At 48.7% G+C, this 95,819-nt stretch carries 77 protein-coding genes, 2 tRNA genes and 1 rRNA gene; 39 read left to right on the top strand and 41 right to left on the bottom strand.

Going from position 1 to position 95,819, the window contains the following annotated elements; translation table 11 throughout:
- Together CWE06_RS11160 and CWE06_RS11155 are read right to left on the bottom strand one after the other, a co-directional pair.
- Positions 1-1,465, bottom strand: a 1,465-nt coding sequence (locus CWE06_RS11160) for an RHS repeat-associated core domain-containing protein (protein WP_133307002.1), incomplete at its 3' end; no start/stop codon positions are given.
- A gap of 248 nt (positions 1,466-1,713) precedes the next feature.
- Positions 1,714-1,801, bottom strand: a tRNA-Leu gene (locus tag CWE06_RS11155).
- Between the two features lie 140 nt (positions 1,802-1,941).
- On the opposite strand from CWE06_RS11155, the gene CWE06_RS11150 reads away from it, so the two are divergent.
- Positions 1,942-2,481 (top strand): RDD family protein, encoded by a 540-nt coding sequence (locus CWE06_RS11150; RefSeq protein WP_126794204.1) that lies wholly within the window; start codon positions 1,942-1,944, stop codon positions 2,479-2,481.
- A 30-nt stretch (positions 2,482-2,511) separates the two neighbouring features.
- Here the strand turns inward: CWE06_RS11150 and lptG are convergent, their stop codons facing one another.
- Together lptG and lptF are read right to left on the bottom strand one after the other, a co-directional pair.
- Positions 2,512-3,579 carry an LPS export ABC transporter permease LptG gene (lptG, locus tag CWE06_RS11145; RefSeq protein ID WP_126794201.1) on the bottom strand — a complete coding sequence of 356 codons (1,068 nt, stop codon included), beginning with the start codon at positions 3,577-3,579 and terminating at the stop codon, positions 2,512-2,514.
- Positions 3,579-4,712 carry an LPS export ABC transporter permease LptF gene (gene lptF, locus CWE06_RS11140; protein WP_126794198.1) on the bottom strand — a complete coding sequence of 378 codons (1,134 nt, stop codon included), beginning with the start codon at positions 4,710-4,712 and terminating at the stop codon, positions 3,579-3,581. The genes lptG and lptF overlap by 1 nt, the downstream gene beginning before the upstream one ends.
- A 237-nt stretch (positions 4,713-4,949) precedes the next feature.
- On the opposite strand from lptF, the gene pepA reads away from it, so the two are divergent.
- The 3 genes from pepA to CWE06_RS11125 are packed head-to-tail and all read left to right on the top strand — an operon-like array spanning position 4,950 to position 9,779.
- Positions 4,950-6,455: a leucyl aminopeptidase gene (gene pepA, locus CWE06_RS11135; RefSeq protein ID WP_126794195.1), complete on the top strand. Its 1,506-nt coding sequence runs from the start codon at positions 4,950-4,952 to the stop codon at positions 6,453-6,455.
- Between the two features lie 3 nt (positions 6,456-6,458).
- Entirely contained in the window at positions 6,459-6,911 is a 453-nt protein-coding gene (locus CWE06_RS11130) for a DNA polymerase III subunit chi (RefSeq protein WP_126794193.1), read from the top strand.
- Between the two features lie 27 nt (positions 6,912-6,938).
- Positions 6,939-9,779 carry a valine--tRNA ligase gene (locus CWE06_RS11125; RefSeq protein ID WP_126794190.1) on the top strand — a complete coding sequence of 947 codons (2,841 nt, stop codon included), beginning with the start codon at positions 6,939-6,941 and terminating at the stop codon, positions 9,777-9,779.
- A 132-nt stretch (positions 9,780-9,911) separates the two neighbouring features.
- Here the strand turns inward: CWE06_RS11125 and rraB are convergent, their stop codons facing one another.
- From rraB to nudF, 6 genes are all read right to left on the bottom strand, one after another.
- On the bottom strand, positions 9,912-10,268 hold the full coding sequence (rraB, locus tag CWE06_RS11120; protein WP_126794187.1) for a ribonuclease E inhibitor RraB: 357 nt from the start codon (positions 10,266-10,268) through the stop codon (positions 9,912-9,914).
- Positions 10,265-11,023, bottom strand: coding sequence for a 1-acylglycerol-3-phosphate O-acyltransferase (locus CWE06_RS11115; protein WP_126794184.1), 759 nt, complete (start codon positions 11,021-11,023; stop codon positions 10,265-10,267). The genes rraB and CWE06_RS11115 overlap by 4 nt, the downstream gene beginning before the upstream one ends.
- 123 nt (positions 11,024-11,146) lie before the next feature.
- Positions 11,147-13,429 (bottom strand): DNA topoisomerase IV subunit A, encoded by a 2,283-nt coding sequence (gene parC, locus CWE06_RS11110; RefSeq protein ID WP_126794182.1) that lies wholly within the window; start codon positions 13,427-13,429, stop codon positions 11,147-11,149.
- Between the two features lie 78 nt (positions 13,430-13,507).
- Positions 13,508-15,397, bottom strand: a complete 1,890-nt coding sequence (parE, locus tag CWE06_RS11105) for a DNA topoisomerase IV subunit B (protein WP_126794179.1) — start codon at positions 15,395-15,397, stop codon at positions 13,508-13,510.
- A 134-nt stretch (positions 15,398-15,531) separates the two neighbouring features.
- Positions 15,532-15,969 (bottom strand): DUF1249 domain-containing protein, encoded by a 438-nt coding sequence (locus CWE06_RS11100; protein WP_157981174.1) that lies wholly within the window; start codon positions 15,967-15,969, stop codon positions 15,532-15,534.
- Complete coding sequence (gene nudF / locus CWE06_RS11095; protein WP_126794173.1) at positions 15,962-16,585, bottom strand: ADP-ribose diphosphatase; 624 nt, start codon at positions 16,583-16,585, stop codon at positions 15,962-15,964. The genes CWE06_RS11100 and nudF overlap by 8 nt, the downstream gene beginning before the upstream one ends.
- A 295-nt stretch (positions 16,586-16,880) precedes the next feature.
- Here nudF and tolC point away from each other — a divergent pair, with 295 nt between their 5' ends.
- Together tolC and lpxL are read left to right on the top strand one after the other, a co-directional pair.
- Positions 16,881-18,239: an outer membrane channel protein TolC gene (gene tolC / locus CWE06_RS11090; RefSeq protein WP_126794170.1), complete on the top strand. Its 1,359-nt coding sequence runs from the start codon at positions 16,881-16,883 to the stop codon at positions 18,237-18,239.
- A 118-nt stretch (positions 18,240-18,357) separates the two neighbouring features.
- Positions 18,358-19,350, top strand: a complete 993-nt coding sequence (lpxL, locus tag CWE06_RS11085) for an LpxL/LpxP family Kdo(2)-lipid IV(A) lauroyl/palmitoleoyl acyltransferase (protein WP_126794167.1) — start codon at positions 18,358-18,360, stop codon at positions 19,348-19,350.
- Here the strand turns inward: lpxL and glnE are convergent.
- Both glnE and CWE06_RS11075 read right to left on the bottom strand, forming a co-directional pair.
- Complete coding sequence (gene glnE, locus CWE06_RS11080; RefSeq protein ID WP_126794165.1) at positions 19,347-22,220, bottom strand: bifunctional [glutamate--ammonia ligase]-adenylyl-L-tyrosine phosphorylase/[glutamate--ammonia-ligase] adenylyltransferase; 2,874 nt, start codon at positions 22,218-22,220, stop codon at positions 19,347-19,349. The two genes, lpxL and glnE, sit on opposite strands and share 4 nt — an antisense overlap.
- Before the next feature lie 5 nt (positions 22,221-22,225).
- Entirely contained in the window at positions 22,226-22,936 is a 711-nt protein-coding gene (locus tag CWE06_RS11075; RefSeq protein ID WP_126794162.1) for a CYTH domain-containing protein, read from the bottom strand.
- 233 nt (positions 22,937-23,169) lie between these two features.
- Here CWE06_RS11075 and putA point away from each other — a divergent pair, with 233 nt between their 5' ends.
- The gene (putA, locus tag CWE06_RS11070) at positions 23,170-26,334 is read left to right on the top strand and encodes a bifunctional proline dehydrogenase/L-glutamate gamma-semialdehyde dehydrogenase PutA (protein WP_126794159.1); all 3,165 of its coding nucleotides are present in this window, start codon (positions 23,170-23,172) and stop codon (positions 26,332-26,334) included.
- A gap of 100 nt (positions 26,335-26,434) precedes the next feature.
- Here the strand turns inward: putA and CWE06_RS11065 are convergent, their stop codons facing one another.
- Entirely contained in the window at positions 26,435-26,614 is a 180-nt protein-coding gene (locus CWE06_RS11065) for a PLD nuclease N-terminal domain-containing protein (RefSeq protein ID WP_126794156.1), read from the bottom strand.
- A 126-nt stretch (positions 26,615-26,740) separates the two neighbouring features.
- Here CWE06_RS11065 and rlmD point away from each other — a divergent pair, with 126 nt between their 5' ends.
- The gene (gene rlmD, locus CWE06_RS11060) at positions 26,741-28,228 is read left to right on the top strand and encodes a 23S rRNA (uracil(1939)-C(5))-methyltransferase RlmD (protein WP_126794154.1); all 1,488 of its coding nucleotides are present in this window, start codon (positions 26,741-26,743) and stop codon (positions 28,226-28,228) included.
- Positions 28,229-28,239: 11 nt separating this feature from the next.
- Here the strand turns inward: rlmD and CWE06_RS11055 are convergent, their stop codons facing one another.
- The 3 genes from CWE06_RS11055 to CWE06_RS11045 form a co-directional block, all read right to left on the bottom strand.
- Positions 28,240-29,667 (bottom strand): sensor domain-containing diguanylate cyclase, encoded by a 1,428-nt coding sequence (locus CWE06_RS11055; RefSeq protein ID WP_198679095.1) that lies wholly within the window; start codon positions 29,665-29,667, stop codon positions 28,240-28,242.
- Between the two features lie 117 nt (positions 29,668-29,784).
- Positions 29,785-31,563, bottom strand: coding sequence for an acyl-CoA dehydrogenase C-terminal domain-containing protein (locus CWE06_RS11050; protein WP_126794148.1), 1,779 nt, complete (start codon positions 31,561-31,563; stop codon positions 29,785-29,787).
- A gap of 102 nt (positions 31,564-31,665) precedes the next feature.
- Positions 31,666-33,765: an AAA family ATPase gene (locus CWE06_RS11045; protein ID WP_126794145.1), complete on the bottom strand. Its 2,100-nt coding sequence runs from the start codon at positions 33,763-33,765 to the stop codon at positions 31,666-31,668.
- A gap of 160 nt (positions 33,766-33,925) precedes the next feature.
- Here CWE06_RS11045 and CWE06_RS11040 point away from each other — a divergent pair, with 160 nt between their 5' ends.
- A complete protein-coding gene (locus CWE06_RS11040; protein ID WP_126794142.1) occupies positions 33,926-35,089 on the top strand; it encodes a tRNA nucleotidyltransferase/poly(A) polymerase-related protein in 1,164 nt (387 codons plus the stop codon).
- Here CWE06_RS11040 and folK read toward each other — a convergent pair.
- Together folK and folB are read right to left on the bottom strand one after the other, a co-directional pair.
- Positions 35,040-35,615: a 2-amino-4-hydroxy-6-hydroxymethyldihydropteridine diphosphokinase gene (gene folK / locus CWE06_RS11035; protein ID WP_126794139.1), complete on the bottom strand. Its 576-nt coding sequence runs from the start codon at positions 35,613-35,615 to the stop codon at positions 35,040-35,042. The genes CWE06_RS11040 and folK overlap by 50 nt on opposite strands.
- The gene (folB, locus tag CWE06_RS11030; RefSeq protein WP_241972549.1) at positions 35,612-35,995 is read right to left on the bottom strand and encodes a dihydroneopterin aldolase; all 384 of its coding nucleotides are present in this window, start codon (positions 35,993-35,995) and stop codon (positions 35,612-35,614) included. Before folB ends, folK begins: the two co-directional genes overlap by 4 nt.
- 141 nt (positions 35,996-36,136) lie before the next feature.
- Between folB and plsY the strand changes: the two genes are divergently transcribed.
- The gene (gene plsY / locus CWE06_RS11025) at positions 36,137-36,748 is read left to right on the top strand and encodes a glycerol-3-phosphate 1-O-acyltransferase PlsY (protein WP_126794136.1); all 612 of its coding nucleotides are present in this window, start codon (positions 36,137-36,139) and stop codon (positions 36,746-36,748) included.
- A 1-nt stretch (position 36,749) separates the two neighbouring features.
- On the opposite strand, the gene tsaD is transcribed toward plsY, so the two are convergent.
- Positions 36,750-37,778, bottom strand: a complete 1,029-nt coding sequence (tsaD, locus tag CWE06_RS11020; protein ID WP_126794133.1) for a tRNA (adenosine(37)-N6)-threonylcarbamoyltransferase complex transferase subunit TsaD — start codon at positions 37,776-37,778, stop codon at positions 36,750-36,752.
- A 70-nt stretch (positions 37,779-37,848) separates the two neighbouring features.
- Complete coding sequence (locus CWE06_RS11015) at positions 37,849-38,877, bottom strand: type IV pilus twitching motility protein PilT (RefSeq protein ID WP_126794130.1); 1,029 nt, start codon at positions 38,875-38,877, stop codon at positions 37,849-37,851.
- 55 nt (positions 38,878-38,932) lie between these two features.
- Here CWE06_RS11015 and CWE06_RS11010 point away from each other — a divergent pair, with 55 nt between their 5' ends.
- The 4 genes from CWE06_RS11010 (at position 38,933) to CWE06_RS10995 (ending at position 41,758) form a co-directional block, all read left to right on the top strand.
- On the top strand, positions 38,933-39,658 hold the full coding sequence (locus CWE06_RS11010) for a YggS family pyridoxal phosphate-dependent enzyme (RefSeq protein ID WP_133307001.1): 726 nt from the start codon (positions 38,933-38,935) through the stop codon (positions 39,656-39,658).
- Positions 39,659-39,793: 135 nt separating this feature from the next.
- Positions 39,794-40,621, top strand: a complete 828-nt coding sequence (gene proC, locus CWE06_RS11005) for a pyrroline-5-carboxylate reductase (protein ID WP_126794128.1) — start codon at positions 39,794-39,796, stop codon at positions 40,619-40,621.
- 103 nt (positions 40,622-40,724) lie between these two features.
- Complete coding sequence (locus CWE06_RS11000) at positions 40,725-41,258, top strand: YggT family protein (RefSeq protein WP_126794125.1); 534 nt, start codon at positions 40,725-40,727, stop codon at positions 41,256-41,258.
- A 2-nt stretch (positions 41,259-41,260) separates the two neighbouring features.
- On the top strand, positions 41,261-41,758 hold the full coding sequence (locus tag CWE06_RS10995; RefSeq protein ID WP_126794122.1) for a DUF4426 domain-containing protein: 498 nt from the start codon (positions 41,261-41,263) through the stop codon (positions 41,756-41,758).
- A 45-nt stretch (positions 41,759-41,803) separates the two neighbouring features.
- Here CWE06_RS10995 and CWE06_RS10990 read toward each other — a convergent pair whose 3' ends face one another.
- Positions 41,804-43,546, bottom strand: coding sequence for a potassium/proton antiporter (locus tag CWE06_RS10990; RefSeq protein WP_126794120.1), 1,743 nt, complete (start codon positions 43,544-43,546; stop codon positions 41,804-41,806).
- Between the two features lie 110 nt (positions 43,547-43,656).
- Here CWE06_RS10990 and rdgB point away from each other — a divergent pair, with 110 nt between their 5' ends.
- Positions 43,657-44,322: an RdgB/HAM1 family non-canonical purine NTP pyrophosphatase gene (gene rdgB, locus CWE06_RS10985; protein ID WP_126794117.1), complete on the top strand. Its 666-nt coding sequence runs from the start codon at positions 43,657-43,659 to the stop codon at positions 44,320-44,322.
- A complete protein-coding gene (hemW, locus tag CWE06_RS10980) occupies positions 44,319-45,479 on the top strand; it encodes a radical SAM family heme chaperone HemW (protein WP_126794114.1) in 1,161 nt (386 codons plus the stop codon). Before rdgB ends, hemW begins: the two co-directional genes overlap by 4 nt.
- Positions 45,480-45,535: 56 nt before the next feature.
- Here the strand turns inward: hemW and trmB are convergent, their stop codons facing one another.
- Positions 45,536-46,270, bottom strand: a complete 735-nt coding sequence (trmB, locus tag CWE06_RS10975; protein WP_126794111.1) for a tRNA (guanosine(46)-N7)-methyltransferase TrmB — start codon at positions 46,268-46,270, stop codon at positions 45,536-45,538.
- Between the two features lie 86 nt (positions 46,271-46,356).
- Between trmB and mutY the strand changes: the two genes are divergently transcribed.
- The 6 genes from mutY to CWE06_RS10945 all read left to right on the top strand — a co-directional run bounded on the left by mutY (position 46,357) and on the right by CWE06_RS10945 (position 51,696).
- Positions 46,357-47,421, top strand: a complete 1,065-nt coding sequence (gene mutY / locus CWE06_RS10970) for an A/G-specific adenine glycosylase (protein ID WP_126794108.1) — start codon at positions 46,357-46,359, stop codon at positions 47,419-47,421.
- Between the two features lie 126 nt (positions 47,422-47,547).
- Entirely contained in the window at positions 47,548-47,820 is a 273-nt protein-coding gene (locus CWE06_RS10965; RefSeq protein WP_126794106.1) for an oxidative damage protection protein, read from the top strand.
- Between the two features lie 282 nt (positions 47,821-48,102).
- Positions 48,103-49,218, top strand: coding sequence for a glutamate 5-kinase (gene proB / locus CWE06_RS10960; RefSeq protein WP_126794103.1), 1,116 nt, complete (start codon positions 48,103-48,105; stop codon positions 49,216-49,218).
- A complete protein-coding gene (locus tag CWE06_RS10955; RefSeq protein ID WP_126794100.1) occupies positions 49,215-50,471 on the top strand; it encodes a glutamate-5-semialdehyde dehydrogenase in 1,257 nt (418 codons plus the stop codon). The genes proB and CWE06_RS10955 overlap by 4 nt, the downstream gene beginning before the upstream one ends.
- A 133-nt stretch (positions 50,472-50,604) precedes the next feature.
- Positions 50,605-50,680, top strand: a tRNA-Phe gene (locus tag CWE06_RS10950).
- 401 nt (positions 50,681-51,081) lie between these two features.
- The gene (locus tag CWE06_RS10945) at positions 51,082-51,696 is read left to right on the top strand and encodes an outer membrane protein (RefSeq protein ID WP_126794097.1); all 615 of its coding nucleotides are present in this window, start codon (positions 51,082-51,084) and stop codon (positions 51,694-51,696) included.
- Between the two features lie 116 nt (positions 51,697-51,812).
- On the opposite strand, the gene CWE06_RS10940 is transcribed toward CWE06_RS10945, so the two are convergent.
- Positions 51,813-52,307: a methyltransferase family protein gene (locus CWE06_RS10940; protein WP_241972548.1), complete on the bottom strand. Its 495-nt coding sequence runs from the start codon at positions 52,305-52,307 to the stop codon at positions 51,813-51,815.
- A gap of 88 nt (positions 52,308-52,395) precedes the next feature.
- Here CWE06_RS10940 and CWE06_RS10935 point away from each other — a divergent pair, with 88 nt between their 5' ends.
- Positions 52,396-54,843 carry a heavy metal translocating P-type ATPase gene (locus CWE06_RS10935; protein ID WP_126794094.1) on the top strand — a complete coding sequence of 816 codons (2,448 nt, stop codon included), beginning with the start codon at positions 52,396-52,398 and terminating at the stop codon, positions 54,841-54,843.
- 40 nt (positions 54,844-54,883) lie between these two features.
- On the opposite strand, the gene CWE06_RS10930 is transcribed toward CWE06_RS10935, so the two are convergent.
- Entirely contained in the window at positions 54,884-55,321 is a 438-nt protein-coding gene (locus CWE06_RS10930; RefSeq protein ID WP_126794091.1) for a VOC family protein, read from the bottom strand.
- Positions 55,308-56,039, bottom strand: coding sequence for an SGNH/GDSL hydrolase family protein (locus CWE06_RS10925; RefSeq protein ID WP_126794089.1), 732 nt, complete (start codon positions 56,037-56,039; stop codon positions 55,308-55,310). Before CWE06_RS10925 ends, CWE06_RS10930 begins: the two co-directional genes overlap by 14 nt.
- Before the next feature lie 140 nt (positions 56,040-56,179).
- Here CWE06_RS10925 and CWE06_RS10920 point away from each other — a divergent pair, with 140 nt between their 5' ends.
- Both CWE06_RS10920 and CWE06_RS10915 read left to right on the top strand, forming a co-directional pair.
- A complete protein-coding gene (locus CWE06_RS10920; RefSeq protein ID WP_126794087.1) occupies positions 56,180-57,811 on the top strand; it encodes an FAD-binding dehydrogenase in 1,632 nt (543 codons plus the stop codon).
- On the top strand, positions 57,808-59,538 hold the full coding sequence (locus tag CWE06_RS10915; RefSeq protein WP_126794084.1) for a thiamine pyrophosphate-binding protein: 1,731 nt from the start codon (positions 57,808-57,810) through the stop codon (positions 59,536-59,538). Before CWE06_RS10920 ends, CWE06_RS10915 begins: the two co-directional genes overlap by 4 nt.
- Before the next feature lie 72 nt (positions 59,539-59,610).
- On the opposite strand, the gene CWE06_RS10910 is transcribed toward CWE06_RS10915, so the two are convergent.
- The 3 genes from CWE06_RS10910 to CWE06_RS10900 form a co-directional block, all read right to left on the bottom strand.
- Complete coding sequence (locus CWE06_RS10910; protein WP_198679094.1) at positions 59,611-62,646, bottom strand: ligand-binding sensor domain-containing diguanylate cyclase; 3,036 nt, start codon at positions 62,644-62,646, stop codon at positions 59,611-59,613.
- A 168-nt stretch (positions 62,647-62,814) separates the two neighbouring features.
- A complete protein-coding gene (locus CWE06_RS10905; RefSeq protein WP_126794078.1) occupies positions 62,815-63,828 on the bottom strand; it encodes a helix-turn-helix transcriptional regulator in 1,014 nt (337 codons plus the stop codon).
- 137 nt (positions 63,829-63,965) lie between these two features.
- Positions 63,966-64,850 (bottom strand): LysR family transcriptional regulator, encoded by an 885-nt coding sequence (locus CWE06_RS10900; protein WP_241972547.1) that lies wholly within the window; start codon positions 64,848-64,850, stop codon positions 63,966-63,968.
- Positions 64,851-64,976: 126 nt separating this feature from the next.
- Here CWE06_RS10900 and CWE06_RS10895 point away from each other — a divergent pair, with 126 nt between their 5' ends.
- Genes CWE06_RS10895 through CWE06_RS10885 form a run of 3 tightly spaced genes read left to right on the top strand, consistent with a single transcriptional unit; the run spans position 64,977 to position 67,394 of the window.
- Positions 64,977-65,561 carry a YceI family protein gene (locus CWE06_RS10895; protein WP_198679093.1) on the top strand — a complete coding sequence of 195 codons (585 nt, stop codon included), beginning with the start codon at positions 64,977-64,979 and terminating at the stop codon, positions 65,559-65,561.
- A gap of 54 nt (positions 65,562-65,615) precedes the next feature.
- Positions 65,616-66,074 (top strand): GNAT family N-acetyltransferase, encoded by a 459-nt coding sequence (locus CWE06_RS10890; RefSeq protein WP_126794072.1) that lies wholly within the window; start codon positions 65,616-65,618, stop codon positions 66,072-66,074.
- Positions 66,075-66,110: 36 nt separating this feature from the next.
- Positions 66,111-67,394 (top strand): anti-phage deoxyguanosine triphosphatase, encoded by a 1,284-nt coding sequence (locus tag CWE06_RS10885; RefSeq protein WP_126794070.1) that lies wholly within the window; start codon positions 66,111-66,113, stop codon positions 67,392-67,394.
- 51 nt (positions 67,395-67,445) lie between these two features.
- Here the strand turns inward: CWE06_RS10885 and rsuA are convergent, their stop codons facing one another.
- On the bottom strand, positions 67,446-68,132 hold the full coding sequence (gene rsuA / locus CWE06_RS10880; RefSeq protein ID WP_126794067.1) for a 16S rRNA pseudouridine(516) synthase RsuA: 687 nt from the start codon (positions 68,130-68,132) through the stop codon (positions 67,446-67,448).
- 114 nt (positions 68,133-68,246) lie between these two features.
- Here rsuA and CWE06_RS10875 point away from each other — a divergent pair, with 114 nt between their 5' ends.
- Positions 68,247-69,821: a cryptochrome/photolyase family protein gene (locus CWE06_RS10875; protein ID WP_126794065.1), complete on the top strand. Its 1,575-nt coding sequence runs from the start codon at positions 68,247-68,249 to the stop codon at positions 69,819-69,821.
- Positions 69,822-69,830: 9 nt separating this feature from the next.
- Here the strand turns inward: CWE06_RS10875 and CWE06_RS10870 are convergent, their stop codons facing one another.
- The gene (locus tag CWE06_RS10870) at positions 69,831-71,123 is read right to left on the bottom strand and encodes a Glu/Leu/Phe/Val family dehydrogenase (RefSeq protein WP_126794062.1); all 1,293 of its coding nucleotides are present in this window, start codon (positions 71,121-71,123) and stop codon (positions 69,831-69,833) included.
- Positions 71,124-71,170: 47 nt separating this feature from the next.
- Positions 71,171-73,189, bottom strand: a complete 2,019-nt coding sequence (locus tag CWE06_RS10865; protein WP_126794059.1) for an NADPH-dependent 2,4-dienoyl-CoA reductase — start codon at positions 73,187-73,189, stop codon at positions 71,171-71,173.
- Positions 73,190-73,392: 203 nt separating this feature from the next.
- Here CWE06_RS10865 and CWE06_RS10860 point away from each other — a divergent pair, with 203 nt between their 5' ends.
- From CWE06_RS10860 to zapE, 3 genes are all read left to right on the top strand, one after another.
- Positions 73,393-73,875: a hypothetical protein gene (locus CWE06_RS10860; protein WP_126794056.1), complete on the top strand. Its 483-nt coding sequence runs from the start codon at positions 73,393-73,395 to the stop codon at positions 73,873-73,875.
- Between the two features lie 2 nt (positions 73,876-73,877).
- Positions 73,878-75,044 carry a PQQ-dependent sugar dehydrogenase gene (locus CWE06_RS10855; protein WP_126794053.1) on the top strand — a complete coding sequence of 389 codons (1,167 nt, stop codon included), beginning with the start codon at positions 73,878-73,880 and terminating at the stop codon, positions 75,042-75,044.
- Positions 75,045-75,191: 147 nt separating this feature from the next.
- Positions 75,192-76,289, top strand: a complete 1,098-nt coding sequence (zapE, locus tag CWE06_RS10850) for a cell division protein ZapE (protein ID WP_126794050.1) — start codon at positions 75,192-75,194, stop codon at positions 76,287-76,289.
- On the opposite strand, the gene CWE06_RS10845 is transcribed toward zapE, so the two are convergent.
- Positions 76,286-76,870 (bottom strand): outer membrane beta-barrel protein, encoded by a 585-nt coding sequence (locus tag CWE06_RS10845; RefSeq protein ID WP_126794047.1) that lies wholly within the window; start codon positions 76,868-76,870, stop codon positions 76,286-76,288. The genes zapE and CWE06_RS10845 overlap by 4 nt on opposite strands.
- Before the next feature lie 158 nt (positions 76,871-77,028).
- Positions 77,029-77,364, bottom strand: a complete 336-nt coding sequence (locus CWE06_RS10840; protein ID WP_126794044.1) for a zinc ribbon domain-containing protein YjdM — start codon at positions 77,362-77,364, stop codon at positions 77,029-77,031.
- Positions 77,365-77,461: 97 nt separating this feature from the next.
- Here CWE06_RS10840 and CWE06_RS10835 point away from each other — a divergent pair, with 97 nt between their 5' ends.
- Both CWE06_RS10835 and CWE06_RS10830 read left to right on the top strand, forming a co-directional pair.
- Positions 77,462-78,655, top strand: coding sequence for a multidrug effflux MFS transporter (locus CWE06_RS10835; RefSeq protein WP_126794042.1), 1,194 nt, complete (start codon positions 77,462-77,464; stop codon positions 78,653-78,655).
- Positions 78,656-78,767: 112 nt separating this feature from the next.
- Complete coding sequence (locus CWE06_RS10830) at positions 78,768-80,939, top strand: M3 family metallopeptidase (RefSeq protein ID WP_126794207.1); 2,172 nt, start codon at positions 78,768-78,770, stop codon at positions 80,937-80,939.
- A gap of 79 nt (positions 80,940-81,018) precedes the next feature.
- Here CWE06_RS10830 and CWE06_RS10825 read toward each other — a convergent pair whose 3' ends face one another.
- Positions 81,019-82,776 (bottom strand): GGDEF domain-containing protein, encoded by a 1,758-nt coding sequence (locus CWE06_RS10825; RefSeq protein ID WP_126794039.1) that lies wholly within the window; start codon positions 82,774-82,776, stop codon positions 81,019-81,021.
- A gap of 139 nt (positions 82,777-82,915) precedes the next feature.
- On the opposite strand from CWE06_RS10825, the gene CWE06_RS10820 reads away from it, so the two are divergent.
- From CWE06_RS10820 to nspC, 5 genes are all read left to right on the top strand, one after another.
- Positions 82,916-83,383, top strand: a complete 468-nt coding sequence (locus CWE06_RS10820) for a hotdog fold domain-containing protein (protein WP_126794036.1) — start codon at positions 82,916-82,918, stop codon at positions 83,381-83,383.
- A gap of 10 nt (positions 83,384-83,393) precedes the next feature.
- On the top strand, positions 83,394-85,346 hold the full coding sequence (locus tag CWE06_RS10815) for a tRNA(Met) cytidine acetyltransferase TmcA domain-containing protein (protein ID WP_198679092.1): 1,953 nt from the start codon (positions 83,394-83,396) through the stop codon (positions 85,344-85,346).
- Positions 85,347-85,412: 66 nt separating this feature from the next.
- The gene (locus CWE06_RS10810) at positions 85,413-87,581 is read left to right on the top strand and encodes a prolyl oligopeptidase family serine peptidase (RefSeq protein ID WP_126794030.1); all 2,169 of its coding nucleotides are present in this window, start codon (positions 85,413-85,415) and stop codon (positions 87,579-87,581) included.
- A gap of 94 nt (positions 87,582-87,675) precedes the next feature.
- A complete protein-coding gene (locus CWE06_RS10805; RefSeq protein ID WP_126794027.1) occupies positions 87,676-88,878 on the top strand; it encodes a saccharopine dehydrogenase family protein in 1,203 nt (400 codons plus the stop codon).
- A gap of 60 nt (positions 88,879-88,938) precedes the next feature.
- Positions 88,939-90,075 carry a carboxynorspermidine decarboxylase gene (nspC, locus tag CWE06_RS10800; protein ID WP_126794025.1) on the top strand — a complete coding sequence of 379 codons (1,137 nt, stop codon included), beginning with the start codon at positions 88,939-88,941 and terminating at the stop codon, positions 90,073-90,075.
- A gap of 75 nt (positions 90,076-90,150) precedes the next feature.
- On the opposite strand, the gene CWE06_RS10795 is transcribed toward nspC, so the two are convergent.
- The 7 genes from CWE06_RS10795 to rrf all read right to left on the bottom strand — a co-directional run bounded on the left by CWE06_RS10795 (position 90,151) and on the right by rrf (position 95,815).
- The gene (locus CWE06_RS10795) at positions 90,151-90,894 is read right to left on the bottom strand and encodes a type III pantothenate kinase (protein WP_157981173.1); all 744 of its coding nucleotides are present in this window, start codon (positions 90,892-90,894) and stop codon (positions 90,151-90,153) included.
- A complete protein-coding gene (gene birA, locus CWE06_RS10790) occupies positions 90,872-91,891 on the bottom strand; it encodes a bifunctional biotin--[acetyl-CoA-carboxylase] ligase/biotin operon repressor BirA (protein ID WP_126794019.1) in 1,020 nt (339 codons plus the stop codon). Before birA ends, CWE06_RS10795 begins: the two co-directional genes overlap by 23 nt.
- On the bottom strand, positions 91,888-92,880 hold the full coding sequence (gene murB / locus CWE06_RS10785) for a UDP-N-acetylmuramate dehydrogenase (protein ID WP_198679091.1): 993 nt from the start codon (positions 92,878-92,880) through the stop codon (positions 91,888-91,890). The genes birA and murB overlap by 4 nt, the downstream gene beginning before the upstream one ends.
- Before the next feature lie 49 nt (positions 92,881-92,929).
- Positions 92,930-93,472, bottom strand: coding sequence for a YaeQ family protein (locus CWE06_RS10780; protein ID WP_126794014.1), 543 nt, complete (start codon positions 93,470-93,472; stop codon positions 92,930-92,932).
- 82 nt (positions 93,473-93,554) lie between these two features.
- The gene (locus tag CWE06_RS10775) at positions 93,555-93,911 is read right to left on the bottom strand and encodes a hypothetical protein (RefSeq protein WP_126794011.1); all 357 of its coding nucleotides are present in this window, start codon (positions 93,909-93,911) and stop codon (positions 93,555-93,557) included.
- Between the two features lie 8 nt (positions 93,912-93,919).
- Positions 93,920-95,254, bottom strand: a complete 1,335-nt coding sequence (locus CWE06_RS10770) for an NAD(P)/FAD-dependent oxidoreductase (protein ID WP_126794008.1) — start codon at positions 95,252-95,254, stop codon at positions 93,920-93,922.
- A 445-nt stretch (positions 95,255-95,699) separates the two neighbouring features.
- Positions 95,700-95,815: ribosomal RNA gene (gene rrf, locus CWE06_RS10765) — 5S ribosomal RNA — on the bottom strand.
- Between the last annotated feature and the right edge of the window lie 4 nt (positions 95,816-95,819).

Raw genomic sequence — 95,819 nt, 5'->3', positions numbered from 1 at the left:
TAAACCCCTTAAGCATAGTTGCTCCTATGGGTTGTGCACCAGGAATAATCATCACAGCCATCGCCAGTAGCGGGGTGAATCTGCCGAACTTGGTGTTTAGCTTCTTAAACAAATACCCACTCGGGTCTGTATAACTCAGCGGGTTATTCAGCACATAGCTGTAGCGGTTGTAGTTCTGCAGGTTTGCGCCCGCCTGAATAAACGGGTCCGCCTGCATAAAGCGCCCAAGCACCGGGTTGTAGGTGCGCCCACCCATGTGAATGAGGTTCAGGTCGTTCACCATGGTGTGGCCGGTGTAACCACGCATCTTCCCTAACCTCAGCCCGAACACAAACTGGTTGTGGCTCCACAAGGTCGCTTGTTTACCCCATGGGTCATAGGCTATCTGTTGTTTCAGAACATTGCCAAGGACTGCATTTCCGGTAATCACCACCGTCGAGCCCTGGGCATCCTTATGCAGGTGGGTCACCTGCTCGGTGGTGCCACTCCCATGCTCGGTATGGGTGACCACCGTACCTCCCACCATAAACCGGTGCTCGATATCGCCGTTTTCTTGTACCGACCGCTCATAACCACCGAACAACCAGCGCGTTTGGGTGCCCGTAGGGCGAATATCTTGCTGGTAAACAAGCTCTCGCTTTGGGCCATACCGGAACAGCGTTCTAAAATCGGCGGCCCGTCGAACTTCAATCGGCTTATCAAATGTGGTGTATGTAAAGCTCTGTAATCCGTCGTTGATTACGTTGCCGTTACCATCATAGGTGAACGTCTGTGTGCCATGCGATGAGCTTACACTCAATAAGCGCGTTGGTCGACTTTCTGGAGCGCCACCCGCATAAGTGTAGCTCGCTCCGTTAAATCCAACATCGCCCTTCGACAGTAGATTGCCATACCCATCATAGGTGTAGTGGGCAACCATATTTGTGCTGCTTGATGTTGTATAACTCGAGTTGCCATGCAAGCTCTGGATCTCTTTGGGCGGTGGATCGCCGGGGTCGGGGACGGGGCCGGTGCATACCATATCTGGAGGACAGGGCTCATCTCCGCCTCCACCCCAATCACCGCGAGTTTCTTGCGTATATTGAGTAAGGCGATAGAGGTTATCGTAATAAAATGACTCGTTAACATCAGAGCCGGTACCTTGACGAAATGTTTGCTGCCGGGACGTTAGGTTACCATTCAAGTCATATTGATAATCTATATTGCGGATGACACCACTATGATAAACAGTCATTCCAGTGAGCCAGCCCGTGGAACTTTGATAACTGTAAAGGGTTTCAGCACCGTTTTGGAACTGCACACGAGTGCCGTTTCCATGCGCATTCACTTGAGTCACTTGCTCTATCATCACCCCTGTCGAATGATTGCGATACCCTTTTAAGAAACCATTTTGATACACGCTCTCGACCACTAGGCGCTCTGGCAGTCCCCTATTATTAGAACCACTCGGATACAAGAATGCCACTGTAACCTTGTTGGAGTAGGCTCAAAGGTCGGTCATTTGCCCTGGAGCTCGCAACGTAGTCACGCTTGCACTGTGCCCCACTGACCTGCTGTACGCCCACCACTTTTGGGTGTTCAGATCCTGCAGCATCACTAAATGGCACAAAAAAACCGGATATGAACCGGAATAGAGAATTGGAGCTACCGAGGGGATGTTTAAACTGAATTATTTAACTTCAATAAATCAATCGTTTACATGATTGTAATGGTTGGTGCCTGGGGACGGACTCGAACCGTCACGGGGGATTAGCCCGGCGGATTTTGAATCCGCTGCGTCTACCAATTTCGCCACCCAGGCATTTTTTGAATCTGTTACGGTTTCGAACCGAACGCAGCGCATTATACTGATGAACGATTTCGTTGCAAGTAGGCTGAACAAAAAGTTTTGTGCATGATAAACTGTTTGCTTGTTATTTGAGCCAAGAAGTCGACATTCACATGCCTAAAAAAGAAAATCAGCAAAATTTAACCGCTGAACCAGAATCCCTGAACCCAATCGAATACGAAAAAGCACCGCGTGCTGGCTTTTGGCGGCGTATCGGCGCCATTGTTTATGATTTACTCGTTGTGACCGCTGTGATTATGCTTGCGAGCGGTATTGCGCTTGGATTCGTGGGTCTATTAACCGCAACCGGTCTACTCTCCCTGCAAGAAGGCCAAGATCACGCCAGCGTGCTACAAGGAAATTGGTTCTATTCACTTTACCTCGTCGCCGTCGTGATTTGGTTTTATGCCGGTTTTTGGGTTCGCGGTGGACAAACGCTTGGCATGCGCACTTGGCGTTTACGTGTACAGAATGAAGACGGCAGCCGCATCAGTAAGCGCCAAGCGATAATCCGTGCGTTCACTGCGCTACTTGGATTAGGTAACCTGACTGTGTTATTCGGACAAAACCGTTTAGCGCTGCAAGACCGTCTTGCTCGCTGTGAAGTGATTGTGTTGAGCAAAGAAGCTAACCAATTTAAGAATTGGAAATAACGCGTTATAACGCCCTCAATACGGTGCTCACTAGCTGCGATTTCTAGTGAGCACCCACAAGGCACCGATAGCAAACACCACTCCCGGTAAAATAGCACCGAGGAAAGGCGTCACGTTATAAACTTGCGAAATCGGCCCGAAAATCTCATTGAAGACGTGGAACACAAAGCCGGTAATCACACCGAGAAGAATTCGCGCCCCCATCGTCACCGAACGCAGCGGCCCGAAAATAAAAGACAACGCAACCAAAAGCATAACTGCCACAGTAAAGGGTACGAGTAGTTTGCGCCAGAACGCCAACTGATAACGACTGGCATCCTGACGATTCGACTGCAAATAGCCAATATAGGCATGCAAGCCACTGATCGACAATGACTCTGGCCGCACGGTGACAACACCTAGCTTCTCTGGTGTTAATGTTGAATTCCAACTCCAACTCGCAAGCCGATAATTGCGAACTTCAGTATCTGAAATCTCGGTATATTGCGCATCGTGAACACGCCATTCTGGTCCGACATAAGTGGCTCGCCCTCCATGAATGACTTTTTCTAATGCGCGGTTCGAGAATTGATAAATGGTCACATTGTGCAAGCGGCCCGTGTCGGCCACTTCACCGATGTGAATGTAATGGTTGCCGTCCTTCGCCCAAATACCGTGATCGCCGCTAATTAAGCTGCCTCCAGAAACAGCTTGAGCGCGCAACTGACGTGCTTGCGATTCGAGATTCGGTACGACCCACTCACCTAAGGCAAGGACAAAAATCATCATCACGATCGCCGATTTCATCACTGACCCAATGAGATTGAGACGCGAACGGCCTGCTGCCATCATCACGGTGAGCTCGCTATTACTTGCTAGCAACCCCATTCCAATCAAGCCACCGAGCAAAGCCGCCATCGGGAAAAATAATTCGACATCGCGTGGGACACTGAGCAGAACAAACGCGAGTGCGTCGGTCATGTCATAGCTGCCCCGTCCAATTGCCCGCAGCTGCTCTACAAACCGAATCAATGCGCTCAAACCAGTAAGCACCAGTAAACTCAGTAACGTGGTCATGAGTACGGTTTTACCGATGTAGCGATCGAGAATACTAAACATTACCGGCTTCCTCGCTGCCATGACCGCAACCATACTCGCATAAACGCACGCAAGCGGTAGCCGGCTGGTCGCTCTTTAATGAGCAACGAAATGCCAATGAGCAACAGGGCTCCGTGAATCCACCACAAGCCAAATTCGAGTGGCAATGAGCCGCTCGCTAAGGCTCGCTTACTCGCCATTAATACCATGAAATAACCAAGATAAATCAGCACCGCCGGTGCCATGCGCGCAAACTTTCCTTGACGTGGATTCACGCGACTCAGCGGCACCGCAATCAATGCCAACAAAGGAATTGCGAGTGGAATTGCGATGCGCCATTGCAGCTCAGCTACGGCTTCACTGTCATTCATTTGTAGTAATTCTTGGGTTGGGACCGCTTCTTGTCGGCGCCGCTCAGACTCAAGTTCCTGCTCACGAATCTGCAATTGATATTGGTCAAAACTCATCACATGGTGGTCGAGGTTAACCAGCGATTGTGAATAACGGCGGCCATCATCCAAAATTAATTGTTGAGCTCCGGTTGGTAAGGTCTCAATTCGGCCCTGTGCTGCCATCACCACACTCGCCCGTGAGTCTTCATTAAACTCACTGCGCGCAGGTAATTGTGCGACAAAGATTTCCTCGAGTAAGCCATCGCGATTCTGGCGTTCAACAAAAATCACCGCTCGTTGTTGTGCCACTTGTTGAAAACGCCCTGTTTGAATCACCGAAACTCCAGCTTCAGAACGAGCGCGGTCAGCAATGGCTTGCTCTTGCGATAAAGCCCAAGGCCCCAGCCACATGGTTAACAAAGCGGTGAGAATGGCGACAACAACCGCAAAGGCTAAAGTCGCTCGAGCGACGTACCACTCACTGATACCACAGGCATGTAACACGGCCATTTCATGATCCGCATACAAGCGACCATGCGCGAGGAGAATACCGAGAAAAATACTAATAGGAAGGATGAGAGCAGCAAGACTAGGAAGTTGCAGCCCAAGTACTTGGATAATCAATTGAGCTGGCAATTGTCCTTCAGACGCCTGCGCCAGCACTTGAACGAATTGTTGGCTAACAAAAATCGTCAATAGGACAAGGAAAACGGCAATTTGCGCTTTGAAGGTTTCACGAATTATGTAACGAAAAATGCGCACTAGTTGAACCTTTAACTTCGTTTTTCACTGGAAATCAGCAAATTTTTCAGTAAACTCTGTATTTTAGTAAGTTTAATCAATTTTGCTAGGTTTTAGCGAGCCTTTTCCGCATCGAATTTTCGGTGATTTCTTCACCATAGAGGGCTCGCTTCAGCTGCAGCAACATGTCAGGATGGCGTGCATATGTTTGCGCATGATGCCATGAGCTGACCGAATAAACCAGAAATGGGAGCGAGCATGGAGTTTAATGTAAAAAGCGGTAGTCCAGAGAAACAGCGTTCAGCCTGTATTGTCGTTGGCGTATTTGAACCGCGTCGATTATCGCCTGCAGCCGAGCAAATTGACAAAATCAGTGATGGTTACCTGAGCAACCTGCTGCGCCGCGGTGACATTGAAGGTAAAGCCGGGCAAGTTCTCTTGCTGCACAATATTCCAAATGTCCTGAGTGAGCGCGTCTTGTTAGTCGGTTGTGGCAAAGAACGTGAACTTGATGAACGCCAATACAAACAAATCATTAGTAAAACCATTGCAACCCTCAACGAAACGGGTGCAATGGAGGCGGTCTGCTTCCTCAGCGAGCTGCATGTCAAAGGCCGCGACACCTACTGGAAAGTCCGCCATGCGATTGAAGCTGCACAAGCTAGCTTGTATGTTTTTGATCAACTGAAAACGCACAAAGAAGAGCCGCGCCGTCCGCTGCGGAAAATGGTTTTCAATGTACCAACCCGCCGCGAGTTACCTGTGGGTGAAAAAGCGGTGCAACACGGGCTTGCTGTCGCTAAGGGCGTGAAGTTGTGTCGCGATGCAGCGAATATGCCACCAAATATTTGTACGCCCGTCTGGTTGGCCGAACAAGCCGAGTTAGTAGCAGAAAACTATACCAACCTGTCGGTTGAGCGAATTAACGAAGCCGACATGGCGAAGCTAGGAATGAACTCTTACTTGGCTGTCAGCCGCGGTTCAGAAAACCCAGCCGTGATGACGCTGATGCATTACAAAGGCAGTCAAGACGACCGTGCCCCCATTGTCCTCGTCGGTAAAGGCCTGACGTTCGACTCCGGCGGTATTTCATTGAAGCCAGGTGAAGCCATGGACGAAATGAAATACGACATGGGTGGTGCCGCAGGTGTTTTAGGTACCATGCAAGCGTTGGCGGAGTTGCAATTATCGATCAACGTAATCGGCGTGCTCGCGGGTTGCGAGAATATGCCAGACGGCCGCGCATACCGACCTGGTGATATATTGACCACCATGTCAGGTCAAACTGTTGAAGTACTCAACACTGACGCTGAAGGTCGTTTAGTCCTGTGTGATGCCCTCACCTACGTTGAACGGTTTAATCCTGAAGCGGTTATTGATATCGCCACGTTAACGGGTGCCTGCGTTATTGCTCTTGGGCCGCATGCAACTGGCTTAATGAGTAACCATAATCCACTGGCTCATGAACTTCTGAATGTTTCGAAGCAGAGTGGCGACCGCGCATGGCAGTTACCGCTTTGGGACGATTATCAAGAAATGCTCGATAGTCCGTTTGCCGACATGACCAATCTCGGTGGCCGACCAGCCGGCACAATTACCGCAGCGTGTTTCTTATCTCGCTTCACCAAGAAATATCACTGGGCTCACCTCGACATCGCCGGTACTGCTTGGAAGAGCGGTAAAGACAAAGGCGCAACCGGTCGTCCAGTGCCAATGTTAACCCAATACCTGCTTGCAAAAGCCGGTTCAACCGCAGGCGAATAAACTATGGCAAGAGCGCCTGAGGTAACATTTTATTTGTTAAGCCAAGCCGATGAACAGGCTTGGCTTGCTCAGGTTTGTACACTTGTCACTTCGCAGTTTTCGCAGCGCCGCAAAGTTGCTATTCGCGCTCGGTCGCAAGAACAAGCTGAGTCGATTGACGAATTACTCTGGCAACAGCCGACCGACCGATTTATCCCGCATAACCTGCTGGGTGAAGGCCCTGCGGGTGGCGCTCCTGTGGTTATTGGCTGGGATCAACCTGCCGAAGCGTTTGGTTATGGCCGCCAAGTTGTTATTAATTTAGCCAATGACAGCGCACCATTTCTACGCGGTACCCAACACATTATCGATTTCGTTCCGGCGCAAGACGCAGACAAAGAATTAGCTCGTGAACGCTTTCGCAACTATCGTCGCAGCGGCGCAAACATTGAAACTGTGCCGCTCCAGCAAGATTAGTAAATTACGCAAGTATTGAAGGACACTATGGATAAAACCTATTCCCCACAGAATATTGAGCAACGTCTGTACCAACACTGGGAGCAGTCGGGTTACTTCCGTCCAGCGGGTCAAGGTGACCCCTATTGCATTATGATTCCACCGCCGAATGTAACGGGTAGCCTGCACATGGGCCACGCATTTCAGCATACACTCATGGACACCTTAATCCGTTACAAGCGAATGGATGGCCATAATACCTTATGGCAAGTGGGTACTGACCATGCAGGTATCGCGACGCAAATGGTGGTTGAGCGCAAACTGGCAGCACAAGGTATTGATCGCCACAGCTTGGGGCGGGAAACCTTCATTGACAAAGTGTGGGAATGGAAAGCCGAGTCTGGTGGCACGATTACGCAACAAATGCGTCGCTTAGGCGACTCAGTCGACTGGGATCGCGAACGATTCACCATGGATGAGGGGTTGTCTGCGGCGGTACAGGAAGTCTTTGTCCGTTTATACGAAGACAACCTGATTTATCGCGGCAAGCGTCTCGTTAACTGGGATCCAAAGCTAAAAACAGCAATCTCTGACTTAGAGGTTGAGAATAAAGATAGCCAAGGTAGTCTTTGGCATCTGCGTTACCCATTAGCCGACGGCGCAACCACCGCCGATGGCAAAAACTATGTTGTCGTTGCCACCACTCGCCCAGAAACCATGTTAGGTGATGCTGCCGTCGCGGTACACCCTGACGACGAGCGTTACGCTGCATTGCATGGCAAGTTTATTGAATTACCACTCACGGGACGTCGTATTCCGATCGTGGTTGACGATTACGTTGACCAAGAGTTTGGCTCTGGCTGTGTCAAAATCACTCCAGCTCATGACTTTAACGACTATGATCTCGGCAAGCGTCACAATTTACCGTTAATCAATATCCTCACCGATGACGCTCATATCTTGGCCGAAGCCGAAGTGTTCGACCTCAAAGGCCAACCACGAAGCGACATTGACACCCATCTGCCTGCCGAATTTGCGGGTCTCGAACGCTTTGCTGCCCGCAAGGCAATTGTCGCAGCATTCGAGTCAGCTGAGCTATTAGAAAAAATTGAAAACCACGCCAACAAAGTACCTTACGGTGATCGCTCAGGCGTCGTCATTGAACCATTCCTTACGGACCAATGGTACGTGCGTGTCGCTCCATTAGCAGAAACTGCAACCAAAGCCGTCGAAGATGGTGAGATTCAATTCGTACCAAAACAGTACGAAAATATGTACTTCAGTTGGATGCGAGACATTCAAGATTGGTGTATCTCGCGGCAGCTCTGGTGGGGGCATCGCATCCCAGCTTGGTACGACGACGCTGGTCAGGTTTATGTTGGGCGTAGCGAAGCTGAAGTTCGCAATAAATATAATCTAGGTGACATTAAACTCCATCAGGACAATGATGTTCTCGATACTTGGTTCTCATCCGCATTATGGACGTTTTCAACCTTAGGTTGGCCTGAAGACACCGAAGCATTGAAAACTTTCCACCCGACAGATGTGTTGGTCACTGGCTTTGACATTATTTTCTTCTGGGTCGCACGCATGATCATGATGACCATGCACTTCCTGAAAGACGAGAACGGCAAACCACAGGTTCCGTTCAAAACGGTCTATGTCACCGGCCTTATTCGAGACGAACAAGGCAATAAAATGTCGAAGTCGAAAGGTAATGTTATCGACCCACTCGACATGATCGACGGTATTGAACTGGAAACACTGGTTGAAAAACGCACCAGTAACCTGATGCAAGAGAAGGTCGCTGAGCAAATTGCCAAGCGCACTCGCAAAGAGTTTCCTGAAGGAATTAGCGCACATGGTACCGATGCACTGCGATTCACTTTAGCAGCACTTGCTTCGACCGGACGCGATATTAACTGGGACATGAAGCGGTTAGAAGGCTATCGCAACTTCTGTAACAAGTTGTGGAATGCGAGCCGTTACGTACTGATGAATACAGAAGAACAAGACTGTGGGCGTCAAGGTGGCGACTTGCAGTTGTCGCTGGCAGACCAGTGGATTCTGGAACGCTTCAACAGTACGGTTAAAGATTTCCGTCGTGCTCTTGACCAGTATCGTTTTGACCAAGCAGCGGCTATTGCCTATGAATTTACTTGGAATCAGTTCTGTGATTGGTATCTTGAACTGACCAAGCCCGTACTGCAAAACGGTAGCGAAGCGCAACAGCGTGGTACACGTCATACGCTCGTGCAGGTTCTAGAGCAGTTACTGCGTCTACTGCACCCATTACTGCCATTTATTACCGAAGAAATCTGGCAACGTGTGGCTCCGTTAGCCGGTGTGAATGCCGACACGATCATGCTTCAGGCTTATCCGCAGGTCCAAGAGACACGCTTTGCGACAGCCTCTGACGATATGGAATGGTTAAAGCAAGTGATTCTTGGGGTGCGTAACATTCGCGGTGAGATGGACTTATCACCCAACAAGTCGCTACCCGTGTTGATTGCCAATGCCGATGATCTTGCTCTGCGCCGGTTACAAGAGAACGAAAGTTTTCTAAGTGCGTTAGCCAAGCTTGAAAGCATCACTTTCTTAGCGGCCAACGAAGAAGCGCCAGCAAGTGCCACAGCTCTGGTCGGTCGCACTGAGATCCATATACCAATGGCTGGATTAATTGATAAAGACGCTGAGTTAGCGCGCCTTGATAAAGCAATCGAGAAAGCTGAGAAGGATCAGCAGCGTCTTGCTGGCAAGCTTAGTAATGAAAACTTTGTCAGCAAAGCACCTGCCGACGTCATCACGAAAGAGCGTGAGAAACTAGCAGAGGCGGAAGAGCTTGTGCGCCAATTACAAGTTCAACGCAGTCGCATTGCGGCAATCTAATCCACTTCGGAGGATGGAAAGCCGAGCAATAAAAACAGCCGCTGGATAATACCAAGCGGCTGTTTTTTTATGTCTAATTTGCGCGGCTAACGAGCCATCAAAACACGAAGTATTCTAACTAACTACGCCTTGTTATTCTTCTTCCTCGTCACCGATAAACGTGCCCCAGCCGTCGTATTCGACGCTACAAGCATTCGCTACTTCGGTAATTTCACGAGTCTGCGCAGCTAAAATTGCCTTATCGGCAACACAATAGGTCAATGCCGCGAAGTAATATGCCGGCTGGCCGTCATCCAAATCAAACTCTTCGGCGTCTTCAACGTGGTAGCCAAGTTTCACTAACTCGACTGCTGCTTTTTCCAACTTGCTAAAGTCAGCCGACACCAGATGATGCTCAATCTCAAGCTCTTCATCCGCTTCTAAGCCGGCCTCTATTAAGACGTCTACCGTTTCATCGCTTTGTGCTAACAAGGCTTCTAAATCGTTCACGACGAATGCACTCCTTCACTCGCTTGATTACGAGCGTTTAAAGATTCAATTTCTTGATCAAGGCGATTAATTTTATCGAGCATTTGCTCATAACAGTTCGCTATCAATTCCCGAATGTCTTCACGCGCAATGGTGTCCGTTGCGACCGGCGGTAACATTTCGATAATTACTTTACCATTGTTCCAACGATTGAGTTTAACTTTTTCGTGGGTTGTCGACATACACACGGGTACGACCGGCACTTTCGCTTGAATCGCAGTGTGGAATGCACCGGTTTTAAATGGCAGTAGGCCACGGCCATAGCTACGTGTGCCTTCAGGAAACATCCAGATCGAGAGCTTCTTATCTTGAATAGCCCGCACCGCAGTCCCGATTGTGCCATGTGCACGAGAACTATTTTTGCGGTCAATCAAGATATTCCCAGATAGCCAATACAATTGACCAAAGAACGGAATCCATTTGAGACTCTTCTTACCAATCGTCACTGTTCCCGGCAACAAGCTACGACTCATAGTGAAAATATCATAGCTGTTTTGGTGGTTGGCGATGTAAACAAATGGACCACCATTTTGAACTGACTCGGGAACACGAATCTCTAATTCAATACCGAAAAGTTTGTGCATACGCCCAAAAAGGTGCGCAAACAAAGCGGTGTTATTGCGGTGAAATGGCCGCAACAGGCAAAACAGCGAGCCGAAAACTCCTGCCAGAACAATAAAAACGCCTAAAATCAGCAAACGAATTACAGCTAACATGTGTACTCTCAATCTAAAATTTGGCTCGCAGTATAACCTGAATGAACTTATTTTGACCAATAAAATTAAGGGATTTACTCTTTATGAGTAAACCCCTTTAAGCGTACAGATGTATTTAGTAACTCAAGACTCAGGCTCATTCTCCTGAATTTCTTGCGATTTTTCGGCTGTTTCGAATGCGAGCGCGTCAACTCGTTGTAGACCTCGCGGCAGTTTATTGCCTCGACGACCACGTTCACCGCGATAATGCTCGAGATCCGACGGCTTTAACTGCAGCTTGCGTTTACCTGCAAGCACGACCAAGGTCGCGTCTGCAGGCATGACAGTGACTGCTTGCACATATTCCTCACGCAACTTCGCTCGGCTCGAAGGGATACTAATCATTTTATTGCCCTTACCTTTCGCAAGCTGGGGTAAATCCGCCACTGGGAAGGCAAGTAAACGCCCTTCATTCGACACCGTCACAATCAAGTCAGACTCAACGTTAGTGACCCGCTGCGGCGGCAGAACGCGAGCAGAGCTTGGTAATGACAGCAGTGCTTTACCATTCTTCACGCGACTTTGCATATCGCTAAATTTCGCCACAAAACCGTAGCCGGCATCGGATGCGAGCAACCAAAGTTGCTCGTCCTTACTCATCAATACTTGCGAAATACTCTCGCCCGTTACGAGACTAAAGCGCCCGGTTAGCGGCTCACCTTGTGTCCGTGCCGACGGCAATGAATGAGCTTCACAGCTATAACTGCGACCGGAAGTATCAATAAAGACAACCGGTTGGTTGCTGCGGCCAGACGCTTGCGCTAAGAAACTGTCACCCGCTTTATAACCGAGTGCTGAACCATCAATGTCGTGACCTTTCGCTGCTCGCACCCAGCCTTTTTGTGAGAGCACTACAGTCACCGGCTCTGACGGCGTTAATTCGCGTTCCGACAAGGCTCGGGCTTCTTTGCGCTCAACCAATGGCGAACGACGATCGTCGCCATATTTCTCAGCATCGGCCAATAGCTCTTTCTTGATCAGCGTTTTCAAGCGGCGTTCAGAACCTAACAACGTTTGCAGTGCATCACGCTCTTTCGCGAGCTCATCTTGCTCCGCACGTAGCTTCATTTCTTCCAATTTCGCTAAGTGACGTAATTTTAATTCAAGAATTGCTTCTGCTTGCGTGTCCGACAAACCGAAGCGGCGCGTAAGCTCTGCTTTGGGTTCGTCTTCGTGACGGATAATTTCAATCACTTCATCAATGTTCAAGAAAGCGATTAATAAGCCATCCAGGATATGTAAACGGCGTTCAACTTTGTCGAGACGGAACTGTAAGCGCCGGGTCACCGTATTAAAGCGATATTGTAACCATTCGTTCAGGATGCTCAGTAATGGTTTAACCTGCGGTCGACCGTCAAGTCCGAGCATATTCAAGTTAACGCGGTAGTTTTTCTCGAGATCTGTTGTGGCGAAAAGGTGCGCCATCAGCTGCTCAACATCGACTCGATTCGAACGCGGAACAATCACCAAGCGAGTTGGATTCTCATGGTCTGATTCGTCTCGCAAGTCAGAAACCATGGGTAATTTCTTCGCCTGCATTTGTGCAGCGATCTGCTCTAAAATGCGAGCGCCTGAAGCTTGGTGTGGCAACGCATCAATCACGACTTCGCCATCTTCCATCACATAACGGGCGCGCATCTTAATGCTGCCGCGGCCGGTTTCATAAATCTTCTCGATATCTTCGGCAGGAGTGATAACTTCAGCATCGGTAGGATAATCTGGGCCCCGCACATGCTCCATGATGTCAGCCAACGTCGCCTTCGGTTGCTCTAACAACAAGGCGCAAGCGTTGGCAACTTCGCGCGCATTATGCGGTGGAATATCGGTCGCCATACCAACCGCGATACCAGTTACACCGTTCAATAAAATATGGGGTAAACGCGCTGGTAAGATTTTTGGTTCGTCCATGGTGCCATCGAAGTTCGGCACCCAATCCGAGGTACCCTGTCCCAGTTCAGATAGCAGCACTTCACTAAAGCGCGAGAGGCGCGCTTCGGTATAACGCATGGCCGCAAACGATTTCGGGTCGTCGGCGGAACCCCAGTTGCCCTGACCGTCAACCAATGGATAACGATAGGAAAACGGCTGTGCCATGAGCACCATTGCTTTATAACAGGCTAAGTCGCCATGAGGATGGAACTTACCCAACACGTCACCGACGGTACGCGCAGACTTTTTATATTTCGCGACTGCCGATAATCCGAGCTCGGACATCGCATAAATAATTCGCCGCTGAACCGGCTTTAAACCATCGCCAATGTGTGGCAATGCCCGATCCATAATGACATACATGGAATAATTCAAATATGCCTGTTCGGTAAATGCATGTAGTGGCTGTTGTTCAATATTTTCCAGTGCCGTACTCATAGCCAGTCCTGTTTTACTTATTTTAGTTTTGCTACCCAGCTTGCTCTGCTTGCTGTTCCTGTCACTCGCCTGCTTGTCTTAAGCGAGTTCGACTAGGTTGCCTTTGCTTTCAAGCCAATCACGGCGGTCACTCGAACGTTTCTTCGCGAGCAACATGTCCATCAGTATTTCTGTTTGCTGCGGATCATCAACTGTCAATTGCACCAAACGACGGGTATTCGGGTCCATGGTCGTTTCGCGCAACTGCAGCGGGTTCATTTCGCCAAGGCCTTTAAAGCGCTGAACATTGATTTTGCCGCGCTTTTTCTCAGCTTCAATGCGGTCCAAAATTCCCTGCTTTTCGCTATCGTCGAGGGCATAAAAAACCTCTTTGCCAACGTCGATACGATACAGCGGCGGCATCGCCACATAGACATGACCGGCAGCAACCAGTGGCTGGAAATGCTTCACAAACAGCGCACACAGCAAGGTGGCAATATGTAGTCCGTCGGAGTCAGCATCGGCAAGAATACAAATTTTGCCATAACGGAGATTACTTAAATCTAGAGCCCCAGGGTCAACGCCAAGCGCGACCGATATATCATGAATTTCTTGCGATGCGAGAATCTGATCCGGATCCACTTCCCAAGTATTGAGAATTTTACCGCGTAGTGGCATCACTGCTTGAAATTGACGGTCACGTGCTTGCTTCGCAGAGCCGCCTGCCGAGTCACCCTCGACTAAGAACAACTCACTACGGTCTGGGTCTTGGCTTGCACAGTCTGCTAATTTACCGGGCAACGCAGGTCCTTGTGTGACGCGTTTACGGATCACCTTCTTCGCTGCTCGCATACGCCGCTGCGCACTTGAAATACAAAGCTCAGCAATTTGTTCCGCTAAGTCGGTGTGTTCATTAAGCCACAGACTAAACGCATCTTTCACCACGCCACTGACAAATGCGGCCATCTGCCGAGAACTTAAGCGTTCTTTTGTTTGTCCAGAAAACTGTGGGTCTGACATTTTGACAGACAAAATATAACTACAGCGATCCCAGATATCTTCTGGGGTTAAACGCACACCGCGCGGCAATAAATTACGAAATTCACAGAAGTCTCGCAGCGCTTCGAGCATGCCCTGGCGCAGGCCGTTGACGTGTGTACCGCCTTGCGCAGTAGGAATTAAGTTTACATAGCTTTCGCCCAGTCCATCGCCACCCTCAGGTAACCAGGTAACCGCCCACTCCGCACCTTCTTCGGCAGCATGAAACTGTCCGATAAACGGTTCTTCTGGCAAGCGCGGTAAGTCTTGCAACGCTTCGGTGAGATAATCGCGTAAACCATCTTCATAAAACCAAGTGGTTTCTTCGCTATTGACGTGATCTTTAAAGGTAATCGTTAAACCTGGGCAAAGCACTGCTTTGGCGCGCAACTGATAACGCAAACGACTCACCGAAAATTTCGCTGAATCAAAGTATTTAGGGTCTGGCCAAAAACGGACACGGGTACCGGTATTGCGTTTGCCAACCGTGCCGGTCACCGCTAAGTCCGAAACTTTGTCGCCATGCTCGAATGCCATTTCATAGACTTGGCCGTCACGTCGGACGGTGACGTCTACTCGGGTCGAAAGGGCGTTGACAACACTGATGCCGACACCGTGCAAACCACCTGAAAACTGATAATTCTTGTTAGAAAATTTACCACCGGCATGAAGCTTCGTCATAATCAGCTCGACACCCGGCATTCCTTCTTCCGGATGAATATCGACCGGCATACCACGGCCGTCATCGATCACTTCAAGAGAGTGATCCGCGTGTAAAATAACTGCAATACTGCGCGCGTGGCCGGCTAAAGCTTCGTCCACCGAGTTATCAATCACTTCCTGACCAAGATGATTCGGCCGTGTCGTGTCGGTGTACATACCAGGACGGCGTTTTACCGGCTCTAAACCATTAAGGACTTCAATCGAATCCGCTTTGTAGTCTGTTGTCATAGGTGTGTATAGCTCGACTATGTAATGATGTTTTTGTAATTATATTTTTGTAGCGACGTTGGTGTCGTTGTTTTGACGCTAGCTAACTGCAACTCTATCAGCATTATTAATACAGATACTAGGTGTGGATGTCACTAACCTGCAAATTTAAAATGCGTCGACGTCCGCCCAACTTGGAAGCATAACTTGAGCCAGTCAGCTAAATGCAAGTTTAACTGTAACTTTTCATCGCGCCCTTGGCCCGGACGTTCATGCACTGTTTGTATCGCTGTAAGACCTTCAACCCCTTGGCAGTCAACAATTTCCGCCATGCGGGCGTCATGATATAAACGGACAATAAATGCGGCACGAACAAAAGCATGGCCATGTGGCTCGAGTTGCTCGATAGCAATATCCGTGGTGTAACGCGCTGATGATTTTTCCGAAATTCGGAATCTAAGTTGATCGCCGACGAGTAATTCGCGCTCGAGCTTTTCTGGCTCGCGCCCAAGCAAGCGTTGCAGCGCCGCGTAGTTACGCTCCGCTAAACTATGTAACGCTTGTAAGTCTGGTATATAGCGCCTTTTACTCAATGGTAGAATACCCCCATGCTTGGCGAAAACGGTTCAAATGAATGGCTAACCATTGTAACCCAATGACAGTGGCAGCGTTATCGACTTCACCATTCTCGAGCATTGTCATGACATCGGTACGCGCAAGTGGTGTCACTTTTATGTCTTCATGTTCACTCGCAAGCCCACCAAACTCAGCAGCACTTGTTGCATCAACTTGAGCTAGATAAATATAAATACGTTCGGTCATGCCGCCAGGGCTCGACAGATAACTCAAAGCATAGTGCAGCGACTTCGCCGTCAAACCTGCCTCTTCCTGCAATTCGCGATGAGCAACATCTTCTTTGGTTTCGCCAGGGTCAACCATACCAGCGACAAGTTCACGTAACCAGGGTGTTGGACTACTGGCAATTGCCCCAACTCGGAACTGCTCAAGCATGACAATCTGGTCATGAATCGGGTCATAGGGAATCACAACCACTGCATGGCCGCGATCCATAATCTCGCGACGCATGTATTCACTCCAAGCGCCACTAAAAAGTCGATGTCTCAAGGTTGTTACTTGCACTCGAAAGAAGCCACGATATACTTCTTTTGTTTCAATAATTTCCACGTCATCGCGGCTAAATTGACTCATGCGATACTCCTCTAGAGATGGTCAACGTATTCGTTTGCGCAAGCGCAAGCCTACCGTTAGCTGGGTCGAGCTGCAAGTTATCTCAGCGTGCTAGCGATATGTCGCAGGAATGACCAATATTAGATGCGCCTAATATACATGCTTAAATATTCTGGTACACTAGGCAAAATTTAGAATTCGAGCTGCAAAGTTTGTCACAATGGATGACCTTTGTGGTGATATCAGGCTACACTAACAGCAATTGATGAACGGCACAGATGCGCTGTACCTTTTTTGATAAAGGAATCCACGAACAATGAAAATGAAATGTTTAGCTGTTGCACTTACCATGAGCCTTGGGCTTTCTGTCATTCCCGCTCAAGCAACCGACCTAACCGATATTTATCGTTTAGCCTTAGAGAATGATCCACGACTTCTGCGTGCAGCAGCAGACCGCGACTCAGCGAAAGCCGGTGTCGATGTGTCGCGTGCCGACTGGTGGCCGCAAATTAATCTCGGCGTAAACTACTCAGATAGCAAATCTGACGGTATCAATACGACTGACGATGGTTTTGTAGTCCGTACCACCAATACCACCTCGTTTAGTCAAGAAGTTTCATTGTCGCAAACCGTGTTCAACCTTGGCACTTGGCGTGCTACGGGAATCACGGAAAAACAAGCTTATCAAGCCGAAGTCAATTATTTACTCGCGCGTCAACAACTTATGCTGCGCGTGACCAATGCTTATTTCGCCGTGTTACAAGCGCAAGACAGTCTCGAGTTTGTGCAAGCAGAAAAGCGCGCCATTGAGCGCCAACTTGAGCAGACTAAGCACCGTTTCTCGGTCGGTCTGACAGCAATTACCGACGTCCACGAAGCACAGGCACAGTTCGACAACGCTGTTGCGCAGGAAATTCAAGCGCAAAACCGGGTAGAAATCACGCTCGAAGGTCTGCGTGAAATCACCGGTCGTCAGCATTCTGATATTTTCCGTTTAAATACCGAACGGTTTGAGCCAGTTCGTCCCGACCCACAAGGTGTTGAGCGCTGGATTCAGCTTGCCCACGATCGTAACTTGCAATTATTGATTAGCCGCAGCGGGTTAGAAATTGCCGAGCAACGCATTGAGCTAGCGCGCGCAGGTCACTACCCACGGGTGAGCTTGAATGCGAGCTATTCAAATCGCGACCAAGACACGAGCAGCGCTGCCGGCAGCCGCAATGTCAGTGGCTTAAATTCGCGCAACATCGGTCTGCAACTTACTTTGCCACTGTATTCTGGTGGACGTACAGTTGCTAGCACCGAGCAAGCGCGTGCCGACTATGTATCGGTTAGCCAAACTTTAGAAGAGAATCGCCGTTTAGTTGAGCGCGAAGTGCGTAGTGCATACTTTGATGTGGTTGCGAGCATTTCCAGTATTCGTGCATTTGAACAAGCTGTGATTTCAGCAGAAAGCGCTCTTAACGCCACACAAGTCGGCCTTGAAGTTGGTACTCGTACCATAGTTGACGTGTTACAAAGCACGCGTAACCTGTTTAACGCCCGCCGCAATTTGTCAGAAGCTCGCTACACTTACGTCAATCGTATTTTGGCCTTGTACCAAGCCGCTGGCATTATCTCTGAAAGCGATTTGTTGACGATTAACGACGGCTTAGTTGCACCGCAATCGCAATAAACTCGTTTGGCGTGACTAGCCAATGAATAGTCACCATCAGAAAAAAGCCGGCCTCTGGTCGGCTTTGCTTTTTCTCTCGTCTGTCCGTTAGAATCAAGAAAAACATCAAGGATCATGCGTGGCTGAGCAAAATAACCAACATTCCGTCGAACTTCCGCGTTTTCGCGCCTACTTTTTGCATCCTAAGTTCTGGCCAACCTGGCTTGGCATCGGTTTTATGTATCTACTTTCGTGGCTGCCTTTTCGCGTTCAGTTAGCCCTTGGTCGACTAATTGGCCGCGTGTTCTATCGCGCATTCCCGAAACGGGTAAAAGTAGCTCGACGCAATCTTGAATTGTGCTTTCCAGACATGGCCAGCGCAGAACGCGAAGCATTAATTAAACGCAATTTTCAGAATACCGGCATTGCCCTCTTAGAAACTGGCATGGCTTGGTGGTGGCCAGACTGGCGGATGCGTCGAATCTTGAAAGTTGAAGGTTGGGAGCACGTCGAACAAGCTGAGCGTGACGGTAAAGGTGTCTTTCTCTTGTTGTTTCACTTCTTATGTTTGGAAGTTCATGCGCGCGTCTTTGGTTTAAAGAAGCCGTCCGTTGGTTTGTATCGCCCGCACAATAACCCTGTAATGGAGTATCTCCAAACGCGAGGCCGTAGCCGCAGTAACAAATACATGATTCGCAAAAAGGATGTGCGTGGCATGATCGCAGCACTCGACAGCGGCGAAGTCTGTGGCTACTTGCCCGATCAAGATTATGGTCGCAAGCGTGCTGTTTATGTCCCCTTGTTTGCGGTGCCAGACGCAGCAACAACGACAGGGACTAGCCTGTTTGCTAATAGCGCGGACTGCGTCACCTTGATTTCTACTTGTGAGCGTTTGCCAAACGCCGAAGGCTATTTGTTGCGCGTTTTACCTGCGCTTGAAGCTATCCCCAGTGGTAGCGACGAAGAAGACGCACGGCGAGTCAATCGTGAGGTTGAACGAGCCGTCAAGAGCATGCCAGATATGTATATGTGGATGCATCGAAGGTTCAAAACGCGCCCGCATGACGACTTACCAAGTTACTACGCTCATGCAACTAGCACCCAAGCAAATACCACCGCCAATGGTGATTAAGAGTCTGTAGACAAAGCAAACACGCGCTGCCAAATACCTCGCACCGTGTTTGCTTGCTCAGAAAAGTCACGTTCACTTAAGCGCCCTTGTTCCGCTAATGCGAGCCGGTGAAGTTCAATCCGGTAGACTTGGTACGCTTCAATTAATTGAATGGCCTCGCCCTCACTCAATAGCTTCGCTGCCGCTGCAATTTCGAGAATGCGAATATTGTCAGTCCAAATAGCTAAGTCTGGAACCTGCTGGCTATTCGCCAACACTAAATACTGCGTAATAAATTCAATATCGGCGACACCGCCTGGCATTTGTTTCACATCGACCTGTCGTTCACGCTGCTGCCAAAGATGATTACGCATTTTGTCGCGCATAGCGAGGACGTCACTACGTAAACTATCAAGGTCGCGTGCACGGCAGAGGGTATTCTTGCGAATTGCCGAGAACTGTTCATACAAAGAAGCATGACCATAAACCATTCGTGCGCGAACCAGAGCTTGCAGCTCCCAAGTCCAAGCATCGTTAACCAGATACTCGCGCAACGTACTCGCCCGCACGACTAACAAACCAGCCTGACCGGAAGGCCGCAATCGCATATCGACGTCATACAACACACCGGTCATGGTCCGGGTGGTAAACAAATGCAGAACACGCTGTGCCAAGCGCAAATAAAACTGCTGCACGTCAAGCGGCTTAGCACCATCGGTTTCACCTTGATTATCGTCGGCACTAATAAACACTAAGTCGAGGTCAGAACCATACCCGAGTTCGTAGCCACCAAGCTTGCCATAGGCAATGACCGCAAAACCGGTGTCACTCTCGTCGCGCCCAGGCGGACAACCATGTGTCGCTGTCAGTTGACGCCACGCGAGCAATACCACTTGTTCAATAATAGCTTCGGCAAGAAAAGTTAAATGATCGCTAACGCGCATTAAGTGCACGCCTTCATTAAGGTCAGCTGCCGCAACTTTTAATTGAAAAATTTGTTTTACCTGTCGTAGCGCATCCATTTGTGCTTCGGCATCATCAACTGGCAATCTTAATAAGTACTCACTAACACGATGCCGATATGATTCAACTGCAGGCAACTGATAGAGCTGGACTGGATCAATTAATTCGTCGAGCAGTAAGGGAAACTTCGCCAGCAAATGCGCAATCCATGGGCTTGCTTGGCAGAGAAAAGTCAACTGCCGACGGGCGTCACGGTTTTCTGCAAGCAGTTCCAAATAAGTAGTCCGCGAGACAATTTGCCCTAGTACTTCAAACACTCGCGGCAATACTTGCTCTGCATGTGGATATTTCAGTGCCCCTTCGATTAAAGCTGGCACTAAGTTGGCTTGGAGCTCACGACCTCGCGGTCCCGAAGGTCGTTTACGCAGCAATGTTCGAAACTCACTAATCGCCTGCCAACAAGCTTGCGGATCACGAGCACCTGCTTCAGTTAGCACTTCAATCGCAGTTTCATCTGCGAGTAAATCTTGCCACAGAATCGCAAATTCACTTTCATCCATGGCTTGCAGGTCTTCTTCGCCGCCGATGGCGTCAATAAAATGACGATGAATTGCAGCCATGTGCTCTTGCGCTTCGGTTAATAATGCTTGCCAGCCCTCTTCGCTTTGAGCATATCCACAAGCTGCTAGTACGCGCCAGCGTGTTAACCAATCCTTTGGCAGAGTTTGGGTTTGTTCGTCATTAATCTGCTGCAGGACATGCTCAAGTTTGCGCAACCACGAATAGCCTTGCAGTAAGTCAGCAATAGCGCCAGCTTCGAGATGTTGCAGATCCTCACACGCGGATAGTGCTGCCAATAATGACCGTGTCTGCAGCTGATTCTCTCGCCCTCCACGAATTAACTGAAACACTTGGGTGACAAACTCGACTTCACGAATACCGCCCGGACCGAGCTTGATATTATCGGCAACGCCTTTGCGACGTGCTTCTTGATTGATCAAGAGCTTCATCTTACGCAGCGCATCAATGGCGCTATAGTCAAGGTAACGCCGATAAATAAACGGCCGTAACATAACGCGAACTTGCTCAGCCAAATCCGCCGAAGTATTGAGAACCCGCGCTTTGATCATCGCATAGCGTTCCCACATGCGGCCTTGTTCATGGTAGTAGTCTTCAAGCGCACTCAGGCTTGCGACCAACGGGCCTGATTGGCCAAAAGGACGCAGGCGCATATCGATACGAAACGGTTGACCGTCGGCAGTTGGCTGCCCTAACAGCTTTAGCAGTTGTTGCGCCACCTTCTGGTAATACACATCGAATGCAACCGCTTGGCGTCCGCCGCGGGTTTCGCCTGCGTTAGGAAAGGAAAAAATCAAGTCGATATCCGAAGAGAAGTTCAACTCTTCACCACCGAGCTTGCCCATGGCTAAAACGATTAAGGGCAATTCCTCGTCGTTATCATCAAGTGCACGACCATAGCGAGCTGCCAATGAATCGGTAATCGCCGCAAGTGTTTCCTCAATTAACATATCGGCTAATGCCGATGTCTCCGCTAACATCCGTCCGAGCGGCATCCGCCCAAGCAAATCTAGCGCCGCAATACGCGCCATCTCGATATGGCGAAAGCAGCGCAGAAAGCGCATCAGGTTCACTTCATTATCGCCCTGCTCGGCAATTCCTTGGCGCAATATCTCTCGATCCGCTGCGGCGGGAGCCAGCAGGCGAGTATTTGCCGCTTCCCCATAGCGTTGCAAGACACGGGCGATAAATGGACTTACCTGCACTAACCAAGTCACCGCTTCCGGCGCCTCTGATTGTGCAAACAAATTCTGTAAACGCTCACAATCACGTGCGCTATCGGCTTGGATATCAGGATGTAAACTCAGCTTTTCGGCAGGCTTGAGTGCCACTGGAGGAATCAATAGCATAAAACTCAGCTCGACTGGTGATTATGTGGCATGTCAGCGTCTAACGACTGCATGTTAGCGTCTAACGACTGCATGCTAGCGTCTAACGACTTTGTCCCCTGCAAAGCTCTTTCTAACAGCAAATAACCACGCTGTGCCTTACTTTGCGTCCCAGGGGCGAGTGGAACATGCTGACGAACATCGGCAACAAAGTTTGCTAAGGCTTGGAAGTCGCCCGCAAGTAGTTCAAACTCGACTTCGCAAATCGGTTCAACTAAGCCTCCGGCCTTTACAGTCCCTTGATCAAGTGCCACCTCTACATGCAGATTATCCGCTTGGAATAGCCAGCGCTGTCTTTGAAAGTCGGTGCGGAATTGCTCCTGCAGATTTGCATTGATGGCTTTTACAGCAAAACCGGTTGGCCAAATATCAGCAGGAAATAGCGTTAAATCAGGTAATTCTTGCTTGCACGGTGTGGTATATTCGGGTCGTTCACTCACCTCGCCGGATACTTTTCCAGCCATTTTAATGGTTTGTTCACACTGGTCATTCCAGCGTCGGATCCGCAAACCCATACGATTCTTATGGCATACTCCGTCTGGTGTATCGAAGTAAATATTGGCCAGCTGGAGTGTTTCACTCGGTTCACAAATAGTACTTAAGTAGCCTTGCAAGGCTGCAATAGAGTCCTTACTAATCAAGAACTTAAGTTCTACTTCCAAACTGGAACCGGTCATACAAAATACTCCTGTAATGGCGCCGCAATGCACTCGCCTGTCGACTTCGAAGAAAACACTAGTGGGTAAGATTATGCCATTGAATCAACCATTCACAGCATAGTCTATACAGAAAGTCGAAAAATCGTTCGACTAAGGGTTTACGCGGCGCAAAATAATCATACAATGGCGGCCATGTCCCGTTGGGATTCGCTGTACCGGTTACGGCCGGGTTTATGGTTACAGGAGAGGCAATGTTTAAAGCCAGTCAAGTGTTGTCAACACACTATCAGGCGAGCCAGTTAGCTGAGCTGCGCAAAGCGATCACTGAGAATTACTCAGTTGACGAAAATGCCTATTTGGAAGAATTGATTAAGCTGGTTCCTGAAGATCAGGAAACCATTCAAGCTTTAACCGATTCAGCCCACGACTTGGTTCATCGCGTGCGCGAAAAGACCCAAGGCGGTGACGGCGTCGATGCATTTTTACAGCAGTACAGTTTAGACACTGAAGAAGGCATTATTTTAATGTGTCTTGCTGAAGCGCTCTTGCGGATTCCTGACAGTTTTACAGCCGATGCACTCATTCAAGACAAACTTGGCAAAGGTGCTTGGGCTGACTATCAAAAGAAGAGCGAGTCGATTCTCGTCAATACCGGTACCTGGGGTCTAAACCTTGCGAATAAGGTGATTAACCCGCATGGCCGCCAACGCGACACTGCCGTTTCACGTTTCCGCCGTTTAGTTAAACGACTGGGTGAGCCAATGGTTCGCAAAGCTACCTATCAAGCGATGAAGCTGATGGGTAAGCAATTTGTACTCGGCCGTACTATCGATGAAGCATTAAAAAACAGTCGTAAAAATCGTGATGACGGTTACACCCACTCCTACGACATGCTAGGTGAAGCAGCGTTAACGAGTAAAGACGCTGAGCGCTACAAACAGGCATACGTGAATTCCATTCAGCGCGTGGGTCGGGAATCTTTTAATAACCCGAATGTTCCGCGGCCGACTATTTCAATTAAATTATCGGCGCTGCATCCACGTTACGAAGTCGCCAATCGCGAACGAGTTCTCAGTGAGTTAGCTGCCACTCTAACCGACCTCATTACACTTGCTAAGCAAGCGAATGTCGGCGTCAGCATTGACGCTGAAGAAATGGATCGCCTAGAGCTATCACTCGAACTGTTCGAAAAAGTTTATCGCAGTGGCGTCTGCAAAGACTGGCCGTATTTCGGTTTAGTCGTACAAGCCTACTCCAAACGTGCGCTGCCCGTCTTGTGCTGGATTAACGCATTGGCGAAGGACGGCGGTGATGAAATTCCTGTGCGTCTGGTTAAAGGTGCATATTGGGATACCGAAATTAAACATTGTCAGCAAATGGGTTTACCTGGATACCCTGTCTTTACCCGTAAAGCTAGTACTGACGTATCTTACATGGCCTGCGCTCGATACTTGTTGAGCGACGATACCAACGGCAATATCTACCCGCAGTTTGCCACTCACAACGCGCAAACTATTGTCAGCATTCAACATCTTGCTGCTGATCGCCGTTATGAATTCCAGCGCCTGCATGGCATGGGTAAAGACCTTTACGACGAGTTTTTGACCAAGAACCCAGGTAAAACAGTTCGCATTTACGCACCCGTGGGTGCTCACAAAGAGCTACTGCCATACCTTGTTCGACGCTTACTTGAAAACGGTGCCAATAGTTCGTTTGTCCACAAACTATTGGACCCTTCAGTACCAATCGAAAACTTAGTCGAATATCCGCTTCTAAACTTGCGTAAAAAGCCAAGTTTAGCGAATGACAAAATTCCTTTGCCGAACGAAATTTTCGGTCAACGCAAGAATTCTTTGGGGTTAAACATGAATATCGAGTCTCAGGGCGCAGAATTTTTTGCCAAAGTTCGCAGCTTCCAAAACAATCAGTGGCAAGGCGGCCCTATCGTCAACGGTAAACTCGTTGAAACGATTCAGCGTGTCGGCGTGACATCGCCACAACAAAGTACGCACCAAATCGGAACGATCGGTTGGGCAGACGCTGAACTTGCGGCTGAAGCCTTAGCAATTGCCAACGCAGCTTATCCGCGCTGGACGAACACTGATGTTAACGTACGCGCAGAAGCTCTTGAGAAGCTTGCTGACTTGCTCGAAGAAAACCTCCACGAGCTGATCGCTTTATGTACCCTTGAAGCGGGTAAGACCTTACAAGATGGTATTGACGAAGTACGTGAAGCTGTTGATTTCTGTCGTTATTACGCCATTCAAGCACGTAAACTCATGGGTGCTGGTGAAAAGCTGCCGGGACCAACTGGTGAAAGCAATGAACTGTTTGTGCAAGGTCGCGGAACATTTATCTGTATTAGCCCGTGGAACTTCCCACTGGCGATTTTCTTAGGGCAAGTGACTGCAGCTTTAGCAACAGGTAACTGCGTCATAGCCAAACCTGCTGAACAAACGGGTCTCGTTGCTTACCGTGCCGTACAATTCGCTCTCGAAGCGGGTATCCCAGGTGACGTGTTACAATTCTTACCTGGCAAAGGTGCCGAAGTTGGCTCTTATCTAGTCAGCCAAGAAGCCATTGCTGGCGTTTGCTTCACAGGGTCAACCAATACGGCTCAAGCCATAAACCGCGCGCTCGCAGCTCGGACTGGCGCTTTAGTCCCATTGATCGCGGAAACCGGCGGCCAGAATGCCATGTTAGTCGACTCCACCGCGTTACCAGAACAGGCGGTTACGGATATCGTTGCCAGTGCGTTTAAGAGTGCCGGACAGCGCTGTTCAGCATTACGTGTCTTGTACATTCAAGATGACGTCGCTGACCGCGTGCTCGATTTGCTGAAAGGCGCGATGCAAGAGCTGTTAGTGGGCGATCCTATTGATCACAAAACCGACGTTGGTCCGGTTATCGACGGCGTTGCGAAAACAAACCTCGAACAGCACATTATTGACATTCAACATGTCGGTAAATTGCTCGCCGAATCGCCAATGCCAGAATATACTCGGGGCGGCACATTTGTGACCCCAACCGCCATCGAAATCGAGTCAATTAATCAATTGCACCGCGAAAACTTTGGTCCAATTTTACACGTGATTCGTTTCAATCGTGACAATCTCGACCAAGTGATCGATGACATCAATAATACTGGTTTCGGATTAACGTTTGGTATTCATAGCCGTAACGAAACGTTTGCCTACGATGTAGCAAAACGCATTCAAGTCGGTAACGTGTATATTAACCGGAACCAAGTTGGTGCTGTTGTTGGTGTGCAACCATTTGGTGGTCGTGGCTTGTCGGGGACTGGCCCGAAAGCGGGTGGCCCACACTACCTCTATGCTTTCATGACCGAGAAGACCTTTAGTGACAACATCACTGCTGTTGGTGGTAACGCCACACTATTGTCTTTGGGTGATTAAGCCCAACGTTTGATTAAATAGAGCGCAAAAAAGCCGCTTCATTCATTGAAGCGGCTTTTTAATTGATGTTTTTACTTCATGTTTTTCAATGAAAGAAAAGTCAACCTTTTGGCCCAAGTAAGAACCACAGTATGAAACCAATAACCGGCAAAAGAATGATTAAAACAATCCACAATACCTTTGAGCCAGTTCCTGCGGCACTTTGAACTGTTTTGACAATTGCATAGATATTTAGAATTAAAACGATAAGACCTAATAGTCCACTCACTTCGACCCCCATGTCATGCTCCTTGTTAACTAAAGTCGCCCATACTTCGCAAGTTCATAATTAAGCCTAGCACAGGATTTTCAAACCGAAAGGTTAATTAATGGTAAACTAGCGATAATTGAACATAGGACTGACTGTATGCCCTCTTTATTTGACCGTCACTTGAAAGAAAAACGCTTGCAAGCCAAGGCTAAAAAGCGTCCAGCCAAAAGCCAACCAACTGCTATCGTTCAGGCTACTAAAAATGCCTCGGAAAAAAGCGGAAACTATCTGCAGGTTGAACGTTTAAGCCATGACGGACGAGGGGTAGCTCGTGACGCCCAAGGTAAAATCGTATTTATCAGCGGCGTTCTGCCGCACGAAGAAGTTACAGTCCAAATAAGCGCCAGCCATAGTCGTTTCAATGAAGGCGTGGCTCGTAGTATTAAACAGCCCTCAGCACAGCGTATTAGTCCAACTTGTCAGCACTTTGGTGAATGCGGCGGCTGCTCATTGCAACATGCGTCGTTGGCAGCGCAAGTTGAATTCAAACAAGCGTCTACCTCAGAGCTGCTCGCCCATCAAATCAACAGCGAGCACGACCTGCAAGTATTGCCAGAGCCCTCGCCGACGATTGAAAGTAAGCCTTACGGCTATCGTCGCAAAGCTCGCTTTGCGGTCACGGAAACTAAAAACCAACCGTTTATCTGTGGTTTTCGTGCCCGTGACTCAAAACAAATTATCGCCATTCACGAATGTCCGGTACTCGAACCGGATTTACAAAGTCTTGTGCCGCAACTACAAGCATTTCTTCCAAGCCTGCAAGGGCGCGCGAATATCGGCCACGTTGAGATGATCGCTGCTGAGCCTCGACCACGATTACTTGTGCGACAATTAAAGCCCTTACCTTCGCGCGACAAGTTGGCTTGGGAGCAATTTGCACAACAAGCAAACGTAACCGTCGTGTTTGCTATGAATGCTGCTGGTAAAGACAGTAAACAACTGACCTATCAGCAGTTAGGCCACGCAGAAGTCGAGCCGATGTATTATTCCTTCCAGGATTCAAGTGGCAGCGGTGGGGATTTCGAGCCAATACGACTCTCATTTCAGGCGCACGATTTTCTACAAGTTAATGCCGATGTAAACACTGCGATGATCCAACAAGCTATCGCTTGGATTCAGCCGCAGTCGCAGGAAATTGGTCTCGACTTGTTCTCCGGGTTTGGCAACTTTACCCTACCCTTAAGTCGACAATGTCGTAAGATTGTTGGCGTCGAGGGCGTTAGTGAGCAAGTCCGTCGAGCAGAGCAGAATGCCAAGGAAAACCGTTGCCTGAATGCTAGCTTTGCGGTGGCGAATTTGGACCAACCGTTACAACAGCAAAGTTGGGCAAAGCAACAATACGACTTTATTATGCTTGACCCACCGCGCTCTGGAGCATTTGAGATTTGTCAGCAAATCATTCATTTTGGTGCCACACGCATTCTCTATGTATCGTGTAACCCAACAACCTTAGCCCGCGACGCTGCAATACTGATCGCTGCGGGCTATCGTATTGCACGCTATAGTGTTATTGACATGTTCCCGCAAACCGCACATAGCGAGACCATGGTTCTATTCGAGCGCAATGAAGTCGAGCGCAATTAAGTCGAGCGCGATTAAGAAGATACGACATCGAGACTTTGACTAACACGGTCGAGCGCCTGCTCGATCGTTTCATCTTTCGCAACTTGAACGGTTGCCGATTTAATCTCCAATGGCAAGGTCAATTGTGGAAGGCTCATATAATGTAGGCTTGCGCTCATTTGTTGCACGCCACTCGCCGCCTGTCCTGCATCGGTTTCCGGCATTAAGACCAAAAACGAAGCGCCGCGTCCGCGAGCCAATACATCGGTATGCCGCAGATGCCCTTGCAAGCATTCAGCAACTTTCTTCAACACCGCATCAGCAGCAGCGTGACCGAACGTATGGTTGATCATCCGGAAATTACTGATTTCAAAAATTGCGACCGTAATCGGATACTGGTGATATTCAGCACGTTCGATTTCATCGCGGCCGACTTCAAGAAAATAAGAGCGACTTGCTGCCTTGGTTAAGTGATCAACATGACTTTGATATTGCAGGCGCTCCTGCTCGGCTAACATTGCCGGGACAGAAATGCTGAAATAGACGGTTGATGCGATAACCGCGAGGGCAAATTGTGCAATTAAAGCGGTTTCTGATAAACCAAATAATGCAATGCCAATTGCCATACTCAAACTTAAGATGGCTAAACTGACAGCCGTTCGCACAGCCGTTTCGGTGTAGGCGATCCACATTTGCGGAATGGTCAGAAAGAAGAACAGAAAGGCAATTTCTGAACGCTCGAACCACCATGCCGAGATAATTAGAGCAAAAACGATGGCGACACTATGACCAAGTTTGAATGCAAATTGATACCAGTCAGTATCCTTACTTGTCACTCGTAATCGGCGCTGCCACACTGAAAAAAATGCCGAACGCCAAAGCATAACCGCGACAAATAACGGGGTCAGAACAAGCACACCAACGAGGTCACCAATCCACCATGGCAGCCAGACGTCATACAAATCAAAAACCGTAATTAACCCTGTGGTTAGCAAAACCTGACTGCCAAAAAATGAGCCAAGTAACGCGGTAATGCTGCCCATAGCCAAGAATGCCATGACAAACCCGGGCAAAGATTGCACCACTTGCATGCGAATGAACTGGCGCAAAAACAACGCCCCAACACTATATGCAAGTGTATGCGCAAGGCCGAAAAGTAGACTATGGTAAAACAATTCTTCTGCTGGCGGTGTCAGCCCGTACATAGCTGTCAGCCAATAATTCAGTACAAACGATGTAGCAAAAATCGGCAAAATAGCTCGCCAACCATAAACCAGAAGGGCAGCAAAAGAGAGGCCTGCAGGGGGATACCAAATGCTTGCGTAAGGTGCATACTCGAGGATAGCCGAAAAACGCCAGAGCAAAACCCAAGCAGTGAGCAAGATTAACGCTTTCGAAAAGGTTAGGCGAAATGCATCGTTGTTAGGATCGTGATTTGTTTTTGTTGTTATGCGTTCCATAGCAATCACTTGACGACTGACTGTTTTCCTAACATACGTCATGAACGCCCAAGAGACAACAAAAAACCCCAATCAAACTGCCTGTCGATTGGGGTTTTGATACATCGAGGTCAAGCTTTAAAATTCGCTTTGGTCGAATTCGTACAAGGTTTCCGAGCCAGCATCGATGGTGGCAACTAAGCTATGTACCCGCGGGAACAGTTTCGCAAAATAGAACTTCGCTGTTTTCACTTTCCCGGTCGAGAAAGCGCCAAGTTCTGGCTTTGCTTCGGCGACTTTTGCCATCCGTAACCATAAGTAACCAAAGGCGACATAGCCAAGTAAATTGAGATAATCAACCGCAACGCTATTAATGAGGTTTTCATCGCTCTGGAAGCCGGTCAGAACGTCTTTGGAAACACGCTCTAGTTCGCTTAGCCCTTGAGCCAATTGCTTGAACTCAGTGCCCCACTGGCCGGGCTCCTGTTCTAGGAACTGTTTAATTTCAGCGCCAAGTGGTAATAGCAATTGGCCACCCGATCCGACTACCTTACGGCCAAGTAAATCGAGTGCTTGAATACCATTGGTGCCTTCGTAAATTTGGGCAATGCGACAATCACGGACTAACTGCTCTTGTCCCCATTCACGCACATAGCCATGACCACCGAGAATCTGTTGACCGGCAATCGTAGCTTCAAGTCCAGTATCGGTAAGGAATGCTTTCGCAACCGGTGTCAATAACTGCACTTGTGCTTCAGCAGCGGCGCGCTCTTCCGCGGTATTGGCATATTTTGCGCGGTCCAGTTGTTGGCCGACATAACTTGAAAATGCACGACCACCTTCAACAAACGCTTTCATGGTGAGCAACATACGACGAATATCGCCGTGCACTAACAATGGATCCGCTTCGGCGCTCTTATCAACCGTGGCTTTTGCGCCACGACCTTGACGGCGATCCAATGCATACTCGAGCGCTGTTCCATACGAACGCGCTGCTGCACCAAGCCCCTGAATACCGACGCCTAGACGTTCATAGTTCATCATCGTAAACATGGCGGCTAAACCACGATGCGGTTCACCAACTAACCAACCTTTGGCACCGTCGAAGTTCATCACGCAAGTCGCTGACGCATGAATACCCATTTTGTGTTCAACTGAACCAGCGACCACTTGGTTGCGCTCGCCGATTGAACCGTCTTCATTGACTAGGAATTTTGGCACCACAAAGAGAGAAATACCTTTGGTGCCGGGAGGTGCATCGGGTAGCTTCGCCAATACTAAGTGAATGATGTTGTCGGTCAGGTCATGCTCGCCGCCGGTAATGAAAATCTTTGTACCGCTAATAGCATAACTGCCATCGTCCGCTGGAACTGCTTTCGAACGAATAATGCCAAGGTCAGTACCAGCATGAGGCTCAGTTAAGCACATGGTACCCGTCCATTCTCCGGTCACCATTTTCTCTAAATAGATGTCTTTGAGTTCAGGACTGGCATGCAAGTCGAGCGCCATAATCGCGCCAGCCGTAAGACCTGAGTAAAGCGAAAATGAAATGTCTGCGGCACACATCATTTCTTCATACTGAGCAGACAGTGTTTTCGGCATACCCATTCCGCCGTACTCAGGATTCGCAGTCACGCCAACCCAGCCGCCTTCAGCCAGTTGTTTAAACTGCTCTTTGTAGCCGGTTGGGGTGGTAACAACGCCGTCAGCAAAATGAATGCCTTCTTCATCGGCAGCGCGCGCCTTGGGCGCAATTAGTGTCGAAGTCAGCTTTGCAGCTTCATCTAAAATTGCCCGCGCTGTGTCGGGGTCAATGACATCACTCAGCTGGTCCATATTCGCCCAGTCATCAGCGACATTTAGAACGTCAAACAGAACAAAGTTCATGTCTTGTAACGCAACTCGATACTCACTCATTTTCTACTCCCATCACCTTGTCGATGCGGCCTCAATGATTTTTTCAAACGGCCGTTTAACTTTATACGCATCATCGCAAAGGTTGGATGAGTTCGCAAGTATTCAATAAGGAATATCCTCAAGTGCTTCAAGTTGAAATAGAAAATCATCAAAGCCAAGAATGACATGTGACGGTTCGATCGAAATAATGCGCAAATCACGATAACGCTCACCTTCACGGAGCATTCGCCCGTCAAACCGTACCCATCGATCCTGATTACGACCACTGTACATGTGCGACTCATAACTCAGTGCCGGTAAACGTTGCCGTTGTTGTGGTGTTAGATCTTGAAAGCTTGCTAGCGGCCCTGCTTGCGTCGGGGTCGGTTCGGGCACTGCTGGTGGTGGATTAATCAAATCATCGAATCCGACCTCTGCCACAGCGCTGTCAAACAAGTTCCGAATACGCTCCGATACATATTCCTCGCCCTCATCATCAGTGGCCTGAGCCTGCAGCCGCTCGTCGCCGCTATCTCGCTCTTCACTGCGGCCAACCGTCAGCTCGGGAATCATCAGCTCCGCAAAGCTGTTTGCCTGCAGGTGACGTGGAATTGTCTGGACACTGGTTAATTGCAACGTGCTCACAGCGCTTAAACGTGGCCCATGAGTAAGTGCACCACTACTTAAATAGGCAAGTTCTGTCGCCGTGAAATATTCCTCGTTAACGTCACTCCGATCGTGAATCTGAGCGAGATTCCTGCGTAGCCAATTCAATTGTGCAGAATACCCAGCGCCTTGCATTGAATATGGCGCCCGCGCTGTTAACCCACTTGCAACCCAATCGTTACTTGGGGTCGGCGGCAACTGCCAAATCATCAGGACATTACTGGGAAAATGCGCTCGTAGTTCTGCTTCAGCAATAGCATGCACCCCACGCTCGCTAAGCAATGTCCATGTCCGCACGCCTTGATCATTCGGCCGATAATGGAGCAACACAGCATGCTGTTGTGACTGCTCTGCTGGACTTTCAGAAAGTTCAAAAACCACCGGCAAATCAAAGCTAATAACTTGATCCAAGCTCATGTGTGCCTGTAAACAACCTAGCCGCACATCTTGTAAACTGGCACATGGCTCGCCGTCATCAATAAATGACTGCACCTGCCACAGCTCAGCTAATCCCATGAGCGCTCGTGGTAGCGGTAAACCATGCAAACTTTGTTCTTGGCCGTTTTCAGGTCGCTCTGCTGTTTGCGTTGCGTTACTATCATTCACAAGTTGCTGATCGGATTCAGCTCGGTCGAAATACCACCACCCGAATGCAGCAACCACGGCCACGATACCGATACTTGCCGCCAGCGTTCCCCAACTTGGTCGTGCTCTTCGATGATGCTGACTAGCAGGCGTCTGTAAACTGAGCGATTGAATCGCGTCCTTAACTAACGCCTTACTCACAACTTTCGTTTCGGCACGGGCTGCAAGTTGCAACGCCCGGTCGCAAACAAGGTTAATTAAACGTGGGGTTCCCTGACTAAATTGATAAATCGCTTTTAACGACGCAGGCGGGAAAATGCTGCCGACCTCAACCTGAGGTTGAGCAACACGGGTCAAACGATGGTGAATATATTCCTGCATTTCCGCATGGGTTAAAGGCAGTAAGTGATAACGGGCCACAATACGCTGTGCCACTTGGCGCAACTCACGACGTTGCAACAATTCTTGCAATTCAGGCTGACCAATCAAGACGATACTCAGTAACTTACGCGCGTTGGTTTCTAGGTTAGTCAGCAGGCGTAATTGTTCTAATACAGAAGGTAAAAGATGTTGCGCCTCATCAATCAAAATCACGGGATGACGACCAACTGCGCTGCTAGCAAGCAAAAACTTGCTCAAATGATCAGTTAATCGCTTCAGTGAGGCTTTTTCGTGGCGGCCGGGAATGCCGAACTGGTCGCAAATTGTCGCCAGCATTTCTCTTTCGCTTAGCATCGGATTCACCACAAAGGCGACCACGAGCTTGTCACCAAGCTCTTCCATAACCGCCCGCGACAGCGTTGTTTTTCCTGTACCCACCTCGCCGGTTAAGAGCAAAAATCCACCGCTACCGCTTAAGCCATTGCGCAGATGCTCAAGACCTTCTCGGTGTCGCGGGCCAAGAAACAAAAACTCGGGATCCGGGGCAATTGAGAAAGGAACTTGCTCAAAACCAAAATAATCATGATACATGGACACAGAATACCTAAGGTTATGATACTGTTATTCTTATCTTTGCACGTTAGCAGGGCGTGCTAAATCACGCAACGAATCTCTGTTCACCATGCGTCTTCAACGTTACAGTAACGTAATAGTGAACAGTCGAAAACACTTCTGGAGTGATGAAGTATAGATGAAAGTTTATCGAGTTGGCGGCGCAGTGCGCGATGAGTTACTGGGGCTAACACCACACGAACATGACTATGTCGTGGTGGGAGCAACGCCTGAGGCCATGCTGGCGCTCGGTTTTCAGCAAGTCGGTAAAGATTTTCCGGTATTTTTGCACCCGCAAAGTAAGGAAGAATATGCATTAGCTCGTACAGAGCGCAAGTCTGGTCGAGGGTACACTGGCTTTTCTTGTTACGCTGACCCGGATGTGACACTTGAAGAAGACCTGCAACGACGAGACTTAACCATTAATGCGATTGCCATGGCTGACGACGGCTCTTTAATCGACCCTTATGGCGGCCGTCGCGATATCGAAGAACGGGTTTTGCGCCATGTCTCCGCTGCATTTACTGAAGACCCGTTGCGGGTTTTACGTTTAGCTCGTTTTGCTGCCCGCTTTGCCAACTTTGGCTTTACCATTGCACCGGAAACCGGTGCCTTAATGCGCGAAATGGTAGCGTCTGGTGAGTTAACCACGCTCACCCCCGAGCGTATTTGGATGGAAACACGAAAAGCGCTAGCAACGCCGAATCCAGCCCGATACTTTCAAGTACTGCAAGAGTTCGGCGCACTTGCCGCGTTAGTCCAAAGCCCGATCCCAACAGCGCCACTGTTATCTTTTCGAGCGTTAACGGCAAAGGCCACACAACCTTTACCAAGTGCTCATGATGACTATGAAGAAGCTTTGGTCACACGTTATTGCTTGGCATATTTCGACCTGCAACACGACGTCACGTTAACAAAGTCTGTGCATGAACTTTGGCGCGTACCAAACCTCTGTCAAAAAATAGCGGATGCGACTGTGCACGTTTGTCAGCAATTTAATCACCGTCATGCTGCGCTCACGGCCACAGAATTACTGCAAATTTTATCTGCACTCGATAGTTTTCGTCGACCGGCACTATGGCAACAAACTTTGCACTGTGTCCAAACCGTGTTTGCGGCCTATCCAGAGTTTCATGATATGCGCCAACGCAAAGATTTCATGGTCTTGAGCTCAGCTCTCGAACAGTTACAAAGCATTACTGCGGCTGATGTCATCGCCAGCGGCTTTGTTCATCAAGAAATTAGTTTGGAGCTTAAGCGCCGACGTCTGCAGTTCCTTGAGCAAGCACTTGCGACCAAGTAAGCGGTAAGCGCTGGGTTAACTGACTCGCATCGTCGCCACTCTGCATCATGTCTAGCCATAACTCTTGATAGCTTCGCTGCAGTTGTGGATGCCGCGCAAACGGCGCAAGGTCAGCGAGGGGTTTGAGCACGTAGGCACGTGTTAGGACATCGCTGCGAGGCAAGGCTGGTTCGCTGGCAGTTGCCGGCTGCACACGATCACCATAGAGTAAGACGTCAATGTCGAGCGTGCGCGAGCTGTACTTCTCGGCAATGGCTGGGCGTCCATGAGCAAGTTCAATTTCACGACAAATCAGCTGCACTTCTGCCAGCGAGTGTGCAGTTTGAACTTCGGCAACCAAATTATAAAATGCCGGGCCATCGAAACCATAGGCGTCACTTTCATAGATAGGCGACAGGGACACCTCAGTGAATGCGTTTTCCAAAGCCAGTACGCCTGCTTGAATATGTTTTAACCGCTCGAGGTTGCTGCCAATTCCTAAGAACACGCGTGTGAGTTGAGTTTGTCGACTCGCTTCTGTGCTCATGCTGAGCGTTTCCTTTCAATCAACACAGCAACGGTTCTCGCCGCTTTGATAGCCGTTGGTTTCGCCACACGTAAGCGCACCGCAACTACGCCAAATTGATTCAAAATAAGTGCAGCCAATGCTTCAGCGACTTCTTCAATTAAGCCCCAAGCTTGAGCCTGAACCGCAGTTTCGAGCGCTTGACACACGGCCGCATAGTCAAGAGCGTCGGCGATATCCCCGGATGTCGCGGCAGCATGGTTATCCCAGGCCATTTCAACATCAATAACAAGTGGTTGTTGAATGCTTTTCTCCCACTCGTAAATGCCAATTACAGCTGGAATTTCAAGCGCTTCTATCAGCACACTATCAGACACTTGGAGTCCTGCAATGTCGTTCACGCATTCACCTATGATTTAATTTCATTTACAAATTTAAACAATTGATACAAGCCAACGGGCGCTGGTCGGATAGCATTTAACGAAAAAACAACGTATGCTCGCCGTTACAGTGTAACCTAACAGGAATTCGCAAAAAAGCCGATGTCTGCTCTGGCCGTCCTTATGATCGTGCTCGCCTATTTACTAGGTTCAATTAGTAGCGCGATTCTCATCTGTAAAGCCTTTCGTTTAGACGATCCTCGTCTGCGCGGTTCTGGCAACCCCGGTGCAACCAATGTGTATCGCTTAGGTGGCCCTGTTCCTGCTGGTTTAACGCTGTTAGGCGACGTCTTAAAAGGCATGATCCCAGTTTGGGCTGCTTATTTCTTCGGCCTTACCCCGATAGAGCTAGGTCTCGTTGCCATTGCCGCCTGCCTTGGCCACATTTATCCGCTGTATTTTAAGTTTCAAGGCGGTAAAGCGGTTGCAACGGCGCTAGGCGCCATGTTTCCTGTTGCATCGGAAATGGCTGTACTGCTGATCATGACTTGGATATTGGTCTTTTGGGTTAGCCGGGTGTCGTCACTCGCGGCTCTCATTACCGTTGCTTTAGCGCCGCTGTATGCGTTTTTAATTAAGCCGCAATACACCATTCCTGCATTTATGCTCGCTGTCCTTATTATTTGGCGTCATCGCACAAATATCGTCCGCTTGTGGAATGGCACCGAAGTTGCTTTTCGTCCAGGCAAACGCAAAAACAACAAAAACAAGTAACTTAAGCGTCTGGTGTATTTAGTGGTGGCAATTCTGTCAGTGGCCAGCGCGGTCGCACTTTGACTGCAGCTTCCGCATGTTGCCCTGCAGCAAGTCGTTGCGCACCAGCAAAAGCGATCATCGCGCCGTTATCCGTACAAAACTCCGCACGTGGATAAAACACTTCACCACCGAGCTTACTCATCGTCTCTGCCAATGCCGCGCGTAAGCGCTTGTTGGCACTCACACCACCGGCCATGACCAACCGATTCAAGCCGGTCTGTTCGAGCGCACGGCGGCATTTAATCAAAAGAGTGTCCACCACCGCATCTTCAAAAGCGCGCGCAATATCAGCCTGCGTTTGCTCATCGTTGGTGTTTTCCGCAATCGCGGTCGCTGCAGCTGTTTTCAAACCGCTAAAGCTGAAATTTAAGCCAGGCTTGTCGGTCATCGGCCGAGGAAACTGAAAACGCCCTGCTACACCTTGCTCTGCGAGCTTGGCGAGTCGCGGTCCACCTGGGTAGTCTAAGCCTAAAAGCTTGGCGGTTTTATCAAAAGCTTCGCCGGCGGCGTCATCGACGGATTCACCCAGTAATTCGTACTCGCCAATGCCATCGACGCGCACCAGTTGGGTGTGGCCACCAGAAACCAATAGCGCCACAAACGGAAAATCCGGGCGACTCGCTTCCAGCATAGGCGCTAGCAAATGGCCTTCCATGTGATGCACGCCAATAGCCGGAACTTGCCAACCAAATGCCAAACTGCGGCCAATGGTTGCGCCAACCAGTAAGGCACCAATTAAACCTGGGCCAGACGTATAGGCAACACCATCAATTTGGTCGGGTTGTAATTTTGCTTCGCTGAGCGCTTGCTCAATAAGAGGGAGAGTTTTGCGAACATGATCACGTGACGCCAATTCTGGCACGACACCACCATAGTCGGCATGCAGCTTTACCTGGCTATACAAGACATGCGACAAGAGGCCTTGCTCAGTGCAATAGACTGCAATTCCTGTCTCGTCACACGACGTTTCAATACCAAGCACACGCATAGCCGTTTCTCGCTTTTCTAACTGCCCAAAAAATTGGCTGCTATTCTAGCGAAAAACGGCGCTTTAGGCACTACTCGATTTGCCCTAGTTTGCTGCGCATTTGGGTATAGGAAATTGTGCCCGATTCAACTAAGCGATTTAGCGACTGCTCGAGGGTCTGCATGCCCACCGAAGCACCGGTTTGAATAGCAGAGTACATTTGCGCCACTTTCGCCTCACGAATAAGGTTTTTAATCGCCGGTGTTGCCAACATGATTTCATGAGCAGCAACACGGCCACCACCTTGCTTCTTCACCAGAGTTTGCGAAATAACCGCTCGTAATGACTCTGATAACATCGAGCGCACCATGGCTTTCTCATCGCCAGGGAAAACATCGATAACCCGGTCAATGGTTTTTGGCGCCGAGGTGGTATGTAACGTTGCAAAGACCAAGTGACCGGTTTCCGCCGCCGTTAAGGCGAGGCGAATGGTTTCTAAATCCCGCAACTCACCAACGAGGATAACGTCAGGGTCTTCACGCAAGGCAACCCGCAAGGCACTATTAAAACTTAAGGTGTCGCGGAATACTTCACGTTGGTTCACCAAGCTTTGCTTGCTTTGGTGCACAAATTCGATAGGATCTTCAATGGTAAGGATGTGCTGTGGTGTGTTCTCGTTAATGTAATCAACCATGGCTGCTAGCGTGGTTGATTTACCCGAACCGGTTGGTCCAGTAACGAGTACGAGCCCGCGCGGATATTCGGCAATGCGCTTGAAGATTTCCGGAGCACGCAAGTCCTCAAGGGTTAATACCCGATCAGGAATGGTACGAAACGCGCCGGCTGGGCCATACTGTTGTTTAAATACGTTGGCACGGAAGCGAGCGACGCCGTCAATGGCAAATGAAAAATCGACTTCTAAGCGTTTTTCAAACTCTTCAAGTTGGCGTTTATTCATCACCGACTTGACCATATGCCCGACTTCTTCCGCGTTAAGCGGTTTTGAGCTAACTGGGACAAGATCACCGTCGATACGAACAAGAGGCGGAGTGCCAGCGGACAAATGTAAGTCAGACGCTTTATTAGTCACACTGTATTCAAGTAATTGTTTAATATCCATGTTATTTTTCTCATTAACGAGCGATTACCCGAGCGAATAAAATGAGGTTACGCTGATGCCCCCTGAGACTCAAGCAAAAACACCTGCTTCTATACCATCCCTCATAGAGCGCTGGCAGTCTGTCCAGCGTCAGGTTGCTGATGCAGCAAAAAAATGCAACCGTGACACAAGCTTAGTACGGATATTAGCAGTAAGCAAAACCAAACCTGCATCCGCTATTGCAGCGTTGTACCAGCTAGGTCAGCGTGCATTTGGTGAGAATTATGTGCAGGAAGGCGTCGACAAAATCAAAGAGTTAGCACATTTGCACGACATCGAATGGCATTTCATTGGTCCATTGCAATCCAATAAAACCAAAGATGTCGCGGAACATTTTGCTTGGTGTCAAAGCATTGACCGGGAAAAAATTGCCCGCCGCCTGAGTGAGCAACGTCCAGCAGAGTTGCCGCCACTGCAAGTTCTCATCCAAATTAATATCGACGATGAAAATAGCAAATCAGGAATTGCGCTCGCTGAACTTCCGGCGCTCGCAGCATTTATTGACACCCAGCCGAATTTGCAGCTACGGGGCTTGATGGCCATTCCGAAAGCCAATGCGACTCCCGCCGAGCAGGACGACAGTTTTCCGCAGTTACAACAAGCTTTTGTTGCCTTGCAGGCCGACTATCCGAGCGTCGATACTTTGTCGTTAGGTATGAGCAACGATCTGTCGAAAGCGATTGCGCATGGCTCGACAATGGTTCGAATTGGTACCGCACTATTTGGTGCTCGCGACACTTAAAGGTCACTTTTCGACACGACAATCCAAGCTCGCAAAGTCAGGCTTCTCGGTAATGACGCTTGAAAAGCAGGAAAATCGTCGCCATTCACGATAAACTACTGTTAAATTCTTCGCCTACATAAGGAATATTTTAGGATGCCAAATCAGGTTCGTAAGATAGGTTTCATTGGTGCTGGAAATATGCCTCAAAGCATTATTGGCGGCATGATCAAAGGCGGATTTCCCGCCGATGCGGTTTTAGTCAGTAATCCGAGTCGGCCAAAATTAGACTTGCTTGAAGAAAAATACGGCTTAACAACGTCACAAGATAATCACGAAATTGCGCGCCAAGCGGACGTCATTGTTCTGTCTGTAAAGCCACAATTAATGCGGGAAGTTTGTGAAGACTTGCAAGCCAACGTCCCCGATTTAGCCAACAAATTAATTGTTACTATCGCTGCCGGTTTGCGCTTTGCGAGCTACTACGAATTCCTCGGTGACAATATCCGTGTCGTTCGCGTCATGCCCAATACGCCATCACTGGTTGGTGCTGGTTTGTCAGGGCTAGTCGCTGACAGCTCAGTAACGGATGACGATCGCGAGTTTGTCACGCAAGTATTTAACTTCGTCGGTACCACCATCTGGTTAGAAGACGAAGACGGCATTGATGTACTCGGTGCTGTTGCTGGCAGTGGCCCAGCCTACTTCTTCGAGTTTATGCATGGTTTGCAACGCGCTGCCGAAGAGTTTGGCTTTGACCCTGAACAAGCACGACTGATGGTCCAACAAACTGCATTGGGCGCCGCAAAAATGGCTTGCGAGAGTGAACTAAGTTTTATCGACCTACGCAAACAGGTCACGAGCAAGGGTGGTTCAACCGCCAAAGGAATTGAAGCTTATCAGCAAGCTGAACTTGGTGAGATTTCAAAACGTGCGGTAGGCGCAGCGGTTGCACGAAACCAAGAAATGGCTAAATTGTTCTAGCCACAAGTAAGTCAATGCTTACAGAATTTTAAGTTAGCTGGCTGAGCGTTTACCCACGCACACTTTTCGAATATCGCTTTCGAGCACATTAAAGGAAATCAAGATGAGCAACGGTGCATTATTTTTAATCGATACACTGTTTAATTTATATATTATGGTGGTTATTCTGCGCCTGTGGATGCAACTTGCACGGGTTGATTATTTTAACCCGGTGTCGCAGTTTATTGTGAAAGTCACGCGCCCAATCCTTGACCCTTTGCGGAAAGTCTTTCCGACTATTGGTCGTTTTGATATTGCCGCAGCTTTCTTAGTGCTGGCGTTATCCGCATTAAAAATCTATTTGATTATGTACATGCGACTGAACGGCTTTCCGTTCTCTGTGCTCGAGTTATTTATCGCGTCAATTCAAGCCGCGGTGATCACGACGTTAAACTTAATGTTCTGGATTCTGTTAATTCGAGCTATTTTGAGTTGGTTTAGTCAAGGCCGTCATCCGATGGAATTTGTCATGGCGCAGCTGACGGAACCGATGCTGTCGCCAATTCGTCGAATTATTCCACCAATTGGTGGCCTCGACCTTTCGGTACTGGTCCTCATCATTATTGTCCAGTTCTTGCGGATTTCGCTGGGAGGTTAACCATGATGCAGTATTTACGCAAGGTGCAAAGTAAAGCGTGTTACGTTACCCCCGTTTTATGGATGCTTGCATTAGCCATGCTTGCCCTTTTCTCATGGTCTGCAGCAGCGGATCAAGAACAAGCTCAAGGCGGACAATACACTACTTTAGGCGACTGGGAGGTACATTACATCGCCTTCCCTAGCACCTTCCTGCAGCCAGAAATTGCCGCTCGCTATAACATCCGGCGCAGCAATGCGCGTGGGTTAATCAATATTTCAGTCCTCGACACAAAGCAGGAAGGTAAACCTGCCTTGCGAGCGCAGATTCAAGGTTATGCATTGAATAGTGTTGGACAGCGACAAGAACTTCAGTTCCGCCGCTTTATTGAAGAACCGGCTATCTACTTTATTAGCGAAGTTCGCCACAGCGATGACGATCGTCTGCGCTTTTTTATTACCATTCGTCATGGTAACGAAACCCAAGAGCTTCGGTTCCAACACACGTTCTATCGCGATTAAGTCGTCGGCGTTGCTTCCGAATCAGAAGAGACGAGCAAACTAGATTTAAACCGATTTAGTTTGCTCGATTACTTTCACACCTACTTTCAATATTACCCCATCGTCAGCCACTTCACGCACCGTAAACATTAAATTGCCGAGAACGATGTGGTCACCGATAACCACACGACGGTGGAAGCGACGATGAAAGATGCTGCGAATATCCGTATTTAAATCCTCGTACGCATCTTCTGGGATGACATAGAAACCGGATAAATCCGCCAAAGTAATATCGGCATTAAGCACGAAATCACCAAAGAATGATTTGCGATTCACACGTTTATCACTGCCAGACGAAGCCAACACTTCACTAATTTTGGCGACATCAGCAGCACGTGTCAGCACCATCAGGTGATCACCGGCTAGAATCTGCGGGTTGTTGCTACTACGGAGCCACTGCCCGTCTCGAACGACACCAACAAAATCGGCTTCTCGAGGGAGGTTAATTTCGTGCCAAAAATGCTCCACGGCAAGCGAGTCTTCGGTAATTTTAAACACTGCGACTTCCATGACGTCATCGGCACGAATCAATTCGATTGGTGTGCGTGAATCAGGTTCCGGCTCGGGCGGAATCTCTAAGCCCATTTTGCGCGCGGTGAAGGAAATACTCCAACCTTGCACCACCAACGAAACTAACACGACGACAAATGCAATTTCGAAATAAAGTTGCTGGTTTTCAAGGCCGGCTATCCACGGAAACAACGCCAAAACAATCGGCACGGCTCCGCGCAAACCTACCCAGCTAATAAAGATTTGGTCTCGCCAAGGAAACCTGAACGGTGCCAAACTGATGAAAACTGCAATGGGGCGTGCGACAAATATGAGCACAACAGCGAGGGCTAAGGCGGGTAACAACACCTCAACCACTGAACTCGGCGTCATTAAGAGACCAAGCATGAGGAACATGACGATCTGCGACAGCCACGCCAAACCATCATGAACGCGAAGAATATGCATGACCTGGGGAAGCTTCGCATTACCGACTAAATAGCCCATCAAATACACAGCAAGAAATCCGCTGCCACCGAGGTTGGCGGTCAAGCCGAAGACAAGGATGCTGCCAGCAATCGCAAGCAAGGGAAAAAATGAAATATGGAGGTTTAACTTGCGACATGTGAGAACAAAAAGTCGTCCTCCTAAGTACCCAAAAACAGCGCCCACAATTGCTTGTTGCAAAAATACTGCGATCACGCCCCATCCCAATGGAAGATCTGGCTGCGCAAGGACGCTCACTAACGTCACCGTTAACATCACGGCCATCGGATCATTGCTACCGGACTCAATTTCTAACGTTGCTGCAACACGTTCTTTAATGCGTAGTTTTTGCGACTGGAAAATTGAAAATACCGCAGCGGCGTCGGTCGAGCTTAAAATAGCTCCAAGTAACAGGCCTTCAATCCACGAGAATCCGAATAAATAGGCGGCAGCAACACCCGTCACCGCACAGGTAATTACAACGCCGATGGATGCCAGCATGGCAGCCGGAGCAAGGGCCACTCGAAAGCGTTCAGGGTGCGTTCGCAAACCGCCATCAAAGAGAATAATCACCAGCGCCACGGAGCCAATTAACAATGCCATATCCGGGTTATTAAAGGAGAGCCCAAGTAACCCCTCTTCGCCTGCGAGCATACCAACTGAAAGGAAAACTAAAAGCAGCGGAGCACCTACGCGCACCGAAAACTGCACAGCAACGATACTAATAAATAGCATTGCGCCAGCTATGAGTATGAGTAAATTCACTGCTTCCATCGGGTCTTTAACTTTCCTTTCATGAACTTCAAGGCAATTGATAATAACACAGCAAAAGAAGTGCGCTATAATCGCAGCTGAAAATTAATGAACCATGACAGATTTAAAATATGTCTAAAAATCAAACAATTATTAATTCAACACCGAAAGACCTTGTACTCGCAACCGGCAATCAAGGCAAGTTAGCTGAGTTAAGTGCATTGCTGAGCCCGCTTGGTTGGCAAGTTCGGGCGCAAACTGAGTTAGGCGTGACTGACGCTGACGAAACCGGGCTCACGTTTATTGAAAATGCGATTCTCAAAGCCCGCCACGCGTGTGCAGCAACCGGAAAGCCTGCACTCGCCGATGATTCAGGCCTGGCGGTCGATTATCTTGGCGGTGCCCCGGGGATCTACTCTGCTCGCTATGCTCAAATTGAGGACGGCGTCGTTTTTGCGCAGGCTGATAATAATGGCGAAGCATTGACCAAAGACCAGGCCAACATTGCGAAAGTGCTCGCCGCCCTCGAAGGTGTTCCGAGCGACCAGCGCCGGGCACAGTTTCATTGCGTGTTAGTGTATATGCGCAGTGCCGATGACCCTACTCCAATTGTCTGTCATGGCGTTTGGCCCGGATACATTACTGAAACCGCGAGCGGTACCGGCGGTTTTGGTTACGATCCGATCTTCTTCGTTCCCGAGCATCAATGTACTGCCGCCGAATTACCACGCACGCTGAAAAGTGAAATCAGTCATCGTGGCCAAGCGTTGGCTGCACTGCTAAAGCAATTACAATGAAGCAAACCAACCGGTTAACTCTGCCGCCATTAAGCCTCTACGTGCACATTCCGTGGTGTGTGCAAAAATGTCCCTATTGCGACTTTAACTCTCATGCGCAACCGGACGTCATTCCCGAGGCAGAGTATATTGCTTGTCTGCTCGCTGACCTCGAAGAAGACCTCGAGTACGTGCAAGGTCGTGAGCTGCAATCCATCTTCATTGGTGGTGGCACGCCAAGTCTGTTTTCGGCTGCAGGTATCCGTAAACTCCTCGCAGGCATTCGTGAGCGAGTGCCATTTAGCCAAGACATTGAAATTACCTTAGAAGCCAACCCTGGCACCTTTGAGACTGAGCGCTTTGCCGGTTTCGCTGCGGCTGGCGTGAATCGACTCTCGATTGGCGTGCAAAGCTTGCAAGCTGAACAACTTAAGCGGCTCGGGCGCATTCACGATCCTGAGCAAGCCCAAACCGCAGCGCAGCACGCCAGCACCTTGGCATTAGCAAGTTTTAACCTAGATTTGATGCACGGCTTGCCAGAGCAAACCTTGGCGACCGCCATGGCGGATCTTGAGGGCATTATTGCATTAAACCCGCCGCATATTTCTTGGTATCAGTTGACCATCGAACCGAACACTTTGTTTGCCAGCCAACCACCTGAATTGCCGCATGATGACCTGTTATGGGATATCTATGAGCAAGGACATCAGCGCCTCGCTGCTGCTGGCTATGAGCAGTATGAAGTGAGCGCCTATGGCAAGCCTGGACATCGCGGCAAGCATAACCTCAACTATTGGCGATTTGGCGATTATCTCGGAATTGGCTGCGGTGCTCATGGCAAAATCACCTTACCCCACGAGCAGCGCATTATTCGCACCGAGAAAATTAAACACCCTCGGGGCTACCTCGACCTGACTCGCCCCTACTTATACAAACAGTGGCAAGTGAGCAGTGAAGACTTGTGTTTTGAGTTTTTTATGAATCGATTACGCTTACTGGAACCAACGCCAAAACCCGATTTTGTGGCCTACACGGGTTTACCGTTAAGTGTTGCTGACACCGCGCTCAATCATGCAATCGAACGCGGTTACATTGTCAGTCATCAAGAGTCTTGGGAAACCACCGCACATGGGCGGCTGTATTTAAACCAAGTCCTCACCGATTTGCTTGAGAACTAGGTAACAAAGTATTAAGTAACAAAGTATTAAGTAACTAAGTATTAAGTAACTAAGAATTAAGTAACTGCGGTAAATTTCATGTCCCAAACGCCATGGCCAAGTCGATGGCCGCGCTGTTCGAACTTAGTCAGTGGCCGTTCTTCTGGGCGAGGGATATAAGTGCCATCTGCAGCTTGATTCACATAACCTGGAGCATTATTCATTACGTCCAGCATATGTTCAGCATAATTTTCCCAATCCGTCGCTAAGTGTAAAACGCCGTCGAGTTTTAGTTTTTGTCGTAATAGCGCAACAAACTCAGGCTGCACGAGTCGGCGCTTATGGTGGCGTTTTTTATGCCATGGGTCAGGGAAAAATATTTGCACACCCGCAAGCGTGTGGTCTGGCAGCCATTCTTTCAAAACTTCAACCGCATCGTGCTCAATAACTTTGAGGTTGGTAACACCTTGGCTTTCCGCTTCAAGTAAACACGCACCGACACCAGGTCGATGCACTTCAACACCAATAAAGTTCTTTTCCGGTGCGGCCTTGGCCATGGCAACTAGCGACTTTCCCATGCCGAAGCCAATTTCTAGTACTACTGGATTGTCATTGCCAAACAAGTCTTGCAGGTTTAACTTCTCACCATGAAACTCAATACCCATGGTTGGCCATTGGCGTTCGAGTGCACCAGCTTGCCCTTTCGTCAGACGCCCTTCGCGCCGCACAAAACTGCGAATTTGACGCATATAGCGCTCGCCAGTAGCTGCAGGAGCCTGCTCGGATACGTTTGCTGATTTATCTTCTGCCATGTTCGTTGAACCTGTTACACTAGTCGAATGAAGTCTAAAATGGGTCGCCATTATCCAATTCGCTGCCGTAAAAACAAGCAAATTTCATGAGTTCGCAGAAAAAAAGTAACCAATTACCTCAAAAAGCTACGCATCCGCTCAAGCCGCAAGCATTTGCTGACATTGTTCTGCAATGGCAAGCGCTGCATGGGCGTCACGATTTGCCTTGGCAACAACCAGCGACGCCTTATCGCGTACTCGTCAGTGAAATTATGCTGCAACAAACGCAAGTTAGCACTGTTATTCCTTATTTTCAGCGTTGGTTGCAGGCGTTTCCGGACTTGCATAGCCTCGCCAATGCCGAGGAAGATCAGGTCATGGCCTTGTGGCAAGGGCTTGGGTATTACTCGCGTGCGCGCAATTTGCAAAAGGCCGCGCAATACCTAACTCAAGAGTACCAAGGTGAGTTTCCGAACTCATTAACTGAACTCGAGCAGATTCCCGGCGTTGGTCGTTACACCGCTGGGGCTATTCGCTCCTTCGCATTTGATGACTACGGCCCAATTGTCGATGGCAATGTACGGCGTTTGTTTTGTCGGTTTTTTGCAATTGCCGGAGCCCCTTTAAGTAGCGCAGTAAACAAGCAATTGTGGCAACTCGCTGAGCAATTTACGCCACAAAACAACAATCGTGCATTTGCTCAAGGCCTACTCGACTTAGGGGCGACTGTGTGCACGCCGAAAAAGCCAAACTGCAATGATTGTCCCTTACAGTCAAACTGCATCGCTTTTCAGCAAAGCCGCGTCGACGAGTTCCCCAATCCAAAGCCGAAAAAGACCATCCCTTTGCGGCAAGGGCACTTTATTTGGCGCGTGGAAAATAGCCAAATTTGGTTGCAACGGCGACCTGAGTCCGGCATTTGGGCACGGCTTTGGTCGCTTCCCGAAGTCGACGGCGTTCCTAAAGGTGCAAGTTTGGTCGGTGAATTTCAGCATACCTTCAGTCACTACAAACTGCAGGCAAAAGTATGGCAACATGATCACACTCACCTGCAAGAGCCAGATGCCAATTATGTCGATCACCATTGGCTGCCACTCGAAGCATTAGATTCTGTGGGTTTACCGACGCCGATTCGACAGTTTTTACAGGCACAACTGCAAGCAGAGCGATAATCTCACTCGCCATTGCTGCTTCCGGTGGCGTCGGTATGATAAACTGCTAGCTATAACAATGTTCGAATGACGTTTGTGCTTAGTCCGCAGCAAAAAGCCTGCGCCCAGATATGAGGATAGTAAAACATGGCCCGTACTGTATTTTGTCAATATTTCCAAAAAGAAGCCGACGGTCTAGACTTTCAGCTCTACCCTGGTGAGCTAGGACAACGAATTTTCGAAAATATATCTAAAGAAGCGTGGGCCGAATGGCAGAAAAAGCAAACCATGCTGATTAACGAAAAGCGCTTGAATATGATGGACCCTGACGCGCGTGCATATCTCGAACGGGAAATGGAAGGTTTTCTGTTCGAAGGTAAAGACGTCGACATCGAAGGTTATACACCGCCAAGCAAATAATGAACGCGAATAGATCACAATAAGCCGGAACTCATTCACACACGATGTTCCGGCTTTTTTATACTTTCACATAGCAAAATGAATGAAAGCGCGAGAATGCTGCATAAAAATTTAAATTCTATGCAGTCAGTAACACACTGAGAATATTCAGGGCAACAATCTTCTGAATACCCCCTATCACTGAGATTAATGGCATTTACCCGCTCTTAACGGCCTTTGCGGTAGAGGCCAAAGGTCAATTTTGCTAGTATATACAGCTCGATTGTCCACTAGGGAGTGCATATGAAAATCCCAGCCTGGCGGAGAGCAGTGATTAAAGTCGGCAGTGCTCTTATCGCGCCAGATGGTAACGGTTGCAGTTCAAAATATCTTTTAGCCATCGCTCGCTTCATTAATGAATGCCGTGAGCGCGGACAAGAAATTGTCTTGGTTTCATCTGGATCCGTTGCAGCAGGCCGACATCATTTCAACCACGAAGATAAACACGTTCCGGTTGTCCTTAAAAAAGCCATGGCGGCTGTTGGACAAACCCAAGTCATGGAAAGCTGGGCACGCTTTTTTGATTTCCCCTGTGCTCAAGTCCTCATGACACATGATGATTTGCGCGATCGTGAGCGCTACATCAGTATCCGTAACTCAGTCAATACGCTGCTTGAGCACGGCATTATGCCGATCGCCAATGAGAACGATGCGTTAGCGACCGACGACCTGAAAGTCGGTGATAATGACAACTTGGCAGCGATGGTGGCAACTGTCGTCGACGCCGATGCCTTATTTATTTGTTCAGACATTGACGGTTTGTTCGACAAAGATCCGAACAAACACAAAGACGCGACTCTCATACCTGTCGTTGATGAAATCGACCAAAGCATTTATGCACTCGCTGGCGGTTCAGCAAGTACTGTTGGTACCGGAGGCATGCGCACCAAAGTCGAAGCGGCAGAAAAAGCCACGACCCATGGCATCGATACGTACATTCTAAACGGCCGTAAAGGCAGTAAGTTTGAAGTGCTGTTGCGGAATGAAAACCCCGGCACTTTATTTAAAGCCAAAGAAAACCCACTGAGTAATAAGAAGCACTGGCTGCGCCACACCTTAATTGCTCAGGGCGAGATATTAGTCGATTCAGACACAATCAAAGCCCTGCGCGAAGAAGGTGGTTCGTTACTTAGTCCGGGTATCGTCGATATACAAGGAAATTTTGATCGCGGCGATGCAGTGCTCATTCGTAGTGCAGAAAACATGGAAACGATCGCAAAAGGTATTTGTCGGTATAGCTCCCACGAGCTGATTCATATCAAAGGACAAACCGACACCGCAATCGCTGAAGCATACGGTTATAGCCCAATCAGCGAAGTCATTCACCGCGACGATTTAATGTTATGGAGCAAAAAATGAGTAACCAAGTATTAGCACAAGAAATTTCGCAACGTGCCGCAAAAGCAGCGCGTGCAATAGCGACACTACCAACTGCAGAGAAAAATGCAGTTCTACAGAAGATGGCTGACGCCATTCGTCAGCATACACCGGCGATTTTAAAAGCCAATGCTGACGACCTAACTGCGGGTCAAGAAAAAGGCCTCGATGCAGCGATGATGGACCGCCTCGCTCTCGACGAAGCGCGGATTGAAGACATGGCGAGTGCCATTGAAGAGATTATTGCTTTACCCGATCCGGTTGGCGAAAGTTATCTGCTCGAAGAGCGCCCAAACGGGATGCGGGTCGACAAAATGCGCATTCCCCTTGGCGTTATTTGCATGATTTACGAAGCACGCCCAAATGTTACTGCTGATGCTGGCGCTCTTTGTTTTAAGTCTGGCAACGCCGTTATTTTGCGTTGTGGTCGCGAAGCCATTGGCACCAGTAAAGTGATTGCCGAAGCGATGCATAGCGCCATCGAAGCTAGCGGCTTGCCAAAAGACGTGGTCACCGTCGTGCCGACGCCAGACCGTGACTTAATGGCTGAGCTATTAAAGCAAAGCGACCATATTGACTTAGTCATCCCGCGCGGCGGCGAAGGCTTGATTCACTATGTGAGTGATAACAGCAAAATCCCAGTGATTCAGCATTATAAAGGTGTTTGTCATTTATACGTCGACAAAGACGCAGATCTCAACAAAGCACTTGCACTCCTACTCAATGGTAAAACCCAACGAACCGGTGTCTGTAATGCCCTCGAGGGACTTTTAGTGCACGCTGATGTTGCCGAGCGTTTCTTACCGATGGCTGCTGCCGCACTTGCTGAGAAGAGCGTCAAAGTTCATGCTTGCGAAAAATCCTTAGCGCACTTCGATCGCGCTGAGCTGATTGCTGATGATGCGTTTGGTGAAGAATACCTAGCGCTGGAAATCGCAGTTCGGACAGTCCGTGATTATGACCATGCAGTGGCGCACTTAGATCAATTTTCCAGTGGCCATACCGACGTTATCTGCACCGAGAATGAACAAACCGCGCGGCGCTTTATTGCTGACATTGACTCAGCAGTGACCATGTGGAATACCTCGTCACGCTTTTCTGACGGTGGCCAACTTGGCCTTGGTGCGGAAATTGGTATTTCAACATCTAAGTTACATGCCTATGGTCCAATGGGCTTGCAGTCATTAACAACAGAAAAGTTTGTTGTGACTGGTAATGGACAAATTCGTCCTTAAGCGCGAATGGCTGATGCGGCTTGGCTAAAATAGCAGCAGGTGATTGTTTTTTTCGGTCACTTTGCTGTTCAAGCCTTGACAGTGTCACGTAAAACAAGTCTAATACCGCCCGCATCGCAAGATGCTTCGGCATGCCCAGATAGCTCAGTCGGTAGAGCAGGGGATTGAAAATCCCCGTGTCGGTGGTTCGATTCCGCCTCTGGGCACCATTATTCGAAAAGCCTCGCTAGCAATAGCGAGGCTTTTTTCGTTTCGCTCTAGGCTGTTTCCGTTCCGCTCAAGGCTGTTCGTTCCGCTCAAGGCTGTTCGTTCCACTCAAGGCTGTTTCCGTTCCGCTCAAGGCTGTTCGTTCCGCTCAAGGCTGTTCGTTCCACTCAAGGCTGTTCGTTCCGCTCAAAGCTTTTTTATGTTTCGCTCAAGACCAATCCAGTCAACACCTGTAGACAATTCGAAGGCAATCTCGCACAAATTTAACACAAGAGTTTTTGTCAGCAATTGTCAAACTCTATTGAACCTACGCCCCTTCTCACCTAAATTGCATCTCAAGGTCAGGCCACACTAAAAACCCGGTCATGACTAATTTAACCATTTGAATTTAAAAGGATCTTTTATGAAAATTCTAAAGAGCTCAGCTTTGATTGGTGCCTTACTTGTATCAGGCAACGTGTTAGCAAACGACTTAACCTATGACTTCGCCAATGTTAGCTATGTCAAATACGGAACTGGCAGCGATAGTATCGACGGATTCGGCTTTGAATTGAACAAACTGTTGAATGACAAACTTTACTTAAATGGTTCTTATACCAACGTTTCCGACTCATTTAGTGAGAACGTTGGCGGCGAAATGCTCCGTGGTAAAGTCGATGGCGACCTGCTCAGCTTCGGATTAGGCTACCGCCATAGCTTGCAACAGAATGTTGACTGGTTCTTAGAAGGTGGATTGAGCTATGTCGATATGAGCGCACGTGTTTCCGGCGGCGGCGTAACTTTCCGTGAAAGTTATGACGACACTGGCTATTACGGTGCAACCGGTATCAATGCATTGTTAACGCCAAAACTACAAGCGCAAGTCTTTGTTCGTTACACCGACATCGCAGACACCTCATCGACTGAGTTTGGAGTGCAAGGACGTTATCGCTTCACTAATAACTTCCACGGCATCGTTGGTGTTTCGCGTGACTCAGACGATACCACTATGCGCATTGGTTTAAGCTACGCATTCTAATACTTCGGAAGCTTGACGACAGGGATGTTCTAGGAATCGGATGCCTATCTCGTCGGACTTGGATGTCCTCACCAAAGGAAGCTCTCAGAGCTTCCTTTTCTTTCCTAAAAAAAAACTTATAACCAACGTCGGACACTATCCATATAATGCTGGTACTCAGCCCCAAACTTGGCTAGCAAGAAACGTTCCTCAGGCTTTATTTGGAACTGTGTGATATAGGCAATAAAGACCGGTAGCATCACCAAACTCAACCAATTCTCCAAATAAAATCCGAACGCCAACAGCCATAGACACATACCAACATACATTGGATTGCGGGTGACACGGTATATGCCAGAACGAACAACCGCAGTGGACTTTTCAACCTGCACTGGGTGAACGGACGTGCGATGACGACGAAACTCAACAACCCCTAACAGCGCTATCAGGCAGCCGAGTAAAAATGAGCCGAGCGACCACCACCCTGTGAGCTGAAAACTTAGGCTTGGAAAAAGCCAACGAAGAATCAGCATGTCGAGCATACAAATCACTACCACCAACAAAGGTGGAATCTTTAGTTCTAAGTCCTTCATCGCAATCCTTCTCTGCAATTCTTCATTGCTGTTTTTCATTGCTATTCGTAATAAGATAGCAGCTAGGTTTATCCATCGCTTCGCGCTACTATACTGCAAATTCTCGGCTTGCCAAAGGAGAGGTCAAATGTCCAAAGCAAGTAATCGGACCGTGCAAATTCCCGTGACGAAATTAACTTGTGCGGGTTGTGTTAAACGTGCCACCAGCGCAATCACTAGCGTTACCGACACCTCCAACGTTTCGGTGAATTTAGCCACTGAGAAAGCACAGTTTACCTATTCCGATGACGCAACTCTTGCTGCAGTTTTCAATGCTCTGACGACGGCTGGTTATCCGAGTCGAGCTGAAACCCTTGAACTTGACCTGGTCGGAATGAACTGCGCCTCGTGCGTGAATAAGGTAGAGAAGTCACTAAGCCAAGTGCCGGGTGTGCTTGAAGCTCGGGTTAACTTAGCGAGCGAAAGTGCTTGGATTAAGTTTATTGTTGGTACCTGTACACCAGAACAGCTGATTGCCCAAGTCAAGGCTTCGGGTTATCAAGCGAGCCTGCATAGCCACGAGCCTGGCCAAGACGTTAACCAACACAAAGAACAAGAAATCAAAGAACTACGCATGTCATTTTGGTTTGCTTTTCTAATGACACTGCCGGTTTTTATCCTCGAGATGGGCAGTCATTTCATTCCTGCCGTGCACCATTGGGTTGAGCATTCGTTAGGTCAAACCCTGAATTGGAATTTGCAGTTTGTCCTCACAACCCTAGTGCTCGCAATTCCCGGACGGCGTTTTTATCAAATCGGGATACCGAACTTACTCCGTGGCTCACCCGACATGAATTCGCTCGTTGCACTCGGTACAGGCGCTGCTTGGGGTTTTTCTGTGGTCGCGACTTACTTGCCCAACTTGCTCCCTGCCAATACTCAGCATGTTTATTATGAAGCTGCGGCTGTTATCGTTACCTTGATTCTCCTTGGTCGCTTTCTTGAGGCGCGGGCTAAAGGTCGAACCGGAGAAGCAATAAAACGCTTGGTCGGCCTGCAAGCGAAACAAGCTCGCGTTGAACGAGATGACGAGTGGGTCGATGTCGATATTCAAGCTATCCAAGTCGGTGATCTCATCTTGGTAAAGCCAGGCGAAAAGATTCCTGTCGATGGTACCGTCACCCGCGGTGAGTCCTACATTGATGAGTCGATGCTTACCGGTGAGCCAATGCCGGTGCACAAAAGTGAAGGCGCCACAGTGGTTGGCGGCACGCTTAACGGCAACAGCAGCTTAACCTTTCGAGCAACGAAAGTTGGTGCTGACACCATGCTCGCTCAAATCATTCAATTAGTTGAACAGGCTCAGGGGGCGCGGCTCCCAGTCCAAGCATTGGTCGATAAAGTCACCGCCGTATTTGTGCCGGTTGTGATTGTTTTTGCATTACTAACCTTTGCGATTTGGTTCATTTGGGGCCCAAGCCCCGCCCTCACCTTTGCCATTGTCAATGCCGTTGCTGTGCTGATTATTGCCTGCCCATGTGCAATGGGATTAGCGACACCGGTATCCATTATGGTCGGAACCGGCCGTGCTGCTGAACAAGGGGTTTTATTCCGCAAAGGCGAATCACTGCAAACTCTACGCAATGCAAAAGTCATTGCTCTCGACAAAACCGGCACCCTAACGGAAGGGAAGCCTAAATTAACGGATCTTGAACTTACCAATGGTTTTGACCGCGAACAGTTGCTAGCTTTAGTCGCTGCCGTCGAGCAGGAGTCGGAGCACCCCATTGCCCAAGCTATTGTCGCCGCAGCTGACGACGAAGGTATTCGGATTCCGCTCGCAGAGTCATTTCAAAGTACCACTGGCATGGGTGTCGCTGCCACGGTTCAAGGCCAGACGGTAAGCGTTGGTGCCGATCGTTTCTTAAGCGAGTTAGGTATTGACGTTGCGCCATTTACCGAGCGTGCAAAAGAACTTGGTCAGGAAGGAAAAACTCCTTTATATGTGGCCATCGATGGCCAGCTCGCGGGTTTAATCGCTGTCGCCGATACCATTCGCGAAGGCACACCGGAAGCAATTCGAGCTTTCCATGCTGCGGGGTTAAAAGTGGCCATGATCACCGGTGATAATCACCGCACCGCAGCAGCGATTGCCCATCAACTGGATATTGATAAAGTCGTTGCTGAAGTGCTACCTGCGGGTAAAGTTGCCGCAGTCGAAAAACTGCGACAAGAGTTCGGCAATTTGGCATTTGTTGGCGATGGTATTAATGACGCGCCAGCACTTGCCGAAGCAGATACCGGCATTGCCGTGGGCAGCGGTACCGACGTTGCGATTGAGTCCGCCGATGTGGTGCTCATGCGCGGCGATTTGCGCGGTGTTGTCACCGCTTTGACCTTGAGTCACAAGACCATTCGCAATATTAAACAGAATTTGTTCTGGGCGTTTGCTTACAACGCCAGTCTGATTCCTGTTGCCGCAGGTTTACTTTACCCAGCCTTCGGTATTTTGTTGTCACCGATGCTGGCGGCTGGTGCGATGGCACTCTCGAGTATTTTCGTACTCTCGAATGCGTTGCGTCTGAAGCGAGCTTAAGTAACTTCAAGTAAATAGCTAAGCTTATATCCTTGTCTGATTAATCCGGCTCTCCCGAGCCATCATGAGGATTCCAGACCACCTCCCAAAGGTGGTGGTCTGGGTCTTTAAATACCCCACCATAACCACCCCAAGAAAATTCTTTCGGCGCTCTAACGATTTCGGCACCTGCTGCCTGAGCTTGAGCCACTATCGTATCGACATCGCTGCGCTTACGGACATTGTGCGCCAACATAAAGCCGCTAGAGTCTGGCGCTGACAAACTAACATGACATTCTGCGCTAATACTTTTACGTGGCCACAAGGCAAGTCGCAAGCCGGGCTGAAAATCAAAAAAAACGACCGCTCCGTGATTATGTTCCGAGCCAATAATTCCCTTCGTTGCTAAGCCTAAGCCGTCCCGATAAAACCTTAAAGATCGCTCAAGATCATCCACACCAAGGGTAATGTAGCTAATCGAATTACTAAATTGTGTCATGACGTTTATCCTGAAGTTGCCGCACAATGGCTTGCGCCCACAATGGATAGCCTGCAGGTCCTGGGTGGAAACCATCGCTGGCAATTACGTTAGGGGCAAGCGGGAAGTTAATCCGCACCAGGCTGACTCTTTCGTGCGCAGACGCGACCCGTTCTAGCTCGTAGCTTAAGCGTCGCGCCTGTCGACCCAAATACCAACGCAATGGTTGCGGTAAAGCCGGAAACAAATGCATCGGTGGCACGTCGGTTAAATAAATCCAGCGCGCTTTATATTTGTCTTGTAACAGTTTCACTAAGGCTAGCTGCTGACGCCGAAAACGATAATCCGCTAACCCACTGGTGACATCATTCACGCCAAGTGACGTGATAACTAAATCGAAGTCTTGTGCTTGTCGTAGATGCAGTTTGATCAGCGCCACCGCTGTCGTATCACCATTTTTTGCCCACAGTGTCCATTCAATCCGATGATTAGGATAAGCGCCCTGCAACTGGGTTAATAACTGCCCGCTCAGTGCCTCAGTTTGCGCACCCACGCCTACACCTGCAGCAGCAGAATCACCACAAATAAGAACGCGCAGCACGCATGTACTGTCATCCGCATTTTCCGGCATCACTTGACCGCTACGGGGGCCAGCAGCTTCTGGTAGCCTCGGGGTTTTGCGTTTTACATGTTTACCCTGATACAACAAAATCGGTGCCAACAGCAGCTTGAAGAACATTTGCAAACTCGACCTCGCACGACTTAGCTCTCAATTGCGGATCCTATCGTACAATTTTGTACTACAGGCGCAAAATGTTAAAAAATAGTAGGGCTTTTCTGCTACATTCGAAGCAGAAGCTTTCATCTTGAGTATGCATTATGTCACAAATACAACAATATCAGAGCGATAGTGTCATCATTGGCGGTGGTCTCGCCGGTATTGTGACTGCTCTGGAGTTACTTAATGCTGGAAAAACCGTAACCTTGGTTGATGCCGAGCCGGAAGATGCATTTGGCGGTCAAGCAAACCAAGCTTTTGGTGGCATGCTCCTCATTAATACCAAAGAGCAGCGACGTAACAAGATCCACGACTCACCCGAACTTTTATTGCAAGACTGGTTGCGCGCAGGTGAGTTTAAAGAAGACGATGTTTGGGGGCGGCGATGGGCAAAAGAATATGCCTACCACTGTAAAACCGATGTTTATGATTGGTTGCTGCAACATAAGATTTCTTTTTTCCCAGCCGTGCAATGGGTCGAGCGGGGTAATCATGGCAATGGTAATTCCCTCCCCCGCTACCATATTGCTTGGGGCTGTGGGCGTGGCGTGGTACAAACCCTGATTGCTCATCTGCTCAATCATCCGCAAGCAAACAAGCTGACTCGCTTACATGAACACCGCGTGCTAGCGCTGACCCGCGACCCGCAATCTGGTGCGATTAATGGTTGCTCAGGAATTACCAGCGAACAACACGAGTTTGTAATTCAAGCACAATCGACCGTTGTTTGCAGCGGTGGTATTAACGGTAATTTAGAGCGAGTGAAACAGCATTGGGATCCAGTTTATGGCCCGTATCCTGAGAACCTACTCAGCGGTGTTTCTCCCGCTGCTGACGGTGCACTTCACGATGTCGTTGAGCAGCTCGGTGGCCAAGTCGTTAATCTCAACCAAATGTGGAACTACGCCGCTGGTATTGCTCACCCACAACCACAATTCTCCCAACATGGTTTAAGCCTTATTCCGCCGCGCTCAGCTTTATGGTTGGACGCCTATGGTCATCGCATTGGCCCTGAACCTTTAGTCACAGGCTTCGATACTCATGACCTCTGTAAGCAAACAGGACAGCAACCGGGCCAGTACACTTGGCAAGTGATGAATTGGAAGATTGCGGCGAAAGAGTTAGCGATTTCTGGTACTGATGAAAACCCACTGTTCCGAGATAAGCGTATGCTTGCGATTATTTGGCAAACACTGCGCGGCAATCATGACCTCGTAAAATGGCTCGTAAACGAGTGTGATGATGTGGTTAGTGCACAAACGCTGCCAGAGCTCGCTGAGAAGATGCGAGCACTGGCTAATGATGATCGGCTCGATGCCGATAATCTAACTCACACAGTGACTGCTTATGACAGCATGCTCAAGCGCGGTCCTGCATTTTGGAATGACGGACAGATACGCAAACTACAACAACTGCGCCAATGGCGCAGTGACCGTTTAAGAACATGCAAGTTTCAAGCGATTAACGACGCTAAATCCGGGCCGCTGATTGCCATTCGCGAGCGACTGATTAGTCGCAAGAGTATGGGTGGTATGCTAACGAATCTTAACTCGCAAGTTCTGGACCGCGAGCACCGACCTATCCCCGGGCTATATGCAGCTGGCGAAGCTGCAGGGTTTGGAGGCGGCGGTATCGCTGGTATTCGCTCGCTCGAAGGTACATTTTTATCTAATTGTGTGTTGAACGGCCGTCGTGCCGCTCGCCATATAGCGATTCAAAAGGAAAAATCATGAAAAAGTCAGGTGCAGCTCTCGCTCGTTACGCCCTTGAACAAATCGGCGTGACTCACACCTTTGGGATTCCCGGGGTGCACAACACCGAACTTTACGACGAACTCAATGCATCGGAGAGCATTCAACCAGTGCTCGTAGCCCACGAAGGCGGCGGCGCGTTTATGGCAGACGCCGTGAGTCGGATGGGTAAAAGCATTGGTACCATGGTCATTGTACCGGCGGCAGGCGTTACGCATGCTGCTAGTGGTATCGGCGAAGCAGGACTCGATGGTATTCCAATGTTAGTCATTTCTGGTGGCATTCATAGTGAGAGTGGTCACCAGTTTCAATTGCATGATATGGACCAGCACACCTTGCTGTCGCCGATTACCAAGGCAACATTCCGTATTGAGTCGCACCAAGAAGTCATTCCAACCATCTACGAAGCATACCGCATTGCAACTCAAGGTGAACCTGGCCCAGTATTTATTGAGTTACCGTACAATATTGGTAATTTCCTCGGCGAAGTTGAAGGCATGCCAGCATTCGACTCCCATAGCGCTGCAGCGCAAGTGGACAAGACATTGTTAAAGCAAGCCGCAGAGATGCTTGCTACAGCACAGAATCCGGGGATCTTTGTCGGTTGGGGTGCCCTTGATGCTATTGATTCACTGACCGCTTTAGCTGAACATTTGTCGGCACCGGTCTGTACCACGCTGCAGGGGCTCAGCGCTTTCCCTGGGAACCACCCTTTACACACTGGGATGGGTTTTGGTGCTTATGCTGTACCTGCAGCAGAAGCTGCGTTCGCAGAGTGTGATTGTTTACTTGCCATCGGTACGCGCTTTGCCGAGATCCCCACGGGGAGTTACAGTATGCCGGTACCTGACAATTTGATACATATCGATATCAATCCAGCGGTATTTAATGCCAACTTCCCAGCAAAAATCGCCATCCAAGGCGACGCTAAAAAAGCCCTGCCAAGTTTACTTGAGTTTGTCACTGCGGCCACGGCGAAGCGCGACACGACTGCGTTAACGGCGCTAATCGCGCAGCAAAAAAAACGCTACGAAGACGAATGGTTAGCTCACAAAAGTAATGGCCGAGTGAATCCAAAAGTCTTCTTTAACGCTTTGCGAGCCGCGATTGAAGATGATGCAATTCTTGTTGCCGACGACGGTAATCATACGTTTTTAATGGCAGAGTTAATGCCCGTGCATGGCCAACGGCAATTCATTTCGCCCAGCGATTTCAATGCCATGGGTTATTGCATACCCGCTGTGATCGGCGCTAAGTTAGCCGAACCGAACCGCCAAGTCATCGGTGTTGTTGGTGACGGTGCACTGAAAATGACAGGGCTTGAATTGAGTACAGGTAGTCACTTAGGACTTGGGGCTGTGGTATTTGTATTTAATGATGGCGAATTGTCGCAAATTGCCCAAGCACAACAAATTCCCTATAACCGGAAAACATGTACGGTGCTCAAACCGTTAAAAATATCTGCACTCGCCGAAGCGACCGATTGCAAGTTCTTTGCGCTTGAAAACAATCAAGCGGTCGAACAAGTCATTGCTTCAGCACTGCAAGCTGCTGCCGATGGTCATATGGTCGTCGTTGACGTCCACATTGATTACTCAAAGCGAACGCGCTTCACCCAAGGCGTTGTAAAAAGCACCCTAAAACGATTTGCTCCAAGAGATAAATTGCGCGCGATTTCACGGGCATTAGTTCGCAAAGTTACCGGCTAATTTATGTCTGCTGCATGCTAAGATAGTTTGCTCGAGGCAAACAATGAGAACCCGCCACTGTTGGCGGGTTTTTTATTTGCGAAAGACACACACACGGTTCCGACCTTGTTCTTTTGCTTGGTATAGGGCTTTATCGGCATGAATCAACATTGTGCTGTGGCCTTCCTGACCAATTCGACACGCCATACCTATACTCAGGGTCGGTTGCACATTACTGGCAATATCAGAATAATCTGCGCTCTCTATTGCTTTACGAATACGCTCACAAATGACCACACCCTCAGATTCACTGGTATTGCCAAATACAATCGCAAATTCTTCGCCACCCCAACGAGCGGCATAGTCTTGGTCACGAATATTATCTCGAATAATCTGCCCTACGCGTTTCAAGACTTGGTCACCAACCGCGTGCAAATGCCGGTCATTAATTAATTTAAAATGATCTAAGTCGAGAATTGCAAGGCAGAGTGGCTGATGCAGTTTGGTTGCCTTGTGCAAGTTCGCACGCAAAGCATGGTCAAATGCTCGCCGGTTGGGCAACTTGGTTAACACATCTTCATTTGCAAGCGCCTGCAACTCTTTTGTTTGCTCTTGCACGAGTCTTTTTAACTCATTTCGCGAGCGTTCGAGTGCACTGACTCGAATTCGAATAAATAAATAGCCAAGCAGCATGATGACAATAATAATGCCACCCCAAAACCATGGGTATTCATAATAACGAGGGGTCACTTGAAAGTAGTAGCTGACCGCTGGTGACCATTCAGAACCCGGGTAGCGAGTCTGTACGACAAACTCGTAGCGACCTGAAGGAAGTGCCGTGTATTCCGAATAGGTTTGCTGATCGCGGCGAATCCAATCGCTATCAAAGCCAACCAGTTGGACTCGATATTGTAATTGCTGGGTCATGCGAAAGCCGAGTCCGCTGTAACGAAACTCAATCCGCCCAAAGCGGTTGGGGATTTGACTCACGTCAGCAATCGCCTGGCCGTCAACATACACGCCATCAATCACAACCGGTGGCGGTGTAATGCCGTGCCCTTCGATATCTTCTGGGTCAATCACCACAGTTCCTGCTGCGCTTGCGAACCATAATTGGCCACTGCTATCGCGCACTGACGAAGGTCCGCCACTGTTTATTTGGTTGCTTACCATACCGTCGGTACTACCATACACCACCGGCACTACCTGATTACTTTCACCGTTAAGAAACGCTTGCCACTGCTCGGCTGGCACGCGCACGATACCGCGGCTGCTACCGATCCATAGGGCTTCATCCGCATCGAAATTCACCGAAAAGAACTTGTCAAACGGTAAGCCGTGCTCACGTGACAGCCAATGCCAACTTTGGTCTGACAATTCGTGAATTAAGATTCCGCGGTCAGTGGCAAACCACAGTCGTTCGTGATGCTGGAAAATAGCAAACAAATTCTGAGCAACGGTAAACGCACTCAAGTCAATCGCTTGCGTTTGCCATTCTTCACTATCATGGTAAATCCGCGTAAGTTGCGATAACCCTGTGATTGACCCCACCCACAAGGTACCTTCGCTGTCGATTTCAAGTGACGAAACAAAGTCGGCGGCTAAGCCACTTGCAACGGTAAAATGCTGTAGTTGTTCAAAGCCGCTACCGTTAAAGCGCAATGCGAACAAGCCTTCGGGTGAGCCTGCCCAAATAATATCGGCTGCGGAGTCATAAACAACCGCTCTTACCTCCGGAATAAACAAGCCTTGCTCGCGGCCGAATTGCGCCAAAACTTGGTTGTCGATTAGCAATAGCAAGCCATCGGTGTAAGTACCAATCAACAGACCTAAGTCTTGGTAGCGAGCTAAGCTTAAAACCGATACATTCGCTAGTTGTTCTGGATGATCAATAGGCGTTATCTGGCTGCCTAATATGCGTGTTAAACCTTCATTCGAACCGACCCAAACTGCACCATCAGCAGCTTCCTGTACCGAACGAATAAAATTACCTTTAACACCCTGCACCCTTGTAAAACTGGTAAACAAGGCGTCGCGAAGCTGTGCTAAACCACCATGCGTCGAAGCCCAAATATTACCTTCACTATCTTGAAAAACGTCAAGGACGTGCTGGTTCGGTAAACCATGCTCGACAGTCAGATAGTCAATGCCGTCGCTAGTTATGCGACCCAACCCATGGGCAAAAGTTCCAAACCACAGCTCGCCATTCAGGCCTTCATGGATGGAGGTAATAATTCCGTCGATTGCTTCGGGATAGACCTCGCATGCACTGAGATCCGGCAAACAAAAATATAAACCACTAGCGCTGGTCGCAACTAAGTGCCCTGTTCGCAAACGAATTAAATCGCGAAACAGTTCCGCAGGAAGCAGTTCGAGAATCTCAAACTGGTTGGTATCTTGATTAAAACGAGCGACGCCACGCTGAGTAGCGACCCAAATTTCATCAAAATAGACTGCATCCGGATGAACTGACATCGGCGATTGCTGATGAACAATATAAACACGAAATGCGTAGCCGTCCGGTAACCCGTCGACCATGCTGTATATTTGCCGTTGGCCATCAGGAAAATAACGAACAACACCTGCATTTGAGGCAACAGCCCATATTTCACCATTGCTTGTGGTTGCAGTTTCATTGACAAAATCGGGCGCACTCTCAAGTGCTTGCCAACGGCCATGGCGAAAAGTCGTTATTCCTCCCCGCGGGCCAGACGCAATAACACCGTAGCCGCTACTATCTGGCTGAATGTCGATAACACCCGTTTCTTCCATCTGCAGCTGGTCAAGATCATCAAAAACGGTAAACGTGCGCCCGTTGAAACGTACCGGTCCTTCCCAGGTTGCTAGCCACAGATAACCGTCAGCGGTTTGGGTAATTTTGTTTACTGAGTTATGCGGTAAGCCGTCTCGCGTGTTCCAACTAGTCAGAGTGTACTGGGTGATTGGCTTCGACAATTCCGGCAATTGCGGAAAAATGTTGGCATTATTGTTTGAGGAAATCGTGTCTGAGGATATCGTGTCTGGCGATTTCGTGTCTGGCAATTGCGCAGCAAAAGCTGATAACGCCTGTACCCCTAAGAGCACGATAAAAGCGCATTGCAACAATGAAGACGTCGTACTTTTAAACAAGCACTCCGATTGATTCGAACTAGGTTTAAGAGACTGCCGCATAAGGTGCTAAAACCGAAAACTTTGTTGATTGTTATTTTATTGTTAACCAACATATAACAAGCCACGTTTAAAGTCATTAGCTAATCAATGCATGCGGCAATTTACTCGATTTCAGGTTCGAACCAATTATTGCTTTTGATAGTGTTGCCCTGCTTTCATTAGCCTTTCAGCCAATTCAGCTCGCAGTGACTGGGGTTCTACAACCTCTATAAGCTCACCAAAAGACAGTAGCCACCAGCGCAATTGCCAAGAGTCGTCGGCAGTAGCGCTCAATTTGAAACTGTCACCGTTTGCCTCCAGTTTTTGGTCCGTAGCAAGGGGCGATTCTTGTAAATTGCGAGCCACTTCATCGCTATAGATATGGAGTTGCAATGGCAAGGTTTGGCCATTGCTGTAGTGGAATGCACCATTGTGGATATACTTAGTTAACTCGAAGCCATCTGGCATTTGCCGCGTTTGCTCAAGCACTTCTGCTCGTGAAATACGCTGTAACGCAAACTGGCGAACATCTTGGTAATCGTTCACTCGAGCCACAAGATAGGTCACCGTGCCGCGTTGAACCAACCCCAGCGGATGCAAGGTCAAGGTTTTCACTGCGTCACTTTTCAGGCCCCGATAATCCACTTGAATACAGCGCTCATGTAACAAACCGAATTGGACTTGCTCGAGAACTTCCGTTGCTACAATCGGACTTTGTTGCGGCATGAGTTGCGTAACCACAGCAACTTTGTCACGCCAAGTTGCGAGTTTATGTTCTTTTTCAAGTGCTTCAAGATGCGCATGTGCTTGCTGGAATCGAGGAGTAATCGCTTCGAGCACGCTCGGTGGCAGAAGTGATTTGACTGTGCCTTCAATGAGTGTGAGCGATAAGGATTCTGCTAACGATAAACCCGGCAAATCAACAATTGCGTCCTTACTCCAATACCAGCCATATGGCTTGCTTTTGTCGTTACAGACGATCGGGAAGATCCGGCTCAGCTCGACTAAGTCGCGCTCAACACTCCGTTTACTGATACTGAACCCCTCGGATTCCAACCGCTGGGTAATTTCTTTAACTGTATGACCAGGTGCCCGCGACGGCAGCAACTTCAATACTTCCCACTGACGAGCGATGGTCATTCGAGTTCCATTTGCTGACATACAAACTCCATTTTAGTTTGCGTTCCTGTGCTATTTTTCGGCGAAGATTAACTTAACCGAATGCTCAATATTCTCATTTTGCACAATTTTTTACGTTACGCTATGCTTATTTTTAAAATACTCAACCATGCGTCAACTTACGTCGCAACATGATGAAAATGTTCGCGGATCCATCTAATTTTCGGATCATGGTGATAGCGTTGGTGCCAATAAATAAAAAACTTTACGCGTTCTGCGACAAGGGGCTCGGGCAAACGACGAATACACAGCTTGCGGCCAATCGCTATTTTCTCCGCAATACGCGCTGGTAGCGTAAAAATTAAGGTGCTACCTTCTAAAAAGTCAGCAACCGACGTAAAGCCCGCGAGCCGCAATGCGACGGTGCGAGTTAGCTTGTGCTGCGCCAATACATGTTCCATGCTTCCTGGCCCATGACCCGTAATTGAGACCAGCCCATGTGGTTGCGCCGCGTACGCCTCCATGGTGAGGTTTCCCTGTGCCAGCGGATGGCTCTCCGCCATCAGGCACACCACATCCATTTCATCAATTTGTCGGCGATGCAAACTATGCTGGGCACTAAGTGGCGCTAGCCCACTCAAGCTAAAATGAACCTCATCGTTTTCAAGCATCGGAAACGAATCATTTTCTTGACGGACGATTTCGAAACGCATATTCGGTGCCTCTCGGCGGATGCGTTTTATAAGTTGTGGAATATATAGACCAATTTCCATATCAAGACCAGTAATGCGAATTAAGCTATCGTCCGTAGCGGGGTCGAAGTCGGGCGGCTCAATCACGCGTTCAATGTCACGCAGGGCAACATCAAGTTCTTGACGCACCAGTTGCGCTCGAGAACTTAAAACAAACCCCGCCGAAGTTCGCACTAACAGTGGGTCGCCAAGCATTGTTCGCAAACGAGCAAGTGCTCGACTAACCGCAGGTTGGCTCATAGCTAAACGCTCAGCCGCTCGCGAGACATGTTGCTCTTCGAGCAGCACATCCAGCACCACTAACAAGTTCAAATCTAGATTCCGTAGCTTTTGACTTCTCACTATTACTCCGACGCATAGCTTTTATTAATTTCATGCATTGGATGAATATACACCTTTTAGCTAAGCTTGCTGCAACTTTTTTTAGGAGAACCGAAAATGAAATCCATTCACGCACTTTCTCTTGCTGGCTTAATCGCCGGAACCCTTGCCCTAACTGCTCCGGTATCTGCAGCTGACTACGTCATCGACACCGATGGCGCTCACGCTTCAATTAACTTCAAAATCGACCACCTCGGCTTCAGCTATGTCGTTGGCCGCTTTAACGAATTCACCGGTACTTTCACTTACGACGCTGAAAACCCGGCGAATAATCGCGTTGAAGTCACCGTTCAAACTGCATCTGTTGACTCGAACCACACCGAACGTGACGACCATATTCGTAGCAGCGACTATCTCGACGTTGAGCGTTGGAGTGAAGCGCGCTTTGTCAGCACAAGCTACAACGACCTAGGTGATGATCGTGGCGAAATAACTGGCAACTTAACCTTATTTGGCGAAACTCGCGAAGTCACTTTCGAAGTTAAGAAGTATGGCGAAGGCCAAGATCCATGGGGTGGCTACCGCGCTGGCTTCACGGGTGAACTTGCCATCAATGTTGGCGACTTCGGAATTGACTTAAATCTTGGACCTGCAGCACAAACGGTTTATCTCGATTTACATGTTGAAGGCATTCGCCAGTAAACCTAAAATAAAGCCATCGGCGCGGTCGCCGGTGGCTTATTCTTAAGGTTGGCTATGTTCATTTCCCCCGCGCAAACATCCGATATTCCCAAACTTGCTCAACTCGAATACCACGACTACCAAGAAGAAGGCTACCCAAACACCTTTTTCTGGCAAGCTTTAGCCCAATGGCCTTCATTGTTTTTAGTCTGCAAAGAAGCATCCAACTCGGACGCTCCAGTTTTTGGCTATGCACTAGCAGCACCGGCTGAACAACCCCAGCAAGTTTGGATTATGTCACTCCTCGTCGCTCAAGCGGGGCGCGGAAAAGGTATTGGCCGCAAGCTTATGGACGAATTACTAGCTGCCCTAAGCCGTCATGGTTATCACGAGGCTTTGCTTACGGTAGCACCAAACAACCTTGCAGCAGTTAAACTTTATCAATCTCTTGGTTTTGAAGTGACTGCACTGAAAAAAGATTACCTTGGCCCGGCACAAGATCGCTACCTTATGCGCAAATTAATGCTAACCTAAACATCCATTAAAAATTCAAAAGCTAGGGAGTCAGCAATGCAGGATATTTGGCAACAACGTCGTTCTGGGGCTGCGCCAGCTCGTCCAGGTGACCTTCGCAACCCTTGGCAGCGCGACCGTGCTCGCATCCTTCATTCGGCTGCATTTCGGCGCTTACAGTCGAAAACCCAAATTATGAATGTGGGCGAAAATGACTTTTACCGTACTCGTCTGACTCACTCGCTTGAAGCTGCGCAAATTGGTGCTTCACTGATCAATCAGTTTGCCCACAGTGGTAGCGCAGAAATCAAAGCACTGTTGCCTGACGAGAACTTAATGGAAGCACTTTGTCTTGCGCATGATATCGGCCACCCACCATTCGGTCACGGTGGCGAAACTGCATTGAATTACAAAATGCTCGGTTCCGGCGGATTTGAAGGCAACGGTCAAACATTCAGAATTGTCGGTCGCCTTGAAGCCTATCATGCCGAACATGGTATGGATTTAACCCGCAGAACCTTATTAGGGTTGCTCAAATATCCGGTGCTCATGCCAGAGCTTAAGGCCCCTGCGGAGGCTCGCCCTTCAAGCTTAGCGCAATGGAAGCCCGCAAAAGCCATTTACCATGCCGATGCCGATTTATTAGACTGGGTTCTTGCACCTTTAAGTGACGATGATCGCCAACAATTCCAGGCCGTTGAATCACTATCAAAGTCACCTTGGCAACGCTCATTGTTTAAATCATTCGACGCATCTCTGATGGAACTAGCGGATGATATCGCCTACGGTGTTCATGATCTCGAAGATGCAGTGGTCACCGGCACCTTAAATGCCACACAATGGCACCAGCATATGGATACCGTCGTTGCTGACTTATCGCCAGCATTACGTGATCTTGTGCAAGAGCTTAGTGAACAACTTTTTTCAAATGTTCATCACCAACGTAAAAACGCCATCGGTGCCATGGTGAACATTTTTGTGACCGGGGTGACGGTCAAAGTGGTGTTGCCGAACGCTCAAGAGCCGCTCGTACGTTTTAATGCTTGGCTACCCGAGGAAGAACGACGTCTTTTAAATAGTTTGAAAGCCGTGGTATTCGAGCACGTTATCAATGATCCCGCCATTCAACAGTTGCGCTACCGCAGTCAGAATATGCTGCTGGAATTATTTTCCGCGTTTCATGCCGAACCAGAACGCTTATTGCCGCGCAATACGCGAACACGCTGGCAGCTCGCATTTACTGCCGAGGGGCAAGTCTCTGCCGACCGTGTTCTCTGTGACTATATTGCCGGCATGACCGATGATTATGCGGAACATATGTATCGGCGGCTGTTCAGTTGATGGCGAGAAATTAAAACGTAAAGTTGCAAGCTGAGAACACAAATCTCAGCTCTAAAATAGTGCCACTTCTTCTGCAGTTAAGTAACGATATTCGCCAGGCTCTAAGTCACCGAGGGTTAATTCACCAACTTGCTCTCGGTGCAATGCCTCCACGCGGTTACCCACCGCGGCAAACATACGACGAACTTGGTGGTAACGCCCCTCTGAGAGCGTCACTCGTGCCTCATTCTCTGCCAAAATTTCCAGCGTGGCTGGTTTGGTAAGATTCGGGTCGCCGTGAAGCTTAATCCCTTCAGCAAATGCGGTAACGGCGCTGCTGTCGATCGGCTCAGCTAAAGTGGCGCGATAGACCTTGGCACAGGCGTGTTTAGGTGACGTAATTCGATGTGACCATTGCCCATCATTGGTCACCAACAAGAGTCCACTGGTATCTAAATCAAGCCGCCCAACCGTGTGAAATTTATCTGGGTTTGGCAAGTCAAGGTAGACAAAAACTGTCGGATGGCGAGGATCATCGTTGGCACAGATACAGCCGAGCGGCTTGTGAAAGAGAATATAAGTTGGGCCAAGCAACTCGAGTGGTAAATCGTTCCAAGCAACCTGCGCTCCCGTAGGTACCTGAACAGCTCCTTTTTTAACCACCTCGCCGTCGAGAGTCACTTCACCACGATGAAGTGCTTTGGTAGCTTCCTTTCGACTCATTCCAGTCGTTTCAGCAAGAAATCGATCAATGCGCATTACAAGAGAACCTAATTCGAAGAAATAACGTAATCATCGTTATAGTGTACTGAAGCATCGGCGTTCTGCCTATGTAATTCTGTACCACCTTCGACTATAAGGAAGTCTAGCTGTATGTCGTTATGGAATTATCTTGAGCAAATTCCTACCCCACTTCGCCAAAACTATCGCGAGATGCGACTCATTTTAGGTGACCAATTAAACATCCGTCACTCTTGGTTTGAAGACACGGAACAGGTGTTATTTGTGATGTTCGAAATGCGTCAAGAGACCGACTATGTTCGCCATCACCAACAGAAAGTGGCCGCATTCTTTGCCGCAATGCGGGCTTTTGCTGACGTAGTCGGTACCATGGCGGACATCTTATATGTGCGCCTCGACAGTCCGAAAAACCAGCAGAACTTAGTAGAAAACTTAGCAAAGACTGCAAAGGCATTACCACAGCTTGAGAAGTTCTGTTTTCAGCAGCCAGATGAATACCGACTTGCAGAACAACTCAATAAGCTTTCTATTGCAAAGACGAATGAAGTAGTCAGTAGTGAGCATTTTTTGGTCGATCTCGACCAGCTGGAGCAATTTTTACCAACCGGTAAAAGCCCCTTATTGGAAAATTTTTACCGTAGCATTCGGCGAGCGACAGGCTACCTAATGGATGGGGCAGAACCGCTTGGAGGACAGTGGAACTTTGATCAAGACAATCGTCATGCACTGCCAGCCAGCGAAACGGTTCCAACACCGGTGACATTCAGTAATAACGTCGAACACATCACACAAATGCTGCAAGCAAACCATGTTGAGATGCTTGGTAAGCTTGAACCCGAAGCGTTGAACTGGCCAATTAGTCGTCGTCAATCACGAGAACTTTTGCAGCATTTCGTTCGCCATGCCTTACCAAAATTTGGCTTGTACCAGGACGCGATGAGCACCCGTGGCTATTTACTCTTTCACTCGCGGCTATCATTTAGCTTGAATACAAAAATGATCACTCCCCGTGAAGTGGTCGAGACTGCGATTGCCGAATTTGAAAGCAACCCACAAGCAATTTCCTTGGCACAAATCGAAGGCTTTGTTCGTCAGATAATCGGTTGGCGTGAGTTCGTGCGTTTGATCTATTGGCGGGAAATGCCCGCCTACAAAGAACATAACTTTTTTGCGGCAAAGCGCGACCTGCCTCAGTATTACTGGACCGCTGAAACGAAAATGAACTGTCTGCAGAAGAGTATTCAACAATCACTCGACTATAGCTATGCACACCACATTCAGCGCCTAATGGTCACGGGCAATTTTGCTTTAATAGCCGGTATTGACCCCAACCAAGTTGATGCGTGGTATTTAGGTATCTATGCGGACGCCATTGAATGGGTCGAGCTACCGAACACTCGCGGCATGAGTCAGTTTGCTGATGGCGGCTTAATTGCTACAAAACCATATGCAAGCTCTGGCAACTACATCAATAAAATGAGTAACTATTGCCAAAGCTGCTACTACGACGTGAAACTTAAATCAGGTCCGAAAAGCTGTCCATTTAACAGCTTGTATTGGCATTTCCTCAATCGGCATCGCGACCAATTAGCAGCAAACCCGCGTATGGGTCTCATGTATCGTCAGTGGGACAAGCGCCCTGCCGAAGAGCAGGACGCTATTTTACAACAAGCGGATACATGGCTCGTGAACCTTAACGAACTGTAACAGGGTCAATTACTCTGGGTTGAACTCGGCGTGCGTGCCTCGAGCATCCATAGCTTCCGCAATTCGCTTAATGCCTTGCATGTAGGCGGCACTGCGCAGGTCGAGATCTTCGTTTTCAGCAAGCTCGAAGCAAAGTTCGGCCTGACTGCGAATCAACTCCTGCATGCGCTGTTGTACCTGTTCTGCCGACCAATAATCAGCACTACGGTTTTGCAACCACTCATAATAACTAACGATTACGCCGCCGGTATTCACAAGGACATCGGGTAACACCGTTACTCCTTGCTTTTGTAGCATAGGATCCGCATCGGCTGCCACTGGGCCATTCGCTATTTCAAGTAGCCACTTGGCGCGAACATCTTTCGCGTTGTCTTTGGTAATCTGGTTCTCCATGGCGGCCAAAGCCAGAACATCAACGTCGAGCGCAAGTAATTCTTCATTACTCAGCGATTCAACCGTATGTTTATCGTTCTCAGCGCTCACCCCTTTGAGTTCACGGGTCTTGCGTTTGTGCGCATAAATTGCTGGCACATCTAGGCCTTGATCACAGTAAACAGCGCCGCTCGAGTCTGCAACCGCCACCACTGTAAAACCAAGTCGCTCTGCAGCACAGGCAAAATAGTAACCAGCATTACCGAGCCCTTGAATCGCAATTTTAATCGTTTTGTTATCTTTTTTCTGGCGCTCGGCCCACAAGTCTAAGACTTGCGCCGCGCCTTCGCCGGTCGCTGCTGTACGCCCGCGTGAGCCACCCAATGCGACTGGCTTGCCAGTAATCACAGCAGGGCTGCGTTGACGTTTGATAACATCGTATTCGTCGGCCATCCAGCCCATGACCAGTTCATCGGTATTCATGTCGGGGCCAGGAATATCAACGTCAGGCCCTACCACATCCGCCATCGCCCGCATATAACCGCGCGAAACACGTTCAAGTTCGAATAAGGAGAGCTTTTTGCGGTCAACTCGCACCCCACCTTTAGCGCCACCATAAGGCAAATTGACCACTGCGCACTTAATTGCCATCCAGAAACTGAGTGCGATAACTTCGTCTCGACTCACGCTCGGATGAAAGCGAATTCCGCCCTTCCCGGGGCCACGGGTGACATCAAACTGAACACGCCAGGAACGAAACACCTGCAACGAGCCATCGTCCATTCGCACTGGAATAGCTGCTTCGACAACCCGGTGCGGCAAGCTCAACCGCTGGCGTGTGTCAGGGCAAACAGATAAGCGTTCAAACACGAGGTCTAAACGCTCTTGTGCTTCTTGAATAACCTTTGGAATATCACTTTGCTGTACCATCGTTGCTCCTTGTTAATCGGTTTCTTACGGTGGTCACATACTGGTGCTTAAATTTGCGCAGCTAATTCGGCTCCTTGTCGTATGGCCCGTTTAGCATCGAGTTCAGCGGCAACATCCGCGCCACCAATGAGATGCACAGGGATACCAGCATTTTCCAACGGTTGCTGTAATGCACGTAATGGCTCTTGTCCTGCACAAACAATAATGTGGTCAACTTCGAGTAACTCACTCTCACCGTTACGTTCAATTTCCAGTCCTAGTTCAGTCACCGCTTTGTAAGTGACGCCATTAAGCATCTTCACACCTTTATGCTGCAGCGTGGCTCGGTGCACCCAGCCGGAGGTTTTGGCAAGCCCACCACCCACTTTCGTGGTTTTGCGTTGCAACAGATAAACTTGTCGCGGCGACGGGTCTGGTAGTGGTTGGGTTAATGCACCACGGTTTTCATAACTTGTGTCGATACCCCAAATACCGTGCCATTCAGCACTATTGAGCGTTGGTGATTGTGGCGTCGTTAGATATTCAGCGACATCAAAACCAATGCCACCGGCGCCAATAATTGCCACTCGCGGACCAACCTCTTTGTGATCACGCAAGACATCGAGATAGCTCAAGATCTTCGGCGAGTCAGCGCCAGGTAGGTTCACCGAGCGAGGTACAATACCGGTCGCTAGAATGACCTCGTCAAATCCGCTTTGCAATGACTCTATGCTTTGCTCAGATTGCAAGTGCACATGAACACCAGCGTCCTTCAATCGATTACCGAAATAACGAATAGTTTCATGAAACTCCTCTTTGCCCGGAATCTGTTTGGCGTAGTTGAATTGACCACCGATTTCGTGGTTACGGTCAAACAAATGAACTTCGTGGCCGCGCTCCGCAGCAAAACAGGCAAAACTCAGCCCTGCAGGACCGGCACCAACAACAGCCAAACGCTTTGCCTTTTGAACCGGTGTCATCACCAATTCAGTTTCATAAGCTGCTAATGGGTTCACTAAACAGCTGGCTCGACGGTTTTCGAAAACATGGTCAAGACAAGCTTGGTTACATGCAATACACGTATTAATGCGATCCGCCTGTCCGAGCTCGGCTTTCTTAACGAAGTCGGGGTCGGCAAGAAACGGTCGCGCCATTGACACCATATCGGCTTCATCATTTGCCAGTATCGACTCAGCAACATCCGGCGTATTAATGCGGTTTGTTGCCACGACCGGAATCGACAGCTCTTGTTTTAAGCGTGCTGTAATCCAACGAAACGCTGCTCGTGGAACCGATGTGACGATGGTCGGAACCCTGGCTTCATGCCAGCCAATCCCGGTATTGATAATGGTGGCGCCAGCCGCTTCAAGCAGTTTCCCAAGCTCGATGACCTCTTCGAGTGTACTGCCACCTTCGACCAGGTCGAGCATCGACAGACGAAAGATAATGATAAAATCATCGCCAACGGCTTTTTTTACCGCTTGCATGATTTCGAGCGCCAAGCGCATGCGGTTCTCATAACTACCGCCCCACTTGTCTGTGCGCTTATTGGTGCGTTGGCAAATGAATTGGTTTATCAGATAACCCTCTGAGCCCATTATCTCGACGCCATCGTAACCGGCTTTACGGGCTAATTTAGCGGCGCGGGCATAATGGCGAATGGTTTGCAGAATTTGTCGTTCGCTCATCGCTGATGGCTTGAACGGCGTGATTGGCGCTTTGATGGCACTCGGGGCAAGACTGAAAGGATGATAGGCATAACGGCCGGCATGCAAAATTTGCATGGCAATTTTACTGCCTTCGGCATGCACGGCTTGAGTCAGCTTGCGATGCTTCGCCACCTGCCAAGGGTAGCTCAATTGACTGCCAAATGGCGTGAGACGCCCACGAACATTAGGGCTTATCCCGCCCGTCACAATTAAACCAACCCCACCGCGCGCTCGAGCGGCATAAAATTCCGCCAGCTTATTGAAGCCTCCGCGCTCTTCTTCAAGGTTGGTATGCATTGAACCCATAAGCACTCGGTTCTTCAATATTGTGAAGCCGAGATCTAGGGGCTCAAGTAATTTCGGGTAATGCTGGTTCATGCAGTAACGTCCTCTGGTCTTACCTCTTTTATAGAGTCACTGTAGCTGCAGAACGAAAACCGAGCAAGCACACCTGTTCGCTGAAACGGTTGAAAAATCACGACCATATTCACTTGAAACTGGCTTATCCCAAGGAAATTAGGTACTTTAAGGGATTCAATAAGCGTTTCGAACGCAAAAAATTATTTTATAGGGTTGCACACATGCGAACGCGGCGGCGAACATTGAGTTATTTGCTAGCCTTTTTTCCTGCAGTTATTTTGGCCGGGATTTTAGGATCAATTATTCAAACCCAGTTTAATCTGCTAGCGATTGGACAAATTGGTCCTGCGATTGATTTTGCTACTCGACTCGAAACAACGCTTTACGATTTGCAGCATTTTGGGCCTGTCTATACCGCCATTATTTTCGTGGTCTTTCTCCTTGCCCTCCCTGTTGCTCACTTAGTAGTTCGTGTGCAAAAACGTCAATTCTATGCTTGGTGTGCGGTTGCCACTGCGATTGGACTTTGGGTAGCGTTTCGCTTAATTGACCATTTTGCCCCCATGCCTACTTTAATCGCGGCGACACGAACGACTGCTGGCACTTTATTGCTTATTTTCAGCAGCTTTATGGGTGGGCTTTTCTACGCGTGGTTAAGTCGCATTTCACGGCGTTACTTGCCGCGCAGCCGTGCAGGGAACTAATTATGCTTAAACCACTTTTCCATCATCCGGCTCGCCTGTTGCCCTTGTTCCTGCTCTGCACAGTTGGTCTGTCAGCGAACTTAGTCATCGCAGACGATGGAGACTATGAGGAACAGCTGACAGAACTGCAATCAGGCTTTGAATATACAGAACTGAGTCAGGAAATAGCTTTTCCATGGTCACTCGCGGTGTTACCGAATAGCGAGCTCCTCGTTACCAGTCGTGCCGGAGCACTTTGGCATCTAAGCGCAGAAGGTATTGTCATTAACAATGTCATGCCCGAATTGCCAGAATTATGGATTGACGGTCAGGCTGGCCTATTTGATATTGCCTTACACCCCGATTTCGATACCGAGCCGTTTATCTATTTAAGCTATGCGTGTGGTTCTTTGCGTGCCAACACCACATGTTTAAGTCGCGGCCATTGGAATGGCAGTGAATTACAAGATATCGAACCGATCTTCCAAGCCTATCCATTCAAGCGCGGCAGTGCCCACTATGGTGGCAGAATTGCTTTTTTACCCGACAATACCTTGCTATTGACCTTAGGTGACGGCTTTGATTACCGCGAGCGCGCCCAGCTCCTTTCTGACCATTTAGGCACTACTGTCCGCATCGAACTCAACGGCGAGGTTCCTAGTGATAATCCTTTTATAGCCAACCCAAAAGCCCTTCCTGAGATTTTCAGCTATGGCCATCGCAATGTGCAAGGTGTTGCTTGGCATCCTCAGCTTGAGCAACTGTTCATTAGCGAACACGGTCCCCGCGGCGGCGACGAGATTAATCGATTGCGTGCCGGTGGTAATTTCGGTTGGCCACTAATTACCGGTGGCGTCGACTACACGGGCGCCCGTATCACACCCTATCGCGACTTGCCGGGGCTTCATGGCCCTGAAGTTGAGTGGACACCGTCCATTGCGCCAAGCGGTTTAATTGTTTACCAAGGCGATGAGTTTAGCGACTGGCACGGTGATCTTCTTGTGCCAGCTTTGGCTGGGAAGCAGGTCGCAAGAGTACGCGTTAACGACACGGGAGCGGAAGTGATCGATATTCTCTTTCAAGACTTGAACGCACGTATTCGCGACATCCGAGTCGAACCGGCAACGGGTGCGCTTTTATTACTCGTCGACGCAGCTGAAGGTAAAATTATCCGCGTAACGAAAAAATAATTTTTTGTGATCCAAGCTGATTCTTAGTTCGTTTTAATCAGTGACCAAAGGTTTGCCGGCCTCTGGTCCGCTAGCAACGAGCTTGAGCCAGCATCCCCTGCTGGCTCTTTTTTTAGCTAGCAATCGGTTAGTCTGAGAATATCGAGCATGCTTGTATACTACACCCAGCAAATCAAAAATCAGCGCATCCAATTCGACCCACACCAGTTTCTCGTGCTGTGGCAATTACAACGTTTGAACCTCGCTCTCACTATAGGTACCACCGTCCGCGGCTTGTACATCTGCGGTCAAGTTGGGCGCGGAAAGACTATGCTGATGAATCATTTCTTTGCGCACTGCCAAGAACCGCAGAGAATTCGCATGCATTACCATCACTTCATGCGGCGCGTGCACCAAGACCTCAATCAAACAACTGGTATTGAGGACCCATTGAGTCATGTCGCGCAAGCATGGGCTCGGCAGTATCGAGTCATTTGTTTAGACGAGTTTTTTGTCGAAGACATGGGCGACGCAATGCTGCTTGCGAGACTGTGGCGGGGGCTATTCGCGGCTGGCGTAACCTTAGTTACAACATCGAATACCGAACCCAAAGACCTGTATAAGAATGGTTTAGGCCGCGACCGTTTTCTACCGATGATCGCCCTCCTAGACCAACATTGTGAACTGGCAATGCTCGATCAGCCGATTGATTATCGTCGTAACAATACCGACAAAAGTCCTTTTTATCTCCAAACCGAAGCGCCGGGTTCAAAATTAGTGCGCGAGCAATTCGAGCAGCTAACTGGCACACCGATAGCGAAGAACGGTGCACTTTCGATACTTGGGCGTGACATTGAATTCGTTTGGCGAACCGAAAAAAGTATCGTGTTTACCTTCGCACAAATCTGTGAAGGTCCGCGTAGCCAGCGCGACTATATCGAGCTGGCAAAACGCTATTCGACTATCGCCATTATCGCTGTGCCTTGTTTCGACTTTATTCCTGCCAAGGAAATTGTTCATGGCGTTGAAGAAACCTATCAGCGCGAACATGTTATTCAGCAACAAAGTACGCTTGATGATGCAGCCCGACGATTCATGGCCTTAGTTGACGAGTGTTATGAACAGCAGTGTTTGGTGCTAGTGTCGAGCCAGTTGCCAATTGATGAACTATATCAAGGACGGCAACTCGCAACGCCATTTGCTCGCTGCGCATCGCGTCTGCACGAAATGCAAACGTGGGCGCCACCAGCACCGGACTGTAATTAGAATCGCAGCGACAAACCCAAACGCAGTGATTGGTAATCATCACCTGAGGTCACATACTCGAGCGACGCTCGCCAGTTGCGAGACAAGCGATAGCCAACACCTGCGCCATAGATCAAGTCGGTCGAGCTGTAGCGAGGTAGCTGCTCCTGTGTGTCGAGTGTGGTTCGCGCAAAGCCTAAGTTTGCAAATAAGTATGTACTGTCGTTGATATCAATTTCAGGCACGATAACCAACTGAAAACTTTCCATGTCGCCTTGCTCACGCAAAGCAACAAGGGTGCACGCTTCTTGAGCTGGCGGACAGGCGTTTTGGCTAGTCATTTGGGCACCGAATTCATAGCTGGCGCGAATACTTAAGTGCGGCGTTGCGAACCATGAAAGCGAGCCAACAAAGCTAGTTTTACTTTGGTCAGTTACGCCATACCATGGTGTGCCAGAGGTTTCACGGTCCAATGACGTTCGTGCAACATTGGCACTAAACATCCAGTCTTTTTCAAAAGCCTGAGCACTTGCTTGGGGAGTGTAGCTAGTCAGCCCACCTACTGCTGCGAGCAATAATGAGGTTAGAACAACTTTACGCATGCGTTTCTCCTCTTATTCGTTACACCACTATTCGGTCTAATCTTAACGTTAGTGGAATTTTCTAATTTATCCAATTCTTGTGCCGGACTCAGCGAGTCACGAACGGCAACTCGCTAAACACGAGAGTTTAACCGTTCAGGTCTCTGCCACTTACACGATTAAACTTTTTTTACGAATTCAGACTTCAATTTCATGGCACCGATACCATCAATTTTACAGTCGATATCGTGATCACCGTCGACTAAACGAATATTCTTAACTTTTGTTCCCACTTTAACGACCAACGACGACCCTTTAACCTTCAAGTCTTTGATGACAGTGACGGTATCGCCGTCTTGTAAGAGGTTGCCATTTGCATCGCGGATGCCCGCTTCCTGCTCTGCTGCTGGTTCGTCTGCAGACCACTCATGGCTACATTCTGGGCAGATAAAAAGAACGCCATCAGCATAGGTATACTCAGAAGTGCACTTCGGACAGTTTGGTAAACCGCTCATCTCATTTTATCCTTATTTATCAAGAAGTGGCCTATAATGCCCGAATTGACAGAATTTCTCTATACAACTTGTGGTTCGATTAAAGGTGTACCGAACTATGTCTGCTTCTTCCCAGCCCATTCGTGGTTTTGCATGGTTACTCGCTGCGCTTGTCGCGTTAGGTCCGCTTGCCATCGATGCCTACTTACCCGCCATGCCCGAAATGGCGGTAGACTTAGCAACGTCGCTGCATAACATTGAAATTACGCTGAGTGTATTTTTAGTGGGGTTTGCTGCTGGGCAGTTATTTGGTGGGCCATTCTCTGATCGCTTTGGTCGCCGACTCACCATTTTGCTGGGTTTAAGTGTCTTTATTCTCGGCTCAGCAGCAATTGCTCTGGGCTCAAATATTGAGCTTCTCTGGGTTGGCCGTGTGTTGCAAGCATTTGGCGGCGGCATGGGCGTGGTAAATACCATGGCTGTGGTGCGCGACCGTTACTCCGGCAGCGCCAGCGCTCAGATTCTATCCCAGATTGTAACGATTATGATGGCCGCGCCACTACTTGCGCCATTTATTGGCGCTGCCTTGCTGTTAGTCAGCGATTGGCGCAGTATCTTTTGGTTTCTTGCTGCCTATGCGGTGATTCTCTTGGTGCTGCTCCGCCGTTTTTTACCAGAGACACGGCGCATTGAAGAATCCGTGCACACGCTTTCGGTTTGGCAACGATACAAGTCTGTTCTATTGAATAAGCGTGCCGCTGGCTTCCTCTTCGCGGTCGCCTTTAGTAATGCGGGTATGTTTGCTTTTTTAACCAGTTCACCAGGGGTATACATGGGCTATTACGACATTAGCCCGACACTTTATCCGGTGCTTTTCGCGCTCAACATCATCACCCTAAGCCTTTGCAATCAAATCAACATCCGTCTGCTCAAGCGCTTCTCACCGACTAAAATCCTCAAGCGCGGGCAAGCTTTACAGCTCTTCGTCGGTGCCATCATGCTCGCACTCGTCGCTTTCTTCTCGCTACCTATCTGGTTATTGGTGCCACAAATTATGGTGTTCGTTGGCTTACAAGGTTTTGTTGTAGCGAATGGCATGTCGGCGGTGACCGATGAGTTTCCATTTAACTCTGCAACCGCAACTGCCTTAATCAGCGCCAGCGGCTTCACATTAGGAGCAGTGACCGGTTCTGTGAGTGCATTACTCAGTGATGGCTCGCCACTTGCAATGGTAGGCGTCATGGCCTGCTGTCCACTGATCGGCATCAGTTTACGCAAACTTTTACATCGAAAGCCGATAAAACAAGACTAAAAGCATATTTTCTCCCATCAAAGCCACTGCAATTTGTTTAATTTTGTTGCATACTCGGGGGCAAACTGCACCTAGATAACAATCGTTCAGAGAGGATATTCCCGTGCATACCATGCAAAAAACGTTATTAGCGTCACTTATCGGCGCAACACTCGCTATCACCGGCTGTGCTGAACAGGCACCGTCAAACTCGGTTAATGAAACCGCACAAGTCAGTGAATCTTCAGCCGGAGTTATGAACGACAACCCATTCTTCCAACCTTTTGCCCTGCAATATGGCGCGCCAGATTTTCGGATTATCGAAGATGATCACTTCCTACCAGCATTTGAACGCGGTATGGCAGAGCAAATGGCTGAAGTTGAAGCCATCGCCAACAACCCAGAAGCACCGACGTTCGAAAATACGTTAGCCGCCATGGAGCGTAGTGGTGAGTTACTCACTCGTGTTTCGCGGGTGTTTTACAACCTTGTTGGTACCGATAGCAACGAACAACGCCGTGCAATTCAGTCTGAACTAGCGCCAAAAATGGCAGCTCACTCAGACAATATTAACCTGAATGCTGCATTATTTGAGCGTATCAATACGATTTACGATCAACGCGAAGAGTTAGGCTTAAACGACGAACAAAAACGTCTCGTTGAAGTTTATCATCAGCGCTTCGTTCGTGCTGGCGCACTCTTGACTGAAGCTGAAAAAGAGCAAATTCGTGCACTAAACGAAGAGCATTCACGTCTGACTAACCAGTTTGCCCAAAACTTGTTAGCTGAAACTCGTAATATCGCCGTCATCGTCGACACGGTTGAAGAGCTTGACGGCTTGTCACGTTCGCAAATCCAAGCCGCTGCCAATGCAGCTGCGGAGCGCGGTCATGAAGGTAAGTACTTACTCAGCATTACGAACACCACGCGTCAGCCTATCTTAACCCAATTGAACAACCGTGAATTGCGTCAACGCGTTTGGGAAGCATCTGCTTACCGAGCGCAATCAGGTGAATTCGACAACCGTCCAATCGCTGCTCGTTTAGCACAGATTCGCGCTCAACGTGCTGCACTGTTGGGCTATGACAGCTGGGCTGATTACAACCTAGAAACTCAAATGGCGCAAAAGCCAGAAGCTGTATTCGAAATGCTTGGCAGCATGTTGCCAGCGGTTGTTGCTAACGTTCAAGCCGAGCAAGACGCCATTCAAGAAATGATTCAGCGCCGTGGTGGTGATTTTGAAGTTCAGCCATGGGATTGGGAATACTACGCTGAGTTTGTTCGTCAAGAGCTATACGACCTTGATGAAAGCGAAGTTCGCGAATACTTCGAGTTCAACCGTGTATTGCACGATGGCGTGTTCTACACCATGAATCGTTTCTATGGCATTACTTTTGAGCCACGCCCAGATTTACCAACGTATCACCCAGACGTTGAAGTCTATGAAGTATTTGATCATGACGGCACTAGCTTAGCTATCTTCTACGCTGACTACTTTGCCCGTGAAGGCAAGCGTGGCGGCGCTTGGATGAGTTCGTTTGTTGGTCAATCACATTTACTCGACAGCAAGCCAGTGGTTGTTAACGTGATGAACATTCCAAAAGCACCTGAAGGTGAGCCGACATTAGTCAGCTATGACCACGTGACCACGATTTTCCACGAAATCGGTCATGGTATTCACGGTATGTTCTCAAACGTGACTTACCCAACCTTAGCAGGTACATCGGTATCACGTGACTTCGTTGAGTTCCCGTCAACCTTTGAAGAAGACTGGGCTGCGCATCCTGAAGTGATCGGTAACTACGCCAAGCACCACGAAACCGGTGAACCAATTCCAGCCGAATTGCTCGAGCGTGTTATCCAGTCACGTAGCTTTAACCAAGGTTTTGATACCTTAGAGTACATCTCGGCTTCATTGCTAGATATGGAATGGCACTCACTCTCTGCTGACGCCGAGCTCCAAGACGTCAACGAGTTTGAAGCCGCGGCACTTGCGAAGCATGGTGTTGACCTAACTGCGGTACCACCACGTTACAAAACGACTTTCTTCAGCCACTCAATGGGCGGCGGCTACTCTGCAAGCTACTACGCCTACATGTGGAGTGAAATTTTGGCAGCGGATGCATTTGCATACGTGCAAAGCCAAGGTGGTTTAACCCGTGAAAACGGTAACCATTATCGTCGTAACATTCTTGAAGTAGGTAACTCGCGTCCAACCATGGAATCGTACATCGAATTCCGTGGTCAAGAGCCGACCACCGATGCGTTATTAATTCGTCGCGGTTTAAAACTTAGCGTCGAATAAGCTCCAAGCACTATGAAAAGGCCCTCACTTCATCATGAAGTGAGGGCCTTTTTTATCCACGCGCACTATTCCTTGAAATTTAATAGCCGGGAATAACGCGATTCCGACCAGCATTTTTTGCTTCATAAAGCAAACCATCGGCGCGAATTAGCAGTTCGTCATAGTCACTATCTTGCGAGCCAATTTCGGTCACCCCTACTGAAATAGTGACTTGAAAGCTTTCTTGATTGAATGTAAACGCCTGAGTTGCGACCAAATTTCGGATTTCTTCAAGTAAAGTTTGAGCCTGCTGTAATTCAGTATGCGGTAAAATAAGACCGAACTCTTCGCCCCCTAATCGAGCAAAAATATCAGCCTTTCGAATGCGTTTTTTCACCCGCTCACTCAGCCTGACAAGTACGCTGTCGCCTGCTGCATGGCCGTATGTATCATTCACTTGTTTAAAGTAGTCAATGTCGAAAATTGCCAGACAACAGGCATTTTTTCGCCGTTGCCAATCACTAAAGCTAGACTCGAGTTGTTCCACAAAGAAGCGCCGGTTGTAGATTCCTGTCAAACTGTCGGTCATGCTCATACGCTCTAACTGGGCTTGGTAATTCTTTTGCTCGGTAATATCGCGAACGGTCCCGATTAGAACTGGGGAGCTTGCTAGCACGGTATAGTCGGCGAGCTCATGCACCCAACGAATCTCACCGCTAGGCAATACAATGCGGTGTTCGACATCAAACGCGCCGGTTTGCGGTGCTGCCTCCTCGCACCGGATTACCTCCGGAAGATCATCAGGGTGAACAAAGCTTCGAAAGGCGTCAATGGTACAATTAAACTCACCTTTCGTGATGCCGAAAATTTGATAGATCATATCAGACCAATAAAGCTCGCCTGTTTCAACATTCGCCCGCCAATAACCCAGCTGGCCAATTTGCTGCGCCTTTTCTAGTGAACGTTTTTGCAGTTCCAGTTCATTCTGAAGCTCTTTTTCTGTTGTTGTATCAATAACTTGGCCATACCAAGAGATTGAGCCGTCGTCATGGCGCTCAGGGATTGCATAACCAGTGACCCACTTGCATTGGCCATCAAAGTTTACTCGATACTCGCAAAACCATTCTTCATTTAGTGCTTGGGACTCGGAAATTGAAGCTCTAACTCGCTCTCGGTCATCCGGGTGAATCGCCTGAATAATCAGTTCGCCATTCTCTCTGACCTCTTCGGGTTTCAATCCATAAATTGACTCAATGCCTGCGCTTGTATACGGAAAGCTAGCAACACCGTTGGTATCAATATGGTAATGATAAATAGCCCCCGGAACAGTAGCGGCTATTTTTTCTAGGCGCTCGTGTGCAGTCATTGTTCGCGAGATATCGGTTATTGAACCAAATAAGCGGTCAACCCTGCCGCGTTCATCTTTATTTCCCGCGCGTGTGCGGTCGCGCACCCACATGTATTGGCCACACCGATTTCGTAACCGATAGGCTCGACTCAAGGTACCCTCAGCCCCAGCACGCATCCAGTTAGCGTAATCATTAAGCACAGTGGACTTATCTTCCGGATGCAACACATCTTCATACCACGACTGTAAGTTCGAAAACTTACTTTCCGCATAACCTAGGGTATCCTCTATGTCGGAATAGATTTCGAGCTCCATGGTCGGCAGATCAACCGAATAGAGAATGGCAGGAATACTCTTGATCAAGTTTTCGAGCCGATCGTGACTGGTGCGCAATTGCTGCTTTAGTGCTCGAAGTTGATCAATGTCTATGTCCGAGTCAGCCGAGCGCTCGAGGTCAAGTTCAGCTTCTGCAAAATCGCTTGGTTGGGGTCCAACATTCTTTTTTGCCATGCCTTTGGCCTATCGCTCACTTTGAAGGTTGTCGTCTTTGTTTTTAAAGTTAACGAGCAATCTGCAATAGTGCAAGGTTAATGTTAACTCACTAAATTGTGCTAGCATACGAACCAAATAACATTGTTCTGGATTAAACATGACCGGGAATTATCTGCTCAACCTCTACCACAAAACTTTAAAGCTGCCGTTCGGCCGCCAGCTTTTCTCGATGATGTTCGCACGTAAAGCGCCTTATTTTCGCACGATTAAACCAACCATCACTGAGCTTCGCGAGAATTTCTGTGAACTCACATTTAAGCACCGTAAGTCGGTCTGCAATCATATTGGTACGGTGCATGCCATCGCCCTCTGTAATGGCCTGGAAATGGCCATGGGAGCCGCCGCTGAGGCATCAATTCCGAAACATTTGCGGTGGATTCCGAAAGGAATGAATGTGCAGTACACAGCCAAAGCCAATAGTGATATCCGCATTACGGCAACGATTAATCCTGATGACTGGGCTCCTGGCGATTTGAGTGTCGAGGTAGTCGGTTATCGTGCCGATGACACGGTGGTGATTCGTGGTGAAATCATCATTTATGTTTCACCGAAGCAGAAACCGTAGTCACGCTCAAATGGTTGATTCGTCGCAGCACCAAGCTCGCAAACTTCGCTTTATTGCGGCCAAGTCACCTTGGCAACTAACACAGGCAACGCCTGCTGAGCCCAATGAATTTCTGCATGTTGCTGCAAGTGACCTTAAACACTATCGTCAATATTTAGGCCGTGAGTTCTCTGCGGTCTCAATTGATTGTTCGCAGTCGCTGCATGCTGACGCGATTGTAGCCTTGTCCGGTTGTGTGCGTGCGGGTGGCGAGTTAATTTTGCGGTTACCCGAACAGGACTCACCGGCCCTGACGCGGTTTTGTGACGACGCAGCACGCTTCTTTCCAGCTGCGAGCCTTACGCAAGTCCCGCAGTTGCTAATCGTCGAGCCGATTCCGTTTGTACTCACTGCTGAACAACATGCTGCGCTGCAATCGTTGCAAGCGGCCGTCACAGACGAGTCCACTGCTATTGTGATTCAAGCGCCACGCGGGCGCGGCAAGTCGACGTTACTAGGTTTATGGATGGCGGCAACCCATACCCCAACTCAGTTTATTCTGTGTGCGCCTTCTCGCAAACAAGCGAGCAGTGTCTTCCGTCATTTGTCCCGTGACGCTACGCAAGCGGTTAAATTCGTATCGCCTGACCAGCTACTCGATCACCCTGCACCTATGTCTGCATGGCTAGTCATTGACGAAGCAGCGTCGATACCCGCACATGTCTTGCAACAAGCCAGCCAGCGTTTCAAACGTATCGTTTTTGCCTCCACCACAGAAGGCTATGAAAGTGCTGGTCGTGGGTTTGTTTTGCGCTTTCTTAAACAGCTACCCCACCTGTTTGCGAAAGTTCGGCACATCACCTTAAAGCAGCCGGTGCGCTGGGGCGAGAATGACCCTTTAGAGCAGTGGATTAATCATACATTTTGCTTATACGCCCCAGCAGTATTAAAGCCGTTTGAGCAGCCCATTGGCAACGACCTAAGTGTCTGTCATACAAAGTATCGCCATGCTCACGCTGCCGAGTTAACACACCAAGAGCTCGACGATGTTTTTCAATTACTCATGGCTGCGCATTACCAAACGAGCCCGAATGACCTGAAAATTTTGCTCGATGATCCGAAGCAGTCACTCATCCTGCAGTACGAAGGCGCCACAGATAGCCGAGGTCGACTCGTCGGTGTGTGTTGGCTGTGCAGCGAAGGTCCCGTAGAGCAAGAGTTGCATACTCCGATACTGGCGGGCACAAGACGCCCTGCCGGTGCTCTATTACCGCAACTTATCGCCTATGCGCTGCGTATTCCAGAGGCTCTCAAGCAGCCAACCATCCGGATTGTCCGCATAGCTGTGCGTGACAGTGTCCGCAACCTTGGACTAGGAAGTCAGTTGCTCAAACAAGTTGTTCACTACTACCCTGATCATTTGCGCGGAACCAGCTTCGGATATAGCCCCGAACTGCATAAGTTTTGGCACGCGAATCACTACCAACCCATTCGACTCGGTACTCATATTGATGCCGCATCTGGATTGCCATCTGCGGTTTACATCGAGCGCACTAGCATTCGCAATCCCCAGCTTGCAGCTCAGCTGCACACTGCACATTGCGTATTACTACTGACTCTTCCTTTCATGCCCGTGATGCGTTTCATGCAGAAAACGCTGCAACAATGTAGCGACGAATTTGACCTGGCCGCCAGCACTGATCAGATCAATACTGCCGACAGACAGGCAGCAACACAAGCCATGCAAACGAGTTACCAAGCATTTGCGAACGGCATTATTCCTTATGACTTTGTCCATGCGATCATCGCTTATGGCTTGCATAACGGGCTTTTTCGTGGAGAAGCGGAAGACATTGCTTTCGTTAATCAAGTCAACGGATATCAAGACTTAGCAAAGGCAGCACTAGCTCTCAATTTTGACGGCAAAAAGCAACTCGAACAGCACCTAAGGACTGTTTGTGGTCGGCTTCATCTCGAGTTATAGTCTTTAACCATTAAAACAAGCTTTTGAGCCAATTAGGTTCGATTCATTGCGAGAGGAATATCGTGCATGAAACTTCGGTTACGTCGCCTCACTGCGGGCTTTACTGTGAGCCTATCAGTAGGCATTATGGTTTTGACAGGTTGTAGTCAAATGAATGTAGAGCCAGTGCCGACAAGCCAGATCGACTATCCACCCACGCGGACGTCCAACACCATAGACATGTACCATGGCGTACAAGTTGCCGATCCCTATCGCTGGTTAGAACAGATGGACAGTCCTGAGGTTCAAGAATGGATTCGCAACCAGAATCAATTCTCAAATCCCTATTTGCAAGAGCTTCCTACTCGTGAGCTATTCAAACAGCGCCTAACCACCTTGTGGAACTATGAGCGCATGAGCACTCCGTTCCGTAAAGGCTCGCGGTATTTCTTTTATCGTAACGACGGTTTGCAAAACCAATCTGTGTTGTATGTCAGTGAAGACTTAAACCGCCCTGCTCGTGTTCTCATCGATCCCAACCAATTTAGCACTGACGGTACCGTTGCTCTGTCACGTATTTACCTGAGCTCGAAAGCAAATTATGTCGCATATGGGGTTTCTGACGGTGGCTCTGACTGGGTAAACTTTAAAGTTCGCAGCGTCAATACCGGTGAAGACCTAGACACCTTTATCTCGGGAACTAAGTTTACCAACCTTGCTTGGTTGCCGGATGAAAGCGGCTTCTTCTACAGTCGTTATCCGACTAACCAAGACGGGCGCGCAGATGACCAACAGCCCGTCCAAATCTATTTCCACCTTCTTGGCACACCACAAGAGCGCGATATTCTTGTCTATGGTATTGACGATGAACGACCGATTAATCCATATCCACAACTCTCCAACGACGGTCGTTTCCTAATCGCAAACCTATGGGAAGGCTACTTTAGTAATGCGGTTCATGTGCTCAACCGGAGTATTGAAGATGCGCAATGGCAGCCATTATTCGATGATTGGGATGCCTTGTATAACGTCATTGCTACCGACGGCAATATCTTTTATGTCAGTACAACCCATGAAGCACCAACCGGTCGTGTGATTGCAGTCGACATAAACCGCCCAGAGCCTCAACACTGGCAAGAAATTATCCCTGCAAAAGAAACCACTTTAGACAGTGTGAGTTATGTTGGCGGCCGTTTCTTTGCCAACTACCTCAAAGATGCTCAGTCCCATGTTGAAGTCTATTCAGCTCATGGTCGCCACTTACGGACACTTGACCTACCAGGAATCGGTAGCGTGCAAGGTTTTACCGGTGACCCTGAGCACATGGAAACCTTTTTCACCCTGACAACCTTTACGCAACCAGGGAATATTTATCATTACGATATTGCCACTGGACGCACAAAGCTCCATCACAGTACTGAAATCAATACGGACTTGGCTGGTTATGTGACTGAGCAAGTCTTCTATACCAGTAAAGATGGTACCCGCGTACCGATGTTTATTGTTCGTCACCGCGACACGAAGCTCGACAGTTCAAATCCAGTATTATTGTATGGGTATGGCGGCTTCGGTGTCTCATTGACGCCGTCGTTTAGCGTTGCTCGTACGGCTTGGTTAGAGCAAGGAGGCATTGTTGCTATTCCAAACTTGCGCGGTGGCGGTGAATACGGTGACGCTTGGCATCGAGCCGGTACCAAACTCAATAAACAGAATGTATTCGACGACTTCATTGCCGCTGCCGAATACTTGATTGCACAGGGTTACACCCAACCAAGTAAATTAGCCATTCAGGGCGGTTCCAACGGTGGACTTTTGGTTGCTGCAGCAATGTTACAGCGCCCTGAGCTCTTTGCCGTTGCACTGCCAGCTGTGGGTGTTTTAGATATGTTGCGTTATCATACCCCAAGCGCCAATGCGCGTGCCTGGAGTAGTGACTTCGGTTTGAGTGAAAACGCAGATGAATTTGCTGCATTGTTGGCCTATTCACCGGTCCACAATACTCGCCGCGGTATCTGTTATCCAGCAACCTTAATCACGACAGGCGATCATGATGATCGTGTGGTACCATGGCACAGTTACAAGTTCGCAGCCGTGCTGCAACGGGATCAAGGTTGTGACAATCCAGTGTTATTGCGGGTCGAAACCCGAGCGGGACACGGTGCGGGCACACCCACATGGATGGCCATCGAGCAAATCGCCGACCAATGGGCATTCATGCACAAATATTTAGGAATGGATGAAGCGGAAAAAGAGTAGCTTTTCGCGAATAATCATTGCATTTAAACACGGGCGTAGGCAAAATCTCGCCCGTTTTATATACACGACCCAAGCATAAAAAGGGGTGAATATTATGTCTCGAGTTTTGATTATCGGTGCCGGCGGAGTTAGCGGCGTCGTTGTAAAAAAATGTGCGATGTTACCAGAGTATTTCGACGAAATTCATTTGGCCTCGCGCACGGTTTCTAAGTGTGAAAAGTTACAAGAAGAAGCTGGTAAAGATCGCGTCGTTGGTGTGTATGCTGTCGACGCAGACAATGTCGATGAACTAGTCGCCTTAATCGAGAAAGTGCAGCCAGCGCTGGTGATTAACGTTGCCCTTCCGTATCAAGACTTGCCAATCATGGATGCATGTCTTGCAACTGGCGTACACTATTTAGACACCGCAAACTACGAACCAAAAGACGAAGCGAAATTCGAATACAGCTGGCAGTGGGCTTATCATGAGCGTTTTAAAGAAGCTGGTTTAATGGCCTTGTTAGGTTCTGGTTTTGATCCAGGTGTCACCAACGTCTTTACTGCTTATGCAGCGAAGCACTATTTTGACGAAATTCATTATTTAGACATCGTTGATTGTAACGGCGGTGACCACGGGCAAGCCTTTGCGACCAACTTCAATCCAGAAATCAACATTCGTGAAATCACTCAGCGTGGTAAGTTCTGGGAGAATGGCGAGTGGGTTGAGACCGATCCAATTAGCGTACGTAAAGACCTCGACTATCCAGGCGTTGGTGTTCGTGCATCGTACTTGCTGTTCCACGAAGAGCTCGAGTCATTGGTGAAGCATTTCCCAACGATTAAACGCGCTCGTTTCTGGATGACGTTTGGCGACGCTTACCTGAACCATTTACGTGTATTAGAAGGCATTGGCATGACCTCAATTCAGCCAATCGACTTCAATGGTCAGAAAATTGCACCGCTTGAGTTCCTCAAAGCTGTGTTACCAAACCCAGGCTCATTGGCTGAAGGATATGAAGGTTTAACCTGTATCGGCACTTACATCACAGGTATTAAAGACGGTAAAGAAAAAACTATCTTTATCTACAATAACTGTGACCATGCTGCATGTAATATTGAAGTGGGCGCGCAAGCGGTTTCTTACACCACTGGTGTACCAGCTATGATCGGTGCTTCATTAATGCTGGAAGGTGCATGGATGAAGCCGGGTGTTTGGAATATGGAACAATTCGATCCAGACCCGTTCATGGATCGCCTCAACAAATATGGCCTGCCATGGCAAGTTGTTGAAGTCGACCGCAACCCACTTGCTGAGTGATCTTGCTTAAGTTAAATAACCGGCTCTTAGGAGCCGGTTTTTGTCAGGAGTTATAGTCGTATGTCGAATCCATACCTGTCGCCGGCGATTCCATCGCCGTGTTATGTGCTGAACGAGAATAAACTTATTGCGAATCTCGAGCTCATGGAACGCGTGCAAAAAGAAAGTGGTGCGCACATTATTCTGGCACTAAAAGGCTTCTCCATGTGGAGTTCGTTTCCTGTGGTGCGTAAGTACCTGAAAGGCTGCACCGCTAGCTCAGCTTGGGAAGCAGAACTTGCTGCAGATACGTTCGGCCGCGAAGTGCATGCCTATTCGCCAGCGTATAAAGACTACGACATCGAAGTGATTCTGAAGCACTGTAATCACATTTCGTTCAATAGCCTGACTCAATGGCAGCGTTATCGTGAGCAGTGCACTGCAGCGGGTGTTTCTATGGGCTTGCGAATTAACCCAGAACATCGTGAAGCAGAAACCGAATTGTACGACCCTTCTGCCCCAGGTTCACGTTTAGGCGTGCCTGCGGCGCAATTAGAAGGTGTCGACCTAACTGGAATCGAAGGTTTCCACGTGCACAATTTATGTGAATGTGACTCCTATGCCCTCGAGCGCACGTTGGCGGCTGTCGAAAAGCGCTTTGTCAAGTATCTGCCGCAATTGAAGTGGTTAAACCTTGGTGGCGGACACTTGATGACACGCCAAGGCTACGACGTCGATCACTTAATTGCCCAGCTCAAACGCTTGCGCGAAACCTACGATATCGAAGTCATCCTCGAGCCGGGCTCTGCTGTCGCTTGGCAAACCGGTCCGCTGGTGTCGGAAGTAGTTGATATTGTCGAGAATAATGGCCAGATCGCTATCCTCGATATTTCTGCAACAGCGCACATGCCAGACGTATTAGAAATGCCTTATCGCCCTGTGATTACGGATGCAGCAGACGCGGGTGTGAAACCATTTACTTATCGTTTAGGTGGTAATAGTTGTTTGGCTGGGGACGTCATCGGTGAATATTCATTTGACCATGAGTTAAAGCCAGGCGACCGCGTCATTTTTGAAGACATGATTCACTATACGATGGTGAAAACGTCGTTCTTTAATGGGGTTGAACATCCGTCTATTGGTATCTTACGCAGCAATGGTGAGTTCGAGTTGGTGCGTAAGTTCGGTTACGAAGACTTTAAAGCACGCTTATCGTAAGCGTTTCGCTCAAGAGTCTCTCAGCAACTCGGTTGCTGAGAGACCAACACATTGGTCGAATTACATTTATTTCGTTTACTCAGGCCTCTGCTCAAACCAACGAGAGAGGCCTTCTAATACCAGATGCGGTCGACGCTGAACTTGATATACAAAGCGCTCAAAGGTCTCTTCTGGAATGAGATCAAGATCACCACCGGTTAAATAAACCACTGTTCTCGTGTCAGCTAATTTCGGTTGCGACTGCTGCAACGCCTGTTCAACAAACCCTCTTAGCGCCGCCTGACAGCCCAAATACACGGCGTTCTCGGTGCTTGTCCCTAACGTTTCACTGGGCGCCTGAGTGGCAACACGCAGCTTACTACTGCGTTGCAACAACGCTTCTTGCATGAGCTTAAAGCCCGGACTTATCCAACCACCTAAATGCCGGCCTTGATCATCCATCACATCGAGCGTCACTGCGGTACCTGCGTCGATAATAATCGCATTTGTTTGCGCCGCTCTTGCCGCAAGTAAGGTGAGCCAGCGATCAACACCATAAGTGCTTGGATTCGCATAGCAATGCGCAATACCAAAACCGGCTTGGGTTTCTGCAATCACGAGTTTTTTGTTTTGTTGCTGAGCGAACTGGCGTAGGTTGTCTGTCAACTCTGAGGCAGCAACCGATGCAAGCGCTAAATCCGCAAATACTTGTTGCTGCAAATATGCTTTTAGAGCCTCAAAACCATAGCCCCGTTGTAAAAACTCAGGTTGCTGGTGAGGCCGATAAGCCGCCACTTTCCAAGCAGTATTGCCGACTTCAAGTAGTAATGTCGCGAACACTGATTTCGCCCCCAAAGTAGCGTTTTACTTCGTCGCCTTGTTGTAATAGGAAGGCGCCCAGTTCATCAATTCCAAGTGCAATTCCGGTCTGCTCATGCTGGCCAAGTATAAGTTTTACAGGCTGCTGATAAAAATGGTCGAGCTCACGCCAGCGTTCAATAAATGGTTTGAGACCATGTGCATCATGTTCCGCTAAGAAAGTGAGACAGCGCGAATACAGCTCCGCAGCCCAAGCATTCCGATCCAATGTCTTTCCGTCCAGCATTTTTCCAGCCAAAATCGAATCCAAATGCTCAGAAATTGCAGTGAATGGTTGGTCTATCGGTGACTCCGGCGGCAATGCTAGGTTCAAGCCAATGCCGATAATCGCATGCCCCTCTCCTTGAGCTTGCCCTTCCAGCTCCACCAATATTCCAGACACTTTCTTGCGCTGAATATAGACGTCATTTGGCCATTTCAGGCTGACATCCTGAATGCCCGCACCAATTAAAGTCTCGGCTATGGCTAAACCAAGTACAATGCTCAAGCCAATCGCACTATTTAGACCTTGCGGTAACGGCCAGTATAAAGACAAATAGAGGTTGCTGGCAAAAGGTGAAAACCATTGTTTACCGCGCCGACCTCGTCCTTTCGTTTGCATCTCTGCCAAGACCGCTGTGCCTGCACTTAGGCTTCTGGCGCTCGCAAGGCATTGCTTTACATCATCATTGGTTGACTCGGTCACGTGCTTAAGAATGACTTGGTGATCACGAAAGTGCGCGGGTAACAGTGATTGGAAATAATCGAGATCTAGCAATTGAATCGGTGCCGCAAGTTTGTACCCACGACCGGTCACACGATAGATATCCAGCCCCAATTGAGCGAGCTTTTCAATGTGATTATTAATTGCCGCCCGTGACAGACCAAACTTTTCACCTAACTGCTGTCCGGAGTGAAACTGTCCGTCAGCTAGTTGGCGAATTAACATGGAGTCGATTTCATGCGTATCGAAAGTCATGGGTTTAATAATCCAGTGCCGTTCAACAATCGAACCTCAGCTTCCAGCTGAATACCATAACGAGCTTTTACTTGAGCCTGAATACCCTCAGCAAGGTGGAGTATGTCTTGGCCCGATGCATGCTCACGATTAACCAACACTAACGCTTGTTGACTGTGCACACCAGCACCGCCTACCGTATATGACTTTAAACCGGCTTGATCAATGAGCCAACCAGCCGCAACTTTACAGCGACCATCGGGCTGTTGGTAGTATGGCATAAGCGGAAATTTCCGGCGAAGTTCCTGGCATTGTTCATTAGACACAACCGGGTTTTTGAAGAAGCTCCCTGCATTTGGCACAATTTGCGGATCCGGCAACTTGCGTTGACGAACCTGAATCACATGGGCCATGATCTCTTTCGCTGTTGCGTCTGCTGGTAACGTCGCTAAGTCGGGATAGTCGAGTACTGGTAGCCAAGCTTTTGGAAAGAAAAAGTGCACGCCAGTAATTAACCACTGGCGATGGTCTGGGTTTTTAAACAGACTATCGCGATAAGAAAACTGACATTCTTCATGAGTTAAACTAGTTTCCAAATGGAGTTTGCAGTCATACACGTCAACGCGATCAATAAAGCGTGCTACTTCAACACCGTACGCACCAATGTTTTGCACCGGCGCTGCTCCAACACTGCCCGGTATAAGAGCGAGGTTCTCACTGCCGTAAATTCCTAGCTCTATGAGGGACACGACTAACTGGTGCCAGTTTTCACCTGCAGCAGCAAAGACATGCCAACCCTCTGGCGTTTCCTCGATTTCAATACCAGTTAAACGATTAAGTAGCAGCTGACCTTCAAAGTTCTCGGTGAAAATAGTATTCGTACCTTCACCCAGAATGTATGTGTTATTTGACCAATTGATCAATGCGAGATCCGCCAAAGAACGAATCTCGGTAAGCTGTTTAGCGAACACGTCAATGGCAAAACTGTGCCTATTTTTTAATGGGTACAAGGCGAACCTCAATGTTAATTCGTTACTTAAAACAATGAATTGAAGACACTTAGTTTAACGTAATGAGCTGAAACACGATCGACTGATTTTCGGAGTTACTATCTAAAATAGACAGATAGAAGGTACCGTCAGCGATAGTTAATTCGAGCTTCATGTTGCGTGACAAAAACGATTTGATTTGTGCCAGTGTATCGTCCGGAATCGCGAAGATCTGCATGTCAGGCGTCACTGCTTTGGTCAATTCCTTCTCAACCCATATACGACGGTTACCATACACCAATACTGAATAACATTGCCCCTTACGCGAGGCTTTTGTCATCCGCTCCGCATCAGGCAAGCCGACATCAATCCAGTGCTCAACCTGCCCATCTAAGGCTATTTGCCAGAGCGCAGCCTCGTCTGTATCTGAAAGTCCCCGACCAAACTCAAGATGCTCATGGTACCAGAATAAATAGGCGATTAGCCGAGTGATCATGCGATCTTCGGTTTCAGAAGGATGGCGCGCAATCACAAACTTCAACTCAGTATAAACATGAGCATCGGTATTCGACAGAGCAACAGAGAATTTATAGGGAGTCGATGAAAGCGCCATAATGCGGTGTCTCTTAGTGAATTCCGCATTATAGCGCCTTTTTAAGAAAAGCTCAGCTCCGTTACCGGAATTGTCATTTCGCTTACTTAGTCTGTGCCGGAGATTGAGTCACCACATGTAACAGCGGCCAGATAACGAGCGCAACCGCAATTGCCCCTCCGAGCGAAACACCAAACAACGCTAAGTAATCAATGACACTGGCGAGGTTGCTATGCCGAGCTCCGGTCAACATCGGTACGATTAGCAACAACACAACAAATGCAACGATGCCAACGCCAATCGCTCGTTTTAGGTTCAACGAACATTGTTGTTTATTGCCTTTACGAAAAGCAAGAATGACTAAACCGAGTTCGATTATGGCTAACAATCCGATCAGGCCTAAATATGGACGAACGACTTCGAGAATGACCGCGAATATACCAATGAGTGAAAAGCTCATAGTGCCCCCTAAATCCGTCCGCGCAGCATGGCGTTATAGGCGCCGCGCAACATTTTGTCTTTCATAATCCAAGGCACCCACTGTTCCTTTAACGGATTAATAAAACCAAACGACGGTACCATGTTCAGGTCGTAATCAAACTCGACCAACATAGCTTGACCACGCTCAGTGATTAACGGACACGACGTATAACCATTAAAGCGGGCATCTGGCACTCGCCCTTCGAGCACCCGAAGAAGATTTTGAACCGCAACAGGAACTTGCGCTTTGACCGTTGCTGCGGTTTTGCCTATGGGCGTTCCGACACAATCACCAACACCAAACACATTGCTAAAACGTTGATGTTGCAACGTATGTCGGTCAACCTCTAACCAGCCTGAGAAATCTCCATCTTGCCAAGCTAACGTACTTTCCCGAACTGCTTTTACGGCACGCATTGGCGGTACAACATGTATAAAATCGTAGTCGCGTTTGACCACGCCATCCGGGGTGGCGAATGATGCCACCTTAAGATCTGCATCAATAGCGACCAATCTATGTTGCCAATTCAGATCGATCTCACGTTCTGGAAAGCTCGTTTTTAAGAATTGATCAACATCTGGTTGCGAAAATAGTCCTGTACCTGGTGACGTATAAGACATATTAGCGGCATCACGATTACCTTGTTCGCGCAGTAAATGTTCCGTAAGCATGGCTACTTTTAGAGGCGCACCTGCGCATTTAATAGCACCCGGCGCACGGGTGAAAATACCTGAACCGCCGCTTTGAACAAACTGATTAATTTCCCGCCAAGTACCTTCAGCATTTTCAGGCGTGTCGTAAACACAACCGATGCCATTTTGGCCAATCAAGTCAGGAGTCATTCCCTCTATTTGGTCAAATGCGAGTTCTAAACCACTCGCGACAAGTAGGTAATCATAGTTAAGTGTTTGACCTGAGACTAATGTAACCTGATTCAATTCTGGTATGACTTGAGTTACATCCGATTTGATCCACTCGACACTTTTGGGAATGTACCGCGCATTACTGTCAACCACTGACGACCTTTGCCACGAACCTGTCGCTATTAATGTTAATCCTGGTTGATATAAATGCCGTTCACGGCTATCAATAATCTGAATCTGGGCACCGGAAGTTCCGCGTGCAAGCCGATTAGCCAACGAGATGCCAGCCGCTCCCGCACCGATTATTACTATTTTCGCATTAGTCGCCAAAGGCTTCGCCTCGGCTTGAGTAAAAGGACTGAGACCAAAGAAGCCTGCACCGAGCGCTCCTACAGCGGCAATGCCCATGAACTGTCGCCGATTTAGGTCGACTGTATCGGTTTGGTTTTTATTACTCATCTTTTAGCCTTGTGTCAATTCAATCGATAGTATCCGCTGACAGCTATGTGGTCATTAATGCTGACGTGAGTCCTGACTGAAATGCTGGCAGCAATGCAAACAATACAAATATCCATTAGATATTTCTAATGTAATAGCTAATTGAATTTTTTCCACATTTATAAAGTGGTAGTTCGCTAAAAAAATTGGGAATCTGGCGCAAGAAGAGTAAATTCGGGGAGTTTAAGTTGTTTAAGACGCTTGGGACTTATTGCCGCAGGTTTAAGCTGGATAACTATTTGAAGATTCGCCAGGGACTAGCAGAGCTCGTCCCGCTCAGCAGGCGAAAGCACAAACTATTGTGCTTTCGAATTCCCTGCTTCGCCCTACTCGAGAGTAGGCCACACGGTGAGCTTAAACGAAAAAAGCCCTTCGCATGATAGCGAAGGGCTTTTCCGTATTAGGTGCCTGGCGGTGTCCTACTCTCACATGGGGAGGCCCCACACTACCATCGGCGCTGACATGTTTCACTTCTGAGTTCGGAATGGATTCAGGTGGTTCCACGTCGCTATGGCCGCCAGACGAA

The sequence above is a fragment of the Aliidiomarina haloalkalitolerans genome, assembly GCF_003987315.1.
GTDB classification, from domain to species: domain Bacteria; phylum Pseudomonadota; class Gammaproteobacteria; order Enterobacterales; family Alteromonadaceae; genus Aliidiomarina; species Aliidiomarina haloalkalitolerans.
The sequence above is the reverse complement of the archived record's forward strand: the minus strand, read 5'-3'. Positions and strand labels throughout refer to the sequence as shown.

Coding starts and splice junctions, on each gene's coding strand:
- nudF (WP_126794173.1), bottom strand. CDS start 16,585: ATGAGTCAATTTAGCCGCGATGACGTGGAAATTATTGAAACAAAAGAA.
- CWE06_RS11115 (WP_126794184.1), bottom strand. CDS start 11,023: ATGTTAGCTGTAATTCGTTTGCTGATTTTAGGCGTTTTTATTGTTCTG.
- folK (WP_126794139.1), bottom strand. CDS start 35,615: ATGAGCACAGAAGCGAGTCGACAAACTCAACTCACACGCGTGTTCTTA.
- proB (WP_126794103.1), top strand. CDS start 48,103: ATGAAAATCCCAGCCTGGCGGAGAGCAGTGATTAAAGTCGGCAGTGCT.
- CWE06_RS10965 (WP_126794106.1), top strand. CDS start 47,548: ATGGCCCGTACTGTATTTTGTCAATATTTCCAAAAAGAAGCCGACGGT.
- pepA (WP_126794195.1), top strand. CDS start 4,950: ATGGAGTTTAATGTAAAAAGCGGTAGTCCAGAGAAACAGCGTTCAGCC.
- CWE06_RS10905 (WP_126794078.1), bottom strand. CDS start 63,828: ATGTCAGCAAATGGAACTCGAATGACCATCGCTCGTCAGTGGGAAGTA.
- CWE06_RS11010 (WP_133307001.1), top strand. CDS start 38,933: ATGCCCCCTGAGACTCAAGCAAAAACACCTGCTTCTATACCATCCCTC.
- CWE06_RS10940 (WP_241972548.1), bottom strand. CDS start 52,307: ATGAAAAACAGCAATGAAGAATTGCAGAGAAGGATTGCGATGAAGGAC.
- CWE06_RS11015 (WP_126794130.1), bottom strand. CDS start 38,877: ATGGATATTAAACAATTACTTGAATACAGTGTGACTAATAAAGCGTCT.
- CWE06_RS10860 (WP_126794056.1), top strand. CDS start 73,393: ATGCGAACGCGGCGGCGAACATTGAGTTATTTGCTAGCCTTTTTTCCT.
- zapE (WP_126794050.1), top strand. CDS start 75,192: ATGCTTGTATACTACACCCAGCAAATCAAAAATCAGCGCATCCAATTC.
- rdgB (WP_126794117.1), top strand. CDS start 43,657: ATGTCTAAAAATCAAACAATTATTAATTCAACACCGAAAGACCTTGTA.
- rlmD (WP_126794154.1), top strand. CDS start 26,741: ATGCCCTCTTTATTTGACCGTCACTTGAAAGAAAAACGCTTGCAAGCC.
- CWE06_RS10915 (WP_126794084.1), top strand. CDS start 57,808: ATGAAAAAGTCAGGTGCAGCTCTCGCTCGTTACGCCCTTGAACAAATC.
- CWE06_RS11130 (WP_126794193.1), top strand. CDS start 6,459: ATGGCAAGAGCGCCTGAGGTAACATTTTATTTGTTAAGCCAAGCCGAT.
- hemW (WP_126794114.1), top strand. CDS start 44,319: ATGAAGCAAACCAACCGGTTAACTCTGCCGCCATTAAGCCTCTACGTG.
- proC (WP_126794128.1), top strand. CDS start 39,794: ATGCCAAATCAGGTTCGTAAGATAGGTTTCATTGGTGCTGGAAATATG.
- CWE06_RS11075 (WP_126794162.1), bottom strand. CDS start 22,936: ATGACCGGTTCCAGTTTGGAAGTAGAACTTAAGTTCTTGATTAGTAAG.
- CWE06_RS10870 (WP_126794062.1), bottom strand. CDS start 71,123: ATGGTACAGCAAAGTGATATTCCAAAGGTTATTCAAGAAGCACAAGAG.
- trmB (WP_126794111.1), bottom strand. CDS start 46,270: ATGGCAGAAGATAAATCAGCAAACGTATCCGAGCAGGCTCCTGCAGCT.
- CWE06_RS10865 (WP_126794059.1), bottom strand. CDS start 73,189: ATGAACCAGCATTACCCGAAATTACTTGAGCCCCTAGATCTCGGCTTC.
- CWE06_RS11040 (WP_126794142.1), top strand. CDS start 33,926: ATGAAAGTTTATCGAGTTGGCGGCGCAGTGCGCGATGAGTTACTGGGG.
- CWE06_RS10840 (WP_126794044.1), bottom strand. CDS start 77,364: ATGAGCGGTTTACCAAACTGTCCGAAGTGCACTTCTGAGTATACCTAT.
- CWE06_RS10895 (WP_198679093.1), top strand. CDS start 64,977: ATGAAATCCATTCACGCACTTTCTCTTGCTGGCTTAATCGCCGGAACC.
- CWE06_RS10805 (WP_126794027.1), top strand. CDS start 87,676: ATGTCTCGAGTTTTGATTATCGGTGCCGGCGGAGTTAGCGGCGTCGTT.
- CWE06_RS10780 (WP_126794014.1), bottom strand. CDS start 93,472: ATGGCGCTTTCATCGACTCCCTATAAATTCTCTGTTGCTCTGTCGAAT.
- CWE06_RS10820 (WP_126794036.1), top strand. CDS start 82,916: ATGACCGGGAATTATCTGCTCAACCTCTACCACAAAACTTTAAAGCTG.
- nspC (WP_126794025.1), top strand. CDS start 88,939: ATGTCGAATCCATACCTGTCGCCGGCGATTCCATCGCCGTGTTATGTG.
- parC (WP_126794182.1), bottom strand. CDS start 13,429: ATGAGTACGGCACTGGAAAATATTGAACAACAGCCACTACATGCATTT.
- CWE06_RS10890 (WP_126794072.1), top strand. CDS start 65,616: ATGTTCATTTCCCCCGCGCAAACATCCGATATTCCCAAACTTGCTCAA.
- CWE06_RS10855 (WP_126794053.1), top strand. CDS start 73,878: ATGCTTAAACCACTTTTCCATCATCCGGCTCGCCTGTTGCCCTTGTTC.
- CWE06_RS11055 (WP_198679095.1), bottom strand. CDS start 29,667: ATGGAACGCATAACAACAAAAACAAATCACGATCCTAACAACGATGCA.
- parE (WP_126794179.1), bottom strand. CDS start 15,397: ATGACAACAGACTACAAAGCGGATTCGATTGAAGTCCTTAATGGTTTA.
- CWE06_RS10885 (WP_126794070.1), top strand. CDS start 66,111: ATGCAGGATATTTGGCAACAACGTCGTTCTGGGGCTGCGCCAGCTCGT.
- rsuA (WP_126794067.1), bottom strand. CDS start 68,132: ATGCGCATTGATCGATTTCTTGCTGAAACGACTGGAATGAGTCGAAAG.
- CWE06_RS10815 (WP_198679092.1), top strand. CDS start 83,394: ATGGTTGATTCGTCGCAGCACCAAGCTCGCAAACTTCGCTTTATTGCG.
- tsaD (WP_126794133.1), bottom strand. CDS start 37,778: ATGCGTGTGCTTGGTATTGAAACGTCGTGTGACGAGACAGGAATTGCA.
- CWE06_RS11050 (WP_126794148.1), bottom strand. CDS start 31,563: ATGAGTGAGTATCGAGTTGCGTTACAAGACATGAACTTTGTTCTGTTT.
- CWE06_RS10875 (WP_126794065.1), top strand. CDS start 68,247: ATGTCGTTATGGAATTATCTTGAGCAAATTCCTACCCCACTTCGCCAA.
- CWE06_RS11000 (WP_126794125.1), top strand. CDS start 40,725: ATGAGCAACGGTGCATTATTTTTAATCGATACACTGTTTAATTTATAT.
- CWE06_RS10775 (WP_126794011.1), bottom strand. CDS start 93,911: ATGAGCTTTTCACTCATTGGTATATTCGCGGTCATTCTCGAAGTCGTT.
- CWE06_RS10930 (WP_126794091.1), bottom strand. CDS start 55,321: ATGACACAATTTAGTAATTCGATTAGCTACATTACCCTTGGTGTGGAT.
- glnE (WP_126794165.1), bottom strand. CDS start 22,220: ATGCTATTGATTCCTCCAGTGGCACTCAAGCCTGCCGAAAAGCTGAGT.
- CWE06_RS11150 (WP_126794204.1), top strand. CDS start 1,942: ATGCCTAAAAAAGAAAATCAGCAAAATTTAACCGCTGAACCAGAATCC.
- CWE06_RS11045 (WP_126794145.1), bottom strand. CDS start 33,765: ATGTATCATGATTATTTTGGTTTTGAGCAAGTTCCTTTCTCAATTGCC.
- lptG (WP_126794201.1), bottom strand. CDS start 3,579: ATGTTTAGTATTCTCGATCGCTACATCGGTAAAACCGTACTCATGACC.
- plsY (WP_126794136.1), top strand. CDS start 36,137: ATGTCTGCTCTGGCCGTCCTTATGATCGTGCTCGCCTATTTACTAGGT.
- mutY (WP_126794108.1), top strand. CDS start 46,357: ATGAGTTCGCAGAAAAAAAGTAACCAATTACCTCAAAAAGCTACGCAT.
- CWE06_RS10990 (WP_126794120.1), bottom strand. CDS start 43,546: ATGGAAGCAGTGAATTTACTCATACTCATAGCTGGCGCAATGCTATTT.
- tolC (WP_126794170.1), top strand. CDS start 16,881: ATGAAAATGAAATGTTTAGCTGTTGCACTTACCATGAGCCTTGGGCTT.
- CWE06_RS10770 (WP_126794008.1), bottom strand. CDS start 95,254: ATGAGTAATAAAAACCAAACCGATACAGTCGACCTAAATCGGCGACAG.
- CWE06_RS10945 (WP_126794097.1), top strand. CDS start 51,082: ATGAAAATTCTAAAGAGCTCAGCTTTGATTGGTGCCTTACTTGTATCA.
- CWE06_RS10810 (WP_126794030.1), top strand. CDS start 85,413: ATGAAACTTCGGTTACGTCGCCTCACTGCGGGCTTTACTGTGAGCCTA.
- CWE06_RS10955 (WP_126794100.1), top strand. CDS start 49,215: ATGAGTAACCAAGTATTAGCACAAGAAATTTCGCAACGTGCCGCAAAA.
- CWE06_RS11125 (WP_126794190.1), top strand. CDS start 6,939: ATGGATAAAACCTATTCCCCACAGAATATTGAGCAACGTCTGTACCAA.
- CWE06_RS10920 (WP_126794087.1), top strand. CDS start 56,180: ATGTCACAAATACAACAATATCAGAGCGATAGTGTCATCATTGGCGGT.
- CWE06_RS10995 (WP_126794122.1), top strand. CDS start 41,261: ATGATGCAGTATTTACGCAAGGTGCAAAGTAAAGCGTGTTACGTTACC.
- CWE06_RS10925 (WP_126794089.1), bottom strand. CDS start 56,039: ATGTTCTTCAAGCTGCTGTTGGCACCGATTTTGTTGTATCAGGGTAAA.
- CWE06_RS10825 (WP_126794039.1), bottom strand. CDS start 82,776: ATGGCAAAAAAGAATGTTGGACCCCAACCAAGCGATTTTGCAGAAGCT.
- CWE06_RS11065 (WP_126794156.1), bottom strand. CDS start 26,614: ATGGGGGTCGAAGTGAGTGGACTATTAGGTCTTATCGTTTTAATTCTA.
- CWE06_RS10845 (WP_126794047.1), bottom strand. CDS start 76,870: ATGCGTAAAGTTGTTCTAACCTCATTATTGCTCGCAGCAGTAGGTGGG.
- CWE06_RS10835 (WP_126794042.1), top strand. CDS start 77,462: ATGTCTGCTTCTTCCCAGCCCATTCGTGGTTTTGCATGGTTACTCGCT.
- CWE06_RS10830 (WP_126794207.1), top strand. CDS start 78,768: ATGCAAAAAACGTTATTAGCGTCACTTATCGGCGCAACACTCGCTATC.
- birA (WP_126794019.1), bottom strand. CDS start 91,891: ATGACTTTCGATACGCATGAAATCGACTCCATGTTAATTCGCCAACTA.
- CWE06_RS10935 (WP_126794094.1), top strand. CDS start 52,396: ATGTCCAAAGCAAGTAATCGGACCGTGCAAATTCCCGTGACGAAATTA.
- putA (WP_126794159.1), top strand. CDS start 23,170: ATGTTTAAAGCCAGTCAAGTGTTGTCAACACACTATCAGGCGAGCCAG.